This window comes from Stenotrophomonas sp. STEN240, from assembly GCF_056756175.1.
The window spans coordinates 1-115343 of record NZ_JBRRBO010000003.1 but is presented as its reverse complement, the minus strand read 5'-3'; the positions used below and the strand labels follow the sequence as shown (position 1 = coordinate 115343).

General features: G+C 63.1%; 96 protein-coding genes (1 of these 96 running past the window's edge). 70 read left to right on the top strand and 26 right to left on the bottom strand.

Translation table 11 applies throughout. From position 1 onward, the window contains the following. The 6 genes in view from ACVOKO_RS02435 to xerC are tightly spaced (at most 53 nt apart) and all read left to right on the top strand, a layout consistent with a single transcriptional unit that may run on beyond the window. Positions 1 to 240 carry the 3' portion of a S9 family peptidase gene (locus ACVOKO_RS02435; RefSeq protein WP_346496920.1) on the top strand. It extends 1869 nt beyond the left edge of the window, so 240 of the gene's 2109 nt are visible here — the last part of the coding sequence; the start codon falls outside the window, past its left edge; its stop codon occupies positions 238 to 240. Between the two features lie 18 nt (positions 241 to 258). Beyond that, complete coding sequence (locus tag ACVOKO_RS02430; RefSeq protein WP_346496919.1) at positions 259 to 666, top strand: YbaN family protein; 408 nt, start codon at positions 259 to 261, stop codon at positions 664 to 666. A 53-nt stretch (positions 667 to 719) separates the two neighbouring features. Then, on the top strand, positions 720 to 965 hold the full coding sequence (lptM, locus tag ACVOKO_RS02425) for an LPS translocon maturation chaperone LptM (RefSeq protein ID WP_346496917.1): 246 nt from the start codon (positions 720 to 722) through the stop codon (positions 963 to 965). Beyond that, a complete protein-coding gene (dapF, locus tag ACVOKO_RS02420; protein WP_346496915.1) occupies positions 958 to 1809 on the top strand; it encodes a diaminopimelate epimerase in 852 nt (283 codons plus the stop codon). Before lptM ends, dapF begins: the two co-directional genes overlap by 8 nt. Then, entirely contained in the window at positions 1806 to 2483 is a 678-nt protein-coding gene (locus ACVOKO_RS02415; protein ID WP_346496913.1) for a DUF484 family protein, read from the top strand. Before dapF ends, ACVOKO_RS02415 begins: the two co-directional genes overlap by 4 nt. Before the next feature lie 16 nt (positions 2484 to 2499). Then, positions 2500 to 3378, top strand: a complete 879-nt coding sequence (xerC, locus tag ACVOKO_RS02410) for a tyrosine recombinase XerC (protein WP_346496911.1) — start codon at positions 2500 to 2502, stop codon at positions 3376 to 3378. A 249-nt stretch (positions 3379 to 3627) separates the two neighbouring features. On the opposite strand, the gene ACVOKO_RS02405 is transcribed toward xerC, so the two are convergent. Then, positions 3628 to 6243 (bottom strand): AAA family ATPase, encoded by a 2616-nt coding sequence (locus tag ACVOKO_RS02405; RefSeq protein WP_346496909.1) that lies wholly within the window; start codon positions 6241 to 6243, stop codon positions 3628 to 3630. A 636-nt stretch (positions 6244 to 6879) separates the two neighbouring features. On the opposite strand from ACVOKO_RS02405, the gene ACVOKO_RS02400 reads away from it, so the two are divergent. The 3 genes from ACVOKO_RS02400 to ACVOKO_RS02390 all read left to right on the top strand — a co-directional run bounded on the left by ACVOKO_RS02400 (position 6880) and on the right by ACVOKO_RS02390 (position 10749). After that, positions 6880 to 7923 carry a helix-turn-helix domain-containing protein gene (locus tag ACVOKO_RS02400; protein ID WP_346496907.1) on the top strand — a complete coding sequence of 348 codons (1044 nt, stop codon included), beginning with the start codon at positions 6880 to 6882 and terminating at the stop codon, positions 7921 to 7923. Positions 7924 to 8017: 94 nt separating this feature from the next. Further along, complete coding sequence (locus ACVOKO_RS02395; protein ID WP_346496905.1) at positions 8018 to 9229, top strand: nuclear transport factor 2 family protein; 1212 nt, start codon at positions 8018 to 8020, stop codon at positions 9227 to 9229. Positions 9230 to 9417: 188 nt separating this feature from the next. Continuing rightward, positions 9418 to 10749, top strand: coding sequence for a S41 family peptidase (locus ACVOKO_RS02390; RefSeq protein WP_346497001.1), 1332 nt, complete (start codon positions 9418 to 9420; stop codon positions 10747 to 10749). A gap of 109 nt (positions 10750 to 10858) precedes the next feature. Here the strand turns inward: ACVOKO_RS02390 and ACVOKO_RS02385 are convergent, their stop codons facing one another. Then, a complete protein-coding gene (locus tag ACVOKO_RS02385; protein WP_346496903.1) occupies positions 10859 to 11698 on the bottom strand; it encodes a hypothetical protein in 840 nt (279 codons plus the stop codon). Between the two features lie 278 nt (positions 11699 to 11976). Here ACVOKO_RS02385 and ACVOKO_RS02380 point away from each other — a divergent pair, with 278 nt between their 5' ends. The 14 genes from ACVOKO_RS02380 (at position 11977) to hslU (ending at position 26642) form a co-directional block, all read left to right on the top strand. After that, positions 11977 to 14754, top strand: coding sequence for a type VI secretion system Vgr family protein (locus tag ACVOKO_RS02380; protein WP_346496901.1), 2778 nt, complete (start codon positions 11977 to 11979; stop codon positions 14752 to 14754). Beyond that, positions 14751 to 16493, top strand: coding sequence for a hypothetical protein (locus ACVOKO_RS02375; RefSeq protein ID WP_346496899.1), 1743 nt, complete (start codon positions 14751 to 14753; stop codon positions 16491 to 16493). The genes ACVOKO_RS02380 and ACVOKO_RS02375 overlap by 4 nt, the downstream gene beginning before the upstream one ends. Next, positions 16478 to 17659 (top strand): hypothetical protein, encoded by a 1182-nt coding sequence (locus tag ACVOKO_RS02370; RefSeq protein WP_346496897.1) that lies wholly within the window; start codon positions 16478 to 16480, stop codon positions 17657 to 17659. Before ACVOKO_RS02375 ends, ACVOKO_RS02370 begins: the two co-directional genes overlap by 16 nt. Positions 17660 to 17731: 72 nt before the next feature. Continuing rightward, entirely contained in the window at positions 17732 to 18235 is a 504-nt protein-coding gene (locus ACVOKO_RS02365) for a hypothetical protein (RefSeq protein WP_346496895.1), read from the top strand. Positions 18236 to 18609: 374 nt separating this feature from the next. Then, a complete protein-coding gene (locus ACVOKO_RS02360; RefSeq protein WP_346496893.1) occupies positions 18610 to 19023 on the top strand; it encodes an MAPEG family protein in 414 nt (137 codons plus the stop codon). Positions 19024 to 19237: 214 nt separating this feature from the next. Continuing rightward, positions 19238 to 19690: a VOC family protein gene (locus tag ACVOKO_RS02355; RefSeq protein ID WP_346496891.1), complete on the top strand. Its 453-nt coding sequence runs from the start codon at positions 19238 to 19240 to the stop codon at positions 19688 to 19690. A 195-nt stretch (positions 19691 to 19885) separates the two neighbouring features. Then, positions 19886 to 20179, top strand: a complete 294-nt coding sequence (locus tag ACVOKO_RS02350) for a hypothetical protein (RefSeq protein ID WP_346496889.1) — start codon at positions 19886 to 19888, stop codon at positions 20177 to 20179. A 29-nt stretch (positions 20180 to 20208) separates the two neighbouring features. Next, a complete protein-coding gene (locus ACVOKO_RS02345) occupies positions 20209 to 20481 on the top strand; it encodes a hypothetical protein (protein ID WP_430980694.1) in 273 nt (90 codons plus the stop codon). A gap of 184 nt (positions 20482 to 20665) precedes the next feature. Next, positions 20666 to 22531 (top strand): DUF885 domain-containing protein, encoded by a 1866-nt coding sequence (locus ACVOKO_RS02340; protein WP_346496887.1) that lies wholly within the window; start codon positions 20666 to 20668, stop codon positions 22529 to 22531. Between the two features lie 219 nt (positions 22532 to 22750). Continuing rightward, positions 22751 to 23221, top strand: coding sequence for a DUF1203 domain-containing protein (locus ACVOKO_RS02335; RefSeq protein ID WP_346496885.1), 471 nt, complete (start codon positions 22751 to 22753; stop codon positions 23219 to 23221). 116 nt (positions 23222 to 23337) lie between these two features. Then, on the top strand, positions 23338 to 23619 hold the full coding sequence (locus ACVOKO_RS02330) for a DUF3079 domain-containing protein (protein WP_346496883.1): 282 nt from the start codon (positions 23338 to 23340) through the stop codon (positions 23617 to 23619). A 68-nt stretch (positions 23620 to 23687) separates the two neighbouring features. Continuing rightward, the gene (locus ACVOKO_RS02325) at positions 23688 to 24356 is read left to right on the top strand and encodes a vWA domain-containing protein (protein WP_346496881.1); all 669 of its coding nucleotides are present in this window, start codon (positions 23688 to 23690) and stop codon (positions 24354 to 24356) included. 256 nt (positions 24357 to 24612) lie between these two features. After that, positions 24613 to 25164, top strand: coding sequence for an ATP-dependent protease subunit HslV (gene hslV / locus ACVOKO_RS02320; protein WP_055772387.1), 552 nt, complete (start codon positions 24613 to 24615; stop codon positions 25162 to 25164). A 101-nt stretch (positions 25165 to 25265) separates the two neighbouring features. Further along, a complete protein-coding gene (gene hslU, locus ACVOKO_RS02315; protein ID WP_346496879.1) occupies positions 25266 to 26642 on the top strand; it encodes an ATP-dependent protease ATPase subunit HslU in 1377 nt (458 codons plus the stop codon). A 385-nt stretch (positions 26643 to 27027) separates the two neighbouring features. Here the strand turns inward: hslU and ACVOKO_RS02310 are convergent, their stop codons facing one another. Next, positions 27028 to 27699, bottom strand: a complete 672-nt coding sequence (locus ACVOKO_RS02310; protein WP_346496877.1) for a TetR family transcriptional regulator — start codon at positions 27697 to 27699, stop codon at positions 27028 to 27030. 231 nt (positions 27700 to 27930) lie between these two features. Here ACVOKO_RS02310 and ACVOKO_RS02305 point away from each other — a divergent pair, with 231 nt between their 5' ends. Further along, on the top strand, positions 27931 to 29115 hold the full coding sequence (locus ACVOKO_RS02305) for an efflux RND transporter periplasmic adaptor subunit (protein ID WP_346496875.1): 1185 nt from the start codon (positions 27931 to 27933) through the stop codon (positions 29113 to 29115). A gap of 12 nt (positions 29116 to 29127) precedes the next feature. Further along, the gene (gene smeE, locus ACVOKO_RS02300; RefSeq protein WP_346496873.1) at positions 29128 to 32274 is read left to right on the top strand and encodes a multidrug efflux RND transporter permease subunit SmeE; all 3147 of its coding nucleotides are present in this window, start codon (positions 29128 to 29130) and stop codon (positions 32272 to 32274) included. 195 nt (positions 32275 to 32469) lie between these two features. On the opposite strand, the gene ACVOKO_RS02295 is transcribed toward smeE, so the two are convergent. Both ACVOKO_RS02295 and ACVOKO_RS02290 read right to left on the bottom strand, forming a co-directional pair. Beyond that, positions 32470 to 32721: a hypothetical protein gene (locus ACVOKO_RS02295; RefSeq protein ID WP_057630676.1), complete on the bottom strand. Its 252-nt coding sequence runs from the start codon at positions 32719 to 32721 to the stop codon at positions 32470 to 32472. A gap of 119 nt (positions 32722 to 32840) precedes the next feature. Then, positions 32841 to 33293, bottom strand: coding sequence for a nucleoside deaminase (locus ACVOKO_RS02290; RefSeq protein WP_346496871.1), 453 nt, complete (start codon positions 33291 to 33293; stop codon positions 32841 to 32843). A gap of 92 nt (positions 33294 to 33385) precedes the next feature. Here ACVOKO_RS02290 and ubiE point away from each other — a divergent pair, with 92 nt between their 5' ends. Beyond that, complete coding sequence (gene ubiE, locus ACVOKO_RS02285) at positions 33386 to 34150, top strand: bifunctional demethylmenaquinone methyltransferase/2-methoxy-6-polyprenyl-1,4-benzoquinol methylase UbiE (RefSeq protein ID WP_346496869.1); 765 nt, start codon at positions 33386 to 33388, stop codon at positions 34148 to 34150. Between the two features lie 703 nt (positions 34151 to 34853). Then, positions 34854 to 36806, top strand: a complete 1953-nt coding sequence (locus ACVOKO_RS02280; protein WP_346496867.1) for a M1 family metallopeptidase — start codon at positions 34854 to 34856, stop codon at positions 36804 to 36806. A gap of 442 nt (positions 36807 to 37248) precedes the next feature. Here the strand turns inward: ACVOKO_RS02280 and ACVOKO_RS02275 are convergent, their stop codons facing one another. Together ACVOKO_RS02275 and ACVOKO_RS02270 are read right to left on the bottom strand one after the other, a co-directional pair. Then, the gene (locus tag ACVOKO_RS02275) at positions 37249 to 38562 is read right to left on the bottom strand and encodes an acetamidase/formamidase family protein (RefSeq protein ID WP_346496865.1); all 1314 of its coding nucleotides are present in this window, start codon (positions 38560 to 38562) and stop codon (positions 37249 to 37251) included. 174 nt (positions 38563 to 38736) lie between these two features. Then, the gene (locus ACVOKO_RS02270; protein WP_346496863.1) at positions 38737 to 39363 is read right to left on the bottom strand and encodes a TetR/AcrR family transcriptional regulator; all 627 of its coding nucleotides are present in this window, start codon (positions 39361 to 39363) and stop codon (positions 38737 to 38739) included. A gap of 132 nt (positions 39364 to 39495) precedes the next feature. Between ACVOKO_RS02270 and ACVOKO_RS02265 the strand changes: the two genes are divergently transcribed. The 3 genes from ACVOKO_RS02265 (at position 39496) to ACVOKO_RS02255 (ending at position 42051) form a co-directional block, all read left to right on the top strand. Then, the gene (locus ACVOKO_RS02265; RefSeq protein WP_430980693.1) at positions 39496 to 40533 is read left to right on the top strand and encodes an MBL fold metallo-hydrolase; all 1038 of its coding nucleotides are present in this window, start codon (positions 39496 to 39498) and stop codon (positions 40531 to 40533) included. Between the two features lie 148 nt (positions 40534 to 40681). Further along, positions 40682 to 41416, top strand: a complete 735-nt coding sequence (locus ACVOKO_RS02260) for a hypothetical protein (RefSeq protein ID WP_346496859.1) — start codon at positions 40682 to 40684, stop codon at positions 41414 to 41416. 65 nt (positions 41417 to 41481) lie between these two features. Further along, positions 41482 to 42051, top strand: a complete 570-nt coding sequence (locus ACVOKO_RS02255; RefSeq protein ID WP_346496997.1) for an HAD family hydrolase — start codon at positions 41482 to 41484, stop codon at positions 42049 to 42051. A gap of 441 nt (positions 42052 to 42492) precedes the next feature. Here ACVOKO_RS02255 and ACVOKO_RS02250 read toward each other — a convergent pair whose 3' ends face one another. Next, complete coding sequence (locus ACVOKO_RS02250; RefSeq protein ID WP_346496857.1) at positions 42493 to 43425, bottom strand: carbohydrate kinase family protein; 933 nt, start codon at positions 43423 to 43425, stop codon at positions 42493 to 42495. Positions 43426 to 43698: 273 nt separating this feature from the next. Here ACVOKO_RS02250 and ACVOKO_RS02245 point away from each other — a divergent pair, with 273 nt between their 5' ends. The 8 genes from ACVOKO_RS02245 to ACVOKO_RS02210 all read left to right on the top strand — a co-directional run bounded on the left by ACVOKO_RS02245 (position 43699) and on the right by ACVOKO_RS02210 (position 53959). Further along, positions 43699 to 44745: a rod shape-determining protein gene (locus ACVOKO_RS02245; RefSeq protein WP_017355500.1), complete on the top strand. Its 1047-nt coding sequence runs from the start codon at positions 43699 to 43701 to the stop codon at positions 44743 to 44745. A 177-nt stretch (positions 44746 to 44922) separates the two neighbouring features. Next, entirely contained in the window at positions 44923 to 46065 is a 1143-nt protein-coding gene (gene mreC, locus ACVOKO_RS02240) for a rod shape-determining protein MreC (RefSeq protein WP_346496855.1), read from the top strand. Next, positions 46062 to 46547 carry a rod shape-determining protein MreD gene (mreD, locus tag ACVOKO_RS02235; protein WP_346496853.1) on the top strand — a complete coding sequence of 162 codons (486 nt, stop codon included), beginning with the start codon at positions 46062 to 46064 and terminating at the stop codon, positions 46545 to 46547. Before mreC ends, mreD begins: the two co-directional genes overlap by 4 nt. A 3-nt stretch (positions 46548 to 46550) precedes the next feature. Beyond that, on the top strand, positions 46551 to 48647 hold the full coding sequence (gene mrdA / locus ACVOKO_RS02230; RefSeq protein WP_346496851.1) for a penicillin-binding protein 2: 2097 nt from the start codon (positions 46551 to 46553) through the stop codon (positions 48645 to 48647). After that, positions 48644 to 49750: a rod shape-determining protein RodA gene (rodA, locus tag ACVOKO_RS02225; protein ID WP_346496849.1), complete on the top strand. Its 1107-nt coding sequence runs from the start codon at positions 48644 to 48646 to the stop codon at positions 49748 to 49750. Before mrdA ends, rodA begins: the two co-directional genes overlap by 4 nt. A gap of 466 nt (positions 49751 to 50216) precedes the next feature. Then, entirely contained in the window at positions 50217 to 51353 is a 1137-nt protein-coding gene (gene mltB, locus ACVOKO_RS02220; protein WP_346496847.1) for a lytic murein transglycosylase B, read from the top strand. Then, positions 51350 to 52651 carry a septal ring lytic transglycosylase RlpA family protein gene (locus ACVOKO_RS02215; protein ID WP_346496845.1) on the top strand — a complete coding sequence of 434 codons (1302 nt, stop codon included), beginning with the start codon at positions 51350 to 51352 and terminating at the stop codon, positions 52649 to 52651. The genes mltB and ACVOKO_RS02215 overlap by 4 nt, the downstream gene beginning before the upstream one ends. Positions 52652 to 52744: 93 nt before the next feature. Then, complete coding sequence (locus ACVOKO_RS02210; protein WP_346496843.1) at positions 52745 to 53959, top strand: D-alanyl-D-alanine carboxypeptidase family protein; 1215 nt, start codon at positions 52745 to 52747, stop codon at positions 53957 to 53959. A 1054-nt stretch (positions 53960 to 55013) separates the two neighbouring features. On the opposite strand, the gene ACVOKO_RS02205 is transcribed toward ACVOKO_RS02210, so the two are convergent. Beyond that, the gene (locus ACVOKO_RS02205) at positions 55014 to 56063 is read right to left on the bottom strand and encodes a lipid A deacylase LpxR family protein (protein WP_346496841.1); all 1050 of its coding nucleotides are present in this window, start codon (positions 56061 to 56063) and stop codon (positions 55014 to 55016) included. Positions 56064 to 56365: 302 nt separating this feature from the next. Here ACVOKO_RS02205 and ACVOKO_RS02200 point away from each other — a divergent pair, with 302 nt between their 5' ends. The 13 genes from ACVOKO_RS02200 (at position 56366) to folK (ending at position 70841) form a co-directional block, all read left to right on the top strand. Continuing rightward, a complete protein-coding gene (locus tag ACVOKO_RS02200; protein WP_346496839.1) occupies positions 56366 to 57622 on the top strand; it encodes a CsgG/HfaB family protein in 1257 nt (418 codons plus the stop codon). A gap of 255 nt (positions 57623 to 57877) precedes the next feature. Next, positions 57878 to 58855: a CsgG/HfaB family protein gene (locus ACVOKO_RS02195; RefSeq protein ID WP_057627203.1), complete on the top strand. Its 978-nt coding sequence runs from the start codon at positions 57878 to 57880 to the stop codon at positions 58853 to 58855. 158 nt (positions 58856 to 59013) lie between these two features. Further along, positions 59014 to 59292: a DUF493 family protein gene (locus tag ACVOKO_RS02190; RefSeq protein WP_057627155.1), complete on the top strand. Its 279-nt coding sequence runs from the start codon at positions 59014 to 59016 to the stop codon at positions 59290 to 59292. Next, entirely contained in the window at positions 59280 to 59981 is a 702-nt protein-coding gene (lipB, locus tag ACVOKO_RS02185; protein WP_346496837.1) for a lipoyl(octanoyl) transferase LipB, read from the top strand. The genes ACVOKO_RS02190 and lipB overlap by 13 nt, the downstream gene beginning before the upstream one ends. 16 nt (positions 59982 to 59997) lie before the next feature. After that, a complete protein-coding gene (lipA, locus tag ACVOKO_RS02180; protein ID WP_057627157.1) occupies positions 59998 to 61008 on the top strand; it encodes a lipoyl synthase in 1011 nt (336 codons plus the stop codon). Positions 61009 to 61227: 219 nt separating this feature from the next. Beyond that, a complete protein-coding gene (locus ACVOKO_RS02175) occupies positions 61228 to 63399 on the top strand; it encodes a carboxy terminal-processing peptidase (protein ID WP_346496834.1) in 2172 nt (723 codons plus the stop codon). A gap of 136 nt (positions 63400 to 63535) precedes the next feature. Next, complete coding sequence (locus ACVOKO_RS02170; protein ID WP_346496832.1) at positions 63536 to 64084, top strand: DUF2242 domain-containing protein; 549 nt, start codon at positions 63536 to 63538, stop codon at positions 64082 to 64084. Next, positions 64081 to 65436: a hypothetical protein gene (locus ACVOKO_RS02165; RefSeq protein WP_346496830.1), complete on the top strand. Its 1356-nt coding sequence runs from the start codon at positions 64081 to 64083 to the stop codon at positions 65434 to 65436. The genes ACVOKO_RS02170 and ACVOKO_RS02165 overlap by 4 nt, the downstream gene beginning before the upstream one ends. After that, positions 65348 to 66262, top strand: coding sequence for a phosphogluconate dehydrogenase (NAD(+)-dependent, decarboxylating) (gnd, locus tag ACVOKO_RS02160; RefSeq protein WP_346496828.1), 915 nt, complete (start codon positions 65348 to 65350; stop codon positions 66260 to 66262). Before ACVOKO_RS02165 ends, gnd begins: the two co-directional genes overlap by 89 nt. Before the next feature lie 201 nt (positions 66263 to 66463). After that, positions 66464 to 68281: a sensor histidine kinase gene (locus ACVOKO_RS02155; RefSeq protein WP_346496826.1), complete on the top strand. Its 1818-nt coding sequence runs from the start codon at positions 66464 to 66466 to the stop codon at positions 68279 to 68281. Further along, positions 68278 to 68718 carry a response regulator gene (locus ACVOKO_RS02150; protein ID WP_057627162.1) on the top strand — a complete coding sequence of 147 codons (441 nt, stop codon included), beginning with the start codon at positions 68278 to 68280 and terminating at the stop codon, positions 68716 to 68718. Before ACVOKO_RS02155 ends, ACVOKO_RS02150 begins: the two co-directional genes overlap by 4 nt. Before the next feature lie 6 nt (positions 68719 to 68724). Then, a complete protein-coding gene (locus ACVOKO_RS02145) occupies positions 68725 to 70242 on the top strand; it encodes a response regulator (protein ID WP_346496823.1) in 1518 nt (505 codons plus the stop codon). 116 nt (positions 70243 to 70358) lie between these two features. Further along, positions 70359 to 70841 (top strand): 2-amino-4-hydroxy-6-hydroxymethyldihydropteridine diphosphokinase, encoded by a 483-nt coding sequence (gene folK / locus ACVOKO_RS02140; RefSeq protein WP_346496821.1) that lies wholly within the window; start codon positions 70359 to 70361, stop codon positions 70839 to 70841. Between the two features lie 163 nt (positions 70842 to 71004). Here the strand turns inward: folK and ACVOKO_RS02135 are convergent, their stop codons facing one another. Further along, the gene (locus tag ACVOKO_RS02135) at positions 71005 to 71229 is read right to left on the bottom strand and encodes a YbdD/YjiX family protein (protein WP_057626620.1); all 225 of its coding nucleotides are present in this window, start codon (positions 71227 to 71229) and stop codon (positions 71005 to 71007) included. Beyond that, positions 71229 to 73295, bottom strand: coding sequence for a carbon starvation CstA family protein (locus tag ACVOKO_RS02130; protein WP_346496819.1), 2067 nt, complete (start codon positions 73293 to 73295; stop codon positions 71229 to 71231). The genes ACVOKO_RS02135 and ACVOKO_RS02130 overlap by 1 nt, the downstream gene beginning before the upstream one ends. 231 nt (positions 73296 to 73526) lie before the next feature. Here ACVOKO_RS02130 and ACVOKO_RS02125 point away from each other — a divergent pair, with 231 nt between their 5' ends. Continuing rightward, the gene (locus ACVOKO_RS02125; RefSeq protein WP_346496817.1) at positions 73527 to 74378 is read left to right on the top strand and encodes a pirin family protein; all 852 of its coding nucleotides are present in this window, start codon (positions 73527 to 73529) and stop codon (positions 74376 to 74378) included. Between the two features lie 50 nt (positions 74379 to 74428). On the opposite strand, the gene ACVOKO_RS02120 is transcribed toward ACVOKO_RS02125, so the two are convergent. From ACVOKO_RS02120 to ACVOKO_RS02110, 3 genes are all read right to left on the bottom strand, one after another. Continuing rightward, entirely contained in the window at positions 74429 to 74890 is a 462-nt protein-coding gene (locus tag ACVOKO_RS02120; protein WP_430980692.1) for a hypothetical protein, read from the bottom strand. Positions 74891 to 75133: 243 nt separating this feature from the next. Beyond that, positions 75134 to 75853 (bottom strand): aquaporin Z, encoded by a 720-nt coding sequence (gene aqpZ, locus ACVOKO_RS02115; RefSeq protein WP_346496815.1) that lies wholly within the window; start codon positions 75851 to 75853, stop codon positions 75134 to 75136. 200 nt (positions 75854 to 76053) lie between these two features. Continuing rightward, the gene (locus ACVOKO_RS02110; protein ID WP_346496813.1) at positions 76054 to 76914 is read right to left on the bottom strand and encodes a pirin family protein; all 861 of its coding nucleotides are present in this window, start codon (positions 76912 to 76914) and stop codon (positions 76054 to 76056) included. A gap of 439 nt (positions 76915 to 77353) precedes the next feature. Between ACVOKO_RS02110 and gpmA the strand changes: the two genes are divergently transcribed. Further along, positions 77354 to 78103 (top strand): 2,3-diphosphoglycerate-dependent phosphoglycerate mutase, encoded by a 750-nt coding sequence (gene gpmA / locus ACVOKO_RS02105; protein ID WP_346496811.1) that lies wholly within the window; start codon positions 77354 to 77356, stop codon positions 78101 to 78103. A 385-nt stretch (positions 78104 to 78488) separates the two neighbouring features. Here the strand turns inward: gpmA and ACVOKO_RS02100 are convergent, their stop codons facing one another. Beyond that, positions 78489 to 78884, bottom strand: a complete 396-nt coding sequence (locus ACVOKO_RS02100) for a helix-turn-helix domain-containing protein (RefSeq protein WP_346496809.1) — start codon at positions 78882 to 78884, stop codon at positions 78489 to 78491. 261 nt (positions 78885 to 79145) lie between these two features. Here ACVOKO_RS02100 and ACVOKO_RS02095 point away from each other — a divergent pair, with 261 nt between their 5' ends. From ACVOKO_RS02095 to ACVOKO_RS02085, 3 genes are all read left to right on the top strand, one after another. Continuing rightward, complete coding sequence (locus ACVOKO_RS02095; RefSeq protein WP_430980698.1) at positions 79146 to 80051, top strand: alpha/beta hydrolase; 906 nt, start codon at positions 79146 to 79148, stop codon at positions 80049 to 80051. 133 nt (positions 80052 to 80184) lie between these two features. Beyond that, positions 80185 to 80997, top strand: coding sequence for a helix-turn-helix transcriptional regulator (locus ACVOKO_RS02090; protein ID WP_346496807.1), 813 nt, complete (start codon positions 80185 to 80187; stop codon positions 80995 to 80997). A gap of 74 nt (positions 80998 to 81071) precedes the next feature. After that, a complete protein-coding gene (locus tag ACVOKO_RS02085) occupies positions 81072 to 82592 on the top strand; it encodes a serine hydrolase domain-containing protein (protein WP_346496805.1) in 1521 nt (506 codons plus the stop codon). Positions 82593 to 82792: 200 nt separating this feature from the next. Here ACVOKO_RS02085 and ACVOKO_RS02080 read toward each other — a convergent pair whose 3' ends face one another. After that, entirely contained in the window at positions 82793 to 83155 is a 363-nt protein-coding gene (locus tag ACVOKO_RS02080; RefSeq protein WP_346496803.1) for a roadblock/LC7 domain-containing protein, read from the bottom strand. Between the two features lie 387 nt (positions 83156 to 83542). Between ACVOKO_RS02080 and ACVOKO_RS02075 the strand changes: the two genes are divergently transcribed. Continuing rightward, positions 83543 to 84235, top strand: a complete 693-nt coding sequence (locus ACVOKO_RS02075) for an alpha/beta hydrolase (RefSeq protein ID WP_346496801.1) — start codon at positions 83543 to 83545, stop codon at positions 84233 to 84235. A gap of 62 nt (positions 84236 to 84297) precedes the next feature. On the opposite strand, the gene ACVOKO_RS02070 is transcribed toward ACVOKO_RS02075, so the two are convergent. Further along, complete coding sequence (locus tag ACVOKO_RS02070; RefSeq protein ID WP_430980697.1) at positions 84298 to 85050, bottom strand: AraC family transcriptional regulator; 753 nt, start codon at positions 85048 to 85050, stop codon at positions 84298 to 84300. A 116-nt stretch (positions 85051 to 85166) separates the two neighbouring features. Here ACVOKO_RS02070 and ACVOKO_RS02065 point away from each other — a divergent pair, with 116 nt between their 5' ends. From ACVOKO_RS02065 to ACVOKO_RS02045, 5 genes are all read left to right on the top strand, one after another. Beyond that, a complete protein-coding gene (locus ACVOKO_RS02065) occupies positions 85167 to 86381 on the top strand; it encodes an MFS transporter (RefSeq protein ID WP_346496797.1) in 1215 nt (404 codons plus the stop codon). 216 nt (positions 86382 to 86597) lie between these two features. After that, positions 86598 to 87491: an SDR family NAD(P)-dependent oxidoreductase gene (locus tag ACVOKO_RS02060; protein WP_346496795.1), complete on the top strand. Its 894-nt coding sequence runs from the start codon at positions 86598 to 86600 to the stop codon at positions 87489 to 87491. 29 nt (positions 87492 to 87520) lie between these two features. Continuing rightward, complete coding sequence (locus ACVOKO_RS02055; protein ID WP_346496793.1) at positions 87521 to 88405, top strand: LysR family transcriptional regulator; 885 nt, start codon at positions 87521 to 87523, stop codon at positions 88403 to 88405. A gap of 385 nt (positions 88406 to 88790) precedes the next feature. After that, the gene (locus ACVOKO_RS02050; RefSeq protein WP_346496791.1) at positions 88791 to 89579 is read left to right on the top strand and encodes a DeoR/GlpR family DNA-binding transcription regulator; all 789 of its coding nucleotides are present in this window, start codon (positions 88791 to 88793) and stop codon (positions 89577 to 89579) included. Between the two features lie 92 nt (positions 89580 to 89671). Beyond that, positions 89672 to 90775, top strand: coding sequence for an MFS transporter (locus ACVOKO_RS02045; protein WP_346496991.1), 1104 nt, complete (start codon positions 89672 to 89674; stop codon positions 90773 to 90775). Between the two features lie 70 nt (positions 90776 to 90845). On the opposite strand, the gene ACVOKO_RS02040 is transcribed toward ACVOKO_RS02045, so the two are convergent. After that, positions 90846 to 93311 (bottom strand): mechanosensitive ion channel family protein, encoded by a 2466-nt coding sequence (locus tag ACVOKO_RS02040; RefSeq protein WP_346496789.1) that lies wholly within the window; start codon positions 93309 to 93311, stop codon positions 90846 to 90848. Between the two features lie 273 nt (positions 93312 to 93584). Here ACVOKO_RS02040 and ACVOKO_RS02035 point away from each other — a divergent pair, with 273 nt between their 5' ends. Then, positions 93585 to 95678, top strand: a complete 2094-nt coding sequence (locus ACVOKO_RS02035; RefSeq protein ID WP_346496787.1) for a M13 family metallopeptidase — start codon at positions 93585 to 93587, stop codon at positions 95676 to 95678. Between the two features lie 203 nt (positions 95679 to 95881). Here ACVOKO_RS02035 and map read toward each other — a convergent pair whose 3' ends face one another. Both map and ACVOKO_RS02025 read right to left on the bottom strand, forming a co-directional pair. Continuing rightward, positions 95882 to 96673, bottom strand: coding sequence for a type I methionyl aminopeptidase (gene map / locus ACVOKO_RS02030; protein ID WP_346496785.1), 792 nt, complete (start codon positions 96671 to 96673; stop codon positions 95882 to 95884). Then, positions 96670 to 96882 (bottom strand): ParD-like family protein, encoded by a 213-nt coding sequence (locus ACVOKO_RS02025; RefSeq protein ID WP_346496989.1) that lies wholly within the window; start codon positions 96880 to 96882, stop codon positions 96670 to 96672. The genes map and ACVOKO_RS02025 overlap by 4 nt, the downstream gene beginning before the upstream one ends. Before the next feature lie 242 nt (positions 96883 to 97124). Here ACVOKO_RS02025 and rpsP point away from each other — a divergent pair, with 242 nt between their 5' ends. The 4 genes from rpsP to rplS all read left to right on the top strand — a co-directional run bounded on the left by rpsP (position 97125) and on the right by rplS (position 99265). Continuing rightward, the gene (rpsP, locus tag ACVOKO_RS02020) at positions 97125 to 97385 is read left to right on the top strand and encodes a 30S ribosomal protein S16 (RefSeq protein ID WP_282273428.1); all 261 of its coding nucleotides are present in this window, start codon (positions 97125 to 97127) and stop codon (positions 97383 to 97385) included. A gap of 38 nt (positions 97386 to 97423) precedes the next feature. Further along, positions 97424 to 97939, top strand: coding sequence for a ribosome maturation factor RimM (gene rimM, locus ACVOKO_RS02015; protein WP_346496782.1), 516 nt, complete (start codon positions 97424 to 97426; stop codon positions 97937 to 97939). 4 nt (positions 97940 to 97943) lie between these two features. Further along, positions 97944 to 98723: a tRNA (guanosine(37)-N1)-methyltransferase TrmD gene (trmD, locus tag ACVOKO_RS02010; RefSeq protein WP_057626602.1), complete on the top strand. Its 780-nt coding sequence runs from the start codon at positions 97944 to 97946 to the stop codon at positions 98721 to 98723. 134 nt (positions 98724 to 98857) lie between these two features. Beyond that, a complete protein-coding gene (rplS, locus tag ACVOKO_RS02005; protein WP_293716960.1) occupies positions 98858 to 99265 on the top strand; it encodes a 50S ribosomal protein L19 in 408 nt (135 codons plus the stop codon). Positions 99266 to 99730: 465 nt separating this feature from the next. Here the strand turns inward: rplS and ACVOKO_RS02000 are convergent, their stop codons facing one another. The 6 genes from ACVOKO_RS02000 to ACVOKO_RS01975 form a co-directional block, all read right to left on the bottom strand. Then, positions 99731 to 101530 (bottom strand): MFS transporter, encoded by a 1800-nt coding sequence (locus tag ACVOKO_RS02000; RefSeq protein ID WP_346496779.1) that lies wholly within the window; start codon positions 101528 to 101530, stop codon positions 99731 to 99733. A gap of 131 nt (positions 101531 to 101661) precedes the next feature. Next, positions 101662 to 102774 (bottom strand): N-acetylglucosamine-6-phosphate deacetylase, encoded by a 1113-nt coding sequence (gene nagA, locus ACVOKO_RS01995; protein ID WP_346496777.1) that lies wholly within the window; start codon positions 102772 to 102774, stop codon positions 101662 to 101664. After that, the gene (locus ACVOKO_RS01990; protein ID WP_346496987.1) at positions 102771 to 103553 is read right to left on the bottom strand and encodes a DeoR family transcriptional regulator; all 783 of its coding nucleotides are present in this window, start codon (positions 103551 to 103553) and stop codon (positions 102771 to 102773) included. Before ACVOKO_RS01990 ends, nagA begins: the two co-directional genes overlap by 4 nt. A gap of 26 nt (positions 103554 to 103579) precedes the next feature. Further along, positions 103580 to 104914 carry a D-tagatose-bisphosphate aldolase, class II, non-catalytic subunit gene (locus ACVOKO_RS01985; protein ID WP_346496775.1) on the bottom strand — a complete coding sequence of 445 codons (1335 nt, stop codon included), beginning with the start codon at positions 104912 to 104914 and terminating at the stop codon, positions 103580 to 103582. Between the two features lie 2 nt (positions 104915 to 104916). Continuing rightward, on the bottom strand, positions 104917 to 105867 hold the full coding sequence (locus tag ACVOKO_RS01980; RefSeq protein WP_346496773.1) for an ROK family protein: 951 nt from the start codon (positions 105865 to 105867) through the stop codon (positions 104917 to 104919). Next, complete coding sequence (locus tag ACVOKO_RS01975; RefSeq protein WP_346496771.1) at positions 105860 to 107014, bottom strand: SIS domain-containing protein; 1155 nt, start codon at positions 107012 to 107014, stop codon at positions 105860 to 105862. Before ACVOKO_RS01975 ends, ACVOKO_RS01980 begins: the two co-directional genes overlap by 8 nt. A 315-nt stretch (positions 107015 to 107329) precedes the next feature. Here ACVOKO_RS01975 and ACVOKO_RS01970 point away from each other — a divergent pair, with 315 nt between their 5' ends. The 3 genes from ACVOKO_RS01970 to ACVOKO_RS01960 all read left to right on the top strand — a co-directional run bounded on the left by ACVOKO_RS01970 (position 107330) and on the right by ACVOKO_RS01960 (position 115270). After that, positions 107330 to 110692 carry a TIM-barrel domain-containing protein gene (locus tag ACVOKO_RS01970; protein ID WP_346496769.1) on the top strand — a complete coding sequence of 1121 codons (3363 nt, stop codon included), beginning with the start codon at positions 107330 to 107332 and terminating at the stop codon, positions 110690 to 110692. A 123-nt stretch (positions 110693 to 110815) separates the two neighbouring features. Next, positions 110816 to 113797, top strand: a complete 2982-nt coding sequence (locus tag ACVOKO_RS01965; protein WP_346496767.1) for a TonB-dependent receptor plug domain-containing protein — start codon at positions 110816 to 110818, stop codon at positions 113795 to 113797. 117 nt (positions 113798 to 113914) lie between these two features. Further along, positions 113915 to 115270 carry a Gfo/Idh/MocA family protein gene (locus ACVOKO_RS01960; protein ID WP_346496765.1) on the top strand — a complete coding sequence of 452 codons (1356 nt, stop codon included), beginning with the start codon at positions 113915 to 113917 and terminating at the stop codon, positions 115268 to 115270. The last annotated feature ends 73 nt before the right edge of the window (positions 115271 to 115343 follow it).

The window sequence follows — 115343 nt, the reverse complement described above, 5'->3', positions numbered from 1 at the left end:
ACCGCTCAGGCTTACCCGTCGTTGTTCGTAGGTACCGGCCTGTGGGATTCGCAGGTGCAGTACTGGGAACCGGCAAAGTGGGTAGCCAAGCTGCGTGACGTCAATACGGGCACCGCGCCCATCGTGTTCCGCACCAACATGGAAGCCGGCCACGGCGGCAAGTCCGGTCGCTTCCAGCGTTACAAGGAACAGGCCGAGTCCTTCGCCTTCGTGCTGTGGCAGCTGGGCCTGGCCGATTGATGCAGCAGGGTTGTGGTCATGCCTGAGACGCCACCGCCCCGCCAACCACGCCCGCCGCGCCTGCGCTGGGCGTGGTGGCTGCTGGCCTATGTGAGCCTGGGGGTGGGCATCGTCGGTATTTTCGTGCCCGGCCTGCCCACCACCGTGTTCGTGCTGATTTCGGCCTGGGCGGCCTCGCATGGCTCCGAGCGGCTGCACCGCTGGCTGCTGGACCACCCGCGCTTCGGCCCGGCCATCCGCGACTGGCAGGCGCACGGCGCGGTAAGCCGCAAGGGCAAGTGGATGGCCAGCCTGACCATGCTGGCCTGCGCCCTGATCACCCTGTGGTGCGTGCCGCTGGCCTGGGTGAAATGGACCTCCATCAGCATCATGGCCTGCGTCTGCCTGTGGCTGTGGCTGCGGCCCCTGCCGCCGGGCGAACGCTGAACGGCGCACGCGCGCGGTTCGGACTTGGTGGTCCAGTGGCTATACTCCGGGGCATGAACAAGACGTCCCGTTTCCTGATTCTCATCCCGGCGGCCTTCGTGCTGCTGGGCCTCAGTGCCTGCGGCAACAAGGGCCCCTTGGTGATGCCGCAGAAGCCGGTGCCGATCGAGGAACAGGAAGTTACCCCGGACGAGCAGCCCGCTGCCGATCCGGCCACCGACAAGAAGGACCCGGCTGCCGACAAGAAGGCCGACGAAGCCCTGGACGATGCAACCGGTGGTGATGGCGTCAATGAGTAAGTCGGCAACAGGGCGCCTGCACTTCAGCAAGATGCACGGCGCCGGCAATGATTTCGTGGTGTTGGACCTGCGTGATGGCAGCGCGCCACCGGATGCGGCCCAGGCCGCACTGCTGGCCGACCGCCATCGCGGCGTGGGCTGTGACCAGATCCTGACCATCGAGCCGCCGCGCAGCGAAGGCGCGGTGGCGTCCTACCGCATCTGGAATTCAGACGGCTCCACCTCGCAGCAATGCGGCAACGGCGCGCGCTGCGTGGCCGCCTGGCTGGTGCGCGACGGCGCAGTGCAGGGCGATGATTTCATCATCGACAGCCCCACCCGTACGCACGCCGTGCAGCGCCTGGCCAATGGCGAATTCGCCGTGGCCATGGGCAAGCCCGAGTTCGAGCCGGCGCAGATTCCGTTGCTTGGCTTCCCACGCGCGCGTGAGGAATACATGACCTCGCTGCAGGGCGAGAACGTGCGCTTCGGCGCCGTGTCGATGGGCAACCCGCATGCCGTGCTGGAAGTCGGCTCGGTCGACGCCGCTCCGGTGGAGCGGGTAGGGCCCTTGCTGCAGCAGAACCCGTTCTTCCCGGAATCGGTGAATGTCGGTTTCGCCCAGGTGATGGATGCCGGCCACGCCCGCCTGCGCGTGTACGAGCGCGGTGTCGGTGAAACCCTGGCCTGCGGTAGCGGTGCCTGCGCGGCCGCGGTCGTGCTGATGCAGCGTGGCCGCCTGCAGCGCGATGCACTGATTTCCCTGCCCGGTGGCGACCTGCGTATCCAATGGCCGGCAGATGATGCCGAGATCGTGATGTCCGGCCCGGCAGCATTCGTATTCGACGGAGAGTGGATGGGATGAACGACACAGTCGAGAAAATCGGTGCCCATGAAGTCGCAGCCTGGCTGCGGCGTCATCCGAGCTTCCTCAAGCAGTTCCCCGATCTGGCGCTGACCATGGTGGTGCCGCGCGACGACGGCCCCACCGCCTCGCTGGCCAGCTACCAGCTGGAAGTGCTGCGCGACAAGAACCGCGAGCTGTCGCGGCGCCTGGCCGACCTCGGCGCCAATGCGCAGATCAACGAACGCCTGGCCGTGCGCACCCACCAGCTGACCCTGGCGCTGATGCGCCAGAACAGCGCCGCCGACACCCTGCGAGCTATGGCCGCCTCGCTGGAAGAAGATTTCGCCGGCGACCTGGTGCGCATCGTCTGCTTTGATGACGTGCCGGAACTGGCAGAAGCGCCGTGGCTGCAGATCATCGCCAAGGACGACCAACGGCTGGCCGCGTTCCACGACTGCCTGCAGGACGGCGAGCCCATCTGCGGCCGCCTGCAGCAGGAGAAGAACGTGGTGCTGTACGGCGAGCGCGTCAACGAAGTCTCATCCACTGCGCTGCTGCCGTTGCCCGACGTCGGCCTGATCGCCGTGGGCAGCTACGACCCCAACCGCTTCTATCCCGGCATGGGCACGCTGTTCCTGCGCATGATGGGCGAGTCGCTGGTGACGGGTTTGCAGCGCTTCCACAGCGCTTGAATGGAGTGATGCGGCGATGAGTGCCGTCCAGGCATTCCTGTCCTATCTGCAGGTCGAGCGCCGCATGTCGGCGCATACGCTGGACGCCTACCAGCGAGACCTCGCCGCGCTCAGCCAATGGTGCGATGCGCACGAAGTCGCCGATCCGCAAGCGCTGCAAGGCGACCAGTTGCGTGAGTTCATCGCCAGCGAGCATCGCCGCGGCCTGTCGGCCAAAAGCCTGCAACGCCGCCTGTCGGCCTGCCGCAGCTTCTACGCCTGGTTGCTGAAGAACAACGCCATCGACACCAGCCCCGCCGCCGGCCTGCGTGCGCCCAAGGCGCCGCGCAAACTGCCGCAGGTGCTGGACGCCGACGAAGCCGTGCAACTGGTCGAGCTGCCCACCGATGCACCGCTAGGCCTGCGCGACCGCGCGCTGTTGGAGCTGTTCTATTCCTCAGGCCTGCGCCTGAGTGAACTCTGCGCCATGCGCTGGCGCGACCTCGATACCGCCAGCGGCATCGTGCTGGTGCACGGCAAAGGCAACCGCGAACGCACCGTACCGGTCGGCTCGCATGCAATGAATGCATTGCAGGAATGGCGCAAGGAAAGCGGTGGCACCGGCGAGAAACCGGTATTCCCGGGCCGCAGCGGCGGACCCATCGGCCAACGCGCCGTGCAGATCCGCATCAAGCAACTGGCGCAACGCCAAGGGCTGTTCAAAAACGTGCACCCGCATATGCTGCGGCACAGTTTCGCCAGCCATATTCTGGAATCCTCAGGCGACCTGCGCGGCGTGCAGGAACTGCTGGGGCATGCGGATATCGCAACCACGCAGATCTATACGCATCTGGATTTCCAGCATCTGGCCAAGGTTTATGATGCTGCGCATCCTAGGGCGAAGCGGAAAAGTTGAGTTGGCTTGAGGACTATTCTTTATTGGTCTTTTATATCTTCGTGGTAGCGGCGACCGCGTGGTCGCGATTATGCGAAAGAGTGGAAGGTGATCAAAGATCGAGGCAATGGTTGCGTGAGCTCAATAGCACGTTCGAGCTAGGTCATTTATCCTTCCTGACGACAAACGGAGTGCTTTCACTAAGGCGACGTTTCTAGATTTATCGATACGCTCGTGAAACGTCGTTGGCGCTGTCGAGGACGTCATCAATCAGGTGGCAGTAGCTGCTTTCTTGGCGCGTTCATCAAAGTCTTTGATCCAGTTCAGCATGGATTGAATATCCATCAGTAGTTCATCTGGCTCCGGTAGCCATGTAGGGCTTTCCGTTGGCTGAGAGTGTTCGAACGCCGAGTATTTGGTCATCATTTCATTGATCAATGCGCAGTCATTCGGCGTTACGGCGTTCAAGCGTTTCAATACGTTGAGGGTTTTTATTTCTCGACGATAGCGGTTGATTATGCCGGAGCACAGTTCATCCTCGACTGACCTTTCTACAAGAATTCGGAAATTGCTACAGGCGGCCTTAAGCGCGATAGCCCTTAGCGAAGCGTCGAGTTTTTTAATGGCCCCGATACTGCTGACCATTTGGTTGAACCCGGACTTTGGCTTGAGTGAAAACGCGTCGATGGAAACAGGCATGCCCGTATTGGTGCCGTCACGCCCGATGGACACCACGCTGACCTCTACTGCTGTCAACTCGAGATCAGTTCTATGCTTCGCTGCGCTTCGAAGCAAGACCATCAACGACAATCGGTGTGTGAAGACGATTACCTGTCTATGTTCAGCCAAGTCCACTAGACGTTTTGCCACCGCTTCTTCGTAGCGCTGGTCTAGTGAGGAAATTGGGTCGTCAAAGATGACTGGAAGTCCTCGGTCCACACCAGTCGCGTCGGCCAAAAATGCAGCTAGTGCCACGATCCGCTGCTCGCCTTCGCTCAGGATATCCCTGTTCTTCGCTGGGGAGGTGGCGTCCTTCAACTCGATATAGAAGCTGTAAATTCCTTTGCCTGAGGCCTTATGGTTCATTCGCACTGGAAGATTGCTGCCGCCGAGCGCCAGAAGCTCTTCGTTGAATCGATCGCAATAACCCTTGGCCAACTCACCTTCGCCGATCTCATTGCTTTTTATGGTGAGCGCTCTGGTTGCCGTCAACTGGATAGCGGCTTGAATGATTGCCACCTTCTTGAGGCGCTCCACTTCCACTCTCACTGCATCAATCTGGCCTGAAATCCATTCCTGAGCCTTGAGTTCGTGTAAACGCGCCTCCTTCTTGGCACGCCCGGCTGGATCCAAAAGGACGGCCAATGCTTCGCGCTGGGCCGTGGTCTCGATCATGGTACGTTCATGGGCATCCGTCCAAAGGGACCATGCCGCCTTAGGAATGTCCGCTAGATCAATGGCGCTGCTCATGGCCTTTAGTCTGGCGTCGATCTCTTGTGCAAGTGATCCGGTTTGCACGCTGTCGAGCCCCACGGCAGCACACTGCGACTGCCAGGCAGGGGCGCTCATCTTCTTTGGGAGCGCACTCGTCAATGTGATGAGAGTTTCCTCAGCGGCTTTGGCTTCGGTCTGCAAGGTTGCGTTGAGATGCTGCTCAAAGCTTGTGAGGCGTTGTTTTCCTTCCGATTCTAGTGGTTGTTGACAAAGCACACAGCGTGCTCCGTCTCCTACATTTGGGTGGGCATGATCGGGGTAAGCAGAGTTTATTGAGTAGGCCTTAGCGGCTTCCCAAAGCGTTTCCCACACTGCTTCCCCGACGCCCTTTAGTGGCATGCCGTTGATAAAAGATGTCGAGTATGCCGTGGCAGCCTGCCGTTTCTCGGTCGCGGTTTTGCGTGCGGTGACGAGAACCTCGGCCTTCTCATCGTCCAGGCCATCCGCCAGTTCGGACATGTTCTCCGCTAGTTTGGTCAGCCGATCAAGATCGGCGATCGCTTTTGCATGGGCGACTGCTGGATTGGTCTGGGCTAGCGCGGTTTCTAGGGCTAGCCGTTCCTGAAGCAGGGCCTCTGGAAAGGCGCAAGCTTTGCCGATCGCCTCTTCGTCGAGGGTGGGTTTCAATTTTTTGAGAAAGGTCGCTGCTGTGGCTTGTGCGTGCTCTGCAGGAACTACTGGGAGCTTGGAGATGAGTTGGGCTGCACGACCCTCCAAACGTTTCTCGACTCGATCCGAGATGCTGATAAGCGCGCCGACAAATCGCATAGCGCGTGGCAAGTGGGTTGCTGTGCTGGGGGTGTCCCCAAGTTCTCCTGCAGTGGCTGAGTCGAATACTGGCACGGCGTTGAACTTTGGGTGGGGGCCGGAGGTCGCTTCCCACTGGACGTCGTTGGTTGTAGATGTTCCGTCGATCGAGCTGAACGTAGAAGCTTTCACCAGCGCGGACGTAGCTTTAGGGGCACTATCGAACACGTTACCGTGGATAGTCCCTTTTGCTCGAGCGCCGCAAATGTGTTTCATCAGGCGGGCATAGCCAGACTTGCCGGAACCATTGGTTCCGTAAACCACTGTCATCTGCCCTTGGGATAGATCCAAGACGGCGTTGGTGCCAATGGCGTTTACCCCCTGGATGGTGGACAACGAATCGATACGCAATGCATCAGCGCTTGGTGTTCCAAGAATCACACCTGGAGCGAGTGCTGGGTGCTTTGTTCCCAAGGTTTTGCCTGCTTCGTGCAAACAATGGTCGGCGAGGGCTTTGATCTCCTCGTCGGTTGGCATGCGCCGACTTTTTACCATGCCATCTGCAGCCATTCTTAACCAACTGGGCCGGGAGTCCAGCCACGCTTCCAATGTCATAGGAACAACAGCCTCATCCTTCTTTGCCATCGGTCACATCCTCTGTGCTTCGCGGTGAGGTAGAAATTCCTCCGTCGCCTTAGGCTTAATAGTGACGTTGGTCACGACAAGTGGCAACTAGGCGTTGGTCGCAGGTTTTTTCATAGTTCTCAGTTTGAGCGAGGGCCAAAGAAAAGGACCGGTTGATTCGGGGAAAAGGGAATAAAAGTGTCAATTTCGCTTTGTTGCAGCGGTCGTTGTTCGCGAAAGACGATCTGCAGCAAGTGCGGCAAGTGCTGCAGTAGACATATTTTGACAACAAGAGAGAACAGCGACCATAGTTGAGTTGCTTGAAAGCAAGGACTGATCAATAGGCTGGTGCGAAGATGGGCTTTGATGTTTTGCTTAAGAATCTGGTGTCGAACGCTATACGGGATCTTGAGTTCAACTGATTAGCCGGGCTCTTAGTTGACCGGTTTCCCGACGTACTTCGTCTCTACACAGCGCTTTGTCGGCGTGTGCTAGAGATTTCGTTCCTTCCGGATGGGACGACGAATGACGTCGGTGCTCTCAAGGCCGGGTTTAATTTCTGCCAAGCCCCCATGACGCCACAACCCGAAGCAGACATACTTCCGGGTGCTGAATCCAATCAGACCCCTCCGCTTCTCATCCGGCACCCACGCATACATGCTGACCTCCTACCTGCTGTTCTTCTTCGCCGGCCTGGGCGTCTTCAACGGTGCGGCGTTGTCGGTCTACCTGCTATGCCGAAAACCCGTCAGGCCGGCCCAGCGTTGGCTGGCGGCCTTGGTGCTGATGCTGAGCCTGCGCACCGGCAAGTCCGTGCTGGTCTTCTTCTGGCACGACATCTCCAAGCTGGTTCTGCAGGTCGGCCTGACCGCCTGCTTCTTCATCGGCATCTGCCTGATCGGTTTCGTGCGTGCCTGGCTTGACCCCGATAGCCGGCGGACCCGGAACGATGCGGCTATCGCCTTGGGCCTGCTGGTGCTGGCGACTGCCTTTGGTGTCGCTTGGCCCTATACCGAGAACGTCAGCCTGTGGGCTGGGCCGGTGTGGGCCTCCATCCAAGTGATTTGGCTGGCCTGTCTGCTGGTGTCAACGGTGCTGTTCCTACGGGGCGGCAAGCAAGGTCACGCCGATACGGCACCCGGTGCGCTGAGCCGCAGCCATGTGCTCTCGGTGATCGTGGGCGTGGGCGTGATCTGGTTGGCCTATGCCACCTCCGGCTTGACGTCGTACATCGTCGGCGCGCTGTCGTTCTCGCTGGTGCTGTACCTGAGCATCAGTGTTGCGCTTGCCCGGCGTAAGCCCGCTCCGGTCGCCGAGCCTTACCGGGACCGCAAGATCGCGCCGAGCGAAGCTGAGGCGACCTTGCGCGCCCTGCATGCGCTGATGGCCGACGAGGGCCTGTACAAGGACGCTGGCCTGACGCTGGCCAAGCTGGCCAAGCGTCTCAACATCCCTACGGCACGGTTGTCGCAGCTGCTCAACGACAACCTCAAGACCGCCTTCAAGCCCTACCTGGCGCAGGTCAGGATCGAGGCCGCCAAGCAGTTGCTGCGCGCACAGGCGTCGGCGTCGATGGACGATGTGGCGGAGGCGTCCGGCTTCCTTTCCACGTCCACCTTCTACAGCAGCTTCAAGAAGGTGGAGGGGACGACGCCTGCAGCGTGGCGGCAGGCCCAGTCGCGCTTGTTGGTTGGCTCTTGAAACGCGTTTGGTGAGTCCGTAAACGCGCTTCAGTAGATTGATTCATAAAGAGATTCTGCAGACTTCGGGGCACCCATCCTCCGGAGTCTTGTTCATGTCAGGAATGCCTTCCAAGCCGGCCATTGCCGGTGTCATACCGTTGCCAGCACGCCTTGTCAGATGGTTCGCCATGGTCAGCTTGGCGCTGTGGTTCAGTGGGCTTGCGCATGCCGAGCCGGTCACGGATGAGCGTGAGATCTCCGCGGTCATCCAGGACTATCTGCACGGCAGTTCGTACAACCAGCGCGATCGGCTCAGCCGCGCCTTCCATCCTGATGCGCGGCTATACCTGAGCCAGGGCGCGGACGGCATGCGCGAGGTGGGCATCGCCGAATACACCAGCTGGTTCGGCAAGGAGCCGGGGCTGTTCAATGGCCGTGTCGGTCGCCTGCTCGGCATCGAGGTCGAAGGCAACATCGCCACCGCCAAGGCGGAGATTCTGATCAGCAGGGATCAGGCGCGCTTCGTCGATCTGTTCCTGCTGAAGAAGCTGGAAGGGCGCTGGCTGATCATCAGCAAGACCGCCACCCGCGAAACAGCGCCCGCCCATGGCCGCCAGGTAGTGCTGGCGGTGTCCAACGTGGACACCATGCCCGGCACCCGCCTGAGCGCCGGCAACAGTTTCCTGGAGCTGGTCCGCGCCTATGCCGGTTTCCGCGAGGCTGGCTACGGCGTGCAGTTCGTCAGCCCCGAAGGCGGGGCCGTGCCGCTGGCCTACATCGACACCAGCAACCCCGAACACAAAGACGGCATCTACGACGCCGACATGATGTGGGCGCTGGCCAACACGCGCCGGCCCGACGAGGTGACGGCCAGCGACTATTCCGCGCTGATGTACATCGGCGGCAGTGCCGCGATGTATGGCGTTGCCGAGCACCCCGGCATGCAATGGTTGGCGGTGCGCATCTACGAGCAGCGGGGCGGCATCGTCTCGGCGGTGTGCCACGGCAGTGCAGGGCTGGTGAACCTGATCCTGTCCGACGGCACCGCACTGGTCAGCGGCAAGCGTGTCACCGGCTACCCCGATGCATACGAAGATATGAGTGCGGCTTATTACAAGACCTTCCCGTTCTCGATCGAACAACGCCTGCGTGGAAGCAAAGGCCAGTTCAGTCACGGCGCGCGCGGCACATCGCATGTGGAAGTTGATGGCCGGCTCATCACCGGCATGAACTGGGAATCCACACGCGGCGTGGTGGCTGCGATTATCCAGCGCTTGGAGGCTGATAGTGCTGCGCTACAAAATGCTCCGCAGGTTGGTGGTTGAGTAACTGCAACGAAGTCGGACTGCCCGCTGCTGGATGGCAGCGGGCGGGGGATGGCCATTCGGGATGAACGCGGTTCCGGCCAATCATTTGTTGCACATCTGGTATCCATGACCTGCTTGCGGGACAAGTGGTGAAGGCGAGGCGTCTGAACTAGGATTGCGCTTCAAGTCGAACAGGGAAGTTGACTATGCACCACTGGTTTTTTTTGCTTTCGCTTGCACTCTTCAGCGGCGGTGCCTTGGCCGGCACGACCTGGCGTGGCACCACCCCGCAGTCGCTTGCCAACGGCTCAGGCGAAATATCGGCAGCTGGTGGCGCGGCAGTTACGTTGTCAGCCGAGTCGATGGGTGCAAATCGGTTCGTCGGCGCCATCACAACGATCGACGCAGCCTCCTTTCGAGGACGAGAGGTACTTTTCGCTGGCAGGCTTCTGGTCAAAAGCGGCACTGGCAAGGCTGCACTCTGGGTCCGTGCGGACGGCGCTGAAGGGGCTCTGGCCTTTGCAAGCACGAGTGACCAGTCGGTGCGCTTCAACGAGGGTTCCCAGGTGAGAGAGGTCCGGCTCTACATTCCGTCTGGGGCGACCAGTCTCAAGCTATGGGTGTCCCTTGACAGCGCCGGGCGTGTAGATGTCGAGCACCTCACGCTCAAGAACGAGCGTGCGACCTCGAACGGCGTATCCGCTTATGACATGCTCGATACCGCCATTTCTTTCATCCGCGCGAACGCGCTGAACGCAAACCGCCTGGACTGGGATGCCGAGCAGAAGTCACTTCTGACCCCAGACTTGAAGAACCTTCCAGCACCGGAGGCTTACAGCAGGATTCGAAAGGTTCTGAGTGCTCTCGAAGATCATCATAGCTCCGTGCATGTGCCCAGGGTTGCTTCGACCCGTCGCACAAGTGCAATCGCGACGCAGGCCGTAGAAGCCAGGCCAGTGCAGGACATCGGCTATCTGTTGGTGCCGGGTTTGCGTGGCTCCGATTCCCGTGCCAGTGATATCTTCAGCACTCAACTTTGCGAGCACATTGCAAGCTTGGCGAAGACTGCTAGTAAGGGCTGGATCATCGATCTTCGTGACAATACGGGGGGCAATATGTGGCCGATGATAAAAGGGCTGAGATCACTGTTGGGCGATGCTGATATAGGCGCAATCCGCGACCGCAATGGTGTGGTAACGGCGTGGCGCTCCCAACCCTCCAAGGCATGCGGCGTCGATCTTTCCCGCAACCGCGTGGCCGTGCTTGTTGGCCCCAGGACAGCAAGCTCCGGAGAAGCGGTGGCTGTTGCATTCAGAGCCCGCCCTGGCACCGGGTTCTTCGGGCAACCCACGGCAGGGCTCTCCACTGCCAACCAGTCGTTTGCGCTTCCTGATGGCGGCGTTATTGCGTTGACGACCGCAGTGTTTCTTGACCGGTCCGGTGAGGCGTATCTGCAGGGCATAAAGCCCGAGAATCTTGTGCCTCACGATCAATATGCGATTGCGGCGGCGGCAGCTTGGTTGCGCACGCTACCGTGATGACGCGCGGTTGGCCGGCAATAGGGTCAGAGTAGGTTTCTGCGGACAGCCTTCGCTGCGTTGCTGGTAGGCCTCTTGCCTGGAGCCATGCGAGAGTTGGAACGAGCCTTCAGTTGACGGCGGGAAGTGACGCCGTCGTGATCGATGCGCCATACAGGCCGTCATAGCCCGGCATAATTCCATTTGCCTGCATGTAACCCTTCTTGTCGCCCACGAAGCGATTGTTTGGTATCGATGTGACACCGCACTCCGGCACACATACCCAAGCTGTACCGGCGGGCCCACGCAGGTAGACGCTGTGTGGGTTGCGATCAGACAGCAAGTATCCTGCCGGTTCATAGTCTGGCGCTCCGCGACGGCCCTTTTCACGGCTGGCGTGAACGTTTCCAAGCAGAGCAATGACTGTCGTGTCTTTGCTGTGTGCTGCCCTGATGCGCATGGCCATGCCGGCGTCCCTCGATCCTGCCATGCCATCGTCGACGGCCAACACGCTGATTCGTGCACCTTCGGCACGAAGCGTTCGCAGCCGATGCAGCAATTTCAGCATGGCGGTGCTGGATCGCCCATCCTGGGGCTGGCGTGTCCAGAATCGACTGTTCAGTAGGGCTGCCTGATCTGCATCGGTGCCCTCGCTCGTCAGGAAGTGATCGAGCCTTGCCTGCTCCTCTATCGGAACCTCCAGCGCCACCGTCACTGCATTTCCGGACTTTGCGCGGGCGCAGGCCAAATCGCCGATCAGTGCTGGTGCCTCGCTGGTGCCATGGACTTCGCCTGCCAGCAGCAGGCTTGTAGCGGGCATATTGAGAGGCCAACTGCACGCGCTCTTATCGTCGGCCAAGGCGCCGCCGCTCGCGAGCGCAGTTGATGCCAGGAGCAGAAGGGGATGAAGTGACTTCATGTCGAGACCCTTGTGTGGATGAGCAGCTACAGCGCCGTTGCCACTGTACATGCAAGCAGTCCATATACACCTTCAGTTTTTAGAGGTGAGCAGTGGACCACGCGCATCAGGAAGCTGCAGAAGCATCAGTGGAAGAACCAACAATCCGCACTGGTTCATTGCCGTTGGGTAAGGGAAGCTGCTGACAGTGGTACTGACAGATTTCACGGGAAACGTCTCAAAAGTAGTCGCTCAGCCTCAAATCAATTCAGTGCTATGGCCTAATCAGGCCGCGCTAGCGATAACCGGAAGCATCGCGCGCATTTCGCCCTGATCAAGAGTCTGTCGATATGGATATCCGACACTCGGCACTGCTCGCCTCATTGGCGTCGTTGTCGCATCACAATCGCCTGGTCCAACTGCAGGGGCCGCATGACGGTCTGGTGGTGGAGCGTTTTGAAGGGCAGGAAAGCATCTGCGGCGGGTTGCGCCTGCAGATCGATTGCCTGTCCACCGATGCCTTCCTGGACGTCGATCCTTGGCTGGAACAGCCACTGACGCTGCAGTTGCGTACGGCAGGCGGCTCGCTGCGCCAATGGCATGGCCTGTGTACTGAAGTGGCGCAGTTGGGCAGTGATGGCGGCTTGGCCCGTTATCAGCTGGTGCTTGAACCCTGGACCGCCTTGCTACGCCTGCGCCGCAATGCCGTGATCTTCCAGGACATGGATATCCGAGGTATATGCGAGCGGATATTTTCTGATTACCCGCAAGCCGCTTATCGCTTCGATGTGGAAGCGGCGCTGCCGCGTCGGCCCATCACTACCCAGTACCGGGAGACGGACTGGCAGTTCGTTACGCGCTTGTTGGCCGAGGTAGGCCTGGCGTGGCGCATCGATCAGGCACAGGGCAGCGAGGGTAGTCACACCTTGGTGGTGTTTGGCCCACAGGCCCAGCTTCCGGATATAGGTGAAGTGCGCTTCCATCGCATTGCGGCTACCGAGGCCAGCGATGGCATTGCCACATTCGGCGAGCGCCAACAGCTGGTCGCCAACAGCAGCACGGTGGCCAGTTGGCATGGCGAGCAGATCAGGGCCGTTCCTGCGCAGGCAAGTGCGGCGGTCGGTGAGCTGCCCCTGCTTGAGGTCTATGTGCAGCCGCGTGCTGGCCGCTTTGCCGGCGCCAGCTGGGCACAGGATGAAGCACAAGCGCGCTTGGATGCGCTGCGAGTGCCGCAGCTGCTGTACAGCGGTAGCGGCAGCGAGCGAAGGCTGGCGGCGGGCATCGGCTTTACGCTTGTCCAGCACCCGCAGCACGAGGCCCAGCGGTTCCAGGTGTTGGTGGTGCAGCACGCTGCGGTCAACAATCTGGACAACGGTATCGCCGACCTATTGGGGCATAGCGAACTGGAGCGCGGTAGCTACCGCAACCAGTTCCTCGCCACCGATGCCGCAGTTCCGGTGCGGGCGTTGCCGCAGGATCGCCCAAGCCTGCATGGCCCGCAGACCGCACGGGTGGTGGGCGTAGCCGATGCCGTGCTCAGCCCCAACCGTGAGCATCAGGTGCGCATCCAGTTCAACTGGCAGCGCGGCAGGGCACCAAACCCCGGCGGCATTGCCGATACCGGCAGCGGCCAGTCCGGGCACGCACCCGGCGATCACACCAGCGGTAGTTGGGTGCCGGTTGTGGAATGGGTAGCCGGCCCCAACTGGGGAACCGCATTCCTGCCGCGCATCGGCAGCGAAGTGCTGGTGGAATTCCTGCACGGCGATATCGACCAGCCGCGCATCACCGGCCAGCTGTTCAACGGCGAAGTCGCACCGCCGTTCGGTGGCGGCATCGACGCGCAGGCGCAGCACCCCGGCGTGCTCAGCGGTCTGCACACGCAAGCGCACGATGGCAGCGGCACCCAGCAATGGGTAATGGATGACACGCCCGGTCAGCTGCGCACGCGCCTGCAAAGCTCCTTGGCCGATAGCCGCCTGGAGCTGGGCTATTTGATCCAACACCAGAACAAGGCACGTGGCGCATTGCGCGGCGAAGGCTTTGAACTGGCAACGCAGGGTTGGGGCAATTTGCATGCCGGCGAAGGCCTGCTGCTGTCGGCCAGCACCCAGCAAGGCGCTGCATCCACCGTGATGGACAACGCTGAAGTCGTCGCACAACTCAAAGGCGCCGAACGCAGCCTGGAACAGATGCAGCAGACGCTGCAGCAACACCAGGTCCCCGGACTAACGGCATGGCAGAGCACCGGCCTGTTACGCGAGCTGGCGGACCCACGCGCCGATGGTCGCTTTGAAGCTGAGGTCAACGGCCAATCGCAGTTCAAACCCAGCGACGGTCGTAATACTGGCGATGAACCAGTTGAGCGCTTCGCCAAACCCATGCTGCTGGCCGAAGCACCCAATCACATCGCGTGGACTACGCCAGCAAGCGCAATTGGTTACGCCGGCCAGAACCTGCAAATCACCGTGCAGCAGGACCTGCACGCCAGCAGCGGCCAAACCATCGCTACCGTCTCTGGTGGGCGGGTTTCATTGTTCGCGCAAAGTGGGCCGCTGCGTTTGATTGCTGCCAATGGCCCCGCGAGTCTTCAGGCGCATGATGGTGAGCTGGAGTTGCTATCCGAGCAGGCACTCACCATCACCGCGACCGATGCCCGAATCGACGTGCTCGCGCAAAGCAAGGTGGCACTGCAGGCCGGTAACAGCGCGATCACGTTGGAAGGCGGCAATATCACCTTCAGCTGCTTGGGAGAGTTCAAGGTCAGGGCTGGGGATCATCCGTTCCTGGGTGGCAGCAATAGCCCTGCCGCGATGCCTGCATTGCCAATGCAGCTTCTGTCGCGCGATCCATTTGAAATTCGTATCGCGCTAAAAAACGAGGCAGGAAAGGCCATTGGCAAACAGGCGATTCGCATCTTGCGAGCGGACGGAACCTATGAGGATGCCGTCACCGGCGCAGACGGCGTTACTTCAATCGTCGCCCGAAGTGACAAGCCTGAGAACCTGAAGATCGTCCTTGCTGACAACGAGATCTGGGAGATAGATGACCCTGATGTCACCTCATTGGCTGGCAATGAGGAATGCTGCGCGCGAGCAACACTTCAAACCGAGGGCGATCAAGAATGAATCAGCCAGCACCAGCCAACAGGCCTGCCCCGCCGCCCGCCCCGCACTACCTGTGCTTTCGGGTGGTGGATATGCAGAACAACATGATTTCAGGGCGCCGCTACACGCTGGAGTGGACGGATGTTGGTGCGCAGGAAGCGACCCGTCGTGAAGGCACAACCGCGGCAGATGGGCGCACCATCAAGATCACCACGCAAGGTCAGGTTGCCGTCTCACTGGCTATTGCCCCACCGTCCGGAGGGCAATGTCGCTCTGTAGGGCAAAGCGTGCAAAGCAAGCCCGAGAACAAGCCCTTTGTTGCCACAGTGCGTTTGACTTTCAACGCCACGGCAACGACCGCGCCGCAATCAGAGAATCACTGCGAAACGCTGACTTTGCGGCAAGGCAGGCAGCGGGTGAAATATGTGATCAACAACGTGCCCCGTGTGCCCGATGGGGCCGGGTGGCAAGCCAACCACCTGAGGAACTTGCCGTATCTGATTGTGGATGCGAATACCCTAGAAGTCCTGCATGCCGGCAAGGGGCTCAACGATCCCGCAAAATTCACCGGCTCACATACCCAGGTATCGACGGTGGAGGTTGCCGTGGACGGGGTGGAGTCGGTTGGTATTGTCCTCGGCGCGGCGGCCAATGGTGATTGGGACGAATGGCGAAGGGATGCGAGAAATCTGGTTATGTATCGCCTGACTCCGGAGGCTGAGGGGCTAACGATCGTTACCATTACGGAAGCGACATTGTTGGAGCCCAATCAGGCCTTGGCGCAATTGCTAGCGGCCGAAGGTATTGGTCCGCAACGCACAGCCAGATTGAATGGAAAGGTTTGGGCGCTGTGCACTCGGAGCTATTCGGTGCAGGACATCCGCACATGGATCACGGGTAACCTGACGCTTCCAGATGAGCACGGGGATTTGGGTGCTTGGTACCAAGTTGCGAGACCGAGTCTTCGCCAGATCGATTGGGCCGAGCAGCACGGCAAGATCAATGCCGGGCAAGCAGCAGAATACCGTACGGCGCTCACGTTGCCGGCAACCGCTCTCGCGGCCAACGCAGCAGCCCTTCCCTCGCCGTTACGCATGCAATTATCCTGGTCTGAGCTACTGGAGCCGTTCTATAGCGGGCAGATCGTCAATGTTCCGTTGCCGGACAGGGCTTTTTCACAAGGCGGCGAGATCATCATTGCACCGCTGGATCTCACACTGAAACTACAAGTCGGCTTCTGTGACAATGCGGGCAGATACACTGGGTTGTCACAAGTCGAGATCGTGGCCAGGAACCACCCCTATATCTACATGATGCTGCTGTCTGCGTGCGCGGAAGCGGGGGTGAACAAAGTAGAGATCAGCGGCATGTGGCGCCCGATGCTGGGCTCCTGCCTGCATAAGCTGGGTGACGCACTCGATATTGTTGCAGTAGACGCACGCAACGATAGATTGGCAGAGTTCCGATTCAATAATAATCGCGTTGCCAACAATGCATTGGCGAGGCGCTTCAATACACTATTGTATGAACACCGCTATGCGAACAGTGCCCAGCACATCTACCAGTTTGATGAATACCCTCACAGCGCCGATGGTCGCCACTTGAATCATCTGCACATCACCTGCAGGAGCCGCAGAGCACTGGATCCGCGCGACACAGCCGGCTACATCGGTCCAAATCAACAGAGGCCGTTGATGTTACCGGTTGTGTTTCCGGCGGCTAACGGCAGAGGAGGTGCAAGACCATGGCTCATTCGGTAACCGGGAAAAATGTGAGCGCTTGGAAATCACGATGCAAAACGGCGGCTTTGCTGGTCGTATTGGTTCTTCTTGGCCAGAGCGGGGATGTGCCAGCAGGGCAGTTTGAACGCAGCTGGAGTGAAGACCCAAGGCGCGGAGGGCTCCATTGCGTCATTCTTAGTCGTGCGGATAGCTATCATCTCTATAAAAATTTGGGAAATCTGATACGTCCGCAACTCAATGACCTGTCGGATGTTGAGCTTGTTAGCGAAAAGCGAGGGGCGGTAGTGATCCTCAATCGTCACTACTGCGAGCGCTTCTTTAGTACCGATCCGCAGGACCAGTATGTACGCAAGGCGAACGACATCTACTGGTACGACAAGCGTGAGTTCTTTCACGAATCCGAGTTGATCCCCATCGATCAATGGCGAACCCGCTACATCTACGAGAAATCCGACGGCTCCTATGTCGGCTCTGAACTGATGACGCCTGAGGATGAGCGTGAGCTGGACCGCTTGGTCGGTTACAACGCATACATGCTGGGCAAGAGCAAGAATGACCTGTATCAATTCAGTGACGACGGCTATTACTTTGACAGGGAAACCCAGCTTCGCTGGCGGCTCATGCACCTGCCGGGCTTCGATCCAAATGTCGAAGTCCACTCCAGCGACGAACCCAGCATCTTCTCTATTGATGAATCAGGCCGCCATCTGCCTCGACTTGTCCCGCTGTTGCGCCCCCAGAAATACACCGTTGAGTGCAAAAAAATGGCCAACGGCGGCATCAGTTGCGGGTTCGCACGAAAGGACGAAAGTGCGGGGACAGCTGCCCCGCCTACTGATAGGTACAGTGGTGCAATTCGGGATATCTCACCAAAATTTTCTCCGCTTACGATTGGTTTGGGTCGGGTCACCATCAACAAACGCCTCACCCACGGTGAGCCGTTTGAGATGAAGGATCGCTACAACAGCGAGGTCACCGACTACTTTCTCTATGCCGATTTTGATGACCCGATTCGACCGGTGTACTTCGCTCCAGGCGTGTTGCTGCGTGATCAGCCCAAGGGCTATAGCAAGGCACCACGCAAGAGCGACTTCATCAATGAGGAGATCTGCCTGACGGACTGCCCTTCTGATATCGAATGGCAGCTATCAAGCATCCGGAAGCGGATTGAAGCGCATCCGTAAGATTTTCTGCCTGACGGGGCGTCGTTCCGTCAGCGTTGATTGTCTAGAAAGCATCTCAATAGGAGCGAGTTCGTGATCTTCGAAATGTTGTTGCTGTTTGGCCAGGTGCCCGTTGTTGATCTGAATGAATTGCCCAAGGATAGAAGGGAGGCAATTGAGGACTTCCATCATGAGGACGTGATGTTACCGGCCGTTTGCAGTAGTCCTGAGTTGCAGAGACTTCAGGGCGAAACATATCGGCTTGCCAAGGTGAACGGGCAGCAGGCATGGGACGTTGCCAGAACAATGTTTTGTGGCACCAGTAAGGATTCCAAGCGCTATCTTGGGCAGCATATGCCGCACAAGGTGACTTATCTTTCTCTCATTGTGGGAGAAGTAGTTAATGTTGGTGATGAACTTGTAGCAAGAAGTTCTGTTGAGATGCTCCAGGGAAGGGCGTGGGAGACAGATTTGCGTCGAGAATCCGAGAAATTGGTATTTGAGTACACCATCGATGGCTTGTGTCGCGGTAGCTTCGCACTACGCTACGTGCAGCAGTCATGGCTGCTGGTGCAAGTAAGCGAGGGTTGTATTTGAGAACGAACATTGCGTAATGACCAAGTCCGTGCTTGGGTGGATTTCAGTTTCCCAGAGTTGGATAAGTTGCTGGGGGCATTCGGCAGTGCGTCCTATGTGCGCAGGCACTTAGGGCTTTGCATGAGGGGCATCCGTCTTCGAAGCACTGTCGCGGAGAAGTAAGTCGCTGGCGACGATGGTTGGAAGCGTCATCATGTCGAACACATCAGTTCGGCGTGACCTTGATACCAAGTCAGTAATCACAGTTTCGTGTTGAGCGCAGGTGGTTTACGAATGTGTCGGCAACCGGCCAGAATGCAGCGCTGGGCTCAGCGAACACGCAGATATCCAGCTGATGCTTTCGCAGGCCCCCCTACTTTCACGGAGTGATGGCAATGGCTTCGCCGAGTCTGATTGCACTGACCTTGTTTGTTGCATGGGCGTTGGTTCTTATGGCGCTCATGGAAGTCATCCGGTCAAAGCTTGTCCTTCAAAAGACTGTTCTGGCAAATGAGTTCAGGCCGGACAACGCGAATCTCTCTCCGTTCATGCAACGGTTGGCGCGTGCTCATGCGAACTGCATCGAGAACATTCCAGTTCTGGGCGGACTGTTGCTCATCGCGATTGTCAGCGGGCGGGAGCATGTCACTGATCCGCTGGCCTATGTTTTGGTGGCAGCGCGCTTCGTGCAGACGCTGATCCACCTGGCGTCTTCTTCTTCGGTAGCGGTGACGCTGCGGTTTGTCGCGTTCATCGTTCAAGTGATGATTGGCCTGTACTGGTCTTTCAAGCTGCTCACCTCGATCTGACGGCAGTTGGTTTTTTTTCCTGCCGTTGAAGTAGTTTGTCGATACTTTGCATGCTTGATTGGAGCGCTAACCAGCGCGGTACAGCAATGCTGCGATGTCGGCGCTATGCTGATCAAGCTGAGGTTGGATGTAGAGTTCGTGGCAATGTCAACGACGACAACCACGCCGTCGTTGCTTGTCGTCCCGTTGCCGGGTGCCATCCAGAGAGGTCTTTATGACGGTCAAGCGCATGGACAACATCGGCATCGTTGTAGAGAACCTGGACGCCGCCATTGAGTTCTTCAGCGAGCTCGGCCTCAACCTTGAAGGCCGCATGCCGATCGAAGGCGAGTGGGCGGGCCGTGTTACCGGCGTGCGTAATCAGCGGGTCGAGATTGCGATGATGCGCACACCCGACGGCCACAGCCGGCTGGAGCTCTCACGCTTCGACGCCCCTGCCATCGCATCCGATCACCGCACTGCACCGGTCAACTCTTTGGGCTATCTGCGTGTCATGTTCACGGTGGAGAACCTTGACGACACCCTTGATCGGCTCCGGAAACTGGGCGCGACGGTGGTTGATGAAGTGGTCCACTACCAGGATACCTATCGGCTCTGCTACATCCGTGGTGTTGAAGGAATTCTGATCGGGCTTGCCCAGGAGTTTGGGCACACGCGTTCGCAGTGAGCGCGGTGGAAGAACGGCCTGCCTCCGCGCTGAATCCAGCATCTCCTGGCGGGGCGTAGCTCGGGCAGTTGCGTGTCCGGGGATCGCTGAGACCGCCCAGGGCGGGGGGATCGGCGCAGGTCGTGCGTTTCGCTTGACGGCCCCCTGGCCCGCTGGGACTATCCGCGTATTCATCATGACTGCCAAGGTTTCATCATGTCTGGCTTGCTCGGCGGGTTGATTGAGGGAATTGTGGATTTCGTTACCGATATCTGGGTGCTGCGCAGGCAGCGTTCGGGCAGGAGCAGGCCTGCAAACTCCTTGGGCAAGGATGCGGCGGATACCGCGTTGTTTGATGTTTGGGCGTTGCTGCTGTCGATGTTTGCGTTTGTTTGTTTCGCCGTGTTGTTGTTCGTGCTGAAACTGCCTTTGTGGATCAGCTTACTGCCGGTGGTAGGGGCGGTTGTCTACCTGGTCTATCGATGGTTCGCACTGGTGCGAGCGGAGTGACTGCGTTTTTCGCTGGGGAAAGGAAAGGATTGAAGAAGGTGGATGGAAAACAAGCTGATGCGATTGCCCAGGCCTTGCTGGCGCCACAGTTGCATGTCCAGCAGGCGCTTGAGCGCAGGCGTGCAGCGAAAGCCGCGTATCTTGCCCGCAAGCGCCGCGTAGCTTGGTTTGCATTGGCCGGCTCCGGCATCGGCGCCGTAGTTGCATATGTTGCCGGGGAAGGCTTCGCGCTCGGCGTCGTCTGGGGTGGGCTGGTTGGTTCCGCCATCGGTTGGCTCGCCCTGCGCAAAGCGGCTGCTTGAGGCTGGCCTTATTGCGTTCGCGTAGTGAAGCCTGCGCTTGTCGCAGGCTCCAGCAGCACATGCCTGCGACTATTCATCTGGGCGGGATGTGACTCACCTCGTTGTAGCCCGGCGCTGCTTGCGTAATATGCGCAAGGCCAGCCCGGCAAGCATCTGGAGTATCCCTGTGCCGCCACGCAATCCCGTGTCCGTGTTGCCCGTGCTGCGCGTTGCTGTCTTGGCTGCGGTACTGATGGCGATAGCTCCCGTGGTCCATGCGCAGGCCCCCAACGCCAGCGCGCAGGCTGAGCCGTCGTTCAATGCCTTGCTTGATGCGCAGACCGTGGCAGCCATCAACGCCGATCCCGAACTGCGCACCATGCTCGGCCTCAGCGGCGATGGCTTGGAGCCGCTTTCCAGCCAACTCACCGATGTCTCGCTGCAGCAGCGTGAGGTCAACCGCCGCTTTCTGTCCGACAACCTTGCCATTCTCAAGCACTGGAACGGTACGCCGTTGGATCCGCAGCAGCGCTTGAGCGATGGCTTGGCGCGTTGGTTCTACCAGTCGCAACTCGACCTGATGGCGGTGCCGTGGGCGGCGGCATGGGTGCCGATGAGTGGCAGTACCTATGCCGTGGACCAGTTGTTCAGCCCGGCGGTGAACCTGCCGCAGTTCATGGACAACCAGCATGTGGTCACCGACGAAGCCAGCGCGTTGAGTTACATCGCGCGGCTGCAGGCGCTGGGCAACAAGCTCGATCAGATCCGCGCCAACCTCGACATGCAGGCCGGGCAGGGCGTAGTGCCACCGGAGGTGGCGTTGCAGGGCGCAGCCGATCAGTTCATCGCACTGCTTGCGCCTGCGCCGAAGGACAGCCTGTGGGTGAACTCGCTGCGGCGCAAGCTGGACAAAGTGTCTGCGCTGCCGGCACCGCGTCGTGAACAGCTGATCGCGCAGGCAACGGAGGCGGTGCGCAGTTCCGTCAATCCCGGCTACCAGCAATTGCTTGCCGATGTGCAGGCGCTGCAGGCGCGGCATCTGGGCAACAACGGTGTGTGGGCGTTGCCGCACGGCAAGGCCTATTACGACGCAGCGCTGCGCTGGTATACCAGCACCGATCTTGATGCCGATGCCATCCACCAGATCGGTCTGGATGAAGTGGCGCGGCTGGACAAACAGATGGATGCTCGCTTGATCGAACTCGGCCTGCGTGAAGGCAGCGTCGCCGAGCGAGTCCAGAAAATGCGCGAAGATCCACGCTATCGCTACGCCGACAGTGATGCTGGCCGTGAACAGTTGCTGGGCGATGTCCGCCAGCGCCTCGTCGATCTGGAGCCTATCCTGCCCACCTGGTTTGGGTGGGTGCCAACCCAGAAGCTGGCCGTGGAACCGGTGCCGAAACACATGCAGAAAACCTCACCGGGCGGCTATTACTACCCACCGGCGATGGATGGGTCGCGGCCCGGCACCTTCTTCATCAATCTGGGTGATATCGCGTCCAATACGCGCTGGAGCATCCCGACCTTCACTTACCACGAGGGTGCGCCCGGCCATCACTTCCAGATATCCATCGGCCAGACCCTGACCGACCTGCCGATGCTGCGCCGCAGCCTCAACCCCAGCGCCTTCAGCGAAGGCTGGGCGCTGTATGCCGAGCAGCTGATGGCCGAGGCGGGTGTCTACAAGGATGACCCTGCCGGTGATCTGGGCCGGCTGCAGGCAGAGATGTTCCGCTCGGTGCGATTGGTGGTGGATACCGGCCTGCATCGCAAACGCTGGACACCGGAACAAGCGGTGGCCTACATGCAGCAGGCCACCGGTATGAACCCCGGCGATGTGCGCGTGGAGATCAACCGCTACCTGGTGCAACCGGGCCAGGCGTCGTCCTACAAAATGGGCCATCTGCGCTTGCTTGAACTGCGCGAACAGGCCCGCAAGGCGCTGGGCGACAAGTTCGACATACGTGCCTTCCACGATTTGATTCTCGGCAACGGTGCGATGCCGATGACGGTGGTGACGCAAGCCGTGGATGCATGGATCGCAGCCGGCGGTGGCGAGCCAAATCGCTAGCAGTGAGTGCAGTTGTTGTCGGCAAGCGCGGCGGCGCGCCTTCTGTAGTGCCGAGCCATGCTCGGCAAGGGGCCTTCCCCTAACGCTCGAGCGCAGCGACGCTCTGCTTTACCAACACTGGCCGGCACCGCCAGCGCCGAAGAACTGCAACGTCCGATCATGGCGAGCATGAGCGCCTGCCAGCGTTGATGCTGCAGGCCCATCCCAACGGACCGCAGCATGGCCGCCTTCGTTCTACACGCTCTGCGCCACACCTCATTCGAGGCACTGTTCCAACTGGACGAAGCGGCGCTTGCGGCGCGGCAGATGGCGCGGGTCGTTGCGACGACAACAGCCGGTTTCCCGTGTCGGGTGAGTCTGGCCGATGCCGAGGTCGGCGAGGAGCTGTTGTTGCTGTCGTATCAACATCAGCCGGCGGATTCACCGTATCGCGCCAGCGGCCCCATCTTTGTTCGCCGTGGTGCGGTGAGCGCGACGCTGGCGGCCGACGAGGTGCCGGCGCAAGTACAGCGCCGCTTGATGTCACTGCGTGCCTATGACCAGCAGGATCGAATCATTTCCGCCGAGGTCTGCGACGGCCTGCATGTCGCCGACTGGCTGCAGCATGCGTTTGATGATGTGTCTGTGGCCTACGTGCACCTGCATTTTGCCCGATACGGCTGCTATGCCTGCCGTGCCGACCGCGCCTGAAACCGCGCCAAGCCATGGGCAACAGTGGATGCCGCGTGGGCTGAATGCACCAGCTGCTTGCGTGACAGGGGGCTGGCAAGCCGTTGCATGCGGGTTTGGCCGCGAAGCTTGGGCCAGTGTTGATTTCCGTCAAGGCAACGCGCCAGCCGGCGGCGCATGGTTGGCACCCAGGCGAGGAGGTTGCCGCGATGGCGAAGCCATTTCCATTGAATCCAAAGCACCCCGAGCGGATCTGCTGGGGCTGCGATAAATATTGCGGGACCGACGCCTTGGCCTGCGGCAACGGTTCCGGGCGTACCCAGCATCCGGCGGAGTCGCAGGGCGAAGATTGGTATCTGGCCTGGGGGATCGAGCCGGACCCGCTCAGGCCGGGGCAGGCCCGCAAGCCGCAGCGTTGAGGGCACCTGTGCTGTGGCCAAACCGGTGTTTGCGCATAGACTGGCGCCAAGGATAAGGAGATTCCGCGATGAGCTATGGCATTGGACAAGGTGTGGGTGGTTCGGCCGAAGCACAGCAGACCCGCTGCGCATGTCTGCTGTTGTTGGATACATCGGCAGCGATGAGCGGGCAGCGCATTGATCAGCTCAATGCAGGCTTGATGCACTTCAAACAGGCGCTCTACGCCAACGCGCAGAGTGCGCAGCGCGTGGACGTTGGCATCGTCAGCTTCGGCCCGGTGCGCACGGTTACCGAGTTCGTATCGGCGGACCGGTTCTATCCGCCGTTCCTGGTCAGCACAGCGGATACGCCGATTGGTGCGGCCATCGAGCAGGGCGTCGATATGGTCCGCCAGCGTACGCAGTACTACCAGGCCAACGGGCTTGGGTACTACCGGCCATGGATATTCCTGGTTACCGCAGGTGCGCCCAGCGACAGCTGGCGCAATGCCGCCGAGCTTGTGCGGCAAGGCGAAGCCAGCAAGGATTTCCAGTTCTTCGCGGTTGGCATGGAGGGCGCGGATATGGAGGCACTCGCGCAGATATCGGTGCGTGCGCCGCTGAAGTTGAAGGAAGTGAATTTCCGTGAGCTTTTCGACTGGCTGTCTGCGTCGATGGATACGATTGCGCGCTCCAGCCCCGGTGATACGGTGCCGTTGATCAATCCAACAGCGGCGGGTGGTTGGGCGTTGGCCTGAGGCCGTCCCTGGCTGTAGGAGCGGCGTCAGCCGCGAAGCCGGCAGCGCTGGAACCCTAGCCATGAGGGCAATCTGATCATTCCTGGCTTCGCGGCTGACGCCGCTCCCACACATGCGGTTTTGGGCTTTGTGCCGAGCATGGCTCGGCACTACAGGTAGTTTTTCTGAACGGTGGCTGTCGCTGGCGGGGTGGGGGGGAGGCTTGATCGCGGCGCCCACCGGCCCCATTACCGGTGAACAGTATTCCGGAGGCCGTATGGACCCCAGTCAGAACCCGAATGTTTTTCATGCCACCACCATCTGCTGCGTGCGTCGCGGCGAACACGTGGCGATTGCTGGCGACGGTCAGGTCACCCTGGGGCACACGGTGATGAAGGGCAATGCGCGCAAGGTGCGCCGGCTTGGCCGTGATGGCCAGGTGCTGGCGGGCTTTGCCGGCGCGGCTGCCGATGCCTTCACCCTGTTCGAGCTGTTCGAGGCAAAGCTTGAGAAGCACGGCCAGCTGACCCGCGCTGCGGTGGAGCTGGCCAAGGATTGGCGCACCGATCGCCGCTACGGCAAGCTCGAAGCGCTGCTGGCCGTGGCCGACCGCGAAACCTCGCTGATCATCAGCGGTACCGGCGATGTGATCGAGCCGGAAGACGGCATCATCGCGATTGGTTCTGGCGGCTCATATGCGCTCAGCGCAGCGCGGGCCCTGCTCAAGCACACCGATCTGGATGCGCGTGGCGTGGCCACCGAGGCGATCAACATCGCTGGCGGCATCTGCATCTACACCAACACCAATGTCGTGGTGGAGGAGCTCTGAGAAACGTAGTGAAGAGGAGTGAGGAGTGAGAGCAGGCCCAGCGCCGCACGCTTCCTCGGTTTTTTCCCGTTTCCAGTTCCTGCCCGCCCTTAGGTAAAGCCATGAACCATAAGATCGAAGTTTCTTCCGCCACCATGACCCCGCGCGAAATCGTGCAGGAGTTGGATCGCCACATCGTCGGCCAGCACGACGCCAAGCGCGCGGTCGCCATCGCGCTGCGCAACCGCTGGCGCCGCATGCAGCTGCCCACCGAGCTGCGCAACGAGGTGATGCCCAAGAACATTCTGATGATCGGCCCCACCGGTGTCGGCAAGACCGAGATCGCGCGCCGGTTGGCAACGCTGGCCAATGCACCGTTCGTCAAGGTTGAAGCCACGCGCTTCACCGAGGTCGGCTATGTCGGCAAGGATGTGGAGCAGATCATCCGTGATCTGGCTGATACCGCAGTCAAGTTGTACCGCGAGCAGGCCAAGGTGCGTGTGCGTACCCAGGCTGAGGAAAAGGCCGAAGACCGCATCCTTGACGCGCTGTTGCCGCGTCGTAGCACCGGTATCGGCTTTGATCCGGAAGCGGCGCGCAACGAGCCTTCAGCCGCTGACAACGAAACCCGCATCAAGTTCCGCCGCATGCTGCGTGCCGGTGAACTGGACGAGCGCGAGATCGAGCTGGACGTTGCTGCCAACGTCAGCATGGACATCATGACCCCGCCGGGCATGGAAGAAATGGGCCAGCAGCTGAAGTCGATGTTCGCCAACCTGGGCACGGCGAAGTCGAACAAGCGCACGCTGAGCATCAAGGCCGCGCGCCCGCTGCTGATCGAGGAAGAGGCTGGCAAGCTGGTCAATGAAGACGATATCCGCACCGCCGCGATTGAAGCCTGCGAGCAGCACGGCATTGTCTTCATCGACGAAATCGACAAGGTGGCCAAGCGCGGCGACGCAGGTTCCTCTGGTGGCGATGTGTCACGCGAAGGTGTTCAGCGCGATCTGCTGCCGCTGGTGGAAGGTTCCAATGTGTCCACCAAATACGGCACGGTGAAGACCGATCACATTTTGTTTATCGCCTCTGGTGCGTTCCATCTGGCCAAGCCGAGTGATCTGATTCCCGAGCTGCAGGGTCGTTTCCCGATCCGTGTGGAGCTGGGTGCGCTGAGCAAGAATGATTTCGTGCGCATCCTGACCGAGCCGAAGGCGGCGCTGACCAAGCAGTACGAAGCCTTGTTGGCCACCGAAGGCGTCAAGGTCAATTTCACCGCCGAGGCAGTGGATCGTTTGGCGGAGATTGCGTTCCAGGTCAACGAGCGCCAGGAGAATATTGGCGCGCGTCGTCTGCACACCGTGCTGGAGCGTTTGTTGGATTCGCTGAGCTATGAAGCGCCGGATCGCGATGGCGACAGCATTGCGATTGACCCGGCGTACGTGGACAAGCACCTGGGTGAGCTGGTGAAGGACCCGGATCTGAGTCGCTATATTCTTTGATTGTTGGTTCGGGTTGGTGAGAAGCGGCGACACTTTGGTGTCGCCGTTTTTTTTGCCGCGCCGGCCAGGCCGTCGGCGCCGCGCAACAGGTGCAGCGCACCCGGGGTCGTTCGCGCAGCGCCGTTGGTAGTGCCGAGCCATGCTCGGCTGAGGCATTACCGGGAAAGCTTCTTGCCGAGCATGGCTCGGCACTACAGGTGGCGCGCTTTGCTCCGGCATTTAGCCCTCCCTTTGCCGCAGGCAAGGGGAGGGTTGGGAGGGGTGCTTTGGCTTCAGCTTCAGCCTTCGCTTGCTTCGCGGCTTACGCCGCTCCCACAACGCGTCGGCGGCTTCTGTGGCGCTGCGTGCACGTCCCCTGCCGAGCATGGCTCGGCACTACCGGGTTTCAGGCTGCTGGATCCGGGGTTGGTAGCGGCAGCGGGGCGGTGCCGGGGGTGAAGACGCCTGGAGTCACGTAGTAACTCAGCATCGCGTCCATCGTTTCGCGGCTGTCGCCTTCCAGATCGAAATGCTCGGGTTGCAGCATTGCGCCGTACAGCACACCTACCAGACAGGCGTGCAGGATGCGGGCAAGGGTGTTGATGTTGACGCCGTCGCGCAGTTGGCCCAGCTCCTGCGCGCGCAACAGGGCGCGGCAGAAAATATCCATTTCCTCGTCCACGCTGTCGCGCTGCAGCTGCTGCATGGCCAGGCTTTCAGCGGACAGGTCATTGCGCAGCATGATTTCCATCATGTCGCGCAGGCGCTGGTCGTGGGCTATCTCGCCTACCGAGATCAGCATCGCCGAGCGCAGGTCTTCGATCGGCGTGCTGCGCTCGCGTGCATAGGCATGGCGCAGGCGGTTGATGAAGTGCACCCGCTCGCGGTTGATCATCGCTTCCAGCACTTCGGTCTTGTTCTTGAAGTGCCAATACACCGCGCCACGCGAAAACCCGGCGCGCTCGCCTATCGCGGCCAGCGAGGTGCCGGCAACGCCGTGTTCATGGAAGCAGGCCAACGCGGCATCCAGGATGCCTTCGCGGGTGGCCGCCGCCTCTTGTTTGGTCTTTCTGGCCATTGCGCTGTGCAAATGCTGGATGAGCCCGGCCTGAATTGTAGCCGTTTACAAACATGCGTGTATGTATGTATATTTCCGCGGCTTGCTCTGCAGGATGGCCGTGATGTGTTCAGTGGTGGCGGTTGCCACACCTGTACCCGTAACGTATGCGGTATGGAGGGATATGCGTCGGCATATCTCATGTTCCGTCCGATCCTCGAGCGCCACTTTTCCTCATTGAGCTCCTCTCCCATGCCTGCTATCAGTCGCTACCGTCTTGTCGCGCTTTCTCTCGCACTATCCGTTGCGCTCGTTGCCTGCAAAGGCGGCGGTGAGCAGCCACAGCAAGGGGGCCCCGGTCAGGTCACGGTGGTGACACTGAAGCCGGAAACCGTCACCTTGACCCGCGAGCTGGCGGGCCGTGCCAATGGCTACCAGGTCGCTGAAGTGCGCCCGCAGGTCAGCGGCATCATTGCCAAGCGCCTGTTTACCGAAGGCAGTGTGGTCAAGGCCGGCGACCCGCTGTACCAGTTGGATGACGCTGCCTACCGCGCCCAGGCCAACAGCGCCCGCGCGCAGCTGGCCCGTGCCGAAGCCACCGCCAACGCAGCCCGCCTGGCGGCACGGCGCAGCGGTGAGCTGGTCAAGTCGCGGGTGATCAGCGTGCAGGACGATGAAAATGCGCAGGCCACCTGGAAGCAGGCCGAGGCCGACGTGCTGGCCGCCCGCGCCTCGCTGGATGCGGCCAACGTGACGCTGGGCTATGCCCGCATCACCGCGCCGATCAGCGGCCAGATCGGCAAGTCCTCGGTTACCCAGGGCGCGCTGGTCAGCGCTGGCCAGGCCGAACCGCTGGCGACCATCAACCAGCTCGACCCGATCTACATCGACGTCACCCAGTCCTCGGCCGAGCTGCTGCAGCTGCGCCGCGAACTGGCCGCTGGCCGCCTGGAAGGCGCCTCGGAGCTGCCGGTCGACATCGTGCTTGAAGACGGCAGCACCTACGCCCACAAGGGCAAGCTGGAGTTCTCCGAAGTCAGCGTCGACCCGACCACCGGCAGCTATCTGATGCGCGTGCGTGTCGAGAACCCGGACCAGGTGCTGATGCCGGGCATGTTCGTGCGTGCGGTGCTGGGCAGTGGTGTGCGCCCGAACGCGCTGCTGGTGCCGATGCAGGGCATCGCCCGCGATCCCAAAGGTGATACCTCGGCGATGGTGGTCGATGCCGAAGGCAAGGTTGCCGTTCGCCCGGTCAAGGTCAGCCGCACCATCGGTGACAAGTGGCTGGTCGAAGACGGCCTGAAGGCCGGCGACAAGGTCATCGTCGAAGGCCTGCAGAAGATTGGCCCGGGGATGCCGGTGCAGGCCACCGAGAAGGGTGCCGAAGCCGCCAAGCCTGCCGCCGCGCCTGCCGCGGCGCCGGCCGACAAGCAGTAAGCGGAGAAATACATGGCTCGCTTCTTTATCGACAGGCCCATCTTTGCGTGGGTCATTGCCATCATCATCATGCTTGCCGGTGCGCTGGCCATGATCAAGCTGCCGATCTCGATGTATCCCGAGGTCGCGCCGCCTGCGGTGTCCATTTCCGCCAACTACCCGGGCGCTTCGGCCAAGGTGGTGGAGGATTCGGTCACGCAGATCATCGAGCAGAACATGAAGGGCCTGGACGGCCTTATGTACTTCTCCTCCAACAGCTCCTCCAACGGCCAGGCCAGCATCACCCTGACCTTCCAGAGCGGCACCGACTCGGACATCGCCCAGGTGCAGGTGCAGAACAAGCTGCAGCTGGCCATGCCGTTGTTGCCGCAGGAAGTGCAGCGCCAGGGCATCAACGTCGCCAAGTCCAGCTCGGGCTTCCTCAACGTGCTGGGCTTCGTCTCCGAAGACGGCAGCATGGATGAGAACGACATCTCCGACTATGTGGGTTCCAACATCGTCGACCCGCTCAGCCGCGTGCCGGGCGTGGGCTCGATCCAGGTGTTCGGCGGCAAGTACGCCATGCGTATCTGGCTGGACCCGACCAAGCTGCAGACCTACAAGGTGTCTGTCGACGAGGTGACGGCGGCAGTCAAGGCGCAGAACGCGCAGGTTGCGGTGGGTCAGCTGGGCGGCGCGCCGGCGGTGAAGGGCCAGCAGCTCAACGCCACCATCAACGCGCAGGACCGCCTGCAGACGCCGGAGCAGTTCCGCAACATTGTTGTGCGCACTGAAACCGACGGCTCCACGCTGAAGCTGGGCGACGTTGCCCGCGTCGAGCTGGGCGCGGAAACCTACGACTTCGTTACCCGCTACAACGGCAAGCCGGCCTCGGGCCTGGCCATCACCCTGGCCACCGGCGCCAACGCGCTGGAAACCGCTGAAGGCGTGAGCACCACCCTGGACGAGCTGCGCGCCAACTTCCCGGCCGGCCTGAAGGCGGTGATCCCGTACGACACCACCCCGTTCGTGAAGGTGTCGATCAAGGGCGTGGTGAAGACGCTGCTGGAAGCCATCGTGCTGGTGTTCGTGGTGATGTATCTGTTCCTGCAGAACTTCCGCGCCACCTTGATTCCGACCATCGCCGTGCCGGTGGTGTTGCTGGGTACCTTCGGCATCCTCTCGGTGCTGGGTTTCTCGATCAACATGCTGACCATGTTCGCGATGGTGCTGGCGATCGGTCTATTGGTGGATGACGCCATCGTGGTGGTGGAGAACGTCGAGCGCATCATGTCCGAGGAAGGACTGTCGCCGCTGGAAGCCACCCGCAAATCGATGAGCCAGATCACCGGCGCGCTGGTCGGCATCGGCCTGGTACTGTCGGCGGTGTTCGTGCCGATGGCCTTCATGAGCGGCTCCACCGGCGTCATCTATCGGCAGTTCTCGGCGACGATTGTGTCGGCGATGGCCTTGTCGGTGCTGGTCGCCATCGTGCTGACCCCGGCGCTGTGCGCCACCATGCTCAAGCCGCTGAAGAAGGGCGAGCACCACGTTGCGCACAAGGGTATCTCGGGCCGGTTCTTCAACTGGTTCAACAATGGCTTTGACCGCACCAGCGGCACCTACCAGCGCGGCGTGCGCGGCATTCTTGCCCGCCCGGGCCGCTTCATGGCGGTGTTCCTGGCGTTGGCGGTGGTGATGGGCCTGCTGTTCGTGCGCCTGCCCAGCTCGTTCCTGCCCAATGAAGACCAGGGCATCCTGATGGCGCTGGTCAACGCACCAGTGGGCGCTACCCAGGAACGTACCCTGGAGTCGATCTACAAGCTGGAAGATCACTTCCTCAACAACGAGAAGGACGCCGTTGAGTCGGTGTTCTCGGTGCAGGGCTTCAGCTTCTCGGGCATGGGCCAGAACTCGGGCATGGCCTTCGTCAAGCTCAAGGACTGGCACGAGCGCAGTGCTGATCAAGGCGTAGGCCCGATCACCGGGCGCGCAATGGCCGCGCTTGGTCAGATCAAGGACGCCTTCATCTTCGCCTTCCCGCCGCCGGCCATGCCGGAACTGGGTATCGCCTCGGGTTACACCTTCTTCCTGAAGGACAACAGCGGCGCCGGCCATGATGCACTGGTCAATGCACGCAACCAGCTGTTGGGCGCGGCCGGGCAGAGCAAGCTGCTGGCCAATGTGCGCCCGAACGGCCTGGACGACACCCCGCAGCTGCGTCTGGACATCGACGTGGCCAAGGCAGGTGCGCATGGGCTGTCGCTGGATGCGATCAACGGCACCCTGGCCACTGCCTGGGGTTCGAGCTACGTCGATGACTTCATCGACCGTGGCCGGGTCAAGCGCGTCTACGTGCAGGCGGATGATCCCTTCCGCATGAACCCGGAAGACTTCAACCTGTGGACGGTGAAGAACAACGTCGGCGAGATGGTGCCGTTCTCGGCCTTCGCCAGCCAGCGTTGGGATTACGGCTCGCCGCGTCTGGAGCGTTACAACGGCGTCTCCGCACTGGAAATCCAAGGCGAAGCCGCGCCGGGCGTAGCCTCGGGCGACGCCATGCTGGAAGTGGAAAAGCTGGCCAAGCAGTTGCCGCCGGGCTTCAGCATCGAGTGGACGGCGGTGTCCTACCAGGAACGCGAAGCCGGTTCGCAGACGCCGCTGCTGTACACGCTGTCGCTGCTGATCGTGTTCCTGTGCCTGGCTGCACTGTATGAAAGCTGGAGCGTACCGACCGCAGTGCTGATGGTTGCGCCGCTGGGTATTCTCGGTGCGGTGCTGGCCAACACCATGCGCGGCATGGAGCGTGATGTGTACTTCCAGGTGGCGATGTTGACTACCGTGGGTTTGACCTCGAAGAACGCGATTCTGATTGTCGAGTTCGCCAAGGAGCATTTGGAGAAGGGTTCGGGCGTGATCGAAGCGACGATGCATGCGGTCCGCGACCGTCTGCGCCCGATCATCATGACCTCGCTGGCTTTCGGCCTGGGCGTGTTGCCGCTGGCAATCGCCTCCGGTGCGGGTTCCGGTGCGCAGCGCGCCATCGGTACCGGCGTGCTGGGTGGCATGGTGGTTGGCACCTTGCTGGGCCTGTTCTTCATCCCGCTGTTCTTCGTGGTGGTGCAACGGGTGTTCAACCGCAAGCAACTGGCCAAGAACGGCGACCTGCCGGAGCAGTAAGCGGGCAGGGTAGCTGGAAGCAAAAGGCGCCGAAAGGCGCCTTTTGTTTTTTTGCGGTTTTGTTTTTGCAGGTTTGTGGGAGCTGTGTAGTGCCGAGCCATGCTCGGCAGAGGCTTTACCGATAAAGCCCCTGCCGAGCATGGCTCGGCACTACAAAAACAAGGCAAAAAAAAACCGGGCCTGGCCCGGTTCTTCTTACACTTCGTGTTCCGCAAGCTCCAGTAACTGAGCCTTTTCAACCGCGCCCAAACGCTGGGCGAATACTGCCAAGCGGTTGCATAACTCGGCCTGATGTTCCGGGAAAGCAGCTACCAGGTCGCGTTGAACCTGTTGGTAAGCATCCCAGAACGGTGCCGTGCAGCGATGTTGTGCGTACTGCTGTCGCAATTGTTCCCCAGCAAGCTGGAGTGATCGGCGACTGCTGTTTTGGATGGGCGTCGTATACATCGCTTCACCTCGATGGCAGTGCCCCTGTACCCCGAGCATAGCGCTATTTATCTTACGATCTGGCTACAGCGTCTAATTTCCCTATGAGATTAATGGGGGTTTATTCAGATTCCGTCGCGTTATTCGCCGATATCTTCATTCCAGACGTCTGGGTTCTCGGCGATATAGCGGCCCATCATCTCGATGCAGCCGGCGTCGTTCAGATCGATCACTTGGACGCCGTTTTCCCTGAGCCAGTCGATCCCGCCGGCAAAACTGACCGATTCGCCGACCACGACGGTGCCGATGTTGAATTGCCGTACCAGCCCACTGCAGTACCAGCACGGCGCCAGGGTGGTGACCATGATGGTGTTGCGGTAGCCGCGCTGGCGGCCGGCCTTGCGGAAGGCGTCGGTTTCGCCGTGGATGGACGGGTCGTCCTCCTGGATGCGGCGGTTGTGGCCACAGCCGAGCAGGCGGCCATCGTTGTGGTACAGCGCCGCACCGATCGGGATGCCGCCTTCGGCCAGGCCCTGGCGGGCCTCGGCGATGGCGGTTTCAAGCAGGGCGCGGTAATCCGGGGTAGTGATCATGCAGGGTCCTCATGGTGCTGTGCGGGCCATCATAACGGCCGGATTCAGGCTGCCGGCGCCGCAGCCGGGCTGTCGGTGCGATAATCGTGGTCATGAGCGAATCCCCCTACAAGACCGGCACCACCCACTTCGGCTTCCGCGATGTACCGGCCAAGGACAAGCAGAAGCTTGTCGGCCAGGTGTTCACTTCCGTGGCCGACAACTACGACGTGATGAACGACCTGATGAGCCTGGGTATTCACCGGCTGTGGAAGCGCTACTTCGTAGCCACCGCGCAGGTGAAGCCGGGTGACCGGGTGCTGGATCTGGCCGGCGGTACCGGTGATATCGCGGTACTGCTGAAGGAGCGCATCGGCGCCGAGGGCAGCGTGGTGCTGGGCGACATCAATGCCGGCATGCTGTCGGTGGGTCGCGATCGGCTGACAAATCGTGGCCAGGTTTCGGGCTTCGAGTGGGTGCAGCTCAATGCAGAAGCGCTGCCGTTCCCGGACCAGAGCTTCGATCTGGTGACCATTTCGTTCGGCCTGCGCAATGTCACCGACAAGGAAGCAGCGCTGCGCGAGATGTACCGCGTGCTGAAGGTCGGCGGTCAGGCGCGCGTGCTGGAATTCTCGGAAGTGACTGTGGACTGGTTCAAGCCGATCTATGACTTCCATTCGTTCAAGGTGCTGCCGAAGCTGGGCAAGTTGTTCGCGCGCGGCGATGCCGATAGCTACCAGTATCTGGCCGAGAGCATCCGCAAGCACCCGCCGCAGGAAGAGTTGAAGGCGATGATGACGGAGGCTGGGTTTGGTCGCTGCCATTACAAGAATTTGAGTGCGGGTATTGTTTCGATCCACTCTGGTTACAAGCTGTAAGGCTGGGTTGCTGGGTGTATTGAGGAAAAGGCGGCCATTGGCCGCTTTTTTCGTATGTGGGATGGTGGTTTTTAGTCGTTACCTTTGCTGGTAACGCCCTTGCCGAGCATGGCTCGGCACTACGGTTGGGTTTGGTCGGTAATGCTTCTGCCGAGCATGGCTCGGCACTACATGGGCTGGCCGCGCTTGCTTTTGCGTTAGCCCTTCTCCCGCTTGCGGGAGAAGGGTTGGGATGAGGGGCGCTTTTGATTCTGTCGGTAACGCCCCTGCCGAGCATGGCTCGGCACTACATTGGCTGGCCGCGCTTACTTTTGCGTTAGCCCTTCTCCTGCTTGCGGGAGAAGGGTTGGGATGAGGGGCGCTTTTTCTTTTGTCGGTAAGGCCCTTGCCGAGCATGGCTCGGCCCTACGGTTGGGTTGGTCGGTAAGGCCTTTGCCGAGCATGGCTCGGCACTACAGTGGTCCGGGCGCGCGCTGAGCCCTCCCTTTGCCGCAGGCAAGGGGAGGGTTGGGAGGGGTGCTCTGCTTCTGCTCGGGGCGATTAACCAATGCAAAGAGCGATGCCCGCCTGCGTGGGGGTAACGATTTCATGCATTTAAGCCGCTTTCGCAAAGCCAGCGGGGCGCCGCTTGCCGCACCGCCGCATCCGCTCCGGGCTTTCGGGTTTAAAATCGGCAGTTATCCCCTGAACCGGTTCCAGATCAATGCGTTCTTCGTTCCTGATGCTGCCCCTGGCCGTGGCGCTTGTCGCCGGCTGTGCCAAGGAGCCTGCAGCTCCTACCGTCGATCCCGTCGCCCAGAAGCCCGCCGCCGCCGTGAATACCGTCAGCCGCAGCCACGATGAAAGCTCCTACGCCGAACCCGAAAAGGTCGTCATCAAGGACCTGGCGCTGGATCTGAAGGTGGATTTCGACGCCAAGCAGATCGGCGGTACCGCCACTTACACGCTGGAGTGGAAGGACAAGGCGGCCAAGCAGCTGCTGCTCGATACCCGCGAGCTGACCGTTGAAAAGGTCGAGGCTGTGGCCGCCGACGGCGCCGCCACTCCGCTGCAGTTCGTGCTGGCACCGGCTGACAAGGTGTTTGGCAGCAAGCTGAGCATCGAAACCCCGGCCCAGCCGACCTCGGTGCGCATCACCTACCACACCGCGCCGACCGCCTCCGGTCTGCAGTGGCTGGAGCCGTCCATGACCGAGGGCAAGAAGCTGCCCTTCATGTTCAGCCAGTCGCAGGCCATCCACGCCCGTTCGTGGGTGCCGCTGCAGGACACCCCGAGCGTCCGCTTCACCTATAGCGCGCATGTCACCAGCCGCCCGGACGTGATGGTGCTGATGAGCGCCGACAACGACCCGAAGGCCGCGCGTGATGGCGATTACGCCTTCAAGATGCCGCAACCGATCCCGTCCTACCTGCTGGCCATTGCTGCCGGTGACCTGGTGTTCGAGCCGATCTCCGAGCGTTCGGGCGTGTGGGCCGAGCCGACCATGGTCAACAAGGCCGCCAAGGAATTCGAAGACACCGAGAAGATGATTGGTGCCGCCGAGAACCTGTATGGCGAATACCGCTGGGGCCGCTACGACATGCTGGTGCTGCCGCCGTCGTTCCCGTTCGGCGGTATGGAAAACCCGCGCCTGACCTTCGCTACCCCGACCGTCATCGTTGGCGACAAGTCGTTGGTGTCGCTGGTCGCGCACGAACTGGCGCACAGCTGGTCCGGCAACCTGGTGACCAACGCCAGCTGGAAGGACATCTGGCTCAACGAAGGTTTCACCACCTACGTGCAGGGCCGTATCACCGAGGCGCTGTACGGCACGGAGATGGCCGAGATGGAGCGCGAGATCGACCAGACCGATCTGCTCAATGAAGTGAAGGAGATGAGCCCGGCCGACCAGGCGCTGGCGCTGCCGCCGCTGAACGAGCGTGACCCGGACGAAGCGCTGAGCAACGTGGCCTATGTAAAGGGCGCGTGGTTCCTGCAGTTCCTGGAGCAGCGTTTTGGTCGTGCGGTGTTTGATCCGTTCCTGCGTGGCTGGTTCAACGACCATGCGTTCCAGAGCGCCAATACCGACCAGTTCGTCGAGTACATGAAGAAGAACCTGCTGCCGAAGAATCCTTCGGCGGTCACCGATGCCGAATTGAAGGCATGGCTGGAAGAGCCGGGTATTCCGGCGTTCGCCAGCAAGGCCCGTTCGCGCAACTTCGCCGTGGTCGACACTGCGCGCATTGCCTTCCTGGGCAGCAGCGCGCTGCCGAGCAACCAGGTAACCCGCGAGTGGAACACGCAGGAATGGGTGCGCTTCATTGATGGCCTGGGTGCTACCCAGCCGATCGAGAAGCTGGCCGTGCTGGACAAGGGCTACCACTTCACCGGTACCCCGAACGGCGAAATCGCGATGCGTTGGTACCCGCTGGCAATCCGCAGCGGTTACACCGATGCGCAGGCCGCTGCCGGCGAGTTCATCCAGCGCGTGGGTCGCCGCAAGCTGGTGCTGCCGATCTATGCCGAGCTGCTGAAGACGCCGGAAGGCCTGGCCTTCGCCAAGGAGGTGTTTGCCAAGGCCAAGCCGGGCTATCACCCGATCACCACCGCCTCGGTGGAAGACATGATCGCCAAGGCTGAAGCTGCACCGAAGCAGGAAGCTGCACCGAAGCAGTAATCGGCATCGGCATGCTTCAACGCAAACGGCGAGCTTAGGCTCGCCGTTTGTTTTTGTGTTGCCGTGAACCGCATGGTTGCGGCGCTCTCTAAGCGCTGCACACCCGAGGCCGTTCGCGCGCAGCTTTTTTGTAGAGCCGAGCCATGCTCGGCTGGGGCTTTATCGCGAAGGCCTCTGCCGAGCATGGCTCGGCACTACAGGGCGGCGGCTTTGGCTAACAGGTTGTAGGACGGTCCAACGCTCGTCGGCTTCCGGCGTTCGCGCGCAGCTTTTTGTAGAGCCGAGCCATGCTCGGCTGGGGCTCTGCCGGTGAGGCCTCTGCCGAGCATGGCTCGGCACTACAGGTCGGCGGCTTTGGCTAACGGGTTGTACGACGGTCCAGCGCTCGTCGGCTTCCGGCGCGGGTTGCGCCGTAGCCGCAATCAGATTTCTATCACAGCCCTCAGTTGGCGCTCTTTGCCGCCGCAGGCGGCAGGCCTTTCAGTACCGACTTGTCGATCTTCGCCGCCACGCCAACACTGCGACCGGCAAGATTGACCACGTTGTACTGCACCGCCACGCCCAGCACCTGGGTTGCCTGTGACATGTCCAAACCATAGGACTGGCGAAGCCACTGCAGCATCCCTGACGTGGCCAGACGCAGTGCATCATCACTGGAGCCAGCTTGGCCCAGGGTCATGATCTGCGTAGGCGATTCCACGCGCGGCGTGGCGAGGGACTGCTTCTTGATCAGTTCCACTTTCAACACCACATCCAGTGATGTCTCCAGCGCCCATTGGCTGGTTTCGCCGTCGCCCTGCAGCGCATGGCCATCACCGACATACAGCAATGCGCCGGGCTGCTGCACTTCAAGGTAAACCGTGTTGCCTTGGACCACTGCGTTGAAATCCATGTTGCCGCCGAAGTCGCTGGTGTCGCCAGTGGAGAACGGTGGGTAGCCAAAGCCGGGTGCAACCGCGAGGCCGCCGAGCATCGGCTTGACCGGGATTTCAAAGTTTTTCAACGCACCGCTGGCACCTTGCGGCCGCGCCATGCCGCGCACGCGATCCAGTTCCCAGCGCACCGGATTGCCCAGCGTCGCTGTTTCGGTGGCAATGCGCGGTGTCTTCAAGCGACCGACGATGCCGTCGAGGCTGTCGGCATGGTCGCGGTTGAGTTTGAGCGAGCTGATGGTGATCGCCAGCGTATCGCCAGGCTCGGCACCGGCGACGAAGAACGGCCCGACCTGCGGGTTGCCGAACAAGGCGCGGGTGATGCCGTTCTCATCGACGCCGCCAGAATCCAACGTCTTGGTCTGCACCGAGTCGCCCGGCCAGATCACCAGCACCGGCGCGCGATCGGCGCTGAAGGTATTGGAGTAGTCCATGGGTTTGAAGTCGTGCAGGCGCGGTGCATTGTCTGCCCGCGCAGGTACCCGCCACGCGTTGAATGTGTGCGCCGCACGCGCGCTGCGGTTGTTGGTATCCGGCTCGTCGCTGCGGCCCTGCATGCGGCTGCCATCGATGCGGCCGTCGTAGTGATAGACCTGGCCGTCGCTGCCGGTTGCGGTGAACTTCAACTGGGTGCCGTTCAAGCTGCCGGTAATCGGGTCGCCGCCCAATGTTCCGCTGACGCGCGTGCCTTGCACGTCCAGATTCAAGGTCTGCTGTGCGGTGTTGCCCCATAGATCGGTTGCCAGGATCCATTGATCGGCGGCGAGGGCATGGAGCGGGAGTACGGACAACAACAGCGAAGACCATTTCAGTGAAGTGCGCACGTTGCTTGTGTCTGCGAAGGGCCCGGTGGGCGTGTTCGTGGAGTGTACGAATGGCGTTGTCGCCGTTGCAGTGTCAAACGTAACGACACCTGTAGTCAGATCGGCCAAAAGCCGACCGATGATTCCTGCAGCAGGCGACCGGAGCGGGTTGCTGATGCCGGTCCTGCGCTGCACTCAGGGCTTGAGGGCGCGTATCGCCAGGAACATGTCGACGCAGTCATGCATCACCCGCTGTTGCACGCTGGCATCCAGCGGCGCGGCGCCCATCGCAATCTGTGGCCAGAACGCGAACGCCTTGACCATGCCCTGCAGCTGGTGGGCGGCATCGGCCGGGGCGATGTCATCGCGCAGGCGGCCATCGGCCTGTGCGGCGCGGATCCAAGTGGTCAGCCCTTCTTCCTTCTCGGCCAGCCTGCCCATCATTGCCCGCGCCCGTTCTGGTGCATGCACCAGTTCGGCCATGGCCACCCGCGACAGGTCGATGAAACTGGCGTCGCTGAGCAGGCGCAGCTTCTGTGCGACGAAGGCCAGCAACTGCTCGCGCAGTGGCCGTGCCGGGTCGTAAGCCAGTGCGTCCAGCGATTGGCTGGCTTCCCACAGCTGCCAGAGGATGGCGGTGAACAGCTCGTCCTTGCTGGCGAAGTGGTTGTAGACCGTGCGTTTGGAGACCTCGGCGGTGGCGGCGATGCGGTCCATGCTGGTGGCGGCAAAGCCCAGTTCGCGGAACTCGGCCACGGCCGCGCGCAGGATGGCCTCGCGTTTGCGGTCGGTCAGGCGGAGGGGGCGCTTGGGCTCGGTCATAGGCTCATTTTACACCGTTCAGTTTACTTTCCTTGGGATGGAAGTAGACTCACAAGTGTACTTTCGAGGGCAAGCCCAGCCATGAAGCGTCGCCTGCCTCGTTTCCTCGTCCTCTTTACGGTGTTGATCGCCATGTCCATTGGCCTGCTGTTCTGCGGCGCACATCCTGCCGCCTCCTATGACCAGTCGCCGCAATACGGCCAGGGGCGTTTCCACAATGTGGCCAAGCTGGTGCCGCTTGGTTTCGTACGCGGTGCCAAGGTTTGGTGGCGGTTTCTGTTCGACAAGCCGGCCGATGCCACGCCGCAGGTAGCAATCCCGGTGCATGCCTTGACCCGGCAGGCGCTGCTGGACGCGCCCGACGACAGCCTGTGGCGCTTGGGCCACTCGACCATGCTGATGAAACTGGATGGCCACTTCTGGCTGACCGACCCGGTGTTCTCCGAGCGCGTGTCGCCGTTCTCGTTCATGGGGCCCAAGCGCTTCCATGCGCCGCCGCTGTCGATCGAGGAATTGCCCGAGATCACCGGCGTCATCATTTCGCACGACCACTACGATCACCTGGACCATGACGCGGTGTTGGCGCTGGCGCCGAAAGTGCGGCACTTCGTGACGGCGCTGGGCGTGGGCGATCGCCTGCTGGCCTGGGGCGTGCCGCAGGAGAAGATCACCCAGCTGGATTGGTGGCAGGAAACGCGGGTGGAAGGGCTGAAGATCGCCGCCACGCCTGCACAGCATTTCTCTGGTCGCGGGCTGTCTGATGGCAATCGCACCCTGTGGGCATCGTGGGTGATCGATAGCGGTCGCACGCGGGTCTTCTTCAGTGGCGACAGTGGCTACTTCGACGGCTTTGCGAAGATCGGTGAGCGCTATGGCCCGTTCGATCTGGCGATGGTCGAGACCGGTGCCTATGACGCTGATTGGCCGGGTGTACACATGCAGCCGGAACAGAGCCTGCAGGCGCATCTGGATGTGCGCGGCAAGGTGATGATGCCGATCCACAACGGCACCTTTGACCTGGCCCTGCATCCGTGGACCGAGCCGTTCGAGCGGATCACCGCATTGGCGGCGGAGCAGGGGGTTGTATTGACTGCACCGCAGATGGGCGAGCGCTTGGATATACGTGCGCCTGCGCCTTCGACGCAGTGGTGGCGAGTGGGTGCGGAGTGATGGTTGCCTTTGCCCGTGATGCCGTCATTCCCGCCTGCGCGGGAGTGATGACGTAACGCCAAAGCCAAAGCGACTCCCGATTCCCCAACATGCTCTAAAGTGAACCCATCGCGCGCCCATTCCGCGCCACGTTCACCGGAGCTGTTTGATGAGACCTTTGATCCTCGGCGCCCTCTGCGTCTTCGCCCTGGCTGCCTGCAGCAACCCGGAGGCCGAGCGCCAGCAGCAGGAAGCCGCCGCAGCCCAGGAGCGCGCCAAGCGCGAGGCCGACGCCGAAGGTATCGGCAAGCTCTACGACGCCGCCATCACCGCCACCGATTGGGAGAAGGCGCGCATCCACGGTGCCGCGCTGCTCGATCAGTTCCCGGATTCGGCAACTGCCCAGCGCATCGAGCCGGGCTTCGCCGAGGTCAGGGAGAAGGCTGCCGCCGCCAGCGAACTGCGCCGCATGCAGGCCCTGTGGAACTACAACCAGGTGCCGGTGAAGGGCGGCACGCAGCGCTCGGCGGCGATCTACAGCAAGGACCGGGTCGAGGTGGACAGCACCGGTGCCAAACAGGTGAATCTGGTGTTCCGTGACCACCCCGAGTGGAAGCGCCACGCCTATCTGGTGTTGCAGTCCAGCGACTTCGCCAAGGCCTGTTACCGCGGCTGTCAGGTCAAGGTGAGCGTGGATGGTGCGCCGGCCCGCAACATGGCCGCACATCGCCCGGATACCGACGAGGCCATCGCCATGTTCATCGTCGACAACCGTGGCCTGTGGCGACAGGCGCGCAGGGCCAAGGTCATCGAGATCGAATTCCCGGTGCAGGCCGGCGGCACCCGCAAGGCGGTGTTCGAGGTCGGTGGGCTGGATGGCAGCCAGATGCCGAATTGGGATTGAGGCCGGTGCTCGCTGATGCGGCGGGGCGTTGCGACGTCGCCGCCAGTCGCCATTGGGTGTTCGACATGGATGGCACCCTGACCGAGCCTGTGCATGATTTCGAGTTGATCCGGCGCGAACTGCAGATTCCGCCGGGTGTTGACATCCTGCAGCACCTGGCCGCGTTGCCGGCGCAACAGGCCGCCGACAGCCATGCTTGGTTGATGCAGCATGAGCGCGCGTTGGCAGAGGGGTCGATTGCGGCACCGGGTGCGGTGACGCTGATCCGCGCGCTGCATGCCGAGGGTTGCCGGCTGGGCATTCTTACCCGCAATGCGCGTGAGCTGGCCGAAGTGACCCTGGCGGCGATCGGCCTGGCGGAGTGTTTTGCGGCCGGGGAGATCGTGGGTCGTTGGGAGGTCGAGCCGAAGCCGTCTCCGGCCGGCCTGCAGTATTTTGCTGCGCGCTGGGATGTGGCGCCTGCGGCGATGCGCATGGTTGGTGACCATTACTACGATCTGGCCACCGCCAAGGCGGCCGGCGTGCCTGGGATCCTGATCAACATGCCGGAAGATACCTGGCCGGGCATGGCGCAATGGCAGCTGCGCGATTGTGCGCAGTTGCTGCAGCATTGGCAGGCGGCGGCTTTGGGGTAGAGCCGAGCCATGCTCGGCTGGGGCGTTACCGATAAAGCCTGTTGTTGTTGTTGTTGTTGTGGGAGCGGCGTAGGCCGCGAAGCTGGCAATGCCGGGTTGCGGGCGTGTTCCGCAATCTGACGATATGTGAGCTTCGCGGCTTACGCCGCTCCTACAAATGCCATGCGGCTGATGGATTGCTTGTAGGGCCTCTGCCGAGCATGGCTCGGCACTACCGCTTGAGCCCCTCTCCCGCTTGCGGGAGAGGGGTGGGGTGAGGGCAGCTGTTCGCTCGTAAAGCCTCTGCCGAGCATGGCTCGGCACTACCGCTTTAGCCCCTCTCCCTCTTGCGGGAGAGGGGTTGGGGTGAGGGGGGCTTTTCGCTCGTAAGGCCTCTGCCGAGCATGGCTCGGCACTACAGTGCGGGCATAAAAAAACGGCGCCTTGTGGGCGCCGTTTTTCTTAGAGGCCGTAGCCGAACTGCTGCTTGAACTGGTCGTTGAACTCGGCGAAGTCGAAGCGCTGGTTCTGGGTGCCGGGGTGCTCGACCTTCAGCGCGCCCATCAGGTTGCTCATGCGGCCAACGGTCAGCCAGTCCATGCCCTTCTCGATGCCGTAGATCAGGCCGGCGCGGAAGGCGTCGCCACAGCCGGTCGGGTCGACCACGCGGCGCTCGTGCGCCGGCGGGATGTCGAAGCTCTTTTCCGGGGTGTGGATGATCGCGCCACGCGGGCCCTGGGTGGTGATGTAGGCCTTGGTCCGGGCGACGATGTCCTTCTCGTTCCAGCCGGTGCGTTCCTGCAGCAGGTTGGACTCGTAATCGTTGACCACCACGTAGTCGGCCTGCTCGATGAATTCGCGCAGCTCCGGGCCGTTGAACAGCGGCAGCGCCTGGCCCGGGTCGAAGATGAAGGGGATGCCGCATTCCACGAACTCGGCCGCGTTCTGGATCATGCCTTCGCGGCCGTCCGGGGCAACGATGCCGAAGCTCACGCCCGGCACGTCACGTACATGGTTGTCGTGCGAGCGCATCATCGCGCCCGGGTGGAAGGCGGTGATCTGGTTGTTGTCGTGGTCGGTGGTGATGAAGCACTGCGGGGTGAACATGTCTTCCAGCACGCGCACCTGGCTCAGGTCGATGCCCATGCGCTCGAAGTGCTCGCGGTAGGGGCCGAAATCCTGGCCCACGGTGCCCATCGGGATCGGGCTGCCGCCCAGCAGCTTCAGGTTGTAGGCGATGTTGCCTGCGCAACCGCCGAGCTCGCGACGCATGCGCGGCACCAGGAACGACACGTTCAGGATGTGCACCTTGTCCGGCAGGATGTGGTTCTTGAACTGGTCCGGGAACACCATGATGGTGTCAAAGGCAAGGGAACCACAGATCAAAGCGGACATTGCGAACAGGCCTATACGTAAAGGGAAGTGCCGCCGCGCACGCGCAGACGGACCGGCGCGACTGCGCGCCAAAGTGCGTAAGGTTACCGGCTGCGGCGGCCCACGGCCACAACCAAGGATGTACCGCAGCTGCCCAGTGTGGTCGAAAGCCCAGAATTCCCTAGGATTTTCCTTGCTCGGGCGGGGGTGGGTTGATAGGCTAACTGCCCTCATTTTCTGCCCATTTTTTCGCCAACCGGCGTGGGCACGACACCCGTCAGGATCACTCCCCAGATGTTCAAGAAGCTGCGTGGCATGTTCTCCAATGACCTGTCCATTGACCTGGGCACGGCCAACACCCTTATCTATGTGCGCGGCCAGGGAATCGTACTGAACGAGCCATCGGTCGTGGCCGTGCGCCAGGATCGCGCCATCGGTGGTACCCGCTCGGTGGCTGCCGTCGGCGCCGAAGCCAAGCAGATGCTGGGCCGTACCCCGGGCCATATCACCACCATCCGCCCGATGAAGGATGGCGTCATCGCCGACTTCACCTACACCGAGGCGATGCTCAAGCACTTTATAAAGAAAGTGCACAAATCCCGCTTCCTGCGTCCCAGCCCGCGCGTGCTGGTGTGCGTGCCGGCCGGCTCCACCCAGGTGGAGCGCCGCGCCATCAAGGAATCGGCCGAAGAGGCCGGTGCACGTGATGTATTCCTGATCGAAGAGCCGATGGCCGCTGCCATTGGTGCCGGCATGCCGGTCACCGAGGCGCGCGGTTCGATGGTCATCGATATTGGCGGCGGCACCACCGAAGTGGCAGTCATCTCGCTGAACGGCATTGTCTACTCGGCCTCGGTGCGTATCGGTGGCGACCGTTTCGACGAGTCCATCACCAATTACGTGCGCCGCAACCACGGCATGCTGATCGGTGAAGCAACCGCCGAGCGCATCAAGGTGGAGCTGGGCTGCGCCTACCCGCAGGCGGAAGTGATCGAGATGGAAATCTCCGGCCGTAACCTCGCTGAGGGCGTGCCGAAGATGATCAAGATCAGCTCCAACGAGGTGCTGGAAGCCCTGCACGAGCCCCTGTCGGGCATCGTCTCGGCGGTCAAGCTGGCGCTGGAACAGACCCCGCCGGAACTTTGTGCCGACGTCGCCGAGCGCGGCATCGTGCTGACTGGTGGTGGCGCCCTGCTGCGTGACCTGGACCGCCTGATCTCCGAAGAAACCGGCCTGCACGTGCAGGTGGCCGACGATCCGTTGACCTGCGTGGCCCGCGGTGGCGGTCGTGCGCTGGAGCTGGTGGACATGCACGGCAACGAGTTCTTTGCGCCGGAATAATCGGCCAAGTCGGAGGGAACGGGGAATGGGGATCAGCGAATGGGGCAGGGTTTCCTGCAACGTGATCCACACCCTGCTGCCCGTTTCCCCGGCCCAACGGCGTGATGTCATTCACGCCGTTTCCAAGCACGTTGTCTCCGCCATTCATTCCCGAAACCCAATTCCCAGCCTTCTGCCGTGCCCCCTTACGCCGGTCCTCCCGTAGCCTCCCGTCAGGGGGATGCCAGCAGCACGCTGCGTTTGCTGGCGTACCTGGCCTTGGCAATCACTTTGATCGTGCTGGATGACCAGGGCGGCTGGATGTCGCGTCTGCGCGCCCAGGCCAATGTGCTGGTGCAGCCGATCTGGGCGCTAGCAGGTGTGCCGGGCCGGGTCGGGGCCTCGGTCAAGGACAACGCCGCCAGCCATAACCAGCTGGTCAATGAAAACCGCGAGCTGCGCAACCAGCTGCTGATCGCCAACGCACGCCTGACCCGCCTGCAGACCGCAGCGCTGGACAACGCCCAGCTGCGCGAGCTGCTCAACGTGGCCGAGCGCAATGGCCTGGACGTGCAGCTGGCGCCGATCCTCGATATCGACCTGGATCCGGTCAAGCAGCGTCTGGTGCTGGATTCGGGCAGCCGCGCTGGCGTGCATGTGGGCCAGGCGGTGATTGATGCCGGTGGCCTGATGGGCCAGGTGATCGCGGTGACGCCGGCACATTCGACCGTGCTGCTGCTGACCGACCCGGACCATGCGGTGCCGGTGGCGGTGGCGCGCAATGGCGTGCGGCTGATCGTCTACGGCCGCGGCGACCGTCTGGAGTTGCGTGACATCCCGCTCAGCGCGGGCGTGGAAGTGGGCGATGAGATCGTCACTTCCGGCCTGGGTGGGCGTTTCCCGGCTGGTTTCCCGGTCGGCAAGATCCTCAAGCTGCGCCCGGACGATACCCACGCCTTCCTGGTGGGCGAGCTGGAGCCGGCGGCCAAGCTGGACCGTGGCCGCAATGTGCTGCTGCTGCGCTCGGTGCCGGCCCTGCCGCAATTGCCTGACAGCAGCGAAAGCTATCTGCCCACGGAAGCAGCGACAACAGCTGCACCGGCGCCTGCCCCGAACAACCGCATGGCGGCGGCAGCGGCGCATGTTCCGGCTGCCCAGACGGCTGGCAATACGGCTGGCGATCCGGCCGCAGGCCAGATCCTTCCGGCGCCGCCGCAAGCAGCGTCCAGCGCGCCAGCGAGCGCAGCATCGGCGACAGCGGCCACGCCGACCGGCGAGACGCCGACACCTGCAACGCCGGTGACTGGCGACAATCCGAACCCGGCACAGGTGCGCCCATGAGTCGTCTGCGCAACAAGGGTTGGGTGATGCCGGTCAGTGTCGTACTGGCCTTGCTGTTGGCTTTGATCCCGTTGCCGGAGCTGTTGTTGCCGGCGCGGCCGTATTGGCTGGCGCTGGTCCTGGCGTACTGGGTGATCGAAACCCCGGACAAGGTCGGGCTGGGCTTTGCGTTCTGCATCGGCCTGCTGGCCGATGTGATGTTTGGCGGCATTCTCGGCGAGCAGGCCCTGCGGCTGGTGGTGATGGCGTTCATCCTGCAGCGCTTCCGCGCACGCATCCGTTTCTTCCCGCTGTCGCAGCAGGCGCTGGCGATGGGCGGGCTGCTGTTCAATGACCGCGTGATCGACGCCGCCATCCATCTGCTGGTGGGCGAGCCGCTGCTGCCGTGGAGTTACTGGGTGGCACCGCTGCTGGGCATGGCCTTGTGGCTGCCGCTGTATGTGCTGCTGGATGCGGTGCGGCTGGGCAAGCGCGGGCGCTGACGCATGGTTTCGCGCCGCCAGAACAAGAATCCCCATGCCGAGGCCGAGCAGTTCCGCCGCCGCGCCGCGATCGGCTTCCTCGGCGTGTTGCTGTGCCTGGGTTTTCTGGGTGCCTGGTATTTCAAGCTGCAGGTGCTGGACCACGACATCTACGCCACCCGCTCCGAAGCCAACCGCATCAAGGCGCGGCCGGTGGTGCCCGGGCGCGGGCTGATCTACGACCGCAACGGCCGCCTGCTGGCCGAGAACGTGCCGGCCTTCCGTCTGGATGTCACCGCCGACAAGGTCCAGGACATGAACGCCACCCTGGCCGGCCTGCAGAAGATCTTCTCGCTCAGCGAGGAAGACATCGAGCGCTTCAAGCAGTCGCGCAAGGCGCGCCGTGGCTTCATGCCGGTGACGCTGAAACTGCGGGTCAGCGACGACGAGATGGCGCGATTCGCGGTGGACCGCTGGCGCTACCCGGGCGTCGAGCTGGAACCGTATCTGACCCGCCGTTACCCCTACGGCGATCTGTTCGGCCACATCATCGGCTACGTCGGCCGGGTCGATGACAAGGACCTGGAAGAACTGGGCGAGGGCAATGCGGCGCTGACCCACATCGGCAAGTCGGGGTTGGAGCGTTTCTACGAAACCCAGCTGCGCGGCAAGATCGGCTATGAGCAGGTCGAGACCAATGTGCAGGGCCGTGCCATCCGTACCATCGGCCGGGTGCCGGCGCAGTCGGGCACCGACCTGCGCCTGTCCATCGATGCCGACCTGCAACGGGCGATGGTGGCGGCTTTCGGTGAGCAGGAGGGTTCGGCGGTGGCGATTGATCCGCGCACCGGTGAGGTGCTGGCGATGGTCAGCCTGCCGTCCTACGACCCCAACCTGTTCGTCAACGGCATCTCCCACGCCGATTTCAAGGCACTCAACGAGAACCCCTCGCGGCCGCAGTTCAACCGGCTGGTGCTGGGCGGCGTGGCGCCCGGTTCGACGGTGAAGCCCTTCCTTGGCCTGGCTGGCCTGGATAGCGGCCTGCGCCGTCCCGAAGACAAGATCCTGTCGCGCGGCATGTTCTACCTGCCCGGCGTCAGCCGTGGCTGGGGTGATGCCAACCGTGGCGGCCATGGCTGGACCGATCTGCGCAAATCGATCACCCAGTCGGTCAATACCTATTACTACCAGCTCGGTATCGACATGGGCATCGAGCGCTATGACGACTACATGGGCAACCGCTACGGGTTTGGCCACCCGACCGGCATCGATCTGGCAGGCGAGATCGGCGGCATCCTGCCGTCACCCGCAGCCAAGCTCAAAGCCAACAAGGAGCGCTGGTATCCGGGTGACACGGTCAATGCCAGCATCGGCCAGGGCCTGTGGAAGGTGACGCCGCTGCAGCTGGTTCGTGGTGTTGGCGGCCTGGCTACCGGGCAGCTGCGTACGCCGCATCTGGTGATGGAACAGCGTGCCGGTTTCGATCACGACTGGATGCCCACCCAGCAGCCGGCGAGCCGTCCGATCAGCCCCAATCCGGGCAATCTGCAGGCGGTACGCGAGGGCATGATGGGCACCATGCAGCCCGGCGGCAGTGGTTGGCGGTCCGCTGCCGGTGCGCAGTACCGCATGGCTGGCAAAACCGGTACCGCGCAGGTCATCAGCCGCAAGGGCACGGCGGCATTGAATCCGCGCAGCCTGCCGATGCACCTGCGCCATCGCGCGCTGTTTGTTGGTTTCGCCCCGGCCGAAGAGCCGGTGATCGCCATTGCCATCGCCGTGGAAGGCGGCGGCTATGGTGGTTCGGCGGCCGCCCCGATCGCGCGCAAGGTGTTTGATGCCTGGCTGCTCGGCGTAATGCCCGAAGGCCTGCAGCCGCTGGATGCCGAGCGCGGCACGGTGGCGGTGGGCGTGGCGACGTTTGATACCGAAGATGCCAGCTGGCGTGCGCGCGGCGAGCAGGTTGCGCCACAGTTCGCCGATCTGCCGGTGATGGTCGGCACGCCCGCGCCGCTGCCAGGCGCACCCACACCGCCTGCGCCCGATGCGCTGCCTGCGACGGCCCCGGCCGGCGCCCGCGCACAGACGCCGGCAGCCACGCCAAGCGAGGTGCGTCGATGAGGGATTTCCTGCGCTGGGCCCTGGAAATGGGCCAGCGGCTCAGCCGCGGCCTGGATTGGCCGCTGCTGTTTGCCTTGCTCGCCTTGATGGCGATTGGCCTGTCGGTGCTGGACAGCGCCGGTGGCAGTGGCCTGGTGATGGCGCAGGGCGCACGTTTTGCGGTGGGCCTGGTGGCGATGTGGGCGATTGCGCGGGTGTCGATCCTGCGCATCCGCGCCTGGACGCCGATGGTCTATGCCATCTCCATGCTGCCGCTGCTGGCGGTGTTCGTGCTGGGCACCGGCAAGTACGGGCGGCAATGGTTGAACCTGGGCCTGTTCTACCTGCAGCCAGCCGAGCTGCTGAAAGTCAGCCTGCCGATGATGGTGGCCTGGTACCTCAACCGCATGCCCTTGCCGCCGCGCATTCCCGTGGTGCTGGTGGCGGCGGTGATCATTGGTGTGCCGACCGGTCTGGTGATGTTGCAGCCCGACTTCGGCACCGGCGTGCTGATCGCCGCCAGCGGTGCTTTCGTCCTGCTGCTGGCCGGCCTGCCATGGTGGTGGGTGGGCGTGGGCGTGGGCGGCGTTGCCGCCGCCGCGCCGGTGGCCTGGTTCTGGTTGCTGCGGCCCTATCAGAAGGACCGCATCATGATGTTCATGGACCCGGAGAGCGATGCGCTGGGCGCCGGTTGGAACATCATCCAGTCCAAGATTGCCATTGGCTCGGGCGGCTTCACCGGCAAGGGCTGGGGGCTGGGCTCGCAATCGCACCTCAATTTCATCCCGGAGCAGACCACCGACTTTGCGTTCTCCGTGCTCAGCGAGGAATACGGCTGGGTCGGGGTGGCGGTGGTGCTGGCGCTGTACCTGTTTGTGATCGGCCGCTGCCTGTGGATTGCGGTGGATTCGCGCGACACCTATTCGCGGCTGCTGGCCGGCGCTACCGGGCTGGCGTTCTTCGTCTACATCCTGGTCAACGGCGGCATGATCTCCGGGCTGTTGCCGGTGGTGGGCGTGCCGATGCCCTTGATCAGCTATGGCGGCACCTCGGCGGTATCACTGCTGGCCGGTTTCGGCCTGGTGATGGCGGTACGCGCGCACCGCCCGGTGCACGGCGGCTAGCGCAACGCTGTTGCGCGCATTGCAGATTCATCTCATGCAATGTTGCGAGCTTTGATCCAGATCAAACACCTGCCTTCACCAAACCTTCACACTACACCCCGTCACCGGCGCGCTACCGCGCTGTGGCAGCCAGCTTGCCGTATGGGGCAGCTGGCAGGTCGGCAACTGGCGGAATGACGGGGGGAGCCGTCGTTCCGGTTCCTCCAGCGGCTGACGCGAGCGCCGGTCATCTCAGCGGGATGGGGAGATGACCGGCGCTCCTTTTTTTCAAGCTGACATGCAGGGCCCCAGCTGCTGTCTCCCCTTGCCTGTTCCCTTGCCGACGGCGGGGCGTCGCCTATTCATCGTAGTGGCCGAATGTGCAGGCATTCGAGCGTGCTGGGCGAGGTGTATTTTTTGCTTCAATCTTGTTGTGTTTCATGGTGTTATTGCGGGAAATTCATCTTTGACCTGCTAATCTCGCCCGATGATTAGACGCGCCTTGGTTTGTTGCCTCACCCTCGGCATGGTTGCCTGCGCAACCCAGCCGAAGTCTCCTGCACCTCTGCCGGCCCCGGCGGAAAGCCCGGTCAAGCCCAGTGCTGGCCCGGCCGAAGCCGTACCCGAGGCCAAGACCGCGCTGCCGCCGGTCGACCTGACCCCGGTGCCGTTCGAAACCGCCCGCGCCAATTTCGTGCGTGATACGGCGGCCAGGTACCGGATCGACCCGGCCACTATCGAAGCAACGCTGGCCCAGGCGCAGATCCGCGAGCCGATCATCGCGGCGATGTCGCGCCCGGCCGAGCGGGTCAAGCCGTGGAATGAATACCGGCCGATGTTCATCACCCAGGCGCGCATCGATGGCGGCCGTGCCTTCCTGGCGCAGCATCGCGACGAGCTGATGCGCGTGCAGGAACGTACCGGCGTGCCGGCTGAAGTGATCGTCTCCATCATTGGTGTGGAAACCAGCTACGGCCGCAATGCCGGCAACCACCGCGTGCTGGATGCGCTGTACACGCTGGCCTTCAAATACCCGCGTACCGGCGACCCGGCCAAGCTCGAGCGCGAAGTGCGCCGCGAGCTGTTCTTCCGCGATGAGCTGGCCAAGCTGTTCGAGCTGAGCGCGCTGGAAAAACTCGATATCACCACGCTCAAGGGCAGCTATGCCGGCGCGATGGGCATGGGCCAGTTCATGCCGTCCAGCTATCTGGATTACGCGGTGGACGGCAATGGTGACGGTCGCCGCGACCTGTTCAACAGCTATGACGATGTGTTCTCGTCCATCGCCAATTACTTCGTCAAGAAGGGCGGCTGGATCCGCGGTGGCACCGTTGCGGTGCCGGCCACGCTGCAGGCCGGTTTCGAGGAGTTCAATCCCACCGACTGGACCCCGACCTACACGGTCACCGAGCTGGCCGCACGCGGCTATCAGCCGGTCACCCCCGTGCGCGCGGTCAACGCCAAGGCCACCCCGGTGACCCTGGAGGGCAGCGACGGCAAGCAGTACTGGCTGGGCTTCCAGAACTACTACGCAATCACCCGTTACAACATCTCCAAAATGTACGCGATGGCCGTATTCCAGCTGTCCCAGGCCATCGCCGGCAAGGAGCTTCCCCCGGCATGAACATCAAGTGGCTGGTCCCTGCGTTCATAGTGCTCGGGCTGGCTGCCTGCAGCAGCGCCCCCAAGAAGTCGGCTCATGGCTCGACCGGTGCGACCACATCGCCGCGACCGGCGACGGTGGTGCACGGCCAGGGCAATGCACGTGGTGAGTGCCCGGAAGGTTCGCCTTATGCCAAGGCGCAGGAAGACCTGTCCACCCGCGGCAACTACACCGCCGGCGGCTTGTACAAACCCGGGGTGAATGACACCACGCCCACCTACGTACCCAATGTGAACTGCATCCCCGAGCCGCTGGTGACCAACGAGGCGCGCTCGGCGGTCGGCAACAGATCGCCGTATACGGTGCTGGGTAAGCAATACCAGATCATGGACCGTGTCGACAACTACGTGGAGCAGGGCACCGCCTCGTATTACGGGCAGAAGTTCCACGGCCGGCTCACTTCCAATCGTGAGGTGTACGACATGTATGCCTTCACCGCCGCGCACAAGACCTTGCCGCTGCCCAGCTTCGCGCGGGTGACCAACCTGGACAATGGCGAGTCGGTGATCGTGCGGGTCAATGACCGCGGCCCGTTCCACGACGGCCGTGTGATCGATCTCAGCTATGCCGCTGCGGTGCGGTTGGGCATCACCCAGCGCGGTACCGGGCGGGTGGAAGTGCACGGCCTCACCCCCGGCAGCGAGAACCTGCGGGCGTCCGCCGACAGCCGCCGTGCTCGACGCGAACGTGCTGCCAGCGCTGTTGCTGCAGCAGTGCCGGCGGCGCCCAGTCGCATGGACCAGCTGGTCGAGAAGCTGCCTGCCGCCCCGGTACGCCCGGTGGCCGGCAATGCCGACCATTTCGAAACCTGGATGAAGGACAACGGCGTGCGTGTCGCGACCGGTCGCCCGGCCACGACCACTGCTGCCGGCCCAGCGCCAGCACCGGTGAGCATGCAGGCGCTGCCGGCTGCCTCGGAGCTGTTGCAGTTCACCCCGCCCACGGCTTCGGCTGCGGCCGCAGCGGCGAGGGCTGCCGCCGGCCCGCCGCCGAAAACCGTTCCGGCTGACCCGGCGGCGCGCGCGCTGGGCTCGATTCTGCTGCAGGTGGCCAGTTTCTCCAGCCGTGACAATGCCGCCCGCGCCTTGGGCCAGCTGTCGTCGGCGGGGATCGTTGGTGCCAGCCTCAGTGACATCGTCAGTGGTGGGCGTACCTTGTGGCGCCTGCGGGTACCGGCAAGCGACAACAGCAGTGCCACGGAACTTGCCGGACGCATTGCCGGTCTGGGATTTGGCCTGCCGCAAGTGGTTCGCGATTAACCGCAGCCATACCGGGGTGCCGCCGCCTGGCTGGCGTCGCCCTACAATGACCTCCCGAATTTTTCTTCCTCGTCCATCAGGAACCGTTTTCCGATGAAATTCCGTTTTGCCGCCGCCGCTCTGGCCACCACGCTCGCCGTGGGTCTGGCCTCCGCCCAGACGCCCACCCCAACGCCGATGCCCACCCCGGCCGCTGCTGCCGCTCCGGCCCAGGTGGCTACGCCGCCGGCACCGGTTCCGACCACGGCCACCGCATGGGTGCTGATGGATTACGCCACCGGCCAGGTGCTGGCCGGCGAGAACATCCATGCGCCGCTGCCGCCGGCAAGCATCACCAAGGTGATGACTTCCTATGTGCTGGCTGCGGAAATGAAGAGTGGCAAGATCAAGCCTGATGACCAGGTGATGATGAGCGAGCGCGCCTGGCGCGAAGGCGGCGCAGGCACCGACGGCAGCTACAGCGGCTTCCCGGTCAACCAGACTGCACGTCTGGAAGACATGGAAAAGGGCATGGCGATCCAGTCCGGCAACGACGCAGCCATTGCGCTGGCCGAGCATGCAGCCGGCAGCCAGGAAGCATTCGCCGCGCTGATGAACAGCTACGCGGCCAAGATTGGCATGAAGGATTCGCACTTCGTCAACGCGCACGGTCTGAATGCCGAGGGCCACCAGTCCAGCGCCTACGATCTGGCGCTGCTGGGCCGCGCGTTCGTGCGCGATTACCCGGAAACCTACGCGTACAACAAGATCAAGGAATTCACGGTAGGCAAGATCACCCAGCCGAACCGCAACCTGCTGTTGTGGCGCGACCAGAGCGTTGACGGCATCAAGACCGGTCATACCTCGGCTGCTGGCTACTGCCTGCTGAGCTCGGCGCAGCGCGGTGATCAGCGTCTGGTGGCGGTGCTGATGGGGGGCGCTTCCGAGAAGCAGCGCGCCAATGACAGCCTGGCCTTGTTGAACTGGGGTTTCCGTTTCTTCGAAACCCATCGCATGTACGAGCCGGGCAAGGCGGTGACCACGCAGCATGTGTGGAAGGGCGCGGCCGATGAGGTGCAGCTGGGTGTGGCGCAGCCGATGCTGGTAAGCGTGCCGCGCGGTCGTTACAACGATCTGAAGCCGTCGATGGACGTGCCGAAGGAGTTGGTGGCACCGATTGCAGCTGGTCAGCAGATTGGTACGGTCAAGGTGTCGCTGGACGGCAAGGTAGTTGCGGAGGCGCCGCTGGTGGCTGTGCAGGCGGTGGAAGAGGGTGGTTTCTTCAAGCGTCTGTGGGACGGTTTCATGATGTGGTGGAAGTCCGAATAAGGGCTTTCACAGGCTGAAAGGCCGAGCGGCGTTGCGGTGTTCTGTCGACTGGGGTTCGGGTCGAAGGGATGCGGTGACGCCGCTTTTGTTTTGTCTGCTGAGTGACGCCGCGCCGGCCGCTCAGCTCCCTCCCTTTGCCGAAGGCAAGGGGAGGGTTGGGGAGGGGTGCTCTGGCTCTGGCTTTGGCTTTGGCTTTGGCTTTGATTTTTGCTGTTGCTGTTGCTGTTGCTCTGGCTTTTGACTTGTTGGGCCCCTTCCGAAGCGACGGAGCTGACGGATAGGACCCCGCAGGGGCGGCGCACATGGATGTGCGTCGTTTTTCGACGAGACAAGGATGTCTCGTCGAAAAATCCCGGCAGCGGAGTGGACCTGGAGCGCGCAGCGCGGAGGGCGCGTAGGCAGGGTGTGCTTGACCAGCCATTCGGCTGTTGAAGAGCTCTTCTTTTGGTTATCTTTTCTTTGCACAAGCAAAGAAAAGTAACTCGCTCCCCGAAGGGGAGAGAAAGCTCTTGTTGTTGCCCTTGCCCTTGCCCTTGCCCTCGCTATTGCTTTAGCCGCAGCTGCAGTCGCGATCAAGATCAAGATCAAGGGCTTTCGCCCGCCTACCGCGCGCGAGCACACCTTTCTTTGCTTGTGCAAAGAAAGGTGGCCCAAAGAAAGCACACCCTGCCTCCGCGCCCACGCCGCTGCGCGGCGCGGGTCCACTCCGCTGGCAGGATTTTTCGACGATACATCCTTGTATCGTCGAAAAACGACGCACATCCGTGTGCGTCGCCCCGTGCGGGGTCTTGTCTGCCAGCTCCGTCGCTGCGGAAGGGGACCCGGTACGTCAAAAGCTGGAGAGCAGAAGCCGAAGCCGAAGCCGAAGCAAAAGCCGAAGCCGAAGCCAAAGCGCCCTCACCCCAACCCCTCTCCCGTAAACGGGAGAGGGGTTAATGCACTGGCCGCCGACGTAATGCGAGCCCCTCTCCCGTTTACGGGAGAGGGGTTGGGGTGAGGGCGCTTTGGCTTGCGCTCTCAACGTGCTCACCCGTGCATGGCAACGCCATTACGATCAAAGCGTGCGGCTGATGGTGAAGCTGCCGAATACCGGTGTTTCCTTCTGTCCGTCGAACTCGCGGCTGCGGTGGTAGCGGGCCAGGGCGAATTTCCATTTGCCTCGCATCACTGCCACGCCATAGCCGATGTCGCCGACGAATGAACGCTTGTCCACGCTGTGACTGTTGCGGAAGGTGTTGCCGTCCAAGGTGATGTCACGCACTACCCAGCGTGCGTCGCTGGTCACGAATACATGGCTGGACCAGCCTTCTGCGCGGCCGCGACGGGTAGGGGCGGTGTTTTCGCCGGCCGGCCGCATCGGTGAACTGCCGAAATCATCTGGCAGCTTCCAGCCAAAACGTACTTCGCCACCCGCATTGGCATAGGTGGCCAGATTGCCGATGGCGCCGCCCCAATGACTGATCGCATCCCAGCCCCAACCGCTGCTGTTGGCTTCGGCGGGCCAGCGCTGCATGCGCTCATGCAACAGTTTGAACACCGGTTCGTCGTGCAGCTGGTTGCGCCAGCCCATGAACTTGTCATCACCCAGTGCGTCGTGGACGGCGTCCTGCACCTGCTTGCCCTGGGCCGAGGGGCCAATCATGCCCACCGCCAGTTGTGTGGTGCGCAGGTGATCTTCGTTGCGCGCGTTGTAGCCAAAGTTGACCATCAACGCGGCCGCATAGGGGCGGTCGTCCTTGATCAGCTCGCTGCGGGTGTTGTCGGTAGGCGTGTACAGCCCCTGGCCGAAGCTGAAAATCATGTTCTGCTGCTGGAATTCGCCCGGATGCAGGCGTTCCAGATGACGGTTCATCCATCGTGCCAGGCGTGGCAGGCAGGGGTCGTCGGTGTAGTCCTGCAGGTTGGGTGATACCAGCGTCAACATCGCGCCGTTGGTGTAGCCCTGGTCCTGCTGTGCGCCGCCCAGCATGTCATTGTCGATGCGGATATTGATTGCCGGTGGGTGATCACGCAAGGCACTTTGTGCGCACTGTTCCGTCGCAAATGCAGGTATGGAACCTACTCCTCCTGCCATCAACAACAGCAGTCCGACACCGGATTTCATGACCAAGCCTCAATGCCAGCTAATTTGGCATGCAGCTTAGTAGCGGGTTGTTGGCAGGCATATCGCTACCGAACGGACAGATTGTTGTAAGTGAGGCGGTGGATTTTTTTTCGCAGGTGCGCACTGAGCAAACGTAAGAGTGGTGACGAACCTACTCGGACACTTGCAAGCGCTATGCATCAGTAGCTAGGCTTGCGTATTCAGGAGTGTGATTACTGCGTGAATTGCTGTGCTTTTCATTGCGCGGCGCACTCGTCATCAGCAACACCGCTACCAGCACGGAAGCGATACAGGGGAAAAACATGAAGTACTTGATCCGTCGGCCCGAGCTTTGGGCCGCAGGCGCGTTGGCCATTGCATCAGCAGCCTATAGCGCGCCCAGCCACGCCTTCATCAGCAGCATGTTCGGCAATTGCCAGGTCAATGCCGGTTCGCTGCGCATTGTTGAACCCGACGATGGTCTCGGCGCATGGGCAACATACGGTCTGCCGGCACCCACACGCATGCTGCGTGTATTGGTCAATGACTCCAAGTGCTTCACCGTACTCGATCGTGGTGTCGGTTTTGCCGCCGCACAGGCCGAGCGTGAGTTGGCATCCGGTGGCCATCTGCAGGAAGGCCAGAACATCGGTGCCGGGCAGATGCGCGGTGCTGATTTCGTGCTGATTCCCGATATCGTCTCGCAGAACCCGAATGCCGGTGGCATGAACATCGGTGGCAGCGCTTCGAGTGGCGGATCCAAGCGCGGCTTGATGGGCGGAATGCTCAACATCGCCACCCTGGGTATATCGGGCAAGTTGTCCACCCAGAAGCAGACCGCCGAAGTGGTACTGACGCTGGTGAACGTGCGTACTTCCGAACAGCTGATCAGCGTCAGCGGTGAAGCCAAGATCACCGACAAGGCGTGGGCTGCGGCAGTGGCCGCTTCCAATGTGCAGGGCGCGGCCCGGGCGAATGTTGGCAGCTGGGAGAACACCGAGATCGGCAAGGTGATCAAGGAGGCCTACGAGGAAGCGTTCTCGCGCATGGTCACCCAGATCAATCGCCGCAAGCATGAAATCCAGGGGCAGCCGGCCTCGTTGATGGCCGCAACGCAGCAGGCGGCACTCCAACACGTTGCGCCGGTACAGGCCGCGCTGCAGCAGGTCGCGCCGGTACAGGCAGCGCTGCAGCAGGTTGCACCAGTACAGGCGGCACTGCGGCAGGCTGCACCGGTGCAGTCCGCACTGCAGGAGATTGCGCCTTCGCTGGTGGCGCCGGTGGTGCAGGCAGCACTGGTAGCCGCCGCGCCGGTGGTGGCGACTGGTGTGGAAACTGCGGTTGCTGCCGCTGAGCCGGGAGCCGCCGTGCAGCAGTTGGCCAGCGGTGGAACCCTGGTCCTGCGGCGCATGGCGCGGCTGCTGTCCGGCGCCAGCAACCAGGCCGCGGTGGTGGCTGAGTTGAAGGCCGGCATGCTGTTGTTCCCCACCGGCAGCGCCGAGGGCAGCATGCTCAGCGTCGAGGACGAGATGGGCAACAAGGGCTGGGTGCCGGCGGCGGCGGTGGAAACCGCGCAGTAAGCGCCGCGCGAAGGGTCGCAGGGGAGCCCTGCGGCCCTTTCGGGACAGTTCTGGGTGCCCGAGGAGCGGTGTTTGGCCCCCATAAAGGAACCGGCTCACAAAAACGCCATTTATCCTGACGCCTGTCTGGGTTAGGATTCCGGCGGACCGGACCGTGCTCGTCTGCTAGGTAACATCAGGGACAGAGTCTTACCGCAAGGTCTCTAAGCCAATGGAACGCACCTCGTAAGGTGCAGGTTAATGGGGAAGCATCAGATGCGTAACGTTTTTTCGCCGCTCACTGCAGCGGTCATTACTCTGGGTATTGCTGCGGCTGTCAGCAGCCAGCCGGCCCAGGCAGCATTCAAGGCCAAGGGCACCCAGGCGCAGGAACAGCGCCAACAGGCTGCCGCACAGATTCCAACCTGTCAGCGCCCGATCGGCACCTTGTCGGTGATCGAGCCGGAAGACTCCACCAACTGGTGGACCGGTCAGCAGTTGCCGGCGCCGTCGCGCCTGATCAAGGCCTTCGTCAACCGTTCGCGTTGTTTCACCCTGGTGGACCGTGGCGCCGGCATGGCGGCGGGCCAGTTCGAGCGTGAGCTGGCGGCCAGTGGCGACCTGCGTGGTCGTTCCAACGTCGGTAAGGGCCAGATCAAGGCCGCTGACTACGTGATGATTCCGGATCTGGTCTCGCAGAACAGCAATGCCGGTGGCAATGCCATTGGTGGCCTGCTGGGTGGCCTGATCGGTGGCCGCGCCGGTGCATTGGTGGGTGGCCTGAACTTCACCAGCAAGACCGCCGACGTGGTGCTGACTGTGACCGACGTGCGTTCGTCGGAGCAGGTAGCCATCTCCGAAGGTTCGGCGCGCAAGAGCGACATGGGCTTCGGTGCCGGCGGCGGCCTGTTCGGCGGCAGCGGCCTGGGTGCAGCCGGCGTTGGCGGTTATGCCAATACCGAAATCGGCCAGGTCATCACCATGGCCTATCTGCAGGCCTATACCGACATCATCGCCCAGCTCGGCGGCCTGCCGGACAATGCGTCCGCGGCCAATGCGCAGCAGGCAGTGACGGTGACCCGTGCTGGTCGTCTGCTGGCCAACGCCCGCGGCACCGGTGCGCCGGTGCGTACCCTGGACCCGGGCATGATGCTGTACCCGACCGGCACCAAGGAAGGCGTGATGTGGGAAGTCGAGGACGAGCTGGGCAACCGCGGTTGGGTGTCGTCCACCCTGCTGCAGCTGTCCAAGTAAGCCTGGGTTTACCCCACAGAAAGGCCGCGCAAGCGGCCTTTCTGGTTTCTGGAACCGGTAGTGCCGAGCCATGCTCGGCACTACAGGTGGGCTCGCATGGAAGGCTGTAATCCGGGTATGGCCTTGGGTTTGTGGGCGTTCGCCCCGATAATGGCGGCATGGAAATCAAGTCTGACAACCCTGAACACGGCTTCCAGTTCCCCGGCACCTTTGAGCTCAGCGCCATGGGCGCGGCCAACATCGGTCTGGAAGCTGAGCTGCCCAAGTTGCTGCAAGGCGCCGGTATCGAGGTACTGGAAGAGCGCATCAGCTGGAAAGAATCCTCCAACGGCAAGTACGTCTCGGTGCGCATCGCCTTCAAGGCCGACAGCCGCGAGCAGTACGACGCCGCCCACGCCGTGATGCGTGACCACCCGGAAGTGAAGTGGACGCTGTAATCGCATGCGCTGCAGAAACGCCGGCCAGCACCACGCGGCCGGCGCTGCTGCGGGATCTGGGCCGGCAGGGCTATGAACCTGTCTGGCACGCCATGCAGCAGTTCACCGACACCCGTGGTGACGGCACCACCGACGAGCTGTGGGTGGTCGAGCACGACCCGGTATTCACCCTGGGCCAGGCCGGCAAGGATGAGCATGTGCTGGCGCCGGGCGATATCCCGGTGCTGCATGTGGACCGTGGCGGCCAGGTGACCTATCACGGCCCCGGCCAGATCGTGGTTTATCCACTGCTGGACCTGCGCCGGCTCGGCATCGGTGTGCGCGATTACGTGTGCCGCATCGAGCAGGCCATCATCGACACCCTGGACGAATGGAACATCGGCGCTGAACGCCTGGACGGCGCGCCCGGTGTCTACGTGGGCGGCGCCAAGATCGCCGCGCTCGGCATCCGCGTGCGCCGCGGCTGCAGTTTCCACGGTCTGGCGTTCAATGTGTCGCTGGATCTTGAACCCTTCCACCGCATCAACCCCTGCGGCTACGCCGGGATGCAGGTGACCTCGGTGCTAGACTTGGGCGGCCCTTCGGGCATAGAAGCGGTCAAAACCGTGCTGCTGTCCCATCTGGCCCAGCAGTTCGGTCTGGCCTTGCAGCCGACGCCCGAACTGCCCGATCTGACTACGCGGCTCTGAGACCGCTGATAACGCCATGACTGAAACCACCACGCGCTCCATTCCCCTGCAGGTCGTGCAGGGCGACGTCCCGTCCGCGCCGTTGCAGGCCGGTGTCAAACAGCTTGGCGGTGACAAGATCAACCGCTCGCCGGTGCAGTTCGCCGACGCGCCGGTGCTGCGCAAGCCTTCCTGGATCCGCGTACGCATTCCTTCGGGCAATGCCGTGGCCAACCTGAAGGCCAAGCTGCGCGAGAACCGTCTGGTCACGGTGTGCGAAGAAGCCAGCTGCCCGAACATCCACGAATGCTTCGGCCACGGCACCGCCACCTTCATGATCCTGGGCGAAGTCTGCACCCGTCGCTGCTCGTTCTGCGACGTGGCCCACGGCCGGCCCAAGCCGCCGGACGCCAACGAGCCGGCCAGCCTGGGCCAGACCGTGGCCGACATGGGCCTGAAGTACGTGGTGGTGACCAGCGTCGACCGCGATGACCTGCGCGACGGCGGTGCCCAGCACTTCGTCGACTGCATCACCGCCATCCGCGAAAAGTCGCCGAACACCCGCATCGAAGTGCTGACCCCGGACTTCCGTGGCAAGGGCCGCATGGAGCGCGCGCTGGAAATCCTGGCGCAGAACCCGCCGGACGTGTTCAACCACAACATCGAAACCGTGCCGGACCTGTACCGCAACGTACGCCCGGGCGCGGACTACCAGTGGTCGCTGACCCTGTTGAAGAACTTCAAGGCACAGCACCCGGACGTGCCGACCAAGTCCGGCATCATGCTGGGCCTGGGCGAAACCCTCGAACAGGTGCAGGCAACCCTGCGTGACCTGCGCGCGCACGACGTGGAAATGGTGACCATCGGCCAGTACCTGCAGCCGACCGCCCACCACCACCCGGTGCTGCGTTACTGGACGCCGGAGGAATACAAGGCGTTCGAGGATTACGGTTATGAACTGGGCTTCAGCCACGTCGCCTCCGGGCCGATGGTGCGCTCGTCCTATCACGCCGACCAGCAGGCGGCCGGTGCCGGCGTCGGCGCCTGAACCACGCAACAGCATCCCGCTGCGGCGCACTGCCGCAGCCGGGATCGCGTCCCAACCGATAGCCGCAGCGGCGGTGCCTCTGCAGCGATTCACAAACTGCTACGGGCCGGCGGCTACTCTGGCACTGAGCAAGGTGACAAGTGTCGAAACTTTCGGCACTGTCGGCATGTCGTACTTGCCCGCAGTCTCCCCCCAACGTTCGGTGCTACGAGTACTTTGATGAACTACCGAGTTCCCGTTTTCCTGCTGGCTTTCGCGCTGACCGCTCCCGCCGCCCTGCTGGCGCGCGCCGATTCAGCGCTGCCCTCGGCAGCGACAGTCGACCAGGCCACCACCTCCAAGCTGGTGTACGGCCTGCTGTCGGACAGCCGCTATGCCTACCGTCCGCGTCAGCTCGATGCGGCGACCTCGCAGGACGTGTTCAAGCGTTACCTGGAGTCGCTGGACAGCGGCAAGCAGTTCTTCACCAAGGAGGACGTCGATCGTTTCGCGCCCTTGGCGGCACAGACCGGTGAGGCCATCCGTTCGGGCGAACTGGACCCGGCCTACCAGGTGTTCGCGGTGTACCGCCAGCGGGTGGGTGAGCGCGTGGCCTACGCCCGCCGCCTGCTCCGGCAGGAGCCGGATTTCACCATTGAAGAACGCTTCAACTACGACCGCAAGGACGTGCCGTGGGCGACCAACGCCGAACTGGACGATCTGTGGCGCAAGTCGGTCAAGAACGACTGGCTGCGGTTGAAGCTGGCCGGCAAGCCGGCTGCGGATATCCGCAAGACCCTGGACAAGCGTTACGACACCCTGCTCAAGACCATCAACGAGCTCAAGGGCGAGGACGTGTTCTCGTTCTACATGAACGCCTACACCAGCGCCGTTGACCCGCATACCGATTACTTCACCCCGCGCACGGCCGAGAACTTCAACCAGGCCATGTCGCTGTCGCTGGAGGGCATTGGTGCCCAGCTGCAGCGCCAGGACGACATGGTGGTGATCCGTGAGGTGGTGCCCGGTGGTCCGGTGGCGATGGACGGCACGCTCAAGGCCGGCGACCGCATCGTCGGTGTCGGCCAGGGCCGCTCCGGCCCGGTTGAAGACGTGATCGGCTGGCGCATCGACGATGTGGTGGCCAAGATCCGTGGCGCCAAGGACACCCAGGTGCGCCTGGAATACATTCCGGCCGCCGAAGGCGTGGATGGCAAGCACCGCATGCTGACCCTGACCCGGCAGAAGATCCGTCTGTCCGAGCAGGCCGCCAAGGGCGAAACCATGACCATCCCCGGCGCCGCTGGCGCACCGGAACGCCGCATCGGCGTGGTCAAGCTGCCCACCTTCTACCAGGACTTCGAAGGCCGCCGCCGCAACGCCGCCGACTATGCCTCGGCCACCCGCGACGTGGCCAAGCTGCTGGCCGGCTTCAAGGCCGACAAGCTCGACGGCGTGGTGCTGGACCTGCGCAACAACGGTGGTGGCTCGCTGGATGAAGCCATCGAACTGACCGGTCTGTTCATCGAACAGGGCCCGGTGGTGCAGGTGCGTGAATCCGGCGGCCGCGTCACCGTCAACAGCGACCGCAACCCGGCTGTGGCCTGGGACGGCCCGCTGGCAGTGCTGATCAACCGTGGTTCGGCCTCGGCCTCGGAGATTTTCGCTGGCGCCATCCAGGACTACGGTCGTGGCCTGGTAATCGGTGAAACCACCTTCGGCAAGGGCACCGTGCAGAACGTGGTGCCGCTGGACCGTTGGCCGGCCAGCGAGAAAGAGCGCTTTGGCCAGGTCAAGCTGACCATCGCCCAGTTCTTCCGCGTCAGCGGCTCCAGCACCCAGCACAAGGGCGTGGTGCCGGACCTGGCGTTCCCGGCCAGCGTCGACGCCAGCGAGTTTGGCGAGAGCACCTACGACAACGCGCTGCCGTGGACCCGCATCGCCGCCGTGCCGCATACCCAGTACGGCAACTTCGCGCCGATCGTGCCGCGTCTGGAAACCCTGCACGACACCCGCATCCGCGCCGACCGCGAGTTCCAGTGGTGGGAAGAGGACGTGCAGCAGTTCCGCACCGAGGCCGCCAAGAAGTACGTTTCGCTCAACGAAGCCGAACGTCGCGCCGAGCGTGACAAGCAGGAAACGCAGCGCAAGCAGCGTCAGCAGATCCGCAAGGAGCTGGGCCTGCCGCTGGATCCGCTGGCCGAGGACAGCACCGACGACGGCCTGACCGGCAACGAGCGTGACATCGTCAAGGATGCCGCCCGCGAGAAAGCCGCCGAGAAGCGTCCGGACCCGCTGTTGAAGGAGTCGGCTTCGATCCTGGCCGATGCCGTGAACGTGCTGGAAAAAGACCGCCCGCTGTCGGCACAGGTGTTGCCGCAGTCCACCGGTCCCGGCCGCTGGGCCGACTGAGCGGCACTCGCCGCCAGCGCTGCGCACAGCCCAGCTGAGCGCAGCGACAACAGGGATTGCACGCATTCAACGCCGTCAACGTAGCCCTACGTTGGCGGCGTTATGCTGTGGGTCTTCGCTCACTGTGGAGACGCCCATGCGCCGATATCCGCTGCCTGCGTTGGCCGCCATCAGTCTGCTGCTGGCCGGTTGCGGTGGCAAAGCCGCTGACAGCAGCCTGCTGCGTGAGTCATTCGATTCCGGCGATACCTATACGCGCAGCATCGATGCCACCCCGGCGCAGGCCTGCGAGGCCGCGCGCCGCGCCTTGCTCGGTCAGGGCTATGCGATCAGCCGTGCCGACGCAGGCAATGTGGAAGGCAACAAGAACTTCCAGCCCAAGGACGAGGTGCACGAGCAGCTGGTACTGCGCGTGTCGTGTGCCGCGCAGGGCGCCGACAAGGCGCAGGTATTCGTCAGCGCGGTGCAGGACCGCTATGCCCTGAAGAAATCGCCAACCTCGGCCAGTGTAGGCGTCGGCGCGCTGGGCTCGGTATCGCTGCCGTTCGGCAGCAATGATGATTCGCTGGTGCGGGTCGCCAGCCGCACCGTGCAGGACGCGCAGTTCTACCGCAATTTCTTCGGCCGTCTGCAGTACTACGTGGACCAGGCCGCGCCGGCAGCCATGGCGGAACCGGCTCGATGAGGTTTGGCCGGTACGCGGTGCGGCGGGCCAAGCGTTGGGCGGTGCTGGGGGCGGCGTTGATGACAGCCCCGTTGCTGGCCAATGCCGGCTGCAACATGGCGGTGCTGCAACAACTGGGCTGGCAGGTGAGCACGGCAACGCAGCAGGCAGTGCAGATCAGCGCAGGTGATCCCTGCCGGCGTGCGTCACTTGCCGATGCACAGGCGCATGGTGATCTGCGCCTGCAGGTACCCAGCGCTTACAGCGAGGCGCAGCGGGAGCAGCTGGCTGCGCAGGTGTTGCAGCAGCCGGCCAGCATCTGCGCCTATGCGTTCGAGCTGGGCCAGGCCGCGCGCACCGCCAGTACCCGTCTGCAGGACAACCCGGGCTATCGCTTCTCGGCCTTGCAGCTGGGCTGGATCGGGTTCGGTGTGCGCGGCGCGCGCGCGCAGGGCTGGCAGGGTTTCCGCAGCTTTGGCCGTGGCTATGCGCCACATGGATCAAATTCAGTGGCGATGGAGGCGTTCTATTCCGGCCGTGTGCGCTCCGAATGCGGAGTGGGGCGGCAGGTGGCGCAGCTGGCGACGATCCGCGAACTGTTCGGCGATGCGGCCTTCGATACCGCGTTTGTCTCCGGTGAGCTGTCCATCGGCACCTTCCTGAGCCTGCACGACACCCAGAGCATCCTGCTGGGCAGCAGTGCAGGGGAACTGTTTGCCGATGGCAAGGCGGTACGCACCTCGGCGTTGGGCCGGCAGGCATTCATGGGTGTGCCGGGTTACGTGGTGCATGCCTTCGACGCCGCTTATCTGGATGACATCAACAACCAGGCCGAGAACTTCGTCATCACCGATATCAGCGCCGACGCGGCCCAGGCGCTGGCGCAAGTGGGCGGCTTTGCCCACTACGATGCGCTCAACAAACAGTTATGGGAGCTTGCCCAGCAGATGCCGGGGCAGGGCTGGCGGCGTTTCGAACGGCTGCTGTACACGCGCGACCAGGCCCTGCGTGCGGCCTTGCCCGCATCGCAACAGGCGGTGCTGGCGCAGATGGAAGCGGTGCTTGCCGACCCGGTGTATCGCGAACTGATGCTCTACGTGCATCACCAGGGCGTGCGTCCTTTGGGGTATCACATCGTGCGTCTGCTGGACCGCAATCCGCGCACGCCGTTCGTCATCGAACTGGTCCTGCACAACCTGCACACCACTATTTACCAACGCTGGTTGCAGTCCCGTCTACGGGCCTGCACGGCAGCATCTTTACTACCGTCGGAGGAGCTTCAGCATGGAATTGGGAATGATCGGGCTGGGTCGGATGGGCGCCAACATGGCACAACGTCTGCAGCGTGCCGGGATTGCGGTCACCGGCTTTGACCCGGGCGAGCAGGCACGGGCGCAGGTGGCCGAGCACGGCATCGCCACGGTGGACGCCCTGCAGGCGCTGGTGCAGGCCTTGCCGGCGCCGCGCGCGCTGTGGTTGATGGTTCCTTCCAAGGTGGTGGATGCCACCCTGGACAAACTGCTGCCGCTGCTGGCACCGGGTGATGTGGTGATCGACGGCGGCAACTCCTGGTACCGCGAATCGCAGCAGCGCGCCGCGCGTGCTGCCGCCACCGGCGTGGGTTTCGTCGATTGCGGCACCAGCGGCGGGGTATGGGGGCTGCAGGAGGGTTACTGCCTGATGATAGGCGGTGACGCTGCAACGGTTGACCGGCTGGCGCCGCTGTTCAAGGCGCTGGCGCCGGCGGCCGACCGTGGCTGGGCGCATGTTGGCCCGGTGGGTGCGGGCCACTTCAGCAAGATGGTCCACAACGGTATCGAGTACGGAATGATGCAGGCCTATGCCGAAGGCTTCGCGCTGATGGACAAGAAGGCCGAGTTCGATCTGGACCTGGCCCAGGTGGCCGAGGTCTGGCGGCATGGCAGCGTGGTGCGTTCGTGGTTGCTGGACCTCAGTGCCGATGCACTGCAGGGCAATCCTGCGCTGGATGGCATCGCCCCGTATGTGGAGGATTCCGGCGAGGGCCGCTGGACCGTCGCCGAGGCCATCGAGCTGGATGTGCCGGCGCCGGTCATCACCTTGTCGCTGCTGGAACGGCTGCGCTCACGGCAGTCCAATTCATTCAGTGACCGCATGCTGGCGGCGATGCGCAACGAGTTTGGCGGGCATGCAATCAAGCCGGCGGGGGGGGCGGGCTGAGGCGTCACGGCGGGTGCGCGGTGGGTCGCACAGGTCATGTTAATGGGGAGTGCACGGGTACACGTATTCGTGCAATCCTTGGCCGACAGTCAGCGATGCTGTCGTGCTGGTCACGCAGTCATCGATTGACCCCGGGTCGCTCCGTCGACGAACACCGGGCTGCCGCCAAGCGCGGCGGCCCGTCAGCATGCAGGGCAAGGGATGGCAACACGATTGACCGATGATGACTGGAGCCGCTGGCGCTTGCTGGGGCTGGGGCTGGCCGCGTTGTTGATCATCGTGGTGCCGGCCTTGACCCTGCAACGGTTGACCGCCGACAGCGTCAACGCTGCCAACTGGGTGGCACATACCCAGGCGGTGGGCGCGCGCCTGTACAACCTGCAAGCCGACATCCGCGATGTGGAGTCGGCTGCCTTGACCTTGTCCAAGGGCATCAACTCGCAGGCATTGCAGCAACGCCTGCATACCGCCGACAGCATCAGCGACAACCTGCACGAGCTGGCACGGCTGGTCAGTGACAGCCCCGAGCAGCTTGTGCGCATCGGCAAGATGGAGTCGATGCTGGAACGGCGCATGGCCTTGGCCAAGGAGATCGCGGCCAGCACCGACACGCCGCGCCAGCGCGAGCTGATCGAGGAAATGACGTTCCAGTACCCGATCCGGCAACTGGTGCTGGAACTGCAGCAGCACGAGGACGCCTTGCTGGTCGAGCGCGCTGCCGAGGCCCGACGCCAGCAGCGGATGGCATCGATGGTGACCTGGACCGCGTTGGCGGTGCAGTTGCTGCTGCTGGGGCTGGTGTTGTGGCTGTTGCAGCGGCAGATCGGCAGCCGCGCCGATATCGAATTGCGCCTGAGCAAGGCCAGCGCCCGCGCCAGCGCGGTGCTGCAGACCGTGCGTGAGCCGATCGTGCTGCTGGATGGGCAGCTGCGCATCCTGTTGCACAACACCGCCTTCGCGGAAATGTACGGCGTCGAGGAGGCCGATATCAGCCAGCGTCAGTTGCAGGATATCGGCGACGGCGCGTGGGACGACCCACTGGTGCGCCAGCGGCTGGCCGATGTACTGCTGCGTGGGCGCGAACTATGGGATTTCGAGCACCAGCAACGCAGCGTGGATGGCATCAACCGCACCATGCTGATCAATGCCCGGCGCATGGCCTTGCCCGATGCCAGTGATGAAGTGGTGTTGATGACGGTCAGCGACATCACCCTGCAGCGTGCCGTGCAACAGCACGTGGAGGAGCTGAACCGGCAGCTGGAAGGCAAGGTCGAACAGATGGCCGACGTCAACCGCGAGCTGGAAGCCTTCAGCTACTCGGTCTCGCACGACCTGCGCGCGCCGCTGCGCCATGTGGCCGGCTTCTCCGACAAACTGGGGCGGCACCTGGGCGAGGCGGTAGACACCAAGACCCAGCACTATCTGGACGTGATCAGCAGCTCCGCGCAGCTGATGGCGGCCTTGATCGATGACCTGCTGGTCTACTCGCGGCTGGGCCGTGGCGCGATGCGTCTGCAGCGGGTGGACATGCAATCGCTGGTGGCCGATACCCGCGCGCTGCTGGACTCCAACCTCAAGAACGAGGCCGGGGCCGACGGCAAGCTGCGTGAGGTGGAGTGGAAGATAGGCAGGTTGCCGGTGCTGATCGGCGATGAAAACATGTTGCGCCAGGTCTGGTTGAATCTGCTCGGCAATGCGGTCAAGTACACCGCCAGCCGCGACAAGGCGGTCATCGAGGTGTCGGCAAAGCAGCTGCCTGACGGCAGCCACCAGTTCAGTGTCAGCGACAACGGTGCCGGCTTCGACATGCAGTACGCGTCCAAGCTGTTTGGTGTGTTCCAGCGCCTGCACAAGGCGTCCGAATACCCCGGTACCGGTATCGGCCTGGCCAGCGTACGCCGTGTGCTGACCCGCCACGGTGGTCGCATCTGGGCGGACGCACAGGTGGACAAGGGCGCCACCTTCAGCTTCGTTGTTCCTCAAACACCCGAAACATCCAACAAGGACACCGTGGAATGAGTCCCCTGCGCACCATCCTGATTGCCGAAGACAGCCAAGCCGATGCCGAGATGGCGATCGACGCGCTGCGTGATGCACCCCTGGCCAATCCCATCGTGCATGTGGAGGACGGCGTGGAAGCGATGGACTTCCTGCTGCGGCGCGGGGCGTTCGCGCAGCGCGAGGAGGGCTTGCCGGCGGTGCTGCTGCTGGATATCAAGATGCCGCGCATGGACGGCCTGGAAGTACTGCGGCTGATCCGCGCGGATGAAGACCTCAAGCGGCTGCCGGTGGTGATCCTGTCGTCTTCGCGCGAGGAGAGCGACCTGGCCCGCAGCTGGGACCTGGGCGTCAATGCCTATGTGGTCAAGCCGGTCGATCTTGAACAGTTTTTCCAGGCAGTGAAAACGATTGGTACGTTCTGGGCACTGATCAACCAGGCAGCGGACAGCGAGTAAACGCAGATGCCGAACAAGGGAACGCCATTGGGGCCGTTGCGTATCCTGCTGGTGGAGGATTCGCCCGAAGACGCCGAGCTGGTTGTCGACCAGTTGCTCGAGGCTGGTCTGCAGATCGAGTTCGAGCGGGTCGACAATGAGCCGGCGATGCGTAGCGCGCTGGAGGCCTGGATGCCGGATATCGTGCTGTCCGACCTCAGCATGCCTGGGTTTTCAGGCTATTACGCGTTGCACATCCTGCGCGAGCTGCACCCCAGCGTGCCCTTCATTTTCGTCTCCGGCACGATGGGTGAGGAGACCGCAGTGGAGGCGCTGCAGCACGGCGCCAACGATTACATCATCAAGCACCAGCCGGCGCGGCTGCCCTCGGCGGTAGCGCGGCTGGTGCGTGAAACCCGCAGCGAGCGCGAGCGCCTGCGGGTGGAAGATGAGCTGATGCGTGCGCAGCGGCTGGAAAGCCTGGCCCTGCTTGCCGCCGGGCTCAGTCATGACCTGCGCAACATCCTGCAGCCGCTGCTGATCATTCCGGATCTGATCCGCGATCGCAGCGACGACCCCAAGATCATTCGTCTGGCCGATGTCATCGCCGAATGCGGGCGTCGCGGCCATGAGATGGTCGAATCGATGCTGTCCTTCGTGCGCGGCTCACGCCAGCCCAGCGAACGCATCGTGCTGCAGCGCCTGTTCCAGGCCGTGGGGATGCTGCTCAAGAGCAGCCTGCCGCGCAACGCCGAGCTGCACCTTGAAGTATCCGACGATCGCATTGCGATCGAGGCGAACTACACCGAGCTGCAGCAGGTGCTGTTGAACCTTGCGCTCAACGCCATCCAGGCGATGCCGGACGGCGGCAAGTTGAGCCTGATCGCCGAACGTGTCGCTGGCGACGAGGACAAGGTGCGCATCCGTGTCAGTGATGACGGCATCGGCATGGACGAGGCCACGGTGAAGCGCCTGTTCACCCCGTTTTTCACCACCAAGTCCGACGGCACCGGGCTGGGCCTGGTGTCCTGCCATCGCATTGTTGAAAGCATCGGTGGGCAGATCCAGGTGCAGAGCCAGCTCGGCGAAGGCACCACCTTCGAACTGCTGTTGCCGATGTTTGAATGCAGCGGCGAAGAAGATGCCGAGCCGGTGGAAAGCAATCGGGTCGGTCACGGCGAACGCCTGCTGGTGGTGGACGACGAAGCCACGCGGTTGTCGCTGCTGGGCAACGCCTTGTCCAGCCAGGGGTATCGCATGCGCCTGGCCAGCGATGGCGCGGTGGCGATGCGGCATCTGCAGGAGGCAGGGCTGCCGGACGTGGTGCTGGTGGACAGCGGCATCCCATTGCTGTCGGCGGGCCAGTTGCTGGCGGAGATGCAGGCCATGGGCTATCGCGGCCCGGCGATCGTGCTGGAGGACGCCAATGCACCGGCCTTCGCCGACGGTGAGGCGCCATCGGGCATCAGCGTGCATGTGCTGCCCAAGCCCCTGGAGATGCAGCGGGTGTTTCGTGCCGTTGCCGACGCACTTGGGGTGGGCTGAAACAGGCCGTTGGCAGTGCGGCTTGGCGGCCGCTGGCCTATCATGTGCGCCCCCCTACGTTGCGGTGCTCAAGCTCGTCCACCGTGGCGCGGGCGGGCCCGCAGGCAAACCAACTCATGACCACTGTGCTTCTCAGCCTGGGCAGCAACCTGCAACCGCAGCATTACCTGCAAGCGGCGGTTGCCGTATTGCGCGAACGTTTCGGCGCGATCAGCGTCTCGCCGGCCTACCGCACGCCCGCGGTGGGTTTCGACGGCCCGGACTTCCTCAACAACGCAGTGATGCTGGATACCGAGCTGCCGTTGGCCGAGTTGGATGATTGGTTGCACGCGGTGGAAGACGCGCATGGTCGCGACCGTTCCGGTCCGCGTTTCAGCGACCGTACCCTGGACATCGACGTGGTGTATTACGGCGACCTGGTGGTGGAAGGCCCCGGCCATCTGCGCATCCCGCGGCCCGAGTTGAAGCATGCCTTCGTGCTGAAGCCGCTGGCGGACATCGCCCCGGAATTCGTCGACCCGGTACGTGGCTTGAGCCTGCAGCAGATGTGGCAGCAGCACCCGCAGTACGGGCAGACGTTCGACACGGTCGAGCTGTAACGCGGCACTACGCTTCTGCCCCCTCCCTTTGCCGCAGGCAAGGGGAGGGCTGGGGAGGGGTTGGCTGTTCGCTCGCAAAGCCTCTGCCGAGCTTGGCTCGGCACTACAGGTAAAAAAAAGGCGGCGCCATTGGCGCCGCCTTTTTGTTTTTCTTCCCGGTGCCTCAGCAGCAGCGGAAGCCGCTCCTGCCGCCGAAGCGGGCTTCCTGACGTTCGCGGAAGAAGGTTTTGTAATCCATGACCTCACGGTCAGGATGCTTCTCGCGCATGTGTCGGACATAGTTGTCGTAGTCCGGCACGCCGCAGCAAAGCCGCGCGGTCTGCACCAGACGCCGCCAGGTGCGGCGGAACGTCTGGTACTGGCCGACGGGGACCAGCTCGGTGCCCATTACAGATCGACCTCGTGCGGCTTCAATGCCACATAAGGCGTTTCCTTGTCGGTGCGCGTCGGCGAGCGACGTGCGGCGGCGATGGTCTTGACCGAATACACCAGCACCGCAAACACCACGAACAGGAACAGCGCGGTCAGGGCGGTGTTGATGTAGTTGTTCACCATCACCTGATGCATCTGGTCGAAGTTCTTCGACGGTGCCAGCAGTTCTTTGGCGGCAATGGCGTCACGGTACTTGTGCGCCTGGGCCAGGAAGCCCACTGCCGGGATGTCGGAGAAGATCTTGATGAAGCCTGCTGCGGTAGTGCAGATCAGCAGCCAGATGGCCGGTACCAGCGGCACCCAGGCGTACTTGTCTTTCTTCATCTTGAACAGCACCACGGTGCACAGCAGCAGTGCCACGCCGGCCAGCATCTGGTTGGCGATGCCGAACAGCGGCCACAGCATGTTGATGCCACCCAGCGGATCGGTCACGCCCTGATACAGGAAGTAACCCCACAGCGCCACGCAGCCACCGGTGGCGATGAAGCTGGCCACCCACGAGTCGGTGCGGCGCAGGGCCGGCACGAAGTTGCCCAGCAGATCCTGCAGCATGAAGCGGCCCGAACGGGTGCCCGCGTCCACAGCGGTCAGGATGAACAGTGCTTCGAACAGGATGGCGAAGTGGTACCAGAAGGCCATCATGCCTTCGCCCGGCAGTACTGCATGCAGGATCTGCGCGATACCAACGGCCAGCGTCGGCGCGCCACCGGCACGCGAGAGGATGGTGCTTTCACCAATCTCCGCAGCGGTTGCGGTCAACTGTTCCGGGGTGATGGCAAAGCCCCAGTTGGTCACGACCTGCGCAGCATGGACCACGTCGGTGCCGATAATGGCGGCCGGGCTGTTCATGGCGAAGTAGATGCCCGGCTCGATGATCGAAGCGGCGACCATGGCCATGATTGCCACGAACGATTCCATCAGCATGCCGCCGTAACCGATGTAGGCGGCATGGCCTTCATTGGCCAGCAGTTTGGGCGTGGTGCCCGAGCTGATCAGTGCATGGAAGCCCGACACCGCACCGCAGGCAATGGTGATGAACAGGAACGGGAACATGCTGCCCTTCCACACCGGGCCAGTGCCATCGGCAAACTGGGTCAGTGCCGGCATCTTCAGTTCCGGCATCACGATCAGGATGCCGATCGCCAAACCGACAATCGTGCCGATCTTGAGGAAGGTAGACAGGTAATCGCGCGGGGCCAGCAGCAGCCACACCGGCAGCACGGCGGCGACAAAGCCGTAGCCGATCAGCATCCAGGTGATCTGGATACCGGTGAAGGTGAACATCGGGCCCATCACCGGGTCAGCGGCAACCTTGCCGCCGTACCAGATGGCAGCCAACAGCAGGATCAGGCCAACGATTGAAATCTCGCCGATCTTGCCCGGCCGGATGTAGCGCATGTACACGCCCATCAAGATGGCGATCGGCATGGTCGCGATCACCGTGAACATGCCCCAGGGGCTGCCCTCCAATGCCTTGACGACGATCATCGCCAGCACCGCCAGGATGATGATCATGATCATGAATACGCCGAACAAGGCGATGGTGCCAGGCACCTGGCCCATCTCCTCGCGTACCAGGTCACCCAGCGAGCGGCCGTTGCGACGGGTCGAGATGAACAGGATCATGAAGTCCTGCACCGCACCGGCCAGCACCACGCCGGCAATCAGCCATAGCGTGCCGGGCAGATAGCCCATCTGGGCGGCAAGCACCGGGCCCACCAGCGGGCCTGCACCGGCAATTGCGGCGAAGTGGTGTCCGAACAGTACGTGCTTGTTGGTGGGCACATAGTCCAGGCCATCGTTGTTGAGCACTGCCGGCGTAGCGCGGGTGGGATCAACCCCCAGCACCTTGTTGGCGATGAACAGGCCGTAGTAGCGGAAGGCCACCAGATACAGCGATACCGCTGCTACCACGATCCACAGGGCATTGATGTGTTCGCCGCGGCGTAGCGCCACGACGCCTAGACAGAATGCGCCGATCAGGGACAGCAGCGCCCATCCGGCTTTTGAAAAACCTTTCATCGAGTTGCCTCGCAGGGGAATATGCCCAAGGTTCTACCCATGCCGGGCGGGGGTCAATGTGCATGGCGGCTGAAGCGGATGCGACTTTGGTCTTAGGTCAACGTCCCATTGAATATGACTGCGGGCTTTGTCGCGCTGTTGTGCGGTGCTGGAACGAAAGGTTGCAGTGATGACGGTTGGTTTGGGTACGGGTGGCAGGCATTGTCTGCTGCACGTTCAAGGAGCTTGTTCATGAGTAACCAGGATTCGGCGCGGGTGGTTCGCAGCATCCGCGGCATGCCTACTTCCGATGGTGCGGGGGTGCGATTGACCCGCGTCATCGGTACGCCCTCGCTGCCCGAGCTTGATCCTTTCCTGATGCTGGACGAGTTCGGCACCGACAGGGCGGAGGACTACATCGCTGGTTTCCCCGACCATCCGCACCGTGGTTTCGAGACGGTGACCTATATGCTCGATGGCCGCATGCGGCATAAGGACAACCACGGCAACGAGGGTTTGCTGACGCCTGGCAGCGTTCAATGGATGACTGCCGGTCGTGGGCTTGTGCACTCGGAAATGCCCGAGCAGGAATCGGGCCGCATGCGCGGCTTCCAGCTGTGGGTGAACCTGCCGGCGCGCGACAAGATGACCGATCCGCGCTATCAGGAATTCGCTGCCGAACGTATTCCGCAGTTGTCACCGGCGCAGGGTGTCAGCGTGAAGGTGATCGCCGGTACGGTGGATTCGGTCAGCGGGCCAATCCAGCAGCCGGCTACCGAGCCGCTGTATCTGGACGTAAGCCTGAGCGCGGGCAGCGCCTGGACGTGCCCGCTGCCGGCCGGGCACAACGCCTTCGCCTATGTATTCGAAGGCAGCGCAGTGCTGGGTGAAGGCGAGGATGCGCGTGCGCTGGAGCTGCAGCAGCTGGCCGTGCTGGGTGGTGGCAGCAGATTGCAGATGCGCGCCGGTGCGCAGGGCGCACGATTGATCGTGCTGGCGGGGCGGCCGCTGCGCGAGCCGATAGCGCGGCATGGGCCGTTCGTGATGAACACCCGTGAGGAGTTTATGCAGGCCTTCGTCGATTACCAGGAAGGCCGCTTCTGAGCGATGGCCGGTCCCGCGCGTGCTGCGCCGGGACCGGTATCAGCGCCGGCTCAGTTGCTGCCGGCCAAGGCGGACGGATTGAGGTTCAAGGTCTGGGTCAGGTTCTGCAGCGTGCCCAGCTCGGTGGTGTCGGCCGCGTCGATCCAGATCTGCGCGTAGCGGTTCTTGTCCAGCTTGACCACGCTGATGCGGCGTGACTCCAGGCCGGGTACATCGCGGCCACCCATGTCCAGCTTGTACCAGTACATCTGCTCGCCGCCGAACTCGCCTTTCTCCGCGCGCAGTGGGCGGTTCAAGGCCAGGTCGGGATCACGCCCGCTCAGCATCATGTTCAGTACCGTGCGGCCATCTTCGGTGGTGGCCTTGCAGACGATGAAATCATTCTGCGTCTGCTGGTCCCAGTGCAGGCCGCTGCTGGCAGGCAGTGACGGACACTGCACGGCTTGCTGGGCGAAAGCATTGGCGCTGACGCCGAGTGCAAGTACGGCAGAAAAAATACAGACAGTCTTCACTACGCATTCCCCCATGGAACATCGGCCCAACGGCGCGACGAAGTCGTGTGGATGTTTCTGAAGTGACGTCATGGCTGGTGGGGGGTATCCGTCCCCCTCTGTACGTGCATCCCCATGCGCGCCAGCCAAGTGGCGACGGTATTACAAAATCCCCATCACTTGCAAAATCTCTTTCCATAACGGGAACGGCCCCGCGTGGGGGCCGTTCGGTATATCCGTATCAGTTGAAACCAATCGTGCGACTTATTTGTCGTTGCCGATCCACTTATAGGCCAGGCCGCCGATGGCCGCACCAAGGATGGGCGCCACCCAGAACAGCCACAGCTGGCTGATTGCGCCGGCGCCGGCAAACAGGGCGACGGCGGTGGAGCGGGCCGGGTTCACCGAGGTGTTGGTGACCGGGATGCTGATCAGGTGGATCAGGGTCAGTGCCAGGCCAATCGCGATCGGTGCGAAGCCGGCCGGCGCGCGGCCATGGGTAGCACCCATGATCACGATCAGGAACACCGCGGTCAGCACCACTTCGCAGAGGAAGGCCGCAGCCACGGTATAGCCGCCCGGCGACAGCGCGCCGTAGCCGTTGCTGGCGAAGGCGCCGGGCGAACTGCCATCAATCAGGAAGCTGGCATTGCCCTGGGCGATCTGCAGCAGGATGAAGGCAGCGACGATGCCGCCCAGCACCTGGGCCACGATGTAGGGCAGCAGGTCCTTGGCCGGGAAGCGACCGCCGGCCCACAGGCCAATACTGACCGCCGGGTTGAAGTGCGCGCCGGAAACATGGCCAAACGCATAGGCACCGGTGAGTACGGTCAGGCCGAAAGCAAGGGAAACACCGACAAAACCAATGCCCAGCGGATTACCGTCACCGCCGAACTTCGCCGCCAATACCGCGCTGCCGCAGCCACCCAATACCAGCCAGAAGGTGCCAAGAAATTCGGCAGCCAGACGCTTTCCCATGCTCATTGTGTCGTTCCTTTTATGTTCCCCGATTCGGGTGTGGGGAAAGTAACGGAGAAGAGGGGCGGATGCGTAGCGAAATCGTTAACTATTTCCCGCTTTTACCTGTAGTGCTTTAGCACTATGCGCGGCTTGCGCGTTGCTGGCTACAGGGCGGCAACGGCTGTACGTGGTGACCAGCCTCGGCCTTGACGGGAGGAGCGGAGTCAGCCCGGCAGCGGGATGAACTCCTTGTCGTCACCGGGAATGGTGCCGAAGCGGCCGTTCTGCCAATCGTCCTTGGCCTGCTCGATGCGCTCCTTGGAGCTGGAGACGAAGTTCCACCATAGATGGCGTGGCCCATCCAGCGGCTCGCCGCCCATCAGCATGGCTTTGACGGGGGTCTTGGCGCGCAGGCGGCCGCGCGCGCCGGGTTCGGGGATGACCAGGTGCTGGCTGGGAACGTCGGTGCCGTCCAGCTGCGCATCGCCTTCCAGGATGTAGAGCGCGCGCTCGATGTGCGAGGTATCCAGGTCGATCTCGGCGCCGGGTTCCAGGTCGATGGCGACGTTCAAGGTGTCGGCAAATACCTTTACCGGCGACTCCTCGCCGTAGGCACGGCCGGCAATCACCCGCAGCCAGGCGCCATCGCGGCGCTGCTGCGGCAGCTGGTCAGCACCGAAATGGAAGAAGGCCGGGTCGGTTTCTTCGTGGCTTTTGGGTAGTGCAACCCAGGTCTGCATGCCATGTACCGCCTGCTCGTGCTCACGCACGGCAGCGGGGGTTCGTTCGGAGTGGGCAATGCCACGGCCGGCCGTCATCCAGTTCACGTCGCCGGGGCGGATGACCTGTTCCGATCCCAGCGTGTCGCGATGCCCGATCTGGCCGGCCCATAGGAAAGTGACCGTAGCCAAGCCGATATGCGGATGCGGACGCACATCAATGCCTTGGCCGGGGCTGAAGATGGCCGGCCCCATATGGTCCACGAACACGAACGAACCCACACTGCGCGCCTGCAGCGAGGGCACCGCGCGGCGGACCTGGAATCCGCCGAGGTCGTGAACACGCGGGCTGATGATGGTGGTCATGGCGGGCTGGCTCCGGATTGCATGAATGTGCGCGCAGGATGGCATGGGGGCGGCGAAGACGGGGTGTCGTGCGGGGAATGGATTGTTTTTTTGATGGGGTGGTGTGGCGGGGTGGTGTGGCGACTGAAAGCGCTACCCCAGAAAGCGTTACCCCTCCCCAACCCTCCCCTTGCCTTCGGCAAAGGGAGGGGGCAGTTCGCGGCTACTTCACAGATTGCCGCGCAGCCGCTCTGGCCCCCTCCCTTTGCCGGAGGCAAGGGGAGGGTTGGGGAGGGGTGAGCTCCCGCTCTTGCTCATTAGAAAAATGCCGGACAAACAAACAAAGCCAGTCTCCGCTACAACTACCCAGCCCCCATACCCAAACCCCCAACGAAGAACGGATGCCAACGCGAAGGGGCTACAATCGCGGTCTTCCTTCCCCATCCCGGAGACATCCGCAGTGACCCGCAAACTCGTGCTGTTGCGCCATGGCCAGAGCCAGTGGAACCTCGATAACCGCTTCACCGGCTGGGTGGACGTGGACCTCACCGAGCAGGGCCGCCAGGAAGCTGCCACCGCTGGGCGGTTGATGAAGGACGAAGGCCTGCAGTTCGATGTGGCCCACACCTCGGTGCTCAAGCGCGCCATCCACACCCTGCAGGGTGCCTTGACCGAGCTGGGGCAGGATTGGCTGCCGGTCAACAAATCCTGGCGCCTGAACGAGCGTCACTACGGTGGCCTGCAGGGCCTGGACAAGGCCGAAACCGCCGCCAAGCACGGCGAGGAGCAGGTCAAGGTATGGCGTCGTTCCTACGACATCCCGCCGCCGCCGATGGACCTGGCCGATCCGGGCCACCCGATCCACGACCGTCGCTATGCTGGCCTGGACCGCAACGCCTTGCCGGCCACCGAGTCGTTGGCAACCACGCTGGACCGTGTGCTGCCGTACTGGCATGACGCCATCGCACCGCAGTTGAAGGAAGGCAAGACCGTGCTGGTCACCGCCCACGGCAACTCGCTGCGCGCGCTGTACAAGTACCTCAACAACGTGAGCAAGGAACAGATCCTTGAGCTCAACATCCCGACCGGCATTCCGTTGCTGTTTGAATTGAACGACGACCTCACCGTCAAGTCGTTCCGTTACCTCGGCGATCCGGAAGCGGCCAAGAAGGCCGCCGAGGCCGTGGCCAACCAGGGCAAGGCCAAGTAAGCGACCCGCTGAAAGCAGCGTCGTTGTTGCCTGCTCAGGCAATGAATCATCCAAAGACCGATGTCAGCATGCTGGCATCGGTCTTTGCTTTTGAAGCAGCGACCTACTTTGGATTTGTGGCAGCGACCTACTTTGGATTTGTGGGAGCGGCGTAAGCCGCGAAGCTGACCTCGCTGAGGTCGCAAGCGCCGATGGCATCTGATGATGTCTGTGCTTCGCGGCTAACGCCGCTCCCACAAAGTCAGCTCCGTATTCTTGTAGGAGCGGCGTCAGCCGCGAAGCTGACACTGCTGAGGTCGCAAGCGCGGATGGCATCTGATGATGTCTCTGCTTCGCGGCTTACGCCGCTCCTACAAAAATCAGCTCCGCAGCCCCGGTTGTACTCTCAACGTTGGCACTGCGCCGGGTTGGCTTCACAACGTGCGTTGTCACGTAATGCAAGGTCTTTCCCGATGTTGTAGCCGCCGTACAGCAGCGCTATTACCAGCAAAGCCAGACCAATCATCAGGTTGTCGGTACGGATGTCTGCAGAGCTTGGCGGGGTGGTGATGGTGTGCGGGTTGCTGGCAGGCTGGAAGAGCAGCAAATCCACCGCCGCAACCTCCAGCGCCGCCGCAACCGCCATCCGCGACTCGAGCGAGGCGTTGCCCTCGGCTTCCAGCCGCTGCACGGTGCGTGCGCTCAAGCCGCAGAGGCTGGCCAGGTGTTCCTGCGACCATCCGCGGGCTTCGCGCAGTTGTTTGATCCGCTGTCCGTCGATCTTCATTGTTCCATCTTCCATGGCGCGTTCCTGACGATGTTAGCCGAGCGGGCAGGCTGCCGGAAAATCTCGGTCGGCAACACGACAGCAAGCCGACAAGGGCCTGTCGGTCTAGTTGAATCAACAGCTTGCGCTTTCTCTGGTCGCAGCTGCACAGCATCGCACTGGGTATGCCGGTGGCTGGAGCGAACTTTGGAAGCGTACGGTGCCATGCCATCATCGGCTACTGATCACGATCGTTGGAGAGTCTGCTTGAGCAAATGGATGATGTCGGTGGTGGTAATGGTGGCGCTGAGCGCCTGTAAGGGTGCTCCGGATGAGGCTGCCACCGCGCCGCCACAAACTACTGCCGCCCAGCCGGGAGCGGTAACCGCGCAGCGCGGCGAGGGCGCCCCTTACGAAGTGCTGGGCAGTGAAGTCTGGGACGTTCCCGACCCGGTCAGTGGCCGCAACTACCAGATGTTTGTGGCCCTGCCGGCCGGCTACGCCGACAACCCCGACAAGCGCTACCCGGTGCTGTATGTCACCGATGCCGACTACGCGTTCCCACTGGTCTGGCAGATGGCGCGGCGCCTGAATGTCGAAGGGCGCAAGATCGAAGACTTCATCCTGGTTGGTTTGTCCTATGCAAAGGGCGAGGGCGGCATGCAGAGTCGCCGGCGCGACTACACGCCCACCGCCAATGGCCCCAGCAGTTCGCCAGCCGATGCCGTGCATGGTGGCGCCGGTGCCTACATCACCTATCTGGAAACCCAGGCGCTGCCCTTCATGGCCAAGCGTTACCGCACGGACGAAACCCGGCGTATGTTCCTTGGGCACTCCTATGGCGCCTTGCTGGGCACGCAGGTGATGCTGGAGCGGCCGCAGCTTTTCAGTGCCTACATCCTCGGCAGTCCCTCGTACTGGTTCGACAAACAGGTGATGGAGCGCCGGCTGGCCCAGGCCGGCAAGGCGCCTGAGCTGCCGGTACGGGCCTATATGTACGTGGGCGAGTACGAATCGGTGCAGCACGGCGGCGACGCTGACATGGTGGTCGATGCGCAGCGCATGATCGGCCTGCTGGGCGCCCGCGGTGGCCGCTCACTGCAGCTGAAGCTGGACGTGCTCAATGACGAGGATCACCTCAGCGTCGCACCGCGTGGCTTCATGCATGGGCTGAAATATCTGCTGGCTGCGCCACAGGGCTGAGCCATGCCGGGCACAAGGCCGGGGCCGTGGCGTTGACAGCGTCCGGTCCCAGTGCGCGGCACCCCGACCAACGGCAGGTGCGCCGCCGCGCGATGTGTCTAGACTTCGGTCAACTCCCTGCCTGTGCTGACCCATGACCTTGCCGCCAGCCAGATATCGCAGCGACGCAGCACAGGCGCCAGCACGGCGCCGCGTGTTCGAGGGTGAGCGCCTGGCAGTGCGGGTCAGTTGGTACGCGCCTGGCGAACACATGCAACGGCATGCGCATGACTGCCATCAGCTTTCGTTGCTGCTGCTGGGCACCCTGCAGGAGCAGACCTCGCAGGGCGAGGAGCGCCTGGCTGTGCCCGCATTGGGGGTGAAGCGGGCCGGGGTGATGCATGCCAATGACTACGGCTCAGCCGGCGCGTTGATGCTGGGTATCGATCTACCGGCCGCGTTCGACCTGCAGAAGACCCTCGGCATTGGCCAGGCCTGGCAATGGCGTGGTGGTGACCTGCAGCCAGCGCTGCGCAGTGGACGAAGCCTGTTGTCGGCATTGTCTGCCGGTGAGCTGGGCAGCTGCGATATCGACAGTCGGCTATGGGAATTGCTGGCCAGCATGGCCACCACCGGCGAGCGCCCGGCAGGCGCACCGCCGCGTTGGCTTGCAGGCAGTTGCCAGCGCCTGCAGGAGCAGACGCTGCCCTTGGCCGCGCTGGCCAGCGAGGTCGGCGTGCATCCGGTGTATTTCGCCCGCGCTTTCGCGCGCTGGATGGGCTGTGCACCGTCGGTGTTCCGTGCGCGTGCACAGCTGCAGCGGGCATTGCCGTTGTTGGCCAAGGGCCACGCGCTGGCCGATGTGGCACAACGTGCAGGCTTTGCCGATCAATCCCATCTCAGCCGCATCGCGCGGGCGCACAGCGGCTTGACCCCGGCCCGGTTGCGCGCGCTGCTGCGGGCATGAGCAGGTTCAATCCGTTCAAGATTTGCCGGGTAGCGATAAGGCATCGTGCCTGCGATCAGTCACGGAATCGGCCCATGTACCTGCGCAACATCCTGTCCCTGCTATTGCTGCCCGCTTGCCTGGGCGGCGCTGCGACGGTATCAGCCGCGGCCCCGGAACAGGCTGCGCGCAAGCTCGCCACGTTCCTGGACGGCATTCCGGAGCTGGGCCCCGGCTATGCGGTAGTGGTTGTTGATCGTGATCGGCAACTGCTGGGCTATGCGCGCGGGCAGCGCAATGCCAGCACGGCAGCGCCATTGACGATGCACACGCCGATGTACATCGCCTCCCAGACCAAATCGTATATGGGGCTGCTGGCGCAGTTGCTGGACCAGCAGGGCGTGCTGCGCCTGGACAGTACCCTGGCCGATCACTGGCCAACGCTGCAGCTGCCAGGAGGCGTTGATCCAGCCGCCTGGACGCTGGCCGACCTGCTCAATCACCGCGTTCCTTTGAGTGCCGATGTCATCACCACGCTGGAGGCCTACATCGGCAGTCCGGATCCAACCCTGTATCCGCAGCTGCTGCAGCAGTTCGCCAGCAAGCGCGCTGATGGCTTCGACTACGACAACCTGGGCTACAACATCTACGCGGCAATCCTGCAGCAACGCACCGGCCGCTCCTGGCAGGACTGGTTGCAGCAACAGCTGTTCACGCCACTGCAGCTGCATGAAACCGCAACCCGCACCTCGTCCTTCGATCCGGCGCAGCTGGCTTTCAATCACCAGTGGCTGGGTGCAGGGCAGGGCTGGCGGCTGGTGCCACCGAAACCCGATGCGCTCATGCATTCGGCCGGCGGCATGATGACCTCGCCGCGTGACATGGGCCGCTGGTTGCGGCTGCAGTTGGGTGCACCGCTTTCATCGCAGTTGGGTGCCGGCAGCTTGCAGGCTGCGCATCGCATTGGCGCGCAGGTGGATCCCAAGGCGCGCAATGCCTATGAGCTGCCCTGCAACGGCTATGCCTACGGTTGGAACGTATGTGATTTCGAGGGGCATACGCTTTACATCCACGGCGGCAGCTACACCGGTGCGCGCAGCATGATGGCGTTCTCACCGGATCTGGGCGTGGGTATCGGTGTGTTCTCCAATTCGGATAACGCCACTGGCTGGTTGACCTCGCGCACGGTGGTGCAGTTCTTCCAGTATCTGGTTGATCACCCGGAGGCTGATTCGTGGGCGCAGATCCGTCAACAGGCCTATCCCAAGCGCGTTGCCGAGCAGCTGACAGGCATGCGCGCGCGCCAAGCCAAAGAGCACGACGATCCGCGTTGGCAGGGCTGGCAGTGGCGGCCGGCGGCCGTTGCTGGCTACGGCGGAGACTTCCGTGCTGAACAGCTACCGGTAAGCGCACGGATTATTGCTGCTGATGAGGGCCTGCAGCTTCGGATAGGTGCGCTCAGCCGCACGCTGACGCCAGCCGCTGCGGATCTGTTTGCCGCCCAGGACGGACCCTTGTCGGTACCGGAACCATTGCAGTTCCTGCGCGATACGCAGGGCGAGTTGCTTGGCTTTGAGTTCGATGGGCAGCGTTATCTGCGTGCCTCGCCCAACTAAGTGCTAGAAGCCGACCCGGTTTGTGGGAGCGGCGTAAGCCGCGAAGCTGGGCATGCGGCAGCTTCCACGGTGTTTGTGGCCTGACCCGCTATGTGTTTCGCGGCTTACGCCGCTCCTACAACAATGTGTTTGGTGGCTTGCCGTACAACGCAGAAGCCCGGCATCGGGCCGGGCTTCTGGTCAACACGTTCGGTGCGGGCTTACTTGAAGTCCAGCGTCTTCTCGAACGACTTCAGTTCGTGTCGCGCCATCGCCAGGTTGGCGTGGGTGCGGTCAAGCATGACGTACAGGAACAGGTCCTTGTTGCCATCCAGTGGCCGGATCAGGTGGTATTGCTTGGACAGGGTCAGCAGGATGTCCTCGACCACATCGGTCAGGCCCAGTGCGTTCGCCACGCGGCGCTTGGCACGGACAACATCGGCATTGCCGGCCGCAGCAACTTCCATGTCGACCGAGCCGCCGCCCAGGGTGCCCAGGGTCATGCCGCTGTCGCCATCCACCAATGCCGCGCCGATGAAACCGGCGATCTCGCTCAATGCGTCAAGTCTTACGTTTGCAGCCATTTTCCATCCAATGAAGTAAAGAGTTCTACAAATGCAAAGCCCGCGCAGGCGCATGCCCGGCGGGTGGCCGCGCAGCATAGCGAAAACCCGCCGGTGGGTGCCAGCCAGCAAGGGTGGATAGGTATGCATCAGCGGTGCCGCAGGGTGCGGGTGCAGTTGCACGGCTATTGCGAACGGCTGAGGCGGCCTGGGCGCAAAACTTCGCAAACCGCGGTATCGGCTTTGGCCTCGGGCTTGCGCTGCGACGTGTCAGCCTGCGCCAATGAATCCATCACGATCATTTTACGGTTGGCTTGCAGAATAGCGGGCAGTAGCTTGCCGCCGCCGACAATGCGCCGCGGCGACTATCCCGTTATTGTTTATTCCAACCAACAGGAGCAACACGTCATGGGCAAGCCAGCAGTTGTTCTGGTACATGGTTTCTGGGGCGGTGCGGCGCATTGGGCCGGGGTGATTCTGGAGCTCAAACGGCTGGGTTATCGGGATATCCACGCAGTCGAGAATCCACTGACATCGTTGGCCGATGATGCCGAACGCACCCGCAAGATGGTGGCGCAGATCGATGGTCCGGTGGTGTTGGTCGGCCATTCCTACGGTGGCGCGGTGATCAGTCAGGCCGGCAACCTGCCCAACGTAAAGGCGCTGGTATTCGTCGCCGCGTTTGCACCCGATGCCGGCGAAAGCGCCGGAGGGCTTACCCAGCAACACCTGCCTGCCGCTGCACCGAATCTGGCGCCGGACAGCGATGGCTACCTGTGGCTGAAGGTCGACAAATTCCACGAAAGCTTCTGCCAGGATCTGCCTGAGGACCAGGCATTTGTAATGGCAGTGGCGCAGAAAGCCCCGTTGGCCAGCACGTTTGGCGACAACGTCACCGACCCGGCCTGGCGGCACAAGCCGAGCTGGTACCAGATATCCAGCCAGGACCGGATGATCGCGCCGGAAAACCAGAAGGCGATGTCTGATCGCATGAATGCGCGCAAGGTGATCACTCTGGAGGCCAGCCATGCGTCGCTGGCATCGCACGCCGGCGAGATTGCGGCGTTGATCGACGAGGCCGCCACCGCCACTGCGGGCTGACAGCGGCGTGGCCCCGTGACGTGTTCTGCCGCAATAGCGCGCTGGCAGAACATGCTTGCGCCTCAGCGGAAGAACTGGCTTGGGGTCAAGCCGAATCGGCGTTTGAACATGGTGGCGAAGGCGCTGGGGCTTTCATAGCCCAGGGCCAAGGCCACATCGATGATCTTTTCACCGACCGCCAGCCGCTCCAACGCACGCAGCAGGCGTGCCTGCTGGCGCCATTGACCGAAGGTCATGCCCAGTTCGCGGGCGCATAGACGCTGGATGGTTTTCACATCCACCTGCAGCCGCAGCGCCCAGTCCTGCAGCGTGGATGCATCGTCGGGGTGACGTTCGAGTTGCCGGCCGATCCTGCGCAGGCGGGGGTCGCTGGGTTCGGGCAGGTGCAAGGGCAGCTCCGGCAGCGTCTGCACCTCGTCCAGGATCAGGCGCATCAGGCGCCCGTCGCGTGATTGCTCACGATAGGGCTGCGCCACACTGGCGGCGGCGTGGATCAGTGCTGCCAGCAACGGCGTGATCGACACCGCGGACGGCGTGGCCGCTGCGTGCGGCATATGGCTGGGGGCGATGTACAGGCTGCGCATACGGACCGCACCGATGCAGTGCACCTGGTGGCCGATGCCGGCAGGCATCCAGATAGCGCGGGTACTGGGCACCACCCAGCGGCCCATGCCGGCACGCACCACCAGTACCCCGGTTTCGGCGTAGATCAGCTGGTGCCGGTCGGGATGGTGGTGCAAGGGGATAGGCGTGGTGGCGTCGTAATCGCGCGCCTTGCAGTACACGGCGGTGTCCGGGCCCACCGGCAGCGGCATGCGCCGGCCCTTGCGCGGAGCTATGTCCTTTTCGAGCAGATGCATGACCATATTGCGCAGGATGGGCGTGGTGCTTGAATCTACCATGCGATCCGCCCCCCAACTGCGGTCATGCCATGTCATCCATTGCTCCATCGGTTGCAGCCCCCGTTTCACAACGTCGTCCGGTCGCTGTCGGTGTGCTGGCTGCCATCAGCAGCTCGCACCTGGTCAACGACATGATGCAGTCGCTGATCCTGGCGCTGTATCCGATCTTCAAAGGCCAGTTTCACCTGAGCTTTGCCCAGGTGGGCCTGATCACCTTGACCTACCAGCTCACCGCTTCCGTGTTCCAACCCTTGATCGGCCTGCGCACCGACAAGCGCCCGGCGCCGTACTCGTTGCCGATGGGCATGACCTCGACGCTGTGCGGCCTGTTGTTGCTGGCCTATGCGCCCAACTTCGGCACGGTGCTGGCGGCGGCGATGTTGATTGGTGTTGGCTCGGCGATTTTCCATCCCGAATCCTCGCGCATTGCGCGCTTGGCCTCCGGCGGCCGCCACGGGCTGTCGCAATCGGTGTTCCAGCTGGGCGGCAACGCCGGTACGGCAGTTGGTCCGTTGCTGGCAGCGCTGGTCATCGTGCCGAACGGGCAACGCAGCGTGGCCTGGTTTGCTGGCGCTGCGTTGTTGGGCATCGGCCTGCTGAGTTACGTGAGCCGCTGGTACCAGCAGCACCTGGTGGCCAGTGCGGCCAGTCCCCGGCCGGCCCCGAGCAGCACCTTGCCGCAATTGCCGCCGCGCACGGTGGCGTGGGTGATCGCGATCCTGCTGGTGCTGATCTTCAGCAAGTATTTCTATATTGCTGGCTTGAGCAGCTATTACACGCTCTATCTGATGCAGAAATTCCATGTGTCGGTGCAGAGCGCGCAGTTGCATCTGTTCGGCTTCCTGGCAGCGTCGGCGGCAGGTACGTTGCTGGGTGGGCCGCTGGGTGACCGCATCGGCCGCAAGCCGGTGATCTGGGCATCGATCCTGGGCGTGGCACCGTTCGCTTTGATCCTGCCCTATGCCGATCTGCAATGGACAATGATCCTGTCGATGATCATCGGCTTTGTGTTGTCCTCGGCGTTCTCGGCAATCCTGGTGTATGCGCAGGAGCTGATGCCCAATCGCATCGGCACCGTGTCCGGCCTGTTCTTCGGTTTTGCGTTCGGCATGGGCGGGTTGGGGGCGGCGGTGCTTGGTGTACTGGCTGACCACACCAGCATCATCTGGGTCTACAAGGTGATCTCGTTCCTGCCGCTGCTGGGTATCGTCGCTGCGTTCCTGCCAAGCCGGCGCGCGCACTGAAGGTGAGCCGGCAGGCTTGTTTGGCAGAAGATGGCCCGGGTGCGCGAAACGCACCCGGGCCGATCATCTAGGCTGGACGGACGCGGTGTAGCAAATCCCGATGCTGGCCGTGAGCGTGGTGACAACGACGCTGCGTCCGCCGCGATAGCTGGCCGGTATCGCAGCGGCATGCAATCGGTATTGGTGCCGATGCAGTCCTGCACCGATGCTGGGTAGATGAATTCAAACATCATTTCGTTCAACGGACAGGTCGGCCTGGTCACCGGTGCCGCAGGTGGCCTGGGCCTGGCTTACGCGCGGTTGCTGGCTGGCATGGGCGCACATATGGTGCTGCATGACGTTGGCGCCGCCACCGACGGCAGTGGCCATGATCCGGTGGCGGTGGCTGCAGCCGTCGATTGTCTGGCTAGCAACGGCCTGCAGGCGCAGGGCGACCATCAGCCGATCGATACGCGTGCTGCCTGTCATGCGCTGGTGCAGCGCATCGTGCGTGCGCATGGCCGTCTGGATTTCGTGATCCACAATGCCGGCTGGGTTGAGTATCAGCCGATTGAAGAACTGGACGAGCAGCATTTGGATCACATGCTTGCCATCGCCGCGAAGGCCCCGCTGTGGTTGGCGCAGGCCGCCTGGCCGGTGATGCGTGCTGCCGGTGGCGGACGCATCGTGGTGACCACCTCCGATCGCGCGTTGTACCCGCAGTACGTGCAGCAAGGCCTTGCCAGCTATGCGATGGGCAAAAGCGCTGCGCTGGGTCTGGTCAATGTGCTCGCAGCGGAGGGCGCGCCGCATAACATCGTGGTCAACGCGGTATCGCCGGTGGCAAAGACACGGATGTGGGGTATCAGCGGCGAGCCGGACGACCTGCATCCGCAGTCGGTTGCACCCGGCGTGGCATTCCTCGCCTCAAGGCAGTGCAGCGAAGGCGGCTGGGTCCTGCGTGCGAGCAATGGCCAGTTCCGCGCGACGCGGCTGCAGGAAACTGAGGGCGTCAGCTACCCGCGTGATCTGCTTGCGGTGCACGCGGACACTGCGCAGGCCGTGCATGAGGCATGGGCGCGGATCAGCGCCGCCAGCGTCAGCCTGCCGCAAGCGCAGGCGGCCTGTTAGGCTGCAGGCCCTTGCTGACGGTGTCCTCGATGATCGACCTTCGTCTGTTGCGGCAGTTCGTTGCCGTCGCCGAGGAGCTGCATTTCCATCGTGCCGCGGCGCGGCTGCACATGTCGCAGCCACCGTTGACCGCTGCAATCCGCCGTTTGGAGGAGTTGCTGGGCGCCGAACTGATCGTGCGTGGCAATCGCACGCTTGGGCTGACTGCCGCTGGCCAGGTGTTGCTGCTGGAAGCGCGGCAGACCCTGCAGCAGGCCGAACGTGCGTTCGTGCATACCCGTGATGTCGCTGCGGGACGCAGCGGCGTCCTGCGCATGGCCTATGTCGGCAGTGCCATGTATGGCCGCCTGCCAAGCCTGATCCGCAGCTTCCGCCAGACACATCCGATGGTGCGGCTGGAGTTGCGCGAAGCGACTTCACGGCAGCAGCAGCGCATGTTGCGCGCGGCGGAAATCGATCTGGGTATTTTGATTGCGCCGGTGCCCGAAGCCGGTGATCTGCAACTGCGTCCATTCGATCGCGACGGGCTGGCAATAGCGTTGCCGCAGGGACATCGGCTGCAGTCCGCAGCGCAATCGATTGATGTCGCGGATCTGGCGGGCGAGGATTTCGTGATGTGGCCCGCTGACGAAGGCATCGGCTTCCATTCGCATGTGATGGCGCTGTGCCGCGCCTCGGGCTTCGTGCCCGACGTAGTGCAGGAAGCGCACGGCATGCATGCGGTGCTGTCGCTGGTAGCGGTTGGCGCCGGTGTTGCCATCGTGCCCGCGAGCATGGCCGGATTCCGCAGCGAAGAGATCCACTATCAGCACATTGGCACAGCGGACGCTGGTTTCGAGTTGCAGCTATGCCTGCGGCCGGGCCACGACAACCCAGCGCTGCAGCAATGGTTGGCGCGCTGCACTGCGGATTGAGCGGCGCCTGTAGTGAATGGCGCATGCAGTGAGCCCGCGCATGCAGTGAATGGCGAAAGCAGTGAATGGCGAAAGCAGTGAGCGGCAACGCTTCTGCCCCCTCCCTTTCGCAACGCGAAGGGGAGGGCTGGGGAGGGGTAAAGCTCCTACTGCAGTTCCCCCGTAGGGCATGTTCTCGATTGCGGAGGTTCCGTGCCTCGGCGACAGCCGAAACTTAGGGCGGCGCCCGTTTGCCTGAATTCGTGTGCACGACACCCACGAGTGCGTGAAGTTGCACGATTGTGCTTGTTGTTGCATGATGTGGCGAACGGGCACTTCAAGCCGATCAAGCTGCGCGCGATCCCTGTCGCCCGCCCCAAACGCCAGCCACCGCCAAAATGAACCCATGACCGCCTCCAATCCGGATGCACTACCGCAGGAGCGCCAGCAGCGCATCCTCGATCAGCTTCGAAAGCACGGCCGCGTGGTTGCAAACGACCTGGCGGCGGAATTCGTGGTTTCCGAGGATTCCATTCGCCGCGATCTGCGCGACATGGCAGCCAAAGGGCTGTGCCGAAGGGTATATGGCGGGGCGCTGTTGCCGACGCCACAATTCGACGCACTGCCCGAGCGAGTAGGGCGGCACGATCCGGAACGCAGTGCCTTGGCGGCCCACGCGGCCTCGTTGTTGGTGCCAGGGCAGGTGGTGCTGATGGATGCCGGTTCCACCAACGTCGAGATCGCCCGCGCGTTGCGCGGCATGGCAGTGACGGTGGTGACCAACTCGCCTGCGGTCGCCGCTGCACTGAGTGGCGCGCAGGCCACCGAGGTGGTGATGATTGGCGGACGCATCGATCCGCGAAGTGGTGGAGCCATCGGTTCCATCGCATTGCAGCAGCTGACCCAGCTGCAGGCCGATGTCTGCATTCCCGGCGTCTGCGCGGTCGATCCTGAAACCGGCATCTGGGGCATCAACGCCGAAGAATGCGCGTTCAAACAGGCAATGCTGCGCGCCAGCGATACGGCGTTCGTCGTCGCCAGCAGCGAGAAACTCGGTGCGCGCGGCAGCTTCCGTATTGCCGCTATCGAGCAGGTTGATCAACTGCTGATCAGTGACCGCGTCTCCATGGAAATGCAGGCGCGATTGGCGCCGATTGCGCAGCGCCTGCATCGCGTTGCCGTTGCGAAAGCCTGATTCAACAGCCCATCACCGGCAAGCGCGGGCCGCAGAACAACATCCAGGAACTACATGTGAGCCATTCCTCATCCCTACAGCGCAGCCAGCAGATGGCCACCCGCGCAGCCTTCTTCGTTCCCGGTTTTGCGATTGCATGCTGGGCGCCACTGGTGCCGTTCGCCAAGGCCCGCGCAGGTCTTGATGACGCATTGCTGGGCGTGCTGCTGCTGTGCCTGGGCTTGGGCTCGCTGCTGTCGATGCCGCTTGCCGGCATGCTGGCTGCGCGCCATGGTTGCCGGCCAGTGATGCTAGCAACCGTGCTGATGATGGTGTTGACGCTTCCGCTGCTGGCGGTGACCACCACGCCGCTGGGCATTGGCATCGTGCTGCTGGTGTTCGGCGCGGGCATCGGTGCGATGGATTGCGTAATGAACATCCAGGCCGTTGTGGTGGAGCGTGAGTCCGGCCGCGCGATGATGTCTGGCTTCCATGCCTTCTACAGCATTGGCGCGCTGTCTGGCGCGGCCTTGGTGACGTTGCTGCTGTCGATCGGTGGCGATGCCTTGTTGTCCACATTGGTGGTGGCCGCGGGCGTTGTCGCGATCACGGCACTGTCATCGCGTTGGTGGCGCAGTGAACGCGCAGAGCAGGGCGAAAGCAGCTTTGCGCTACCGCGTGGCGTGGTGATCGTGATTGGCGCAGTGTGCTTCATCAGCTTTCTTGCCGAAGGCTCGATGCTGGATTGGAGTGCGGTGTTCCTGCATGACGTGCGCGGCGTTGAGCTGGCCCATGCCGGTTGGGGCTTTGTCGCCTTCAACATCGCCATGACCGCCACGCGCCTGTTCGGTGACCGCTTGGTGAACCAGCTTGGGCCGAGCATGGCGGTGTTGCTGGGTGGTCTGCTTGCGGGTGCAGGTTTCGTATTGGCAACCTTGGTACCAAGCTTCGGCATGGCGCTGCTGGGTTACGCGCTGGTCGGTATCGGCTGCGCCAATATCGTGCCGGTGATGTTCAGCCTGGCCGGGCGGCAGACCCGCATGCCGGAGAGTGTCGCCATTCCGGCCGTCACCACCATGGGCTATGCCGGCGTACTGCTGGGGCCGGCGGCAATCGGCTTCATTGCCCAGCAATGGTCGCTGCCTGCAGCGTTCCTGATGGCGGCAGCGTCGCTGGCAGTTGTAGCCGTGATCGGTTCGTTGTTGCGGGTGCGGTGAGCGCCGCTTTTTGCAGGGCAGCGCAGATGCTTGTGTTGGACAGCATCGGCGCGGGCCTTGCGGGCAAGGCTCACACGGTAGCGGGCGGCGGCGTGGCGTCAGTGTCCGGCGCTGCCTTCGGCAGACTGCGCACATGCACATCCTGCTGCGGATAGGGGATTTCTATCCCGGCTTGCTGCAATGCTGCGTGGATGCGGCTGATGAGCTCGCTGCGGATGTTGAGCCAGTTGTCGTAGTCGCGGGTCCAGGCGCGCACACTGAAATCCAGTGAGCTGGGGCCGAAGCCAACGAACAGCGCGGCAACAGCTGGCTCGCTGGCGATGCCGTTGGTCTGTTTAGCGCAGTTGGAAAGCAGCGCCAGCACCTGCTCGGGATCACTGCCGTAGGCAACGCCTACATTCACCTCGATGCGCCGGTTGCGGTCGAGCAGGGTCCAGTTGACCAGCGGCTCGGACAACAGCGTGCCGTTGGGAACCACCACGTCGGCGCCATCGAAGGTCTTGATGCGGGTGGAACGCATGCCGATGTCGCGTACGCGGCCGTTGATGGTACCCACCTCGACCACGTCGCCTGGCTGGATGGGCCGTTCAAACATCAGGATCAGGCCCGAAACAAAGTTGTTGACCACGTTCTGCAGGCCGAAACCAATGCCCACGCCCAGTGCGCCGAACAGCAGCGCCAGCTGGCTGCCTTTGAAGCCGGCTGCGGACAAGGCGATGATCACGCCCAGCATCAGCACCGCATACGACGCCAGCGAGGCGATGCTGTTGCCGATGCCGCGTGACATCTTGGCGCCGTGCTGCAGCACATCCTGCAGCAGCAGGCGGGTTATCCGCGCCGCCCAGAAGGCGATGGTGATTGCCGCGACGAAGGCAAGTACGTGGCCGAGCGACAAATTGAATTCACCAATGGAAAACTCATGCGACAGCACCCTGCTCAGCACTGCGTAGATCGGCCGCAGGATACGGAAACTGTCCATTGCATAGACCACCCAGCCGACGATGGCGGCAAATATGCCCAGCCGCCCGAGCAGTGCCAGCAATGGCGGGACGTGATCACGGGTAAGCCGGTAGCGTGCCAGGCTGGGGCGGCTCAGCAGCAGGTGCAACAGGCTCAACAGCACCGCGATACCGACGTAGAGCAGCAGCCCGAAATAGGCGCTGTCGATGATTGCGCTGGTCAGCATCTCCGCCAGTGTGAGGTTGCCGACGACGTTGGCTGCCAGTGACACGGCGAACAAGCCCTGCGCACCCCAGGCCGCCATGCGCAGCGCCTGACCGGCGCGCCCGGTAGCACTGGCGTGACCGCTGCGGTAAGCCTGCCATTGCACCAGTCCGGTCAGCAGCATGGCGACAATGGTCAGCGCCAAAGTGTAGTAACGGAACGCGACATTGCTGGACAGGAAGAAGAGGCCCAGGCCTCCGAGCAGATACAGCAACGATGCGGCCAAGGGCCAATAGCCCAGCAATCGGCGGCTGCCCGGTGGCAGCAGTCGCAGCACCGGCACCAGCGCGAACAACATGCCGATCTGCAGGGTCAGCAGTGGTGCATCGGGTTCCATCACCAGCATCACCATGGTCGACAGCAGCAGCCAGGTAGACACCGGCCGCGCAAGCACGCGCTGCGTTGCGGCTTCAATCGTGCTGTTGGCAGGCGTTCGCCGGCTGTAGTGCCAGCCCCATAGCAACAAGGGTATCAGCAGCACCTGGATTGCATGGAACAGGAACTGCGTGCGCCGGTGTTCGCCCACATAGGCACGGCTGAACTCCAGTTCGATCTGCAGGCCCGAGCTGAGGGCGTCGCTGGCTGCTGCGCGCTGGTCAGGCGAATACGCTTCGGCCTGCCACAGTGGCGGCGCATCTATCTGCAACAGCTGGTGGTCGAGGTAGTTGATTGCATCGCTAACGGCGGCGTGGCCGGACTGCAGCCGGGCCTCCAGCGCATTGGCGCGGGCGCCCAGTTCAATCTGCCGTGCGAGCGGGGCGGCTAGTGCCTGCTCGGCGCGGGTCAGTAGTGTGATCAAGGCATCGATGCGGCCCAGCAGCACCGGTGGGATGTCGCTCGGATGCTGCCGGGTAAGCTGCCAACTGGCCCGGCGTCGCGCCAGTTCGGCGGCATCTTCGGCATAGGGTTCGGTGGCGGTCTGCAGTGCATCACGCCAGCGGGCAAAGCGCTTGCTGTCGAATTGCCAGTGCCGGTCGAGGCTTTCCAGGCGAATGATCGGAACCCTGCGCAGCTGCGCCGGTGACAAGGCCTGTCTGCGCTGGTCCACCGAGCGGGTGATCGCTTCCAGGGAAGGGCCGAGCGCGGCGGTGGGATCGGGCTGTCCGGCGCGTTCGATGGCGGAGATGGCAAGGCGCTCGTCGGTGTCGGCGCGGATCACGATCAGGGCACTGTCGACGGGCTCCGGCGTGTTTGGGGTCGGCTGCGCGGCGATGGCCGGTGTGGCCGGGGCGGGCGGCGGGGTAGCCTGTGCGAAGGCAACAGGGCAGCAGACCGCGGCGAAACCGAACACAGCTGCGCGTAGCCAATGCATGGACGATTCCCGAGGGGTGGACGCTCTTGTCCGCGTCGCGGCAGTGTCGCACAGGGGCGGTTTATACGGAGCACCCGGCTGCCCGCAGGCCGGGTGGGATGCAGTGGCTTGTGCGTGGCTGTCGTGGCCGCGCAGGCGTCCGTGTACTTCGGCAGTGCATGGGCAGGCCAGGCGTGACCTTCGGCGGGTCCCCCGATACGGGTTGATCCTTTACCCTTCAGGGCTGTGTCGCGCAGCCTTGCGCGGCCTTTCCCTGTTTGGCCGGAGATATCCATGTCGTTTTCGAAGCTCGTCCCGTTGTCCCTGACGGTTGCAATCGCCGCCTCGCTGGCCGCCTGTGGCAAGACCGAGGCGCCCGCCGCCCCGGCGGCTGAAGCCAAGGCTGCGTTCGACCAGTCGCAGCTCAAGACCCAGCTGATTTCGCTCAATGCCGCTGACCTGGACCCGGCCGTGCAGGCCTGCGCCGACCTCAACGGCTTCGTCAACAGCAAGTGGCTCAAGGCCAACCCGGTGCCGGGCGACCAGACCACCTGGGGCAGCTTCGAGATCCTGCGTGAGCGCTCGCTGGAAGTGCAGCACGCGCTGGTGCAGCAGGCTGCCGCAGGCAAGGCCGCTGCCGGTTCCAACGAAGCCAAGATCGGCGACATCTGGAAGACCGGTTCGGACGAAGCCACCATCGAGGCGGCTGGCATCAAGCCGCTGCAACCGGAACTGGACAAGATCGCGGCGTTGAACGACACCGCCGCCATCACCGGCTACCTGCGTGACGCCTATGCGCAGGGCAATGGCTTCCTGTTCTCGCTGTACGCCAGCCCGGACTTCAAGGATTCGTCCAACGTCATCGCCTATGTTGGCCAGAGCGGCCTGGGCCTGCCGGAGAAGGGTTATTACTTCGACGAGTCGCAGGCCAAGATCCGCGACGCCTACGTGGCCTACATCGAGCAGCTGCTGACCCTGTCCGGCGTCGACGCCGCCCAGGCAAAGGAGCAGGCCAAGGCGGTGATGGATTTCGAAACCCGCCTGGCCAAGGCCTCTTTGTCGCGCATCGACCTGCGTGACCCGGCCAAGCGCTACAACCCGGTCAGCGCCGCCGATGCCGACAAGCAGACCCCGAATTTCAGCTGGACCGCGCTGTTCGATACGCTGCAGATCCCGGCCAAGGACAAGTTCTCGCTGGCCCAGCCCGGTTTCTTCAACGAGCTGAACACCATGCTGGCCGACGTGCCGGCCTCCACCTGGCAGGCCTACCTGCGCTTCCACACCGTGGACAACGCCGCGCCTTACCTGAGCAAGAACTTCGAGCAGGCCAACTTCGATTTCTTCAGCAAGACGCTGCGTGGCCAGCAGGAAATGCAGCCGCGCTGGAAGCGCGTGCTGGACTCGGTGAATGGTTCGATGGGTGAAGCGCTGGGCCAGCTGTATGTGGACGCGGTGTTCCCGGCCGAATCCAAGGTAGCAATGGAGCACCTGGTGCAGAACCTCTCGGTCGCGCTGAAGGCGCGCCTGGAAGGCTTGCCGTGGATGGGCGAGGACACCAAGAAGAAGGCGCTGGAAAAGTGGGCCAGCTTCACCCCGAAGATCGGCTACCCGGACAAGTGGCGTGACTGGTCGGGCCTGACCACCAGCAGCGACAGCTACCTGGGCAACGTGCAGGCCGCGCAGGCCTTCAACTACCGCTACATGCTGGGCAAGATCGGCAAGCCGGTGGACAAGACCGAGTGGGGCATGACCCCGCAGACCGTGAATGCCTATTACAACGCGACCAAGAACGAAATCGTGTTCCCGGCCGCCATCCTGCAGCCGCCGTTCTTCGACGCCAAGGCGGACCCGTCGTTGAACTACGGTGGCATCGGCGCGGTGATCGGCCACGAGATGATGCATGGCTACGATGACTCGGGCAGCCAGTTCGCCGCCAATGGCAACTTCGACAACTGGTGGACCGATGCTGATCGCACTGCGTTCACCGGCCGCACCGATCAGCTGGTCGCGCAGTTCGACGGTTACGAATCGCTGCCGGGTGTCAACGTCAAGGGCAAGTTGACCCTGGGCGAGAACATCGGCGACCTCGGCGGCCTGACCGTGGCCTATGACGCGCTGCAGATGGCGTTGAAGGAAGACCCCAAGGTCAACGTGCCGGTTGATGGCTACAGCCAGGATCAGCGCTTCTTCATGAACTGGGCCACCGTGTGGCGCCGCAACTTCACCGATGGCGAGCTGCGCGTGCGCCTGAACACCGATCCGCATGCACCGGCCAACTTCCGCGCCAATGGTGCACCGTCGAACATGCCGTCCTACGCCGCTGCGTTCCAGTGCAAGGCCGGTGATGCGATGGTGCGTGCTGACGACAAGCGTGTCGTGATCTGGTGATTTCGGTTGTTTGACCGCGATCTGTGAACGAAGGCCCGGCATTGCCGGGCCTTCTTTTTGGCTGGACTACATTGACGGCGAGTGACCTGTTTTTTGTAGGAGCGGCGTAAACCGCGAAGCAGGTAGATCATCAGGTCGCAAAGGTGCCGACAGTTCCAGGAATGCCAGCTTCGCGGCTTACGCCGCTCCTACAAAAGCCTGTCCTACACGGGCGTGCCAAGCAGCTTCTGTGCGAACGCCCGTTCCTCATCGCGCAACGTCAGCACCCGCACGCCAGTCTCCGTCACCTGCACCGTGTGCTCACACTGCGCCGACAACTTCCCATCGCGTGTGGTCACGGTCCAACCATCGTCGTGGTTGTCGATCGCCGCGCGGCCCTGGTTGATCATCGGTTCGATGGTGAAGGTCATGCCGGCCTGCAGTTCCAGCCCTGTGCCGCGATGGCCGTAGTGCAGTACCTGTGGTTCCTCGTGCATTTCGCGGCCGATGCCGTGGCCGCAGTATTCCTTCACCACCGAATAGCCGGCGGCCTTGGCGTGGCGTTGTATGACGTAGCCGATGTCACCCAGCGTCGCGCCGGGACGCACTGCGGCAATGCCTTTCCACATCGCCTCGTTGGTGACGCGTACCAGTCGCTGCGCCGGGTGGCTGACTTCACCGATCAGGAACATCCGGCTGGAATCGGCGATGTAGCCGTTCTTCTCCAGGGTGATGTCGAGATTGACAATGCTGCCATTGCGCAGGATGTCGGACGCGGACGGCACGCCGTGGCAGACCACGTTGTCGATCGAGCTGTTCAATACGTAGGCGAAGCCGTACTGGCCCTTGCTGGCCGGGCGTGCCTGAAGGGTCTGGACGATGTAGCGCTCCACCCAGTCGTTGACCTGCAAGGTGGTCATGCCTTCCAGCGGCAGCTTCAACAGCGCCTCGAACACCGAGGCGAGCAGGCGGCCGGATTCGGCCATCAGCGCCAGCTCGTGTGGCTGCTTGATCATTCGCTTGTCGCCAGCAAGGCGGACGGGCGTACGCCGGCGGCGGAAAGCTCGCGGGCGACGATTTCCTGGAAACTCAGCTGCGGATTGAGTTCGCACAGCATGCCGATCTTGATCCAGAACCCGGCCTGCGCGTTGATTGAACGCCCCGAGACCGAACTGGCCCGGCGCAGATTGTCGTGCAGCTCGTCGTCGATGTTCACGATGCCCATGCGGCGCTCCAGCAAAAAGAATGCATGGATCATATACGAATCGTATATATCGACACTGAATCTGCCGGTACCGGAAGATCACGGGCACGGCGCTGCAAGCGCAGAAGACGCGTCGGGGCAGGGGAGTTTGGAGGGTATTCAGCTTTGCCCACGGGGCAGACTTGGAATGGGCCGGCACCGTCGCTATAATCGCCGGCTTACCGCGCCATCCTGGCGACTGGGCAACATAGGAAAACACCACCATGGTCAAGATTCGACTGACCCGCGGCGGCGCCAAGAAGCGTCCGTTCTACCACATCATCGTTTCCGACGTTCGTAGCGCCCGCGACGGCCGCAACATCGAGCGCGTCGGTTACTACAACCCGGTTGCACAGGGTGGCGAGCAGCGCGTTGTGCTGGATATCGCTGCTTGTGACAAGTGGATCGCCAACGGCGCCCAGATGACCGACAAGGTTCGCAACCTGTACAAGGAAGCGTCCAAGTCCCAGGCCGCTGCGGCCTGATCCTGGCGGGCAGCCCGACCCCCCCGCCCGACTGCTATATGAAGAAAGATATCGAGCGCCGGATCCTGCTGGGCAGGGTTGCCGGCGTTTTTGGTGTGCGCGGCGAAATAAAGCTTGAGTCCTGGACCGAGCCACGTTCCGCCATTTTCAAATACCAGCCTTGGATTCTGCGTACCCCCGCGGGGCAGGAGTCCGAGCTGACCGGTGTGCGTGGCCGTGATTCGGGCAAGACGCTGGTTGCGACCTTCCCGGGCGTGACCGACCGCGACGTGGCTGAGGCCATGATCGGGACCGAGATTTACGTCGCCCGCAGCGCCTTGCCGCCGCCGAGCGCGGATGAGTACTACTGGGTGGATCTGGAAGGCCTGGACGTGCAGACCGTGGACGGCGTCAAGCTGGGCATGGCCTCGCACCTGTTCAGTACCGGCTCCAACGACGTATTGGTAACGCGCGGTGACCGCGAGCGGATGATTCCGTTCGTGATGGGCGACTTCGTCAAGTCTGTGGATTTCGAGGCCAACCTGATCGTGGTTGACTGGGATCCGGAGTTCTAAAGCCGTGCGTGTAGATGTCATCAGCCTGTTCCCGGAATTCCTCGCCCAATCGGCCGCGCTGGGCGTGGTCGGTCGTGCGCAGGAGCGGGGCTTGCTGGAGCTGCATGGCTGGAACCCGCGCGACTACGCCCAGGGCAATTACCGGCGGGTGGACGACCGTCCGTTCGGCGGCGGCCCGGGCATGGTGATGCTGATCGAGCCGCTGCGCGCGGCCCTGGCCGCGGCGCGTGCCGCTGATCCGGCGCCTGCACCGCTGATTTACCTCAGCCCGCAAGGCCGGCCGCTGGACCAGGCCAAAGTGCGCGAATTGGCGGCTCTGCCGCGGATGATCCTGCTGTGTGGCCGCTATGAAGGCGTGGACGAGCGTTTCCTGGCGAGCGAGGTGGACGAGGAGATCTCCATCGGCGATTACGTGCTGTCCGGCGGTGAGCTGGGTGCGGCGGTGATCATCGATGCGGTCACCCGCCTGCAAGAAGGTGCCTTGAATGACGCCGAATCGGCCGTCCAGGACAGTTTTGAAGGTGATGGTCTGCTGGATTGCCCGCATTACAGCCATCCGGCCAGTCATGCGCTGGGCGATGTGCCGGACGTACTGCGCTCCGGCAACCACGCCGCCATTGCCGCTTGGCGCCGCCAGCAATCGCTGCTGCGGACTGCCCTGCGGCGGCCTGATCTTTTGGACGAAGCCAGCCTGAACAAGGCTGACCGCAAGCTGCTGGCCGAAGCCCGGCAGGCGCTTGCAGATTCGTTCAAGCAAGCCACTGGCGCCGGTGGCGACCAGTAGGTTAGAATTGCGAGTTCCCGTGGGCTGAATGGCCTTGCGTGGAGCCAAAACAATAACGTGCAGCGCAATCCGGCGACTGTATGAGCCCAAGCTGTCGATCCGACACGCCCACCCCGAACAATCGGTGTAACCCAATGAGCAAGCTGAACAAGTCCATCGTCGCGGAATTCGAATCCGCCCAGATCACCCGCGAACTGCCGAAGTTCAGCCAGGGCGACACCGTCGTGGTGAACGTGAAGGTCAAGGAAGGCAACCGTGAGCGCGTGCAGGCATACGAAGGCGTCGTCATCGGCACCAAGAATGCTGGCCTGAACTCCGCTTTCACCGTGCGCAAGATCTCGCACGGCTACGGCGTCGAGCGCGTTTTCCAGACCCACAGCGCCATCATCGACTCGGTCGAAGTGAAGCGCCGCGGTAAGGTTCGCGCCGGTAAGCTGTACTACCTGCGTGGCCTGGAAGGCAAGGCTGCCCGCATCAAGGAAGACTTGGCTGCTGCCCAGCAGGCCAAGGCTGCTCGTCTGGCCGCCAAGGCCGCCGAGTAATCCTCGCAGCAGGCTCCGCCTGTTTGCAGCAACGGCCACCTTCGGGTGGCCGTTTGCGTTTGTGGGGTTGGGGGAAGCATTGCGAATGCAGAAGTGAGAAGTGAGAAGTGAGAAGTGAGAAGCGTAGAAGCGTAGAAGCGTAGAAGCGTAGAAGCGTAGAAGCTCAGAAGCTCAGAAGCTCAGAAGCTCAGAAGCGTAGAAGCTCAGAAGCGTAGAAGCTCAGAAGCTCAGAAGCTCAGAAGCCCCCTCATCCGCCCTCCGGGCACCTTCTCCCGCAAGCGGGAGAAGGGAAGGCTAGGCTTTTTGCGTGTTGATGGTTGGCCGCGCAGAGCAATGCCTGAGCGCAAGCAATGCGTCAGTTCAAAGTGATGCCAGCTTTCCCTTCTCCCGCTTGCGGGAGAAGGTGCCCGGAGGGCGGATGAGGGGGCTTTTGATCCTTGCGCCGGCTTCTCGCCGTACAGCAGCTCAGCGGAAATGCGCCTCGATCTGCTCCAGCGTCTTGCCCTTGGTCTCCGGCAGCCAGAATGCAGCAATCAGGAAGAACGCAAACGTACACGCGGCCCAGAACAGGAACATGCTGGCATAGCCGTAATGGCCCACCGTCGGCAGGAATACCGCCGCGATCGTGGTCGAGACGAACTGGTTGATCAGCAGCGCGATGCTCATGCCGTTCGAACGGATCCGGTTAGGCATCAGTTCCGACAAGGCCAGCCACACGCATACACCTGGGCCCACCGCGAAGAACGCAACAAACACCAGGATGCAGGCGGCCACTGCCCAGCCATGCGAAGCCGACGGCACTGGGCCTATCCAGGCCTGCTCGATGCGCAGCGGTGCGTCGGCGGCCTGGCTGGGGTCCGGGAACGGGTTCAGATGCAGGCTGCGGAAGAAGCGGCCGATCACGCTGTCGCCGCGTACCGTGGTGGCGCGCTCGATCAGCAGTTGCTGATCGCCGGGATCGTCACTGCGCAACGAACGCACGTCGCTGAAACCGCCATACGTCCACGATATGGTCAGCTGCATCGGTTGCTCGCCCTGGCTGCGCGTGCCGGCCAGCTGATGCCATTGCGCAGCATCCAGCTGCAACTGCAGGCCATCGGCCTGCACCGCATGCTGCAAGGCCGGCTGCACATCGGCGCGGCCCTGCTCGGCCTTGAAGAACAGCATCGCAGCGGCCAGCAAGGCCAGGCAGATGCCGCCGCTGCCTATCATCAGCAGGAATTTGCGGCCTTTGCGGTCGACCAGGAACAAGGCCACCAAGGTCATGATCACGTTGAGCAGCTTGATCGCCACATCCGCGCCATTGGCGGCAGCGCCGGGCAGGCCGGCCTGGTTGAGGATGTTGACCGCGTAGGCAAGGATCGAGTTGATGCCAGTGGCCTGGGTGAAGGCTAGTACCAGGCAGGCCAGCACGAACGGCACCATGTAGCGGCGGCTGAAAAGCCGGTCGCGCTCGCCCTCGGCCTTGGCCGTCACCGGATTCTGGATCTGCGCCAGCGTGGCTTCCACCTGCGATGCGGGCAACGTGGCCTGCAGGCCACGGCGTGCGGCATCGATGCGGCCACGGCGTACCAGCCAGCGCGGTGATTCATTGAGCCAGAACAGGCCGATGCAGAACACCACGCCCGGCAACAGGCAGGTCCAGAAGATGGTGCGCCAGGCCTGGTCCTTGACCGCGAACAGATGCTGCGCCTGCTGCACCAGCGGCAGGTTGCGCACCGACTCGGTCGCCGCATCCACCGAATGCGCCTGATACAGGCCAATCAGTGCGGCCAGCACCAAACCTACGGTCAGCAACAGCTGGAACATCGCCGCGCCACGGCCGCGTCGTTCCGGGCCCAATACTTCAGCCAGATACAGCGGCACCACCACACCGATCAAACCACCGCTGATGCCCTGCAGCAGGCGCCCCAACAGCAGCGGCGTGTAGCCGGAAGCCAATGCCATGATCGGGATGCTGGCGGTGAACAACACACCGGCCAGCAGCATCGCGCCGCGGCGGCCGATCAGGTCGGCAATCATGCCGGCGAACAACGAGGACAGCACGCTGCCCAACAACACCGCCGCCACCACGAAACCCATCTGCTGGCTGCTCAGTTGCCAGGCATGGCTGGCGGTGGCTTCCAGGTAGGGCAGGGCGCCGGCAATGATGCCGATGTCGATGCCGTACAACAGGCCGCCAAGGCCGGCGATGAACAATAGATAGCGCACGGGCCAACGCGGCGCGGCGTCGGTGGCGGGCACTGCAAACGTGGTGTCAGTCATCAACGCGTTCCTGGGCAAGATTTTGTAGTGCCGAGCCATGCTCGGCTGCACTTCGTTCCGGCGTTATGCTGCCGGAACGCGCTGGAATTCATGCGCTATGCCGAGCATGGCTCGGCACTACATGGAGCGGATCAGTTCGGGTTGACCGGATGGCCGGCTATCCATACCTGTTGCAATTGCAGTTGCGGGTCCAGCACCACCATGTCAGCACGCAGGCCGGGGGCGATGCGGCCGCGGTCTTCCAGGCCCAGGTAATCGGCCTGGATGGTGGAAACACGCTGCGAGGCGTCGGCCAGTTCCAGGCCCACATCCACCAGATTTCGAAGTGCCTGGTCCATGGTCAGTGCGCTGCCGGCCAACGAGCCGGTCGAGAGCCGCACGCAACCCATGCACTTGTGCACGCGTTGCTCGCCCAGCGCGTATTCGCCATCGGGCATGCCGGTGGCGGCAGTGGCATCGGTGACTGCGTACAGGCGCGGAATGGCGCGTACCGCCATGCGGATGGCGCCGCGATGCACGTGCTGCAGGTCGGGAATCAGTTCGGCGTACTCGGCATGCGCCAAGGCGGCAGCCGCGATGCCGGGCTTGTAGTGATCAACACCGGTCATGCCGTTGAACAGATGGGTAAAGCCGGTAGCGCCGGCCTGCAATGCAGCCACTGCGTCTTCATAGGTGCCGGCGCTGTGGCCGATCTGCACGCGGATGCCCATCGCTGCCAAGGCCGGTATCAAGGCGGTGTGCTGGCCGATTTCCGGCGCGATGGTCAGCACCTTGATCGGTGCAAGCGCGTGCAGATGTTGTACCGATTCCAGCGTGGCCTCGAGCGTGCGTGGCGGTTGCGCGCCCAGACGCTGCGGGCTGATGAAAGGGCCTTCCAGATGCACGCCGATGATCTGCGCGGCATCCGCGTCCGGTGTTGCCATCACCTGCGCCACACCGCGCAGGGCGTTCTCGATCTCGCCGTACTCGGCGGTCATGGTGGTGCCGAGCAGGGTGGTGGTGCCGTAGCGGGCGTGGGTGTGGGCGATGCGGCGGGCGACATCGCCGCCCTGCATCAGGTCCACGCCGGCCGCGCCATGCACGTGCAGGTCGATGAAGCCGGGCAGGATGATCGGCAGCTCGCCGCCGTCACCGGCATGATCTTCCAGCTCCAAGGTGCGCAGTTGCTGGTCGAAATGGACATGGCCACGGCGCCAGCCCAGCGGGGTGAGGATGCGGCCGTACAGGCTGCGGGTATCGGTCATGGCGGTGGCTCGGCGGTTATCACTTCGATGCCCTGCCGCTGCAGCCCTTCGCGGGTTGCCTCGTCGATGCCGGGGTCGGTGATGATGGCGTGGATCTGGTCGAGGCGGGCGATGCGATGCAGGCTGACGCGGCCGAATTTGGAGGCGTCGGTCAGTACCACGATGCGGCGTGCGCGTTCGACCATGCGGTGGTTGAGGCGGGCTTCGGCTTCGTCATGGGTGGTCAGGCCGAACTGCAGATCAAGACCATCCACGCCCAGGAACAAGGTGTCGAAGCTGTAGGAGGTGAGGCTGGCTTCGGCCTGGCTGCCCTGCAGCGACAGCGACTGCTTGCGCAGCAGGCCGCCGGTCAGCAGCACGTTGACGGCCGGGGCATTGGCCAGCTCCCAGGCGATGTTCAAACCATTGGTCATCACCGTCACATCGCGGTGATCGCGCAGGTGCCGGGCCAGGGTCATGGTGGTGGAGCCGGAGTCGATGATGATGTTGTCGCCGGGTTGCACCAGCTGCGCGGCGCGCATGCCGATGGATTCCTTCAGCGACAGGTTCAGCGCATCTTTCTCATGGATGTCCTGTTCCTGCGGCGGCATGCGTACCAGCGTTGCCCCACCGTGGGTGCGCGTGGCCAGGCCCTGCGCCTCGAAGTGGCCCAGGTCGGTACGGATGGTCACCGCCGACACGCCGAACTGATCAACCAGTTCGGCGACCTGCACGGTGCCTTGGTCGATCAGGCGCTGCAGGATCTGCTGTCGGCGGGGACGGGTATTGCGCATGGTCAGTTCTCTTGTGCGTTTGAAAGCGGAGATTAACCGTTCGCAAGGTTCGCGGCATGCAAACTTTCGCTTTGCTTGCGAGTACCTGCCTGATTGGCACTACAGGCGCGCGCGTATTCGTCCAGGCACTGGCCGATGCGGTGCTGTACAAGCGCTGCCGGCGTGGCAGCCAGCTGGCCTTCGCGCACGGCCAAGTACTGGCCCGGCAGATATTGGCTGAGCAGCACCAGCGGTGGGATGTGTTGTTCGAGATTGGCAAACAGCGTCTGCACCGCCTGCAGCAGCTCCGGCTCGCCCCAGTAGTAGCGGCAGCGGTCGCTGAAGGCGTAGGAGCGCAGCAGGCGCAGCGTGTCCGCGTCACCGTGGTAATGGGCCTGCCAGTTCTTCGGCTTGGCCAGCATCACCTGTTCCAGCACCTGAGGCAGCTTGGAGCATTGGTCGGCAGGCAGCAGTTCGGCTTCAATCGCAGCCAGCGCAAACAAGGCTTCGCGGTAGGCGAAGGTCGCCGCCGGGCCGACCTTGAGGATGGCGAAGTGGTCGCGCACCAGCGCATGCAAGCCGGATTCGCGCTGGTAATCGGTGGAGTGCGCTTCAAATACGATGCGCGGCTGCTGTTCCAGGAAGTCAGCCAGTTCACTGGCGGCAGCGGCGTCGTACTCGTGCACGCTGCTGTGGTCGAAGTCCACGCCGGGCTGTACCACCATCGCAATCACGCGCTGCCAGGCATCGCGTAGATCCGGCGTATCAAACGCCTGCTGGTGGATGGCCAGGGTCTGCGCGGCAGCGGCCGGCGTGGTGACTGCCAGCCCACCTGCCAGCGAGGCCTCGCCACCGGGAATCGGCACTTCGGTACCAATCACATATACCGGCGGCGGCAGGCCCATGGCCTTGGCGGTGGTTTCGGCGATGTGCGCCAGCTCGGCCGAACGTGCGGCGACGGTCGCGTCGGGCAGCGGGGTCGGGTCGTCGGCGCAGGACATGCTGCAATCCAGATGGATCTTGTGGAAGCCGGCAGCGACATAGGCGTCGATCAATACGCGCGCGTTGGCCATGGCTTCGGCGGCAGGCTGCTTCTGCCAGGCGTTCGGGCCGAGATGGTCGCCGCCCAGGATCAACCGCGCACGCGGAAAGCCTTCTTCGTCGGCCAAGGCTTCCACATAGGCGCGGTACTGCGGCGGGGTCATGCCGGTGTAGCCGCCGAACTGGTCTACCTGGTTGGAGGTGGCTTCGATCAGCAGCACGGTGCCGTGGCGCGCGGCCACGTGCATGGCGGCGCGCAACACCTGTTCGTTGCTGCAGCAGACGCTGTACAGGCCGACGTTGTGGCCTTGGCGATGAGAGGCAAGCAGGGACTGCAGCGGTGACATGGTCAGGCTCCGGGAATCAGATAGGCAGGTTGGCAGGCGAGCAGGGCGGCACCACGTGCGCCGCCGGCATCGCCGAAACGTGGTGGCACGATCGGCGGCACTTCCACGCCATTGAACAGATGTGCAGCGATGGCTGCGGGTAGTTGCTGATACAGCGGCGCGTATTGCGACAGGCCGCCGCCAAGCACGATCACATGCGGGTCCAGCGCGAGAATCAGCGCGGCGAAACTGTGCCCGAGCAGGTCGCGATGGATGTCCAACGCATGCATGGCGCGGGCATCGCCGGCTTCGGCCAAGGCGATGACTTCGCTGGCATTGGCAGCGTTGCCCCCCAGGTGCCGTTCGATCATCGCCACGCCGCTGCCGGACACATAGCGCTCCACGCAGCCGCGCAGGCCGCAGCCGCAGTCCAGCAACGGCAGGCCGTGGCGTTGCAGCAGGTTGGCCGGCACGCTCCAGTGGCCCCATTCGCCGGCCAGGCCGTTGAAGCCGCCGACCAGCTTGCCGTGCAGGCAGTAACCGCCGCCGGCACCAGTGCCGAGGATGGCGCCGAACATGCTGGCATAGCCGTCAGCCGCACCGCCGTGTGCTTCGGACAAGGCAAAGCACTGCAGGTCGTTGCCGAAATGCAGCGGCCGTTGCAGCCGCGCCTGCAGATCGGCAGCAACGCATTGGCCGGTCAGTGCCGGTACGTTGGCGCTGAGCTGGCGGCCACTGCGGCGCTCGCGCACGCCGGGCAGGGCGATGCCGATGGCGTCGGCGCGTTGGCCGAGTTCGGCATCGGCATCTGCAACCAGCGTTTCCACCGCCTGCAGAAAGCCGCTGTAGTCGCCCTGCGGAGTAGCGATGCGTTTGCGCCACGCAACCTGCAGGGCGGCATCGCAGGCCACCAGTTCTATCTTGGTACCGCCGATGTCGATGCCGTAACAGGCTGGGGCGCGGGTATCAGCCATGGTGGATGGTGACGCCCTTGACCACGCGGTTGACGGTGCCGTCAGGGAACGGATTGTCCGGCGTCAGCCCAAGTGCGGCCGAGCGCTGCAACGCATACAGCTGTGCGAACGGCAGCCACACCGGTGCCAGCCAGCTGTCGGGCAAGGCCGGGACCGCCAGCGTGTAGTCGTCGTGGATGCCCAGATCCGAATGCGGGCCGATCGACAGCACCTTGCCGGCGACGCCGTCGCCGCGCAGTTCTTCCAGCAGATCCTGTTCGTAGCGGCGCGACAGCGGCTCGGCACTGCGCAGTACCACTACCAGCGTTTCATCGTTGAGCGTGGACTTGGGCCCGTGGCGGAAACCCAGCGGCGTATTGGCCAGCGCCAGCACGCGGCCGGCGGTGAGTTCCAGCACCTTCAGCGCGGCCTCGCGGGCGAGTGCTTCCAGCGGGCCGCTGGCCAGGTAGATCACCCGGTTGTACGGCTGCGTGGCCAGTGCGGCAACGGCCGCATCCCAGTTGCCCAGGCCCTGCCGGGCGAGTGCGGCAACCTGCTGCAGGCGCTGTACGCGTTCGGCCCATGGCGCGCTGTCGAATACCGTCAACGCGGTCAGCAGCATGCAGCTCAGGCTGCTGGTCATGGCGAAGGCGCGGTCGCAGCTGGCGGCCGGCATCAGCACGGTGCAGGTGTCCTCGCGGCCGGCACCACGGCGGGCCAGTTCGCCTTCGGCATTGCAGGTGATGTCGAGGAAGCGGGCATCGTCCACGTCGGCACATACGCGGTCGACGGCGGCAACGCTTTCCGGGCTGGAACCACTGCGGCCGAACGACACCAGCAGGGTCGGGCGGTCACGCTGCAGGTATAGCGCCGGGTGGGTGAGCAGGCTGGTGGTGTGCACGGCGCGCACCTCGGCCGGCCACTGCGCGTTGATGCTGTCGGCCACCATCTCGGCAATGAAGCCCGAGCTGCCGGCGCCGGTGAAGATCACCCGTTGGCGCGGGTCGGACAGGCGCTGGCCGAGGAAATCCTGCAGGCGCGAGCTGGCCTGTTGCAGATCAGCTGCAAGGGTTTCCCACAGCGCAGGCTGCTGGGCGATTTCGGTAGCGGTGTCGGCTCCGCCCAGGCGCTGCCAGGCGGTCAGATCGTGAAGCAGGGTGGCATCCATGTGTGATTCCTGATTGGCCAGCGCACGATCTTTCTTTTCTTTCGAAATGTCAAATAGCGAAAGTAAAACGAAAGAAAATAATCGTGCCGCTTTGCCTGCTTGAGAATCGTCCCAAGCGAAAGGTTTCTCGCGAAACGCTTTCGCAGCAATGAATACAGTCAGTTTGGCGATATGAAAGATGGTGCTCTGCACCATCTTTCGCATGGAAGAAATCTTACTTACTTTTGGCTTTCATTTTGTTGACATCTTTCGATTTACTGCCCTAGAGTCGGCGCACTCGGTTTCGAAACGCCCGTTGAACGGGTTGGAGGCAAGGTGGAACACTGCGTTCGTCAATCGCCGCTGTTGCTGGCGCTGCTTTCGGCCCTGTTGTTGCCGGCAGTGACCGCACAGGCCGAGCCCATCGGCAACCTGCGCACGGTCACTGCCAGCGATGGCCGCGACGGCGTACGCGCCTGGGACGTACGCAGTGATACCGGCAGCACCCTGCGCATCGAGGTGCTGGCCAACGACATCGTGCATGTGCAGGCCGGCCGCAACGGCAAGTTGAGCGGAGCCGGTGACAAGGCTGCGCCCATCGTGTTGCCGCAGCCGGTACAGCCGGTACAGGCACAACTGGAAGAAGACGCGCAGGAAATTCGCGTGCGTACCCCGGCGTTGGTCCTGCATGTGCAGCGGCAGCCCTTGCAGCTGCGCCTGGAGCGCCTGGACGGCGGCAAATCGGTACCGCTGTGGCAGGAACAGCAGCCGCTGGACCTGGCAGCCGAGCAGAGCGTGCAGGTGCTGTCCTCGCAGGCCGATGAAGCCTTCTACGGTGGTGGTCAGCAGAACGGCCGTTTCCAGTTCAAGGGCCGCGAACTTGAAGTTTCCTATTCCGGTGGCTGGGAAGAGGGCGACCGCCCGAGCCCGGCGCCGATGCTGCTCAGCTCACGCGGCTGGGGCATGTTGCGCAACACCTGGAGCGACGGCAGCTACGACCTGCGCCAGCCCGATCAAGCAACGTTGCTGCACCGCGAAGACCGCTTCGACGCGTATTACTTCGTAGGCAACGATCTGCAGCGGCTGCTGGAGCGCTATACGCAGCTGACCGGCCGACCGAACATGGTCGCGCGCTGGGCGCTGTCCTACGGCGATGCCGATTGCTACAACGACGGCGACAACGTCAAAAAGCCCGGCAGCGTGCCCGAGGGCTGGAGCGATGGTCCCACCGGTACCACCATCGATGTGGTCAACAGTGTCGCTGCCAAGTATCGCGAAAACGACATGCCGGGCGGCTGGATCCTGCCCAACGATGGCTACGGCTGCGGCTACAAGCAGCTGCCGGAAACCGCGCAGGGTTTGGCCAAGTACGGCTTCAAGACCGGTCTGTGGACCGAGAACGGTGTCGACAAAATTGCCTGGGAAGTGGGCAAGGCCGGCAGCCGCGTGCAGAAGCTGGACGTGGCCTGGACCGGGCAGGGCTATCAGTTCGCGATGGATGCGAACCGCCAGGCCTTCGACGGCATCCTCAACAATTCCGACTCGCGCCCGTTCCTGTGGACTGTGATGGGTTGGGCCGGCATCCAGCGCTATGCGGTTGCGTGGACCGGTGACCAGAGCAGCAGCTGGGATTACATCCGCTGGCACGTGCCAACCCTTGTCGGCTCCGGGCTGTCGGGCATGGCCTACGCCAGCGGCGACGTCGATGCGATCTTCGGCGGCAGCGCCGAAACCTTCACCCGCGACCTGCAGTGGAAGACCTTCACTCCTGTGCTGATGGGCATGTCCGGCTGGTCATCGAACGCGCGCAAGCACCCGTGGTGGTTCGACGAACCCTACCGCTCGATCAACCGCGACTACCTCAAGCTGAAAATGCGCCTCACCCCGTATATGTACGGGCTGGTACACGAGGCCGCACAGACTGGCGCACCACCGGTACGCGGGCTGATGTGGGACAACCCGCAGGACCCGCACGCGCAGGACGAAACCTACAAGTATCAGTTCCTGCTCGGCCGCGACCTGCTGGTTGCACCGGTCTACCGCAGCCAGGCGGCAAGCCGTGGCTGGCGCCGCGACATCCATCTGCCGGCCGGCGGTTGGTACGACTACTGGGATGGCCGCCATCTGCAGGCCGGTGCCGCGGGCAAGCAACTCGACCGTCCGGTCGAGCTGGCGACGCTGCCGGTATTCGTGCGCGCCGGCGCGATCCTGCCGATGTATCCGGAGATGTTGTTCGACGGCGAAAAGCCGCTGGATGAAGTGAGCTTCGATCTGTACCCGCAGGGCGAGTCCAGCTACACGTTGTATGAAGACGATGGCAGCACCCGTCGCTACCAGAAGGGCGAATCCAGCACGCAGCAGATCCGCGTACAGGCACCTGCGCAGGGCAGTGGCCCGGTGCAGGTGGAGATCGCGCCGGTGCAGGGCGAGTACCAGGGCCAATTGGCGCAGCGTCGTTACGGCCTGCGCGTGTTGAATCGCAATGCCCCGACCGCCGTGCAGCTCGATGGCCGCGCGCTGCCCAAGCTGGCCGATGCCGCAGCACTGCAGGCAGCAAGCGAAGGTTGGTATTTCGATGCCAAGGAGCGCAAAGGTACGCTGCACGTGCGCACTGCGACCCAGGACATCCGCGCGCCGCTGAAACTGCAACTGGATTTCCCGGTTGCCGCCGCGCTGGCCGACGATGCCTTCCCGAACGCGCCGGAACTGGGCCGCGCGCTGCCTTCCGACAGCCTGCTGGTGGTCAACCGTCCGGCCGAAGAACCCGGCCATCCGCTGGAAAATGCCTTCGACGACGATCCGGCAACTTGGTTCCGCAGCGTACGCAACCAAGCCATCCGCACCGGCGCCCATGAGTGGGTGGTGGGCTTTGGCGAGCGCAAGCTGATAGACGGCATCGAGCTGGCACCGCGCAACGACCAGCACTGGAAGCACGGCCAGGTGCGCGATTACGAAATTTACATGGCCGACAGTAATGGCGAGTGGGGCAAGCCGATTGCCAGCGGTCACCTGCAGCTGAAGCAGGAACTCCAGCGCATCGACTTCCCGGCCCATGCCGGTCGTCTGCTGCGCTTCCGCGTGCTCAGCGTGCAGAACCCGGATGGCGATGGCGCAAGCGGCGCCGATCCGATGGTGACCGCCGCGCAGGGCAATACTGCACGCGCAGTGGATGCATTGCAGCCGCGCGATGTTGGCCCGATTGCACTGTCCACTTTCCACATCCTCGAGCAGCAAACGGCCGAGCGGCCGGCGCGGCAGCTATACCTCTCCCAGCTGCCGCTGCCGGCCGTGTTGGCCGCCCAGGTACATGCCGACCGCTCGTTCGCCGCTGAAGTGCCAATGCGCATGAATGGTCTGCAGTTCCGCCGCGGCCTTGGCGTCGGCGCACAAAGCCGCATCGACATGAACTTGAAAGGCCAGTGGAAGACACTGCGTGCCGATCTGGGCGTCGACGACCAATGCCGTCAGGCCGGTGGCCTGCAGTTCCAGGTATGGGGCGATGACCGCCTGCTCTATGACAGCGGCTTCGTGAAAGCGCCGGGTGTGGTCAAGCCCGAGCTCGACATCCGCGGTCTGTCCAAATTGAGTCTGCGCACCTTGGGCGCGCAGGGCAGCCAACCGTCCCAGGTCTGCGCCAACTGGGCCAATGCCGTACTGATCGGCGAGGAGGGCGATTCCGCCGACATCCTCGCGCCATGACCTACCCGTAACACCGCTCTTCCCACCGGATTACCCCGGCTACGGTTCAAAAACCGTGGCATGGGATCGCTTTGCCCGCCATCTGCTGTTTTTTTTGCGTGCCCTTGCCAGGAGAGAACCCCGATGTTGCCAGCCAATCGCAGTGCCAAACGCTGTTTGCCAGCCCCGTTATCGTTGGCTGTCGCCAGCGTGTTGTTCGCCATCGCCGCACCTGCGTTCGCGCAGACCAGCGCCGAGAAAGAAAAGGAAAAGGACAAGACCACCGAGCTTTCGCGCATCGAGGTCACCGGTTCCAACATCCGCCGCACCGATGTGGAAACCGCATCGCCGGTGCAGGTGATCAGCAAGCAGGACATCGAAAACATGGGCGCGCGCACGCTGTTGCAGGTGCTCGACAACCTGCCGGCGGCACGGCCAGGCCAGGTCGATTCCAAGTCGCTGTTCACCGGTTCCGATGGCGCCTCGCAGGCCAATCTGCGTGGCCTCGGCGCGCAGGGCACGCTGGTGTTGTTGAACGGTCGCCGCCTGTCGTATTACGGCGCTCCAGCTGGCTTCCAGACCCAGTTCGTCAACATCGATGCCATTCCTGCCGCCGTCATCGAACGCATGGAAGTGCTGACCGATGGTGCGTCGGCGGTTTACGGCACCGACGCGGTGGCCGGCGTCATCAACGTCATCACCAAGAGCAGCTACCAGGGCCTGGAAGTCAGTGGCACCTGGGACACCGCCTCGCGTTTTGATTCCTTCGGCGAGAAGCAGGCCAGCGTTACCGGTGGCTTTGGTGACATGGCCGAGGACGGCTACAACGTCTATGCCAGCGTCAATCTCTATGAGCGCGATGGCATTCCGGACAGCGAGTGGTACCTGAAGAACCCGGGCCAGTTCTACGTCAACAATCCGGATTACATCAAGAACCTGCGCTTGGACACCGGCAGCGCGCCGGGCGTGTTCAATCCTGGCTATTACTACGCGATCGATCCGGTCACCGGCGCGCGCAGGGATGAGGCCGCACCGGGTTGCAACAACGTGCTGCAGGTCAGCAGCGGCACGCGCTGCATCTGGCAGACCTGGATGAACCGGCAGATCAATGGCGGCGCGGATTCCAAGCGCGTCACTGCCTACGTCAATGGCCATTACCAGCTCAACGACAGCACCGAGGCGTTTGCCGAAGTCACCTATACCGACATCGACCTGCATGCCAATGGCGGCACGCCGCGCGCGTATGGCACCACCACCGGCAACCCGCAGAGCTGGTTCTCGCGCAACACCGGCAATACGGTCAACCAGTTCCTGACCCCGTGGTTGGGCCCGAACAACGAATACAACCATGCCAGCCCGGAATTGAAGGCGATGATGGGCGGTGTGGTCGGTTTGGGTTACCTGCTGCAGGACGTCGGCGGTGGCCACTTCGGCCAGCGCAATACCGATGACAGCTACCGCGTGGTGGCAGGTCTGCGTGGCGCTGCTGGCGACTGGAACTGGGAAACCGCGTTCGCCACCGCCGGCTCGCACTCGGTCACCTACCAGACCACCAACGTCAACCTGAAGGGCTTCGAGAAGGCATTCGGCCCGTATACCGTCGATCCGGGCACCGGCCGCGTCATCATTTCCGATCACCCGGCCTACAAGTTCGGTGAGATCAGTGAGGCCAATGCGGCGCTGATCCGTGAAGCCTTCCCGACCTTCGACATCGAGTCGTGGACGCGTCTGCACACCTTGGACGGCAAGATCGAAGGCCCGCTGTTCAACATGCCGGCCGGTGAAGTGCGCGCGGCATTCGGCTTCAACGCTACCCGCGAAACCTTCTATACGCCGGGCAACCCGGATGCTGCAAACGGCCTGATCACCCAGCAGGGTGGCTCGTGGTTCGACGGCAAGCGCAACACCTATGCAATCTTCGGCGAAGCCGTGGCGCCGCTCACCGACAAGTTGGAGATGGACCTGGCACTGCGTCTGGACAAGTACCCGGGCTTCAGCGCCAATGCCGCGCCGAAGATCGGCCTGAAGTACCAGGCGCTGCCGCAGTTGATGCTGCGTGGTACCTATTCCGAAGGCTTCCGTGCACCCAGCCTGGCCGAGGCCGGCAGCGGTGGCGTGTACGCACAGATCGGTGGCTACCGTGATGAAGTCCGTTGCGCCGAAACCAATGCAATTGCCGGTTTGTTGCGGCAGTCCAACCGCGTCGTCGACCAGGACCTGGGCAACAGCCTGTTCAACAGCGATTGCAGCCGCAACGTGGCACGCATGACCCAACCCAACCAGGATCTGAAGCCGGAGAAGGCGAAGATCGCCACCTTGGGCTTCGTGCTGGAGCCGACCGATTGGTTGTCGGTGTCGGCCGACTACTGGTTCGTGTACCGCCGTGATGAGATCGTCGCGCCGGATTACAGCAAGGAAGAAGACATCGACTCGATGACCCGCTTCCCGATCACCGAGTCCGACAAGTCCAACCTTGCTGCGCTGGCCGCCATGTGCAGCGACCCGTCCAGCGGTGTGACCTGTCCGGGTACCTTGCCGGGCTACAGCATCGGCAACGTAGCCAGTGTGATCGGCCAGTACAGCAACCGTGGCCGCACCCTGATCGATGGCTTCGACGTGGATCTGCGCAGCCGCTTCGACCTGGGGGAATGGGGCCGTCTGAACATCGGTGTGGCAGCTACCATCGCCAATCGCAACATGTACAACTCCGACAACGGCGACGGCTGGTACTACGGCAACCTGGTTGGCTACTACAACAACCCGAAGGTGCGCGCGACGTTCAACACCAACTGGACGTATGGCAAGTGGGACACTGGCTTCTACGTCAACTATGTCGGCGGTACCAAGTGGGCCTACGACCGTGTTGATGCGGAAGACAACAACGCGCAGACCTGCACCGGTAGTTTCCTCGACCTGGCTCCCGGCCATTGTGGCGGCGCCCCGGCATGGTGGACGGCCAACCTGAGCGTGAACTGGCGGCCGATCGAAAAGCTGAGTGTCGGCGTCACGGTGAAGAACCTGTTCAACCGCCTGCCGTTCTACGATCCGAACGACTGGATGAACTTCTCCGGTTACACCAACAACTTCGGCCGTATCTACAGCGTCACCGCGACCTACAAGTTCTGAGCAAACCGCAGCATCGCTTCCCCCTCATGCATTGCATGAGGGGGAAGACAGTGACACCGTCAGCAAGGTCGTGACACGCACGTCACCACCGGCAAGATCCATGAAAGAGGAAACACAATGAAGCGTAGGGAATTCATCATGGCCAGTGCGGCCCTTGCCGCCACCAGCCTGCTGCCCGAGACCCCCGCCTGGGCACGCAACCGCAAGATGCGTCTGGGTGTGATCGGCACCGGCATGCGCGGTCAGGTGCTGCTGAAGGAGCTGGTACGCCGTGACGACGTGGAAGTGGTTGCCCTGTGCGACATCGAACCGATCATGCTCGGCCGTGCGATGGACATGGTGGCCAAGGCCGGCAAACCGGCGCCGCAGGCCTATGGTGCCGACCGCGACCAGAATGCCTGGAAGCGCCTGCTGGAGCAGCGCGGTTTGGACGGCGTGATCATTGCCACTCCGTGGGAACTGCATGCACCGATGGCGATTGCCGCGATGCAGGCCAAGGTGGCGGTGGGCTGCGAAGTGGTTGCCGGCATTACCCTGCAGGACCATTGGGATGTACTCAACACCCAGCTGGCCACCGGCACTCCATACATGCTGCTGGAGAATGTCTGCTACCGGCGCGATGTGATGGCGGCGCTGCAGATGGTGCGTCAAGGCCTGTTCGGCGAGCTGGTGCATCTGCAGGGCGGCTATCAGCACGACCTGCGCGGGGTGAAGTTCAATTCCGGCGATCCGTCGCAGCCCTACGACAGCGGCGTTGAGTTTGGTGCCAAGGGCTGGTCGGAAGCGCGCTGGCGCACCGAGCATTCGGTGCAGCGCAATGGCGAGTTGTATCCCAGCCACGGCATCGGCCCGTGCGCGATGTATACAGGCATCAATCGCGGTAACCGTTTCACCCATATCAATGCGTTCGCCAGCAAGGCGCGCGGCCTGCACGAATACACCGTGGCCAAGAGCGGCGGCACCACGCATCCGAGCACCAAGGCCACCTTCAAGCTGGGCGACATTGTCACCACCACGCTGGCGTGCGAGAACGGCGAGACCATCCTGCTGCAGCACGACACCTCCCTGCCGCGCCCGTATTCGATGGGCTTCCGCGTGCAGGGCACCAAGGGCCTGTGGATGGACGTCAACCACGGCATCCATATCGAAGGCCGCAGCCCGCCGCACCAGTGGGAAGAGTTCAAGACCTACCAGGACCAGTACGAGCACCCGCTGTGGAAGCAGCATGCCGCGACCGCTGCCAGTGCCGGTCACGGTGGCATGGACTGGTTCGTGATCCATGCCTTCGTTGAAGCACTGAAGGCCAAGGCGCCGATGCCGATCGACATCTACGATGCGGTGACCTGGAGCGCGATCACGCCGCTGTCGGAGCAGTCGATCGCCAACAGCTTCCAGACCCTGGAATTCCCGGATTTCACCAAGGGCCTGTGGCAGCAGCGCAAGCCGATCTTCGCCTTCGACGGCAGCTACTAGGTAGTGGGGGGGCCACCGGTGCTAGGGGCGGGACCCCTCATGACCCCGGCACCCCCTGGGCAGCGCTACCCAC

Bases quoted from the DNA above. Each gene is read 5' to 3' on its own strand.
- ACVOKO_RS02430 (WP_346496919.1), top strand. From the start codon at position 259: ATGCCTGAGACGCCACCGCCCCGCCAACCACGCCCGCCGCGCCTGCGC.
- lptM (WP_346496917.1), top strand. From the start codon at position 720: ATGAACAAGACGTCCCGTTTCCTGATTCTCATCCCGGCGGCCTTCGTG.
- dapF (WP_346496915.1), top strand. From the start codon at position 958: ATGAGTAAGTCGGCAACAGGGCGCCTGCACTTCAGCAAGATGCACGGC.
- ACVOKO_RS02415 (WP_346496913.1), top strand. From the start codon at position 1,806: ATGAACGACACAGTCGAGAAAATCGGTGCCCATGAAGTCGCAGCCTGG.
- xerC (WP_346496911.1), top strand. From the start codon at position 2,500: ATGAGTGCCGTCCAGGCATTCCTGTCCTATCTGCAGGTCGAGCGCCGC.
- ACVOKO_RS02405 (WP_346496909.1), bottom strand. From the start codon at position 6,243: ATGGCAAAGAAGGATGAGGCTGTTGTTCCTATGACATTGGAAGCGTGG.
- ACVOKO_RS02400 (WP_346496907.1), top strand. From the start codon at position 6,880: ATGCTGACCTCCTACCTGCTGTTCTTCTTCGCCGGCCTGGGCGTCTTC.
- ACVOKO_RS02395 (WP_346496905.1), top strand. From the start codon at position 8,018: ATGTCAGGAATGCCTTCCAAGCCGGCCATTGCCGGTGTCATACCGTTG.
- ACVOKO_RS02390 (WP_346497001.1), top strand. From the start codon at position 9,418: ATGCACCACTGGTTTTTTTTGCTTTCGCTTGCACTCTTCAGCGGCGGT.
- ACVOKO_RS02385 (WP_346496903.1), bottom strand. From the start codon at position 11,698: ATGTACAGTGGCAACGGCGCTGTAGCTGCTCATCCACACAAGGGTCTC.
- ACVOKO_RS02380 (WP_346496901.1), top strand. From the start codon at position 11,977: ATGGATATCCGACACTCGGCACTGCTCGCCTCATTGGCGTCGTTGTCG.
- ACVOKO_RS02375 (WP_346496899.1), top strand. From the start codon at position 14,751: ATGAATCAGCCAGCACCAGCCAACAGGCCTGCCCCGCCGCCCGCCCCG.
- ACVOKO_RS02370 (WP_346496897.1), top strand. From the start codon at position 16,478: ATGGCTCATTCGGTAACCGGGAAAAATGTGAGCGCTTGGAAATCACGA.
- ACVOKO_RS02360 (WP_346496893.1), top strand. From the start codon at position 18,610: ATGGCTTCGCCGAGTCTGATTGCACTGACCTTGTTTGTTGCATGGGCG.
- ACVOKO_RS02355 (WP_346496891.1), top strand. From the start codon at position 19,238: ATGACGGTCAAGCGCATGGACAACATCGGCATCGTTGTAGAGAACCTG.
- ACVOKO_RS02350 (WP_346496889.1), top strand. From the start codon at position 19,886: ATGTCTGGCTTGCTCGGCGGGTTGATTGAGGGAATTGTGGATTTCGTT.
- ACVOKO_RS02335 (WP_346496885.1), top strand. From the start codon at position 22,751: ATGGCCGCCTTCGTTCTACACGCTCTGCGCCACACCTCATTCGAGGCA.
- ACVOKO_RS02325 (WP_346496881.1), top strand. From the start codon at position 23,688: ATGAGCTATGGCATTGGACAAGGTGTGGGTGGTTCGGCCGAAGCACAG.
- hslV (WP_055772387.1), top strand. From the start codon at position 24,613: ATGGACCCCAGTCAGAACCCGAATGTTTTTCATGCCACCACCATCTGC.
- hslU (WP_346496879.1), top strand. From the start codon at position 25,266: ATGAACCATAAGATCGAAGTTTCTTCCGCCACCATGACCCCGCGCGAA.
- ACVOKO_RS02310 (WP_346496877.1), bottom strand. From the start codon at position 27,699: ATGGCCAGAAAGACCAAACAAGAGGCGGCGGCCACCCGCGAAGGCATC.
- ACVOKO_RS02305 (WP_346496875.1), top strand. From the start codon at position 27,931: ATGCCTGCTATCAGTCGCTACCGTCTTGTCGCGCTTTCTCTCGCACTA.
- smeE (WP_346496873.1), top strand. From the start codon at position 29,128: ATGGCTCGCTTCTTTATCGACAGGCCCATCTTTGCGTGGGTCATTGCC.
- ACVOKO_RS02295 (WP_057630676.1), bottom strand. From the start codon at position 32,721: ATGTATACGACGCCCATCCAAAACAGCAGTCGCCGATCACTCCAGCTT.
- ACVOKO_RS02290 (WP_346496871.1), bottom strand. From the start codon at position 33,293: ATGATCACTACCCCGGATTACCGCGCCCTGCTTGAAACCGCCATCGCC.
- ubiE (WP_346496869.1), top strand. From the start codon at position 33,386: ATGAGCGAATCCCCCTACAAGACCGGCACCACCCACTTCGGCTTCCGC.
- ACVOKO_RS02280 (WP_346496867.1), top strand. From the start codon at position 34,854: ATGCGTTCTTCGTTCCTGATGCTGCCCCTGGCCGTGGCGCTTGTCGCC.
- ACVOKO_RS02270 (WP_346496863.1), bottom strand. From the start codon at position 39,363: ATGACCGAGCCCAAGCGCCCCCTCCGCCTGACCGACCGCAAACGCGAG.
- ACVOKO_RS02265 (WP_430980693.1), top strand. From the start codon at position 39,496: ATGTCCATTGGCCTGCTGTTCTGCGGCGCACATCCTGCCGCCTCCTAT.
- ACVOKO_RS02260 (WP_346496859.1), top strand. From the start codon at position 40,682: ATGAGACCTTTGATCCTCGGCGCCCTCTGCGTCTTCGCCCTGGCTGCC.
- ACVOKO_RS02255 (WP_346496997.1), top strand. From the start codon at position 41,482: ATGGATGGCACCCTGACCGAGCCTGTGCATGATTTCGAGTTGATCCGG.
- ACVOKO_RS02250 (WP_346496857.1), bottom strand. From the start codon at position 43,425: ATGTCCGCTTTGATCTGTGGTTCCCTTGCCTTTGACACCATCATGGTG.
- ACVOKO_RS02245 (WP_017355500.1), top strand. From the start codon at position 43,699: ATGTTCAAGAAGCTGCGTGGCATGTTCTCCAATGACCTGTCCATTGAC.
- mreD (WP_346496853.1), top strand. From the start codon at position 46,062: ATGAGTCGTCTGCGCAACAAGGGTTGGGTGATGCCGGTCAGTGTCGTA.
- mrdA (WP_346496851.1), top strand. From the start codon at position 46,551: ATGGTTTCGCGCCGCCAGAACAAGAATCCCCATGCCGAGGCCGAGCAG.
- rodA (WP_346496849.1), top strand. From the start codon at position 48,644: ATGAGGGATTTCCTGCGCTGGGCCCTGGAAATGGGCCAGCGGCTCAGC.
- mltB (WP_346496847.1), top strand. From the start codon at position 50,217: ATGATTAGACGCGCCTTGGTTTGTTGCCTCACCCTCGGCATGGTTGCC.
- ACVOKO_RS02215 (WP_346496845.1), top strand. From the start codon at position 51,350: ATGAACATCAAGTGGCTGGTCCCTGCGTTCATAGTGCTCGGGCTGGCT.
- ACVOKO_RS02210 (WP_346496843.1), top strand. From the start codon at position 52,745: ATGAAATTCCGTTTTGCCGCCGCCGCTCTGGCCACCACGCTCGCCGTG.
- ACVOKO_RS02205 (WP_346496841.1), bottom strand. From the start codon at position 56,063: ATGAAATCCGGTGTCGGACTGCTGTTGTTGATGGCAGGAGGAGTAGGT.
- ACVOKO_RS02200 (WP_346496839.1), top strand. From the start codon at position 56,366: ATGAAGTACTTGATCCGTCGGCCCGAGCTTTGGGCCGCAGGCGCGTTG.
- ACVOKO_RS02195 (WP_057627203.1), top strand. From the start codon at position 57,878: ATGCGTAACGTTTTTTCGCCGCTCACTGCAGCGGTCATTACTCTGGGT.
- ACVOKO_RS02190 (WP_057627155.1), top strand. From the start codon at position 59,014: ATGGAAATCAAGTCTGACAACCCTGAACACGGCTTCCAGTTCCCCGGC.
- lipA (WP_057627157.1), top strand. From the start codon at position 59,998: ATGACTGAAACCACCACGCGCTCCATTCCCCTGCAGGTCGTGCAGGGC.
- ACVOKO_RS02175 (WP_346496834.1), top strand. From the start codon at position 61,228: ATGAACTACCGAGTTCCCGTTTTCCTGCTGGCTTTCGCGCTGACCGCT.
- ACVOKO_RS02170 (WP_346496832.1), top strand. From the start codon at position 63,536: ATGCGCCGATATCCGCTGCCTGCGTTGGCCGCCATCAGTCTGCTGCTG.
- ACVOKO_RS02165 (WP_346496830.1), top strand. From the start codon at position 64,081: ATGAGGTTTGGCCGGTACGCGGTGCGGCGGGCCAAGCGTTGGGCGGTG.
- gnd (WP_346496828.1), top strand. From the start codon at position 65,348: ATGGAATTGGGAATGATCGGGCTGGGTCGGATGGGCGCCAACATGGCA.
- ACVOKO_RS02155 (WP_346496826.1), top strand. From the start codon at position 66,464: ATGGCAACACGATTGACCGATGATGACTGGAGCCGCTGGCGCTTGCTG.
- ACVOKO_RS02150 (WP_057627162.1), top strand. From the start codon at position 68,278: ATGAGTCCCCTGCGCACCATCCTGATTGCCGAAGACAGCCAAGCCGAT.
- ACVOKO_RS02145 (WP_346496823.1), top strand. From the start codon at position 68,725: ATGCCGAACAAGGGAACGCCATTGGGGCCGTTGCGTATCCTGCTGGTG.
- folK (WP_346496821.1), top strand. From the start codon at position 70,359: ATGACCACTGTGCTTCTCAGCCTGGGCAGCAACCTGCAACCGCAGCAT.
- ACVOKO_RS02135 (WP_057626620.1), bottom strand. From the start codon at position 71,229: ATGGGCACCGAGCTGGTCCCCGTCGGCCAGTACCAGACGTTCCGCCGC.
- ACVOKO_RS02130 (WP_346496819.1), bottom strand. From the start codon at position 73,295: ATGAAAGGTTTTTCAAAAGCCGGATGGGCGCTGCTGTCCCTGATCGGC.
- ACVOKO_RS02125 (WP_346496817.1), top strand. From the start codon at position 73,527: ATGAGTAACCAGGATTCGGCGCGGGTGGTTCGCAGCATCCGCGGCATG.
- aqpZ (WP_346496815.1), bottom strand. From the start codon at position 75,853: ATGAGCATGGGAAAGCGTCTGGCTGCCGAATTTCTTGGCACCTTCTGG.
- ACVOKO_RS02110 (WP_346496813.1), bottom strand. From the start codon at position 76,914: ATGACCACCATCATCAGCCCGCGTGTTCACGACCTCGGCGGATTCCAG.
- ACVOKO_RS02100 (WP_346496809.1), bottom strand. From the start codon at position 78,884: ATGGAAGATGGAACAATGAAGATCGACGGACAGCGGATCAAACAACTG.
- ACVOKO_RS02095 (WP_430980698.1), top strand. From the start codon at position 79,146: ATGGTGGCGCTGAGCGCCTGTAAGGGTGCTCCGGATGAGGCTGCCACC.
- ACVOKO_RS02090 (WP_346496807.1), top strand. From the start codon at position 80,185: ATGACCTTGCCGCCAGCCAGATATCGCAGCGACGCAGCACAGGCGCCA.
- ACVOKO_RS02085 (WP_346496805.1), top strand. From the start codon at position 81,072: ATGTACCTGCGCAACATCCTGTCCCTGCTATTGCTGCCCGCTTGCCTG.
- ACVOKO_RS02080 (WP_346496803.1), bottom strand. From the start codon at position 83,155: ATGGCTGCAAACGTAAGACTTGACGCATTGAGCGAGATCGCCGGTTTC.
- ACVOKO_RS02075 (WP_346496801.1), top strand. From the start codon at position 83,543: ATGGGCAAGCCAGCAGTTGTTCTGGTACATGGTTTCTGGGGCGGTGCG.
- ACVOKO_RS02070 (WP_430980697.1), bottom strand. From the start codon at position 85,050: ATGCCGCTGCCGGTGGGCCCGGACACCGCCGTGTACTGCAAGGCGCGC.
- ACVOKO_RS02065 (WP_346496797.1), top strand. From the start codon at position 85,167: ATGTCATCCATTGCTCCATCGGTTGCAGCCCCCGTTTCACAACGTCGT.
- ACVOKO_RS02060 (WP_346496795.1), top strand. From the start codon at position 86,598: ATGAATTCAAACATCATTTCGTTCAACGGACAGGTCGGCCTGGTCACC.
- ACVOKO_RS02055 (WP_346496793.1), top strand. From the start codon at position 87,521: ATGATCGACCTTCGTCTGTTGCGGCAGTTCGTTGCCGTCGCCGAGGAG.
- ACVOKO_RS02050 (WP_346496791.1), top strand. From the start codon at position 88,791: ATGACCGCCTCCAATCCGGATGCACTACCGCAGGAGCGCCAGCAGCGC.
- ACVOKO_RS02045 (WP_346496991.1), top strand. From the start codon at position 89,672: ATGGCCACCCGCGCAGCCTTCTTCGTTCCCGGTTTTGCGATTGCATGC.
- ACVOKO_RS02040 (WP_346496789.1), bottom strand. From the start codon at position 93,311: ATGCATTGGCTACGCGCAGCTGTGTTCGGTTTCGCCGCGGTCTGCTGC.
- ACVOKO_RS02035 (WP_346496787.1), top strand. From the start codon at position 93,585: ATGTCGTTTTCGAAGCTCGTCCCGTTGTCCCTGACGGTTGCAATCGCC.
- map (WP_346496785.1), bottom strand. From the start codon at position 96,673: ATGATCAAGCAGCCACACGAGCTGGCGCTGATGGCCGAATCCGGCCGC.
- ACVOKO_RS02025 (WP_346496989.1), bottom strand. From the start codon at position 96,882: ATGGGCATCGTGAACATCGACGACGAGCTGCACGACAATCTGCGCCGG.
- rpsP (WP_282273428.1), top strand. From the start codon at position 97,125: ATGGTCAAGATTCGACTGACCCGCGGCGGCGCCAAGAAGCGTCCGTTC.
- rimM (WP_346496782.1), top strand. From the start codon at position 97,424: ATGAAGAAAGATATCGAGCGCCGGATCCTGCTGGGCAGGGTTGCCGGC.
- rplS (WP_293716960.1), top strand. From the start codon at position 98,858: ATGAGCAAGCTGAACAAGTCCATCGTCGCGGAATTCGAATCCGCCCAG.
- ACVOKO_RS02000 (WP_346496779.1), bottom strand. From the start codon at position 101,530: ATGACTGACACCACGTTTGCAGTGCCCGCCACCGACGCCGCGCCGCGT.
- nagA (WP_346496777.1), bottom strand. From the start codon at position 102,774: ATGACCGATACCCGCAGCCTGTACGGCCGCATCCTCACCCCGCTGGGC.
- ACVOKO_RS01985 (WP_346496775.1), bottom strand. From the start codon at position 104,914: ATGTCACCGCTGCAGTCCCTGCTTGCCTCTCATCGCCAAGGCCACAAC.
- ACVOKO_RS01980 (WP_346496773.1), bottom strand. From the start codon at position 105,867: ATGGCTGATACCCGCGCCCCAGCCTGTTACGGCATCGACATCGGCGGT.
- ACVOKO_RS01975 (WP_346496771.1), bottom strand. From the start codon at position 107,014: ATGGATGCCACCCTGCTTCACGATCTGACCGCCTGGCAGCGCCTGGGC.
- ACVOKO_RS01965 (WP_346496767.1), top strand. From the start codon at position 110,816: ATGTTGCCAGCCAATCGCAGTGCCAAACGCTGTTTGCCAGCCCCGTTA.
- ACVOKO_RS01960 (WP_346496765.1), top strand. From the start codon at position 113,915: ATGAAGCGTAGGGAATTCATCATGGCCAGTGCGGCCCTTGCCGCCACC.